This window comes from Salinivibrio sp. VYel1 (genome assembly GCF_009377945.1).
GTDB lineage: Bacteria > Pseudomonadota > Gammaproteobacteria > Enterobacterales > Vibrionaceae > Salinivibrio > Salinivibrio siamensis.
Window position 1 is genome coordinate 115,343 of sequence record NZ_RSAM01000005.1, and the last position, 102,271, is coordinate 217,613.

The 102,271-nt window shown below is 50.0% G+C and carries 90 protein-coding genes and 3 pseudogenes (1 of these 93 only partly in view); 40 read left to right on the forward strand and 53 right to left on the reverse strand.

Annotation, left to right across the window (positions count from 1 at the left end; genetic code table 11):
* Nucleotides 1–487 carry the 5' portion of a hypothetical protein gene (locus tag EHW58_RS06555; protein ID WP_152795502.1) on the reverse strand. The gene continues 5 nt to the left of window position 1, outside the view, so only the first 487 of its 492 coding nucleotides appear in the window; the start codon lies at nucleotides 485–487; the stop codon falls past the left edge of the window.
* 676 nt (nucleotides 488–1,163) lie between these two features.
* On the opposite strand from EHW58_RS06555, the gene EHW58_RS06560 reads away from it, so the two are divergent.
* From EHW58_RS06560 to EHW58_RS06570, 3 genes are all read left to right on the forward strand, one after another.
* Nucleotides 1,164–2,843 carry an aspartate:alanine antiporter gene (locus EHW58_RS06560; RefSeq protein WP_046073105.1) on the forward strand — a complete coding sequence of 560 codons (1,680 nt, stop codon included), beginning with the start codon at nucleotides 1,164–1,166 and terminating at the stop codon, nucleotides 2,841–2,843.
* Between the two features lie 101 nt (nucleotides 2,844–2,944).
* Complete coding sequence (locus tag EHW58_RS06565) at nucleotides 2,945–3,619, forward strand: response regulator (RefSeq protein WP_152795506.1); 675 nt, start codon at nucleotides 2,945–2,947, stop codon at nucleotides 3,617–3,619.
* Nucleotides 3,620–3,622: 3 nt separating this feature from the next.
* Nucleotides 3,623–4,990: an ATP-binding protein gene (locus tag EHW58_RS06570; protein ID WP_152795509.1), complete on the forward strand. Its 1,368-nt coding sequence runs from the start codon at nucleotides 3,623–3,625 to the stop codon at nucleotides 4,988–4,990.
* Between the two features lie 145 nt (nucleotides 4,991–5,135).
* Here the strand turns inward: EHW58_RS06570 and pgsA are convergent, their stop codons facing one another.
* The 4 genes from pgsA to EHW58_RS06590 all read right to left on the reverse strand — a co-directional run bounded on the left by pgsA (nucleotide 5,136) and on the right by EHW58_RS06590 (nucleotide 9,986).
* A complete protein-coding gene (pgsA, locus tag EHW58_RS06575; RefSeq protein ID WP_046073102.1) occupies nucleotides 5,136–5,696 on the reverse strand; it encodes a CDP-diacylglycerol--glycerol-3-phosphate 3-phosphatidyltransferase in 561 nt (186 codons plus the stop codon).
* 49 nt (nucleotides 5,697–5,745) lie between these two features.
* Nucleotides 5,746–7,578, reverse strand: a complete 1,833-nt coding sequence (uvrC, locus tag EHW58_RS06580) for an excinuclease ABC subunit UvrC (RefSeq protein WP_370517836.1) — start codon at nucleotides 7,576–7,578, stop codon at nucleotides 5,746–5,748.
* A 29-nt stretch (nucleotides 7,579–7,607) separates the two neighbouring features.
* Nucleotides 7,608–8,252 (reverse strand): UvrY/SirA/GacA family response regulator transcription factor, encoded by a 645-nt coding sequence (gene uvrY, locus EHW58_RS06585; protein ID WP_046073101.1) that lies wholly within the window; start codon nucleotides 8,250–8,252, stop codon nucleotides 7,608–7,610.
* A 282-nt stretch (nucleotides 8,253–8,534) separates the two neighbouring features.
* Nucleotides 8,535–9,986, reverse strand: coding sequence for an NAD-dependent succinate-semialdehyde dehydrogenase (locus tag EHW58_RS06590; RefSeq protein WP_077607120.1), 1,452 nt, complete (start codon nucleotides 9,984–9,986; stop codon nucleotides 8,535–8,537).
* 292 nt (nucleotides 9,987–10,278) lie between these two features.
* Here EHW58_RS06590 and EHW58_RS06595 point away from each other — a divergent pair, with 292 nt between their 5' ends.
* Nucleotides 10,279–11,415 (forward strand): M14-type cytosolic carboxypeptidase, encoded by a 1,137-nt coding sequence (locus EHW58_RS06595; RefSeq protein ID WP_152795511.1) that lies wholly within the window; start codon nucleotides 10,279–10,281, stop codon nucleotides 11,413–11,415.
* A gap of 139 nt (nucleotides 11,416–11,554) precedes the next feature.
* On the forward strand, nucleotides 11,555–11,986 hold the full coding sequence (gene trxC, locus EHW58_RS06600) for a thioredoxin TrxC (RefSeq protein ID WP_077607121.1): 432 nt from the start codon (nucleotides 11,555–11,557) through the stop codon (nucleotides 11,984–11,986).
* A 62-nt stretch (nucleotides 11,987–12,048) separates the two neighbouring features.
* Here trxC and EHW58_RS06605 read toward each other — a convergent pair whose 3' ends face one another.
* Entirely contained in the window at nucleotides 12,049–12,498 is a 450-nt protein-coding gene (locus tag EHW58_RS06605; protein ID WP_046073097.1) for an Lrp/AsnC family transcriptional regulator, read from the reverse strand.
* A gap of 147 nt (nucleotides 12,499–12,645) precedes the next feature.
* On the opposite strand from EHW58_RS06605, the gene EHW58_RS06610 reads away from it, so the two are divergent.
* On the forward strand, nucleotides 12,646–13,569 hold the full coding sequence (locus tag EHW58_RS06610; protein WP_152795513.1) for a DMT family transporter: 924 nt from the start codon (nucleotides 12,646–12,648) through the stop codon (nucleotides 13,567–13,569).
* 28 nt (nucleotides 13,570–13,597) lie between these two features.
* Here the strand turns inward: EHW58_RS06610 and htpX are convergent, their stop codons facing one another.
* On the reverse strand, nucleotides 13,598–14,476 hold the full coding sequence (htpX, locus tag EHW58_RS06615; RefSeq protein WP_046073095.1) for a protease HtpX: 879 nt from the start codon (nucleotides 14,474–14,476) through the stop codon (nucleotides 13,598–13,600).
* A gap of 498 nt (nucleotides 14,477–14,974) precedes the next feature.
* Here htpX and EHW58_RS15650 point away from each other — a divergent pair, with 498 nt between their 5' ends.
* Nucleotides 14,975–15,148 carry a hypothetical protein gene (locus EHW58_RS15650; RefSeq protein ID WP_194163208.1) on the forward strand — a complete coding sequence of 58 codons (174 nt, stop codon included), beginning with the start codon at nucleotides 14,975–14,977 and terminating at the stop codon, nucleotides 15,146–15,148.
* A gap of 83 nt (nucleotides 15,149–15,231) precedes the next feature.
* Here the strand turns inward: EHW58_RS15650 and bioD are convergent, their stop codons facing one another.
* From bioD to bioB, 4 genes are read right to left on the reverse strand one after another with little or no spacing between them, the layout of a single operon-like run.
* Complete coding sequence (gene bioD / locus EHW58_RS06620; protein ID WP_152795515.1) at nucleotides 15,232–15,906, reverse strand: dethiobiotin synthase; 675 nt, start codon at nucleotides 15,904–15,906, stop codon at nucleotides 15,232–15,234.
* Nucleotides 15,899–16,693 carry a malonyl-ACP O-methyltransferase BioC gene (gene bioC, locus EHW58_RS06625; RefSeq protein WP_152795517.1) on the reverse strand — a complete coding sequence of 265 codons (795 nt, stop codon included), beginning with the start codon at nucleotides 16,691–16,693 and terminating at the stop codon, nucleotides 15,899–15,901. Before bioC ends, bioD begins: the two co-directional genes overlap by 8 nt.
* Nucleotides 16,690–17,904, reverse strand: coding sequence for an 8-amino-7-oxononanoate synthase (locus EHW58_RS06630; protein ID WP_152795519.1), 1,215 nt, complete (start codon nucleotides 17,902–17,904; stop codon nucleotides 16,690–16,692). The genes bioC and EHW58_RS06630 overlap by 4 nt, the downstream gene beginning before the upstream one ends.
* Before the next feature lie 6 nt (nucleotides 17,905–17,910).
* The gene (bioB, locus tag EHW58_RS06635; protein ID WP_370517837.1) at nucleotides 17,911–18,963 is read right to left on the reverse strand and encodes a biotin synthase BioB; all 1,053 of its coding nucleotides are present in this window, start codon (nucleotides 18,961–18,963) and stop codon (nucleotides 17,911–17,913) included.
* 102 nt (nucleotides 18,964–19,065) lie between these two features.
* Between bioB and bioA the strand changes: the two genes are divergently transcribed.
* Nucleotides 19,066–20,346 carry an adenosylmethionine--8-amino-7-oxononanoate transaminase gene (gene bioA, locus EHW58_RS06640; RefSeq protein ID WP_152795521.1) on the forward strand — a complete coding sequence of 427 codons (1,281 nt, stop codon included), beginning with the start codon at nucleotides 19,066–19,068 and terminating at the stop codon, nucleotides 20,344–20,346.
* 8 nt (nucleotides 20,347–20,354) lie between these two features.
* Here bioA and EHW58_RS06645 read toward each other — a convergent pair whose 3' ends face one another.
* The 3 genes from EHW58_RS06645 to EHW58_RS06655 form a co-directional block, all read right to left on the reverse strand.
* The gene (locus EHW58_RS06645; RefSeq protein WP_152795523.1) at nucleotides 20,355–20,612 is read right to left on the reverse strand and encodes a hypothetical protein; all 258 of its coding nucleotides are present in this window, start codon (nucleotides 20,610–20,612) and stop codon (nucleotides 20,355–20,357) included.
* 224 nt (nucleotides 20,613–20,836) lie between these two features.
* Nucleotides 20,837–22,051, reverse strand: coding sequence for a multidrug effflux MFS transporter (locus EHW58_RS06650; protein WP_152795525.1), 1,215 nt, complete (start codon nucleotides 22,049–22,051; stop codon nucleotides 20,837–20,839).
* A 174-nt stretch (nucleotides 22,052–22,225) separates the two neighbouring features.
* Nucleotides 22,226–23,023 carry a MetQ/NlpA family ABC transporter substrate-binding protein gene (locus tag EHW58_RS06655; protein ID WP_152795527.1) on the reverse strand — a complete coding sequence of 266 codons (798 nt, stop codon included), beginning with the start codon at nucleotides 23,021–23,023 and terminating at the stop codon, nucleotides 22,226–22,228.
* Between the two features lie 155 nt (nucleotides 23,024–23,178).
* Here EHW58_RS06655 and EHW58_RS06660 point away from each other — a divergent pair, with 155 nt between their 5' ends.
* The 4 genes from EHW58_RS06660 to sstT all read left to right on the forward strand — a co-directional run bounded on the left by EHW58_RS06660 (nucleotide 23,179) and on the right by sstT (nucleotide 26,639).
* Nucleotides 23,179–23,748: an LON peptidase substrate-binding domain-containing protein gene (locus EHW58_RS06660; RefSeq protein WP_046073085.1), complete on the forward strand. Its 570-nt coding sequence runs from the start codon at nucleotides 23,179–23,181 to the stop codon at nucleotides 23,746–23,748.
* Between the two features lie 126 nt (nucleotides 23,749–23,874).
* Nucleotides 23,875–24,444, forward strand: a complete 570-nt coding sequence (locus EHW58_RS06665; RefSeq protein ID WP_108743076.1) for a sigma-70 family RNA polymerase sigma factor — start codon at nucleotides 23,875–23,877, stop codon at nucleotides 24,442–24,444.
* Nucleotides 24,441–25,115, forward strand: a complete 675-nt coding sequence (locus tag EHW58_RS06670) for a ChrR family anti-sigma-E factor (RefSeq protein ID WP_152795529.1) — start codon at nucleotides 24,441–24,443, stop codon at nucleotides 25,113–25,115. The genes EHW58_RS06665 and EHW58_RS06670 overlap by 4 nt, the downstream gene beginning before the upstream one ends.
* 306 nt (nucleotides 25,116–25,421) lie before the next feature.
* On the forward strand, nucleotides 25,422–26,639 hold the full coding sequence (gene sstT, locus EHW58_RS06675) for a serine/threonine transporter SstT (protein ID WP_046073082.1): 1,218 nt from the start codon (nucleotides 25,422–25,424) through the stop codon (nucleotides 26,637–26,639).
* A 123-nt stretch (nucleotides 26,640–26,762) separates the two neighbouring features.
* On the opposite strand, the gene EHW58_RS06680 is transcribed toward sstT, so the two are convergent.
* Nucleotides 26,763–27,977 carry an ROK family transcriptional regulator gene (locus EHW58_RS06680; RefSeq protein WP_152795531.1) on the reverse strand — a complete coding sequence of 405 codons (1,215 nt, stop codon included), beginning with the start codon at nucleotides 27,975–27,977 and terminating at the stop codon, nucleotides 26,763–26,765.
* A gap of 263 nt (nucleotides 27,978–28,240) precedes the next feature.
* Here EHW58_RS06680 and queE point away from each other — a divergent pair, with 263 nt between their 5' ends.
* Complete coding sequence (gene queE / locus EHW58_RS06685) at nucleotides 28,241–28,906, forward strand: 7-carboxy-7-deazaguanine synthase QueE (protein ID WP_077607131.1); 666 nt, start codon at nucleotides 28,241–28,243, stop codon at nucleotides 28,904–28,906.
* A 66-nt stretch (nucleotides 28,907–28,972) separates the two neighbouring features.
* Here the strand turns inward: queE and queD are convergent, their stop codons facing one another.
* On the reverse strand, nucleotides 28,973–29,335 hold the full coding sequence (queD, locus tag EHW58_RS06690; protein ID WP_046073079.1) for a 6-carboxytetrahydropterin synthase QueD: 363 nt from the start codon (nucleotides 29,333–29,335) through the stop codon (nucleotides 28,973–28,975).
* 267 nt (nucleotides 29,336–29,602) lie between these two features.
* Between queD and EHW58_RS06695 the strand changes: the two genes are divergently transcribed.
* The 4 genes from EHW58_RS06695 (at nucleotide 29,603) to EHW58_RS06710 (ending at nucleotide 35,832) form a co-directional block, all read left to right on the forward strand.
* A complete protein-coding gene (locus tag EHW58_RS06695) occupies nucleotides 29,603–31,222 on the forward strand; it encodes a methyl-accepting chemotaxis protein (RefSeq protein WP_152795533.1) in 1,620 nt (539 codons plus the stop codon).
* A 103-nt stretch (nucleotides 31,223–31,325) separates the two neighbouring features.
* Entirely contained in the window at nucleotides 31,326–32,726 is a 1,401-nt protein-coding gene (gene asnS, locus EHW58_RS06700; RefSeq protein ID WP_046073077.1) for an asparagine--tRNA ligase, read from the forward strand.
* Nucleotides 32,727–32,919: 193 nt separating this feature from the next.
* Entirely contained in the window at nucleotides 32,920–34,113 is a 1,194-nt protein-coding gene (locus EHW58_RS06705; RefSeq protein WP_077579051.1) for an amino acid aminotransferase, read from the forward strand.
* Nucleotides 34,114–34,278: 165 nt separating this feature from the next.
* Complete coding sequence (locus tag EHW58_RS06710; RefSeq protein ID WP_152795535.1) at nucleotides 34,279–35,832, forward strand: PAS domain-containing methyl-accepting chemotaxis protein; 1,554 nt, start codon at nucleotides 34,279–34,281, stop codon at nucleotides 35,830–35,832.
* Nucleotides 35,833–35,929: 97 nt separating this feature from the next.
* Here EHW58_RS06710 and folE read toward each other — a convergent pair whose 3' ends face one another.
* Entirely contained in the window at nucleotides 35,930–36,586 is a 657-nt protein-coding gene (gene folE / locus EHW58_RS06715) for a GTP cyclohydrolase I FolE (RefSeq protein ID WP_046073073.1), read from the reverse strand.
* A gap of 567 nt (nucleotides 36,587–37,153) precedes the next feature.
* On the opposite strand from folE, the gene EHW58_RS06720 reads away from it, so the two are divergent.
* Nucleotides 37,154–37,654 (forward strand): META domain-containing protein, encoded by a 501-nt coding sequence (locus EHW58_RS06720; protein WP_152795539.1) that lies wholly within the window; start codon nucleotides 37,154–37,156, stop codon nucleotides 37,652–37,654.
* A 64-nt stretch (nucleotides 37,655–37,718) separates the two neighbouring features.
* On the opposite strand, the gene EHW58_RS06725 is transcribed toward EHW58_RS06720, so the two are convergent.
* The 3 genes from EHW58_RS06725 to EHW58_RS06735 all read right to left on the reverse strand — a co-directional run bounded on the left by EHW58_RS06725 (nucleotide 37,719) and on the right by EHW58_RS06735 (nucleotide 40,453).
* On the reverse strand, nucleotides 37,719–39,335 hold the full coding sequence (locus tag EHW58_RS06725) for a diguanylate cyclase domain-containing protein (RefSeq protein ID WP_152795541.1): 1,617 nt from the start codon (nucleotides 39,333–39,335) through the stop codon (nucleotides 37,719–37,721).
* A gap of 189 nt (nucleotides 39,336–39,524) precedes the next feature.
* The gene (locus EHW58_RS06730; RefSeq protein WP_046073071.1) at nucleotides 39,525–39,719 is read right to left on the reverse strand and encodes a DUF4250 domain-containing protein; all 195 of its coding nucleotides are present in this window, start codon (nucleotides 39,717–39,719) and stop codon (nucleotides 39,525–39,527) included.
* 62 nt (nucleotides 39,720–39,781) lie between these two features.
* Nucleotides 39,782–40,453, reverse strand: a complete 672-nt coding sequence (locus EHW58_RS06735) for a hypothetical protein (RefSeq protein WP_077579048.1) — start codon at nucleotides 40,451–40,453, stop codon at nucleotides 39,782–39,784.
* 233 nt (nucleotides 40,454–40,686) lie between these two features.
* Here EHW58_RS06735 and EHW58_RS06740 point away from each other — a divergent pair, with 233 nt between their 5' ends.
* Nucleotides 40,687–41,907 (forward strand): GGDEF domain-containing protein, encoded by a 1,221-nt coding sequence (locus EHW58_RS06740; protein ID WP_152795543.1) that lies wholly within the window; start codon nucleotides 40,687–40,689, stop codon nucleotides 41,905–41,907.
* 117 nt (nucleotides 41,908–42,024) lie between these two features.
* Here EHW58_RS06740 and EHW58_RS06745 read toward each other — a convergent pair whose 3' ends face one another.
* Complete coding sequence (locus EHW58_RS06745; RefSeq protein ID WP_046073069.1) at nucleotides 42,025–43,242, reverse strand: MFS transporter; 1,218 nt, start codon at nucleotides 43,240–43,242, stop codon at nucleotides 42,025–42,027.
* A 101-nt stretch (nucleotides 43,243–43,343) separates the two neighbouring features.
* Between EHW58_RS06745 and EHW58_RS06750 the strand changes: the two genes are divergently transcribed.
* Both EHW58_RS06750 and EHW58_RS06755 read left to right on the forward strand, forming a co-directional pair.
* Entirely contained in the window at nucleotides 43,344–44,240 is an 897-nt protein-coding gene (locus tag EHW58_RS06750; RefSeq protein ID WP_152795545.1) for a LysR family transcriptional regulator, read from the forward strand.
* Nucleotides 44,241–44,385: 145 nt separating this feature from the next.
* Nucleotides 44,386–46,539, forward strand: coding sequence for a YgiQ family radical SAM protein (locus EHW58_RS06755; RefSeq protein WP_370517838.1), 2,154 nt, complete (start codon nucleotides 44,386–44,388; stop codon nucleotides 46,537–46,539).
* Between the two features lie 161 nt (nucleotides 46,540–46,700).
* On the opposite strand, the gene EHW58_RS15655 is transcribed toward EHW58_RS06755, so the two are convergent.
* From EHW58_RS15655 to EHW58_RS06765, 3 genes are all read right to left on the reverse strand, one after another.
* Complete coding sequence (locus EHW58_RS15655) at nucleotides 46,701–46,856, reverse strand: hypothetical protein (RefSeq protein ID WP_156146643.1); 156 nt, start codon at nucleotides 46,854–46,856, stop codon at nucleotides 46,701–46,703.
* A gap of 63 nt (nucleotides 46,857–46,919) precedes the next feature.
* The gene (locus EHW58_RS06760) at nucleotides 46,920–50,018 is read right to left on the reverse strand and encodes an FAD-binding and (Fe-S)-binding domain-containing protein (protein ID WP_152795547.1); all 3,099 of its coding nucleotides are present in this window, start codon (nucleotides 50,016–50,018) and stop codon (nucleotides 46,920–46,922) included.
* 105 nt (nucleotides 50,019–50,123) lie between these two features.
* Nucleotides 50,124–51,605, reverse strand: coding sequence for a phosphatase PAP2 family protein (locus EHW58_RS06765; RefSeq protein ID WP_152795549.1), 1,482 nt, complete (start codon nucleotides 51,603–51,605; stop codon nucleotides 50,124–50,126).
* 47 nt (nucleotides 51,606–51,652) lie between these two features.
* Between EHW58_RS06765 and EHW58_RS06770 the strand changes: the two genes are divergently transcribed.
* Nucleotides 51,653–53,275, forward strand: coding sequence for a VRR-NUC domain-containing protein (locus EHW58_RS06770; RefSeq protein ID WP_152795551.1), 1,623 nt, complete (start codon nucleotides 51,653–51,655; stop codon nucleotides 53,273–53,275).
* 354 nt (nucleotides 53,276–53,629) lie between these two features.
* Here the strand turns inward: EHW58_RS06770 and EHW58_RS06775 are convergent, their stop codons facing one another.
* Nucleotides 53,630–54,925 (reverse strand): DUF945 family protein, encoded by a 1,296-nt coding sequence (locus tag EHW58_RS06775; protein ID WP_152795553.1) that lies wholly within the window; start codon nucleotides 54,923–54,925, stop codon nucleotides 53,630–53,632.
* A 282-nt stretch (nucleotides 54,926–55,207) separates the two neighbouring features.
* Between EHW58_RS06775 and EHW58_RS06780 the strand changes: the two genes are divergently transcribed.
* From EHW58_RS06780 to EHW58_RS06790, 3 genes are all read left to right on the forward strand, one after another.
* A complete protein-coding gene (locus tag EHW58_RS06780; protein WP_194163209.1) occupies nucleotides 55,208–57,163 on the forward strand; it encodes an ATP-binding protein in 1,956 nt (651 codons plus the stop codon).
* Nucleotides 57,160–57,660 (forward strand): response regulator, encoded by a 501-nt coding sequence (locus tag EHW58_RS06785; RefSeq protein WP_152795557.1) that lies wholly within the window; start codon nucleotides 57,160–57,162, stop codon nucleotides 57,658–57,660. The genes EHW58_RS06780 and EHW58_RS06785 overlap by 4 nt, the downstream gene beginning before the upstream one ends.
* Before the next feature lie 133 nt (nucleotides 57,661–57,793).
* Nucleotides 57,794–58,342: a hypothetical protein gene (locus EHW58_RS06790; protein ID WP_046073060.1), complete on the forward strand. Its 549-nt coding sequence runs from the start codon at nucleotides 57,794–57,796 to the stop codon at nucleotides 58,340–58,342.
* 120 nt (nucleotides 58,343–58,462) lie between these two features.
* On the opposite strand, the gene EHW58_RS06795 is transcribed toward EHW58_RS06790, so the two are convergent.
* From EHW58_RS06795 to EHW58_RS06805, 3 genes are all read right to left on the reverse strand, one after another.
* The gene (locus EHW58_RS06795; RefSeq protein WP_077607144.1) at nucleotides 58,463–59,311 is read right to left on the reverse strand and encodes a universal stress protein; all 849 of its coding nucleotides are present in this window, start codon (nucleotides 59,309–59,311) and stop codon (nucleotides 58,463–58,465) included.
* A gap of 11 nt (nucleotides 59,312–59,322) precedes the next feature.
* Nucleotides 59,323–60,837 carry a SulP family inorganic anion transporter gene (locus tag EHW58_RS06800; RefSeq protein ID WP_152795559.1) on the reverse strand — a complete coding sequence of 505 codons (1,515 nt, stop codon included), beginning with the start codon at nucleotides 60,835–60,837 and terminating at the stop codon, nucleotides 59,323–59,325.
* 278 nt (nucleotides 60,838–61,115) lie between these two features.
* On the reverse strand, nucleotides 61,116–62,321 hold the full coding sequence (locus EHW58_RS06805) for an MFS transporter (protein ID WP_046073057.1): 1,206 nt from the start codon (nucleotides 62,319–62,321) through the stop codon (nucleotides 61,116–61,118).
* Between the two features lie 288 nt (nucleotides 62,322–62,609).
* Here EHW58_RS06805 and EHW58_RS06810 point away from each other — a divergent pair, with 288 nt between their 5' ends.
* Nucleotides 62,610–63,623, forward strand: coding sequence for a Preprotein translocase subunit SecY (locus EHW58_RS06810; protein WP_152795561.1), 1,014 nt, complete (start codon nucleotides 62,610–62,612; stop codon nucleotides 63,621–63,623).
* Here EHW58_RS06810 and EHW58_RS06815 read toward each other — a convergent pair.
* Entirely contained in the window at nucleotides 63,620–63,997 is a 378-nt protein-coding gene (locus tag EHW58_RS06815; RefSeq protein ID WP_077480099.1) for a hypothetical protein, read from the reverse strand. The genes EHW58_RS06810 and EHW58_RS06815 overlap by 4 nt on opposite strands.
* 182 nt (nucleotides 63,998–64,179) lie before the next feature.
* On the opposite strand from EHW58_RS06815, the gene EHW58_RS06820 reads away from it, so the two are divergent.
* Both EHW58_RS06820 and EHW58_RS06825 read left to right on the forward strand, forming a co-directional pair.
* Nucleotides 64,180–64,902: an AzlC family ABC transporter permease gene (locus tag EHW58_RS06820; RefSeq protein ID WP_152795563.1), complete on the forward strand. Its 723-nt coding sequence runs from the start codon at nucleotides 64,180–64,182 to the stop codon at nucleotides 64,900–64,902.
* On the forward strand, nucleotides 64,899–65,219 hold the full coding sequence (locus EHW58_RS06825) for an AzlD domain-containing protein (protein ID WP_152795565.1): 321 nt from the start codon (nucleotides 64,899–64,901) through the stop codon (nucleotides 65,217–65,219). Before EHW58_RS06820 ends, EHW58_RS06825 begins: the two co-directional genes overlap by 4 nt.
* Before the next feature lie 129 nt (nucleotides 65,220–65,348).
* Here EHW58_RS06825 and EHW58_RS06830 read toward each other — a convergent pair whose 3' ends face one another.
* The 3 genes from EHW58_RS06830 to EHW58_RS06840 all read right to left on the reverse strand — a co-directional run bounded on the left by EHW58_RS06830 (nucleotide 65,349) and on the right by EHW58_RS06840 (nucleotide 67,939).
* Entirely contained in the window at nucleotides 65,349–65,624 is a 276-nt protein-coding gene (locus EHW58_RS06830) for a YrhK family protein (protein WP_046073052.1), read from the reverse strand.
* Nucleotides 65,625–65,674: 50 nt separating this feature from the next.
* Nucleotides 65,675–65,968, reverse strand: a complete 294-nt coding sequence (locus EHW58_RS06835) for a DUF3955 domain-containing protein (RefSeq protein ID WP_158010032.1) — start codon at nucleotides 65,966–65,968, stop codon at nucleotides 65,675–65,677.
* Between the two features lie 87 nt (nucleotides 65,969–66,055).
* Nucleotides 66,056–67,939, reverse strand: a complete 1,884-nt coding sequence (locus tag EHW58_RS06840) for a methyl-accepting chemotaxis protein (RefSeq protein WP_152795567.1) — start codon at nucleotides 67,937–67,939, stop codon at nucleotides 66,056–66,058.
* Nucleotides 67,940–68,321: 382 nt separating this feature from the next.
* On the opposite strand from EHW58_RS06840, the gene EHW58_RS06845 reads away from it, so the two are divergent.
* From EHW58_RS06845 to nrtS, 5 genes are read left to right on the forward strand one after another with little or no spacing between them, the layout of a single operon-like run.
* On the forward strand, nucleotides 68,322–69,866 hold the full coding sequence (locus EHW58_RS06845) for a response regulator (RefSeq protein WP_152795569.1): 1,545 nt from the start codon (nucleotides 68,322–68,324) through the stop codon (nucleotides 69,864–69,866).
* A gap of 55 nt (nucleotides 69,867–69,921) precedes the next feature.
* Entirely contained in the window at nucleotides 69,922–71,880 is a 1,959-nt protein-coding gene (locus tag EHW58_RS06850) for an ATP-binding protein (RefSeq protein WP_152795571.1), read from the forward strand.
* 15 nt (nucleotides 71,881–71,895) lie between these two features.
* Nucleotides 71,896–73,854 (forward strand): ATP-binding protein, encoded by a 1,959-nt coding sequence (locus tag EHW58_RS06855; protein ID WP_152795573.1) that lies wholly within the window; start codon nucleotides 71,896–71,898, stop codon nucleotides 73,852–73,854.
* 41 nt (nucleotides 73,855–73,895) lie between these two features.
* The gene (locus tag EHW58_RS06860; RefSeq protein WP_152795575.1) at nucleotides 73,896–74,813 is read left to right on the forward strand and encodes an HD-GYP domain-containing protein; all 918 of its coding nucleotides are present in this window, start codon (nucleotides 73,896–73,898) and stop codon (nucleotides 74,811–74,813) included.
* Nucleotides 74,810–75,031: a nitrate/nitrite transporter NrtS gene (gene nrtS, locus EHW58_RS06865; RefSeq protein WP_152795577.1), complete on the forward strand. Its 222-nt coding sequence runs from the start codon at nucleotides 74,810–74,812 to the stop codon at nucleotides 75,029–75,031. The genes EHW58_RS06860 and nrtS overlap by 4 nt, the downstream gene beginning before the upstream one ends.
* A gap of 47 nt (nucleotides 75,032–75,078) precedes the next feature.
* On the opposite strand, the gene betA is transcribed toward nrtS, so the two are convergent.
* From betA to EHW58_RS06925, 12 genes and pseudogenes are all read right to left on the reverse strand, one after another.
* Nucleotides 75,079–76,770: a choline dehydrogenase gene (gene betA / locus EHW58_RS06870; protein WP_077668397.1), complete on the reverse strand. Its 1,692-nt coding sequence runs from the start codon at nucleotides 76,768–76,770 to the stop codon at nucleotides 75,079–75,081.
* A gap of 109 nt (nucleotides 76,771–76,879) precedes the next feature.
* Nucleotides 76,880–77,614, reverse strand: a complete 735-nt coding sequence (locus tag EHW58_RS06875) for a FadR/GntR family transcriptional regulator (protein WP_152795579.1) — start codon at nucleotides 77,612–77,614, stop codon at nucleotides 76,880–76,882.
* 196 nt (nucleotides 77,615–77,810) lie between these two features.
* Nucleotides 77,811–78,263 carry a GNAT family N-acetyltransferase gene (locus EHW58_RS06880; RefSeq protein ID WP_227986289.1) on the reverse strand — a complete coding sequence of 151 codons (453 nt, stop codon included), beginning with the start codon at nucleotides 78,261–78,263 and terminating at the stop codon, nucleotides 77,811–77,813.
* Nucleotides 78,264–78,275: 12 nt separating this feature from the next.
* A pseudogene (locus EHW58_RS15830) lies at nucleotides 78,276–78,446 on the reverse strand (delta-class carbonic anhydrase); the annotation flags it as partial.
* 8 nt (nucleotides 78,447–78,454) lie between these two features.
* Nucleotides 78,455–78,859 (reverse strand): GNAT family N-acetyltransferase, encoded by a 405-nt coding sequence (locus EHW58_RS06890; RefSeq protein WP_370517839.1) that lies wholly within the window; start codon nucleotides 78,857–78,859, stop codon nucleotides 78,455–78,457.
* 100 nt (nucleotides 78,860–78,959) lie between these two features.
* Nucleotides 78,960–79,487: a nucleotidyltransferase family protein gene (locus EHW58_RS06895; RefSeq protein ID WP_077639247.1), complete on the reverse strand. Its 528-nt coding sequence runs from the start codon at nucleotides 79,485–79,487 to the stop codon at nucleotides 78,960–78,962.
* A gap of 108 nt (nucleotides 79,488–79,595) precedes the next feature.
* Nucleotides 79,596–79,988: a hypothetical protein gene (locus tag EHW58_RS06900; RefSeq protein ID WP_046073042.1), complete on the reverse strand. Its 393-nt coding sequence runs from the start codon at nucleotides 79,986–79,988 to the stop codon at nucleotides 79,596–79,598.
* The gene (yidD, locus tag EHW58_RS06905) at nucleotides 79,988–80,212 is read right to left on the reverse strand and encodes a membrane protein insertion efficiency factor YidD (RefSeq protein ID WP_152795585.1); all 225 of its coding nucleotides are present in this window, start codon (nucleotides 80,210–80,212) and stop codon (nucleotides 79,988–79,990) included. Before yidD ends, EHW58_RS06900 begins: the two co-directional genes overlap by 1 nt.
* Complete coding sequence (locus EHW58_RS06910) at nucleotides 80,212–80,427, reverse strand: DUF4177 domain-containing protein (RefSeq protein ID WP_021022754.1); 216 nt, start codon at nucleotides 80,425–80,427, stop codon at nucleotides 80,212–80,214. The genes yidD and EHW58_RS06910 overlap by 1 nt, the downstream gene beginning before the upstream one ends.
* A 163-nt stretch (nucleotides 80,428–80,590) precedes the next feature.
* Nucleotides 80,591–81,133 (reverse strand): annotated as a pseudogene (rimJ, locus tag EHW58_RS06915) (ribosomal protein S5-alanine N-acetyltransferase).
* A gap of 80 nt (nucleotides 81,134–81,213) precedes the next feature.
* A complete protein-coding gene (locus EHW58_RS06920; protein ID WP_227986290.1) occupies nucleotides 81,214–83,298 on the reverse strand; it encodes a M13 family metallopeptidase in 2,085 nt (694 codons plus the stop codon).
* Between the two features lie 74 nt (nucleotides 83,299–83,372).
* Nucleotides 83,373–83,915: a GNAT family N-acetyltransferase gene (locus tag EHW58_RS06925; protein WP_077521556.1), complete on the reverse strand. Its 543-nt coding sequence runs from the start codon at nucleotides 83,913–83,915 to the stop codon at nucleotides 83,373–83,375.
* A gap of 428 nt (nucleotides 83,916–84,343) precedes the next feature.
* On the opposite strand from EHW58_RS06925, the gene EHW58_RS06930 reads away from it, so the two are divergent.
* The 3 genes from EHW58_RS06930 (at nucleotide 84,344) to EHW58_RS06940 (ending at nucleotide 90,345) form a co-directional block, all read left to right on the forward strand.
* On the forward strand, nucleotides 84,344–86,008 hold the full coding sequence (locus EHW58_RS06930) for a mechanosensitive ion channel domain-containing protein (protein WP_370517133.1): 1,665 nt from the start codon (nucleotides 84,344–84,346) through the stop codon (nucleotides 86,006–86,008).
* Nucleotides 86,009–86,185: 177 nt separating this feature from the next.
* Nucleotides 86,186–87,286: an efflux RND transporter periplasmic adaptor subunit gene (locus EHW58_RS06935; protein WP_152795587.1), complete on the forward strand. Its 1,101-nt coding sequence runs from the start codon at nucleotides 86,186–86,188 to the stop codon at nucleotides 87,284–87,286.
* A complete protein-coding gene (locus tag EHW58_RS06940; protein ID WP_152795589.1) occupies nucleotides 87,286–90,345 on the forward strand; it encodes an efflux RND transporter permease subunit in 3,060 nt (1,019 codons plus the stop codon). The genes EHW58_RS06935 and EHW58_RS06940 overlap by 1 nt, the downstream gene beginning before the upstream one ends.
* A gap of 70 nt (nucleotides 90,346–90,415) precedes the next feature.
* On the opposite strand, the gene EHW58_RS06945 is transcribed toward EHW58_RS06940, so the two are convergent.
* The 3 genes from EHW58_RS06945 to EHW58_RS06955 form a co-directional block, all read right to left on the reverse strand.
* The gene (locus tag EHW58_RS06945; RefSeq protein ID WP_172969962.1) at nucleotides 90,416–91,924 is read right to left on the reverse strand and encodes a phospholipase D family protein; all 1,509 of its coding nucleotides are present in this window, start codon (nucleotides 91,922–91,924) and stop codon (nucleotides 90,416–90,418) included.
* A gap of 127 nt (nucleotides 91,925–92,051) precedes the next feature.
* Complete coding sequence (locus EHW58_RS06950) at nucleotides 92,052–92,627, reverse strand: DJ-1/PfpI family protein (protein ID WP_152795591.1); 576 nt, start codon at nucleotides 92,625–92,627, stop codon at nucleotides 92,052–92,054.
* 31 nt (nucleotides 92,628–92,658) lie between these two features.
* Nucleotides 92,659–93,420: an N-acetyltransferase gene (locus EHW58_RS06955; protein ID WP_152795593.1), complete on the reverse strand. Its 762-nt coding sequence runs from the start codon at nucleotides 93,418–93,420 to the stop codon at nucleotides 92,659–92,661.
* Nucleotides 93,421–93,659: 239 nt separating this feature from the next.
* On the opposite strand from EHW58_RS06955, the gene EHW58_RS06960 reads away from it, so the two are divergent.
* From EHW58_RS06960 to EHW58_RS06975, 4 genes are all read left to right on the forward strand, one after another.
* Nucleotides 93,660–94,043, forward strand: coding sequence for a hypothetical protein (locus tag EHW58_RS06960; RefSeq protein ID WP_152795595.1), 384 nt, complete (start codon nucleotides 93,660–93,662; stop codon nucleotides 94,041–94,043).
* A gap of 259 nt (nucleotides 94,044–94,302) precedes the next feature.
* The gene (locus EHW58_RS06965; RefSeq protein WP_152795597.1) at nucleotides 94,303–95,682 is read left to right on the forward strand and encodes an ATPase domain-containing protein; all 1,380 of its coding nucleotides are present in this window, start codon (nucleotides 94,303–94,305) and stop codon (nucleotides 95,680–95,682) included.
* A gap of 16 nt (nucleotides 95,683–95,698) precedes the next feature.
* On the forward strand, nucleotides 95,699–96,076 hold the full coding sequence (locus EHW58_RS06970) for a response regulator (RefSeq protein WP_152795599.1): 378 nt from the start codon (nucleotides 95,699–95,701) through the stop codon (nucleotides 96,074–96,076).
* A 2-nt stretch (nucleotides 96,077–96,078) separates the two neighbouring features.
* Entirely contained in the window at nucleotides 96,079–97,860 is a 1,782-nt protein-coding gene (locus EHW58_RS06975) for a bifunctional diguanylate cyclase/phosphodiesterase (protein WP_152795601.1), read from the forward strand.
* 43 nt (nucleotides 97,861–97,903) lie between these two features.
* Here the strand turns inward: EHW58_RS06975 and EHW58_RS06980 are convergent, their stop codons facing one another.
* The 6 genes and pseudogenes from EHW58_RS06980 to EHW58_RS07005 all read right to left on the reverse strand — a co-directional run.
* Nucleotides 97,904–98,461: a nucleotidyltransferase domain-containing protein gene (locus EHW58_RS06980; protein WP_152795603.1), complete on the reverse strand. Its 558-nt coding sequence runs from the start codon at nucleotides 98,459–98,461 to the stop codon at nucleotides 97,904–97,906.
* Nucleotides 98,462–98,506: 45 nt separating this feature from the next.
* On the reverse strand, nucleotides 98,507–99,859 hold the full coding sequence (gene yegD, locus EHW58_RS06985) for a molecular chaperone (protein ID WP_152795605.1): 1,353 nt from the start codon (nucleotides 99,857–99,859) through the stop codon (nucleotides 98,507–98,509).
* Between the two features lie 175 nt (nucleotides 99,860–100,034).
* A complete protein-coding gene (locus tag EHW58_RS06990; protein ID WP_077481137.1) occupies nucleotides 100,035–100,253 on the reverse strand; it encodes a DUF6500 family protein in 219 nt (72 codons plus the stop codon).
* 17 nt (nucleotides 100,254–100,270) lie between these two features.
* Nucleotides 100,271–100,783, reverse strand: a complete 513-nt coding sequence (locus tag EHW58_RS06995) for a methylated-DNA--[protein]-cysteine S-methyltransferase (RefSeq protein ID WP_152795608.1) — start codon at nucleotides 100,781–100,783, stop codon at nucleotides 100,271–100,273.
* 186 nt (nucleotides 100,784–100,969) lie between these two features.
* A complete protein-coding gene (locus EHW58_RS07000; protein WP_152795610.1) occupies nucleotides 100,970–101,566 on the reverse strand; it encodes a bifunctional 2-polyprenyl-6-hydroxyphenol methylase/3-demethylubiquinol 3-O-methyltransferase UbiG in 597 nt (198 codons plus the stop codon).
* A gap of 126 nt (nucleotides 101,567–101,692) precedes the next feature.
* Nucleotides 101,693–102,145 (reverse strand): annotated as a pseudogene (locus EHW58_RS07005) (GNAT family N-acetyltransferase); the annotation flags it as partial.
* Between the last annotated feature and the right edge of the window lie 126 nt (nucleotides 102,146–102,271).

Sequence of the window (102,271 nt, forward strand, 5' to 3'; positions counted from 1 at the left end):
TGTGTTGATCCATCAGCCACCGAAGCAGCGAAGTTGCTCGTTCAAAGTTTTCCTGCTGACCCTGAATCTCATGCTCCCATTTCTCTCCATGAAAGAGGTTATTTCGATATCTGTATAAAATCGCAAGGCATCCAATCAGGGCTTCTCTGTGATCAGCGCCACCTAGCAGCATGGCAGTCACCTCCTGTGGGTTTCCACTCCTCTCCAGACGCAGGTGGTGATACCTATAGGAATATTCGCCATTCTCCGTATATCGGGCCCTAAAGTAGGATGAAATTTGGTCGATTTCATAGGAATTAACAGTTGTATGCGGAAGCTGTTGTGCATAATCCCTGATCTGCGGAATATTCGCTTTATTGCCGAGGCAACGAGACTCAAAGAAACTCCAAAGCAATGCAAAATCCATAATGGCCATCTTCTCTCGCTCGGGTAATTCCCCGAACGCGGGTGCCTTCTCAGATAGCCAATCTAATGTTTCAGATTCCACAACATACCCTCGTATTTACACATAACATTGTATTAGCGCGCACACTCATTTCCCCAAAACCGTTACACGCGCCTTTTATTTATTAACTAACTGTTATTAATATTATTTATCGCGATTACTATCTGTCTCTTCCCCGCGAAAGTGTGCATGCCGCCTATCACGGCTGGTGCATTCACACTATCCCCGAACCTAACAATGTAACCCATTGATGAACAGATTCTTTTATTTTACCGGACTGAGAAAGCGTGAATGCATGATGAGAAAGCGTGCATCCTATTTGGCTTTCTATCCGATAAGCGGGTTAACTATCCAGCCATTCCCACGCTACCGCCCGCCGGTTTTGGGCACCCGATAGGCCATTTCCTTTCTTGTGGTAAGGATTAGCCTAACAGAGGCGTGATAACGTTTTCATTCCCTAATGTCCAAAATGTTAGCTAGCGCTAATTCTGTGAGATTGCTTCGAGGATTTGGCCGAGATCTTGCGGGCGTGTTGGTTGGGTCTAAAAAGCCAGTCGAGGCTGCCGTTTTTTGTGGATGCTTCCAAAAAACGTGCAACTGGTCTTTTTTTGCGCAAAATTAATGATTATTTCACTAAATTTGTACAACAAAGTGTGATTAAGGTTGGTATAATTTTCACCACATTAACCCCCTGCACGCTCTGTCGGACATTTGTGCTGTGAATATAGACGTCAATAACCTCCTGCTCCAAAACGATATTTTACTCCTTTTTGTGGTTCTCGCCCTCGGCCTCGCGGTCGGAAAGATCAAAATTGGTAGTGTGCAACTCGGCGGATCCATCGGCGTGTTGTTCACCGCGATTATTTTTGGCAACGCGGGGTTCACCTTCTCGCCTGATACCCTCAGCATCGGCTTTATGCTGTTTATCTACTGCGTGGGGATTGAGGCGGGGCCTAACTTTTTTGGCGTCTTTTTCCGTGACGGAAAATCATACCTATTGCTTGCCTTGGCGGTGTTACTCAGCGCCATTGGCTTAACCCTGTTCTTCCAAAACCATTTGGGGCTGGATATCAGCATTGCCACCGGGATGATGGCCGGCGCGCTTACCGCCACCCCGGTATTAGTGGGCGCGAAAGATGCGCTTAACTCCGGCTTAACCGGCGCGGAAGGCGAACAGTTGGGGATGATGATTGATAACCTCAGTGTCGGCTATGCCATGGCTTACCTCACCGGCTTGGTGAGCTTGATTGTGCTGGCGAAATTGATGCCGAAGTTGCAGCGCCATAACCTTGAGCACTCCGCCCAACAGATTGCGATTGAGCGCGGCTTGGGCAGTGAATCACAGCGTAAGGTCTATTTACCCATTATTCGCGCCTATCGGGTTGGGCCTGAGTTGATCGATTGGATTGATGGCCGCAACCTGCGTGAGCTGGGTATTTATCGTCAAACCGGCTGTTATATCGAGCGTATTCGCCGTAACGGCATTTTGGCTAACCCCGATGGGGATGCCATTTTGCAGCAAGGCGACGAGATTGCCTTAGTGGGCTACCCCGACAGCCATGCGCGGCTGGACCCGAGCTTTCGTAACGGTAAAGAAGTGTTTGACCGCGATCTGCTCGACTTGCGCATTGTCGAGGAAGAAATCGTGGTGAAAAATGACAGCGTGGCGCAGAAAAAGCTGTCAGATTTAAACTTGTCTGAATACGGCTGCTTTTTAAACCGAGTGGTGCGCGCTCAGGTTGAGATGCCGATGGACCAAGGAATTATCCTCAACAAAGGCGATGTGCTGCAAATCAGTGGTGAGAAAAGCCGCGTAAAAGGCTTGGCCGACCGCATCGGCTTTATTTCGATTCATAGCCAGATGTCGGATTTGCTCGCCTTTTGCTGCTTCTTTATTTTGGGGCTGGGCTTAGGGATGATCACCCTCACCTTCGGCCAAGTGACCTTTGGCCTGGGTAATGCCGCTGGCTTGCTGTTGGCGGGGATCAGCCTCGGCTTTTTACGTGCCAACCACCCCACTTTCGGCTATGTGCCCCAAGGGGCGCTGAATATGGTGAAAGATCTTGGCCTCATGACCTTTATGGCTGGCATTGGACTGAGCGCCGGTAGCCGACTGTTTGATTACATCGCAGACATGGGCTTTTCGGTGATCTTGGCCAGCATTGTGATCAGTGTTATCCCAGTGATTGTCGCCTATTTGATTGGCGCGTATGTGCTGAAGATGAACCGCGCGCTCTTGTTTGGCGCGATCATCGGGGCAAGAACCTGTGCGCCGGCGATGGATATGATCAATGAGCATGCCCGTAGTACTATTCCTGCCTTGGGCTACGCAGGCACTTATGCGATTGCCAACGTTATTTTGACCTTAGCCGGCACCTTGATGATTATTTTGGTGTAACGTCACGCTGGAGACGGTCGCTGAGTCAGCCAAAATTCAGTTTATTAAACCTATAATAAAGGCGTCCACCTCGGGCGCTTTTTTGTTTTACAGGGGCTTTTATGCAGGTTCTTATTATTGAAGATGACTCGATTTTAAGTCATCACCTGAACACCGAACTCAGTGAACTCGGCCACCATGTTCGCTGTGCCAGCACTGCCAGCGAAGGGCTTTATTACGCTGACCAATACCCCAATGATATTGCCATTGTTGACCTTGGTTTGCCCGATCAAGATGGCATTAGCCTAATTCGTGATATTCGCGCCAAAGGGCTGCGCCTGCCGATTTTGGTGCTCACGGCGCGCGCCAATTGGCAAGATAAAGTCACGGGCTTAGATGCCGGTGCCGATGACTACCTAGTAAAGCCGTTTCAAAAGCCGGAACTGGTGGCGCGACTAAACGCATTGATGCGTCGCAGTGCCGGTTTTGTGAAGCCCACTATCACCGCTGGCGATATCGAGTTAGATTTGTTGGCGAAATCGGTCACCGTCAACGGGCAAGCGCTAGAGCTCACCGCCTTTGAGTATGATTTGTTTGAGTACCTGATTCGTCACAGTCGCGAAGTGATCTCCAAGCAACGCTTGCTCGATGTGCTGTATCATGACCAAGATGGCGACCCTAACACCATTGAGGTGATGATCAGCCGTCTACGTAAAAAGCTGATCCAAACCGGACACGACAACCCCATCTCGACCGTGCGTGGCCAAGGCTACCTGTTCGAGATCCAAGCTGAGTAAACCATGAAACTAGGCCAACTTACCCTTTGCCAATGTCGCCCCCGACTGCGCACCCGCGTACTCGCCACCTCCATTGGCATTATTCTCCTTTTCTCGATTGCGCTCGCGGCCTTGATTAATAAGCTGTATCAGCAAAATTCAATGGCGGCTTACTCGCGCGATCTGGCCTCACAAATTCCGATGGTGATGGCGCAGCTCAGTAAAGACGGGCTGATCCGCGCTGACCAGCTGACGGCTTGGATTCAATCGCTTGACCCGTCCAGCAGCGATTATATGTCGGTGCTATGTACGCCCGATAACCACACGCTATGGACCTCACGCGATGTGCAAGCGTTTAATATCGACGATATCTGCACACATATTCCTAACGAAGCGAAAAAGCCGCAGTACCTTTCCATTGCTGGCTTTAACGTGGTAGCGCAACGGCTTTCATCAGAAAAACAACCCGGTGATAGCGAAAACCGGCTGTTTGTGCTGCGCAACGTCGACAAACAAAAACAACAGTTAGCCGATTTAGAGGCAGAGACCTGGTTTTACATCAGCCTGCTGTTTGTCTCGGCGTCGGCACTCGTGGTTGCCGCGTGTCATTGGAGCTTTTCCCCACTGCGCCGCTTGGCCAGAGAGCTGATCGCGATTACTGAATCACGCCAGCAAACACTGGATAACGATTACCCTGACGAGCTGCAAGATGTCACCCAAGCGCTTAACCGGATGATCACCCAGCGGGAAAAGCAAAAATCCCGTTATCGCCACGCCATGGATGATTTGGCGCACAGCTTAAAAACGCGTTTATCCGCCACCAATGCCCTGCTCGATGATAATCATCTGTCGCGCGAGCAGCTGAATAAGCGGATTTTGGAGCAGGTCAGCCAGATGGATGACATGGTGCAATATCAGCTCAAACGCGCATTGGTGGGGCAATGTGGGCTGAAACGTGAAGATAGCCCACTGACCGCACCGATTGATAGCCTGACCGGCATGTTAGATAAGGCCTATCGCGATAAACCGGTAAAGGTGTTGCGAGCGTTTGATGAAAGTGCCTCTTTGCCGGTGCACCGCAGTGATTTGATGGAGTTACTCGGTAACTTGCTGGAAAACGCCTATCGCTTTTGCCTTGAAACGGTGCAAATCCGGCTCGACGATCACGGCGAAGTGTGGCAATTGGCGATTGAAGACGATGGCCCCGGGGTACCAGAGCAATATCGGGAAAGCATATTCCAGCGTGGGGTGCGTGCCGATCAGCTCAATCCTGGCACTGGCATTGGATTAGCAGTGTGCGATGAAATCATTGCCAGTTACGATGGCAACATCCACGCCAGCGACTCCCCGCTGCAAGGAGCGGCCTTTGTGCTGACCATTCCTAAGCGCTAAGCCAGACGGTCAGCTTAAGCGCGACGCCAACAAACAAGCCGGTGCTTTCGCGCTGCCACCAGCAGCAAACAAAAAACGCAGCCAAATCGTGGCTGCGTTTTTATGAGTAGGTAACAGGCGTGAATGCGTTTGCTAAGTGCCCGTTTTATTCTTCTTCCGGGTCGGCGAGCAAGTCGTCTTTGGCCGCCATCATGTACTGATACATCGACCAATAGGTTAGGCCTGCCGCGGCGTACAGCGCAATGTAACCTAACCATTCAATCCAAGGCGCGCCATGCCAAAGCAGCATGGTCAATGCAAACATTTGCGAGCCGGTTTTAAATTTCCCCACCCATGAGACCGCGACGCTGGCACGTTTGCCGATTTCTGCCATCCACTCGCGCAGGGCTGAAATAATCACCTCACGCGCAATCATGGTTGCCGCCGGAATCGTGATCCAAATAGAGGCGTAGTGCTCAACAATCAGCACCATGGCAATCGCCACCATCACTTTGTCGGCGACGGGATCGAGAAAGGCACCAAAACGGGTCGATTGCTTTAAGCGACGCGCTAAATAGCCATCCAGCCAATCGGTGGCGCCAGCAATCACAAAAATCAATGCTGCCGCAAATGGCGCCCAAGCATAAGGTAGATAGTAGGCAACAACAAAGACCGGAATAAGCGCAATGCGCAAAAAGGTCAAAATGGTAGGTATATTTAGACGCATGCTCAGCTTTTTATTTTAGGATTAACTGGGTTATGGTGCCCCATTGCCACTAACCTTGCAATGAGGAATGAATTTTCTCTGCCAATGTGGCGCTGATCCCGGGCACCTTGGCGATTTCTTCAACACTGGCGTTTTTCAGCTCTTGAATACCGCCCAAGTATTTCAGCAAGGCCTGACGACGTTTAGGGCCTACGCCATCAATTTGGGTGAGCACACTTTGTTTGCGCGCTTTGCCCCGTGCCGCGCGGTGTCCGGCAATGGCATGATCGTGGCTTTCATCTCGAATATGTTGGATAAGGTGCAATGCCGGTGAGTCGGCGGGCAGCGAAAACTCCTCGCCCGAGATCTTAATCAAGGTTTCAAGCCCCGGCTTACGGCTGGTGCCTTTGGCCACGCCTAAAATGAGCGGGTTAATCGGCCAATCAGCAATCAGCGGCTCGAGCACTTCCCAAGCACGGCTAAGCTGGCCCTTACCCCCATCAATCACGATGATATCGGGGATTTTTTCTGGCTCGACTTGCTTACTATAACGGCGCGTCAGTACCTGTGCCATCGCGGCATAATCATCGCCGCCGGTGATCCCTTCAATGTTGTAACGGCGATACTCTTTTTTCAGCGGCCCATCTTGGTTGAACACCACGCAGGAGGCGACCGTTTTCTCGCCCATGGTGTGGCTGATATCAAAGCACTCCATCCGCTTCACCGGCTCTAAGCCCAGGGTTTCTTGCAGCGCTTGATAACGATTCTGGATGGTCATCCGATGGTTGATCTTGCTGGTCAAAGCGGTACGCGCATTGGTGTTGGCCAGCTTCAAAAAGCGAGCTCTGGCCCCGCGCGGACGGCTTTGCAGACGCACATTGCGACCGGCTATTTCACTCAAGGTATTCGATAGCCAACCCAGATCATCACCGATATCGTCAGAAATCAGAATATGGCTGGGAATGGTGCGCCCTTCCGCTTGCGCCAGGTAAAACTGGCTGACAAAACTTGAGACCACTTCACCAGGGTCGGTTTCTGCCGGCATCTTAGGAAAGTGGCTACGACTGCCCAGTACTTTGCCTTGGCGCAGAAAGAGCACATGAATGCACGCCACCCCGTTTTCTAATGCAAAGCCGATAACGTCGATATCATCATCGCTGTCTTGCGAGACAAACTGCTGCTCTTGTACGCGGCGCAACGCTTGGATTTGGTCACGATATTCCGCCGCTTTTTCAAATTGCAGCTGTTGGCTGGCGGTTTCCATTTTGGCGACCAAGCTGTCGATCACTTCGCGGTCTTTGCCTTGTAAAAACATACGGGCAAAATTGACTTGCTCGGCGTAGTCATCATCACTAATCAGCCCTGGCACACAAGGGCCAGAGCAGCGACCAATTTGATACATCAAGCAAGGCCGGCTGCGGTTGGCATACACCGAGTCTTCACACTGGCGAACCGGGAATATTTTCTGCAATAGGTGCAGGCTTTTGCGCACTGCATTGGCATCAGGAAAGGGACCAAAGTATTCGCCCTTTTTCTTTTTCGCGCCGCGGTGGATCGCTAGCCGCGGATGCTCGTGAGCACTGAGGTAGATATAGGGATAAGATTTATCGTCTCGCAGCAACACATTGTATTTGGGGCGATGCTGCTTGATCAGGTTGTGCTCTAGGATCAGCGCTTCGGTTTCGGTGTGGGTCACCGTCACCTCTACATCGGCGATGTTACGCACCAAGGCTTTGGTTTTCTCACTGGAAACCTGGACCCGAAAGTAACTGGCTAGGCGTTTGCTGAGATCTTTGGCCTTACCCACATAGATAATCTCACCCGCGGCGTTCATCATGCGATAAACGCCGGGCTGATGAGGAACGGTTTTCAGAAAACTTTTGGCATCGAAGGTGTTCGGCACTGCGCGGTCTCGTACTACATTACTTCGCGTTACAAGGTTTCGGTATCTAACATACCGTGCCTGATGGCAAGGTGGGTCAATTCCACATCACCATTAATGCCCAACTTGCTGAATAAGCGATAACGGTAGCTGTTCACCGTTTTCGGGCTCAGGCTAAGCTGCTCGGATATGTCGGTGACTTTTTGCCCTTTGGTGATCATTAGCATGATCTGCAATTCACGCTCTGACAGCTCTTTGAAAGGATTATCTGAAGAGGCAGAGAACTGACTAAGCGCCATTTGCTGGGCAATGTCCGGTGAGATATAACGCTGGCCACTGTTGACCATGCGGATCGCGTTCACCACTTCATCGGCACCGGCTCCTTTGGTTAGGTAACCCGCGGCTCCCGCTTGCATGACCTTGGTGGGGAACGGGTTTTCTGTATGGATCGTGAGCACGATAATCTTGGCGTCCGGCGAGTAACGAAGCAACTTGCGTGTCGCTTCCAACCCACCGATGCCTGGCATATTCATGTCCATTAGGACAATATCGGCGTGATTTTGCCGGCACCACTTGAGTGCAGCTTCACCGCTGTCGGCTTCCCCTACCACTTTTATGCCACGAACGTCTTCTAAAAGACGTCGAATCCCTGTGCGAACCAGCTCGTGATCATCTACAAGGAACACATTGATCAATCTTGTATCTCCACTTGGTTTGGTTCGCCAACATGCTGCCACAAGGCAACGGTTGGACTTCTCTTACGCATAGTACTTGAGTTTTACCACGGATGAAAAGCCAACAACAGAGCGGATGTGGGCAAATGCAAATATTCATACACTAAGCCGCCAAAAAACAGTCAACCTGACTGAATTATCACCAATTTGGTGACGTTCGAGGCAAGTTGACTGCAATAAACAGCGTAAAACCCGCTTTACGTGTCAGTAATTTTTAACACTTAGCGGCTTAAACCGTCTAGATTACGACAGACCCAAACACAAGTACTTCATTTCTAGGTATTCATCGAGTCCCCAGTGTGAGCCCTCACGGCCAAGACCCGATTGCTTCACCCCACCAAAGGGCGCGACCGCGGTCGAAATCAAGCCAGTGTTGATCCCTACCATGCCGTATTCCAGTGCTTCGGCAACACGGTGCACCCGGCTAATGTCTTTGGCATAAAAGTAAGACGCTAACCCAAATTCGGTGTCATTGGCCATGGCGATGGCGTCCGCTTCTTCTTCAAAAGAAAACAGCGGTGCCACGGGGCCGAAGGTCTCTTCTTTGGCTATCCGCATCGCTGGGGTCGCGTATTTAATCACCGCCGGTTGGGTGTAGTTTTCTCCCAGCTCAGGGCACGCGCCACCCAGCTCAATCGCGGCGCCTTTTTGCTTGGCATCGTCCAGGTGGGCATTCACTTTGTCCATTGCCCCCTTATTGATGAGTGGGCCGATGTCCACGCCGTCGTCGGTGCCTTTACCCACCTGCAATTGACTCACCGCCTGGATAAACTTTTCTGCAAAGGCTTCATACACGCCCGATTGCACGTAGATGCGGTTCACACAGACACAGGTTTGCCCTGCGTTACGAAACTTCGCCGCGATGGCCCCTTCAACCGCGGCGTCAATATCGGCGTCATTAAACACAATGAAAGGCGCATTGCCGCCCAGCTCCAGCGAGAGCTTTTTAATGGTTGGGGCGCATTTTTCCATCAACTGTGCGCCGATTTCGGTCGAGCCGGTAAACGAGAGCTTACGGACACGTCTGTCAGCACATAAGGTATCACCGATGGGGCCCGACGCTCCGGTCACCACACTGATCACTCCAGCTGGCAGACCGGCTCGTAACGCGAGCTCACCGAGGGCCAGCGCCGATAGCGGCGTGTCACTGGCAGGCTTCACCACCATGGTACAACCCGCCGCCAATGCTGCGGCCGCTTTACGGGTAATCATCGCCGCTGGAAAGTTCCACGGGGTAATCGCCGCGGTCACGCCAATCGGCTGCTTGATCACGGAAATACGCTTATCCGCTTGCTCCGCGGGAATGGTCGCGCCATACACTCGCTTCGCTTCTTCTGCAAACCACTGTAAAAACGACGCGGCGTATTGGATCTCGCCCGCGGCTTCTTTTAGCGGCTTGCCTTGCTCAGCCGTCATGATTGCGGCTAAATCATCTTTGTGCTCAAGCATCAGCTCGTACCAGCGATAAAGCACGTCAGCGCGCGCTTTGGCGGTTAAATCTCGCCATTCGGGTAGCGCAGCATCCGCGGCATCAATGGCGCGGCTAGTTTCCTCCGCCCCCATATTAGGTACCGTCGCCAAGTGCTCTCCGTTCGCAGGATTGGTCACTGCGCGGGTTTGTTGGCTGTCGGCATCGACCCACTTCCCATTGATCAGTGCCTGTGTTTTTAAAAGCTCAGGATCCTGCAAATGCATAGTGGCTCCTTATTGGTTGAGGAAAAGATAATCTTTGAGGAAAAAGATGGTCATAGCGTGATAAGGGCACCTTGCCAGCTAAGACACAGTACGACAAGATAAGGCGCAATACTGTTAATAATAAGCCAGTAAAGCCATCTTGCCTACGTGATTAGTCAGTGGCGAGCTCGTCAGTGAAGACAATGAGTGACTCGGTTCGTTGCTAATCAGACAGTCACGCTCGGTTTTACAACATAAGGCTTACCTTCAGGTGCAAACACAGCTGGCCTCTCAAACCGATAAAGGATGCTCTATGCGTATTTTTAGCCAGTTCGACAGCGGGAATATTCGCGTTGTTAACGATGACGACATCAACAACATTCAACTTGCCATTCACCACGACAATCAGTCTGAGTTTTATCAGTGGTTCCACTTTCGCTTAGAGGCGCAAGTGAATCAGGCTCACACACTGCATATTCAGCAACTGGCAGGCTCAGCCTACCCTGAAGGCTGGAAAGATTATCAAGCGGTCGCCTCTTACGATCGCGAGACCTGGTTCCGCGTCCCCACCGAATTTGACGGCGATACACTGACCATTAACGTAACGCCGCAACAGGGCTCGATGTATTTCGCCTACTTCGCGCCGTATAGCTATGAGCGCCACCTGGATTTAATTCACCAAGCGCAGACCTATCCACAATGTCAGCTAGAAACCCTCGGCCAAACCTTAGATGGGCGCGATATTAGCCTACTGAAAATTCGCGCTGATTTAGGGGAATCCGCCCAACCGAAAACACCGATTTGGCTGATTGCTCGCCAACACCCAGGCGAAACCATGGCGGAATGGTTTATCGAGGGGCTGCTCGACCGATTGCTTGACGACACCGACACCACTGCCCGTGCGCTGTTGGAAAAGGCCGACGTTTACGTGGTGCCCAATATGAACCCCGACGGCAGCGTGCGCGGCCACTTGCGTACCAATGCGGTGGGCGCCAACTTGAACCGAGAATGGCAAGCCCCTACGCTTGAGCGCAGCCCCGAGGTGTATCATGTTCGTGCGCGTATGGAGCAAACAGGGGTGAAAATGTGCCTCGATATCCACGGTGATGAGGCCATCCCATATAACTTTGTTGCCGGTTGCGAGGGGATCCCTTCTTACGATGCGCGTATGGCGGATTTAGAGGACAGGTTTAAGCGTGCCCTGCTCACCGTGACGCCAGAGTTCCAAGACGAGCACGGCTATGACAAAGACGCACCTGGCAAGGCCAATCTGACCGTGGGCTCAAACTGGATTGGTGAGCGCTTTAAATGCTTGTCGTACACAGTTGAAATGCCATTTAAAGATCATAACGACCAACCGGACCCGGATTTTGGTTGGTCACCTGCGCGCAGCCAAGCCTTCGGTCGCGATATGCTCAGTGCCATCCTCAATGTGGTGGATGCACTCTAGCGCGCACTGAATCAATAACACCTCATGAAAGCCGGTGCCATGTCATCGGCTTTTTCTATTTGAGTGATTGATAATTTCAACTTGGGCGAGCGATGTCATCCGCTTATATTAGACACAAATAATTCAACGAGGAACCCCAATGACAACCTTGACCTCACGCTGCCCTCACTGCCAAGCCATGAACCGTATTCCAAGCGAGCGGGTGAATGACGCGCCCAAATGCGGCAAATGTCAGTCGGATGTGCTGGACGGTAAACCGATTGAGGGCACCAGCGAAAACTTTAACGCGTTGCTAAATAGCGATGTGCCTGTCGTGGTCGATTTTTGGGCCCCGTGGTGTGGCCCATGCCAAAGCTTCGCGCCTGCCTTTGCAGCAGTGGCCGAGCAAGAAGAAGGCCGCGCACGTTTTGTTAAAATCGATACCGAAGCGCAGCAAGCATTGGCGGCGCAATATCGAATTCGTAGCATTCCGACGCTAATGGTATTTAAAAACGGCGAGCGCGTTGACGTACTCAACGGTGCCCTGCCTCAAAATGCCTTTAGTGACTGGCTAAGCCAGCACCTTAGCTAATCGCTATTCGCTATTCGCTATTCGCTATTCGCTAACCACTATTTCACATTAATAGCGCGGCGCTACACCTTCAGCGCCGCGCTCTGTTTTACCGCGCGGATCGCCACATTGGTATTGATGTCTTTGACCATCGCCAAGGTTTGTAGCTGGCGCATAAAGGCTTCATAGTGCGGTAAATCTCGCGTCACCACTTCCAATAAATAGTCATATGTACCTGAGATCACGTGGCCGTTGATGACTTCATCCATTTCCACCAGTGCGTGCTCGAAGGTAACAATCGCCTCTTCTCGGTGATTGCTCAAACTCACGTTGACAAAAAAGGTCATGTTAAGCCCAATCCGCTGGCGGTCGAGCGTAACTTGATAGGATGCTATCACCCCATCGGCTTCCAGCTTTTTGATTCGTCTTGCACAAGGCGAAAACGACAATCCAACGGCATCAGCGATTTCCGCCGTGGTGCGGCGCGCATCGTCTTGTAACAGCGCCAGAATGGCTTTGTCTTTACTGTCCAAACCCTCTCCTTGGTAATTTTCATCAATAATTAACTAATAAACGATGATAACCACTAATAGAGGATGAAACTACCCATTAATTTGCCACCAATCCCTCCCTTGACGCTGCCACACTAACTGCATCCATTATCAAGGAAGTGATCAACCATGCCTGCCACCTCTCAACGTTTATTAGGCCTCGCCGCCATGCTTGTCACCGTGACCATTTGGGCGAGCCTGTTTATCTCCCTGCGTCAGGCCAGCCAGTCGGTATTAACCAGTGGCGATATTGCTCTACTGCGCTTTTTGCCTGCGGCGCTGCTATTTGGTTGGCTGAGTCGTCATCGTGTGCGCCATATTTTTGCCGTGCCCAAACGTTATCTGTTTGCGATTGCCTTCGGGGCGGGTTTACCGTTTTATCTGCTCGCTGCCACAGGTATGCAGTTTGCCCCTGTCGCCGATGGCGCCTCGTTAATTCCTGGGATCTTGCCACTGTTTGTCTCCGCCATTGCTTGGAGCGTTTATGGCGAGTCGCTCTCGGTGGGACGACGATTAGGGATTGGGTTGATCGTGATCGGCATTGGCGCATTTTTGTGGCATTCGCTGTTCTTCTCACCGTGGAGCGTCACCCAAGGTCATTTGATTTTGCTCGCAGCCAGCATCAGCTGGGCGTGGTTTACTATTGGCGTGCGTGTCACGGGCTTAAATGCCGCAGAAGCCGGAGCGGTATTAGCGATGTCAGCCGTCTTGCTGCTGCCTGTGGGCGCGATGAGCGGGCTTATCTCGTTTAATCTGCTCCAAGCCCCTCTCGGTGAGCTGGGCTACCATGTACTGGCGCAAGGCTTGGGCGTGGGGATCATTGCCAATTACAGCTATGCGTTTGCGATTCGCCGTTTGGGCGCAGAAATGAGTGCCGCAATAGGCGCATTCACGCCTGTGGTGGCGGCGCTGATCGCCATTCCTGTGTTCTCGGAAACCGTCAGTGCGCTTACCGTGGTAGCGATGGCGTTGATTGTATTGGGTGCGGTGCTCGCCAGTGAGGGGATAAAGTGGCGTCGCACACAAACAAAAAGCGGCCCGCAGGCCGCTTAATCGATGACTCGGCGTAAACGCTATCCGATTATAGATAGTCGCCACGACGCAAGGCATCGATACGTTTTTCTAGCGGTGGGTGAGTCATAAATAGCTCACTCAGCGTTTTCTTACCGTTGATGCCAAATGCCATCATTGAGCCTTCTAGTTTCGGCTCGTGGCTGACTTTCAAACGCTCCAGCGCAGCAATCATTTTCTGCTTGCCTACCAGCTGCGCCGAGCCTGCATCCGCGCGGAACTCGCGATGACGGCTAAACCACATGGTCAGGATGCTGGCCAGGATACCAAACACGATTTCTAGCACTGACGAGACGAGGAAATACATCATCCAGTTGCCGCCACCTTCGCCTTCTTCGTCACTGTTCATGCCACTCACCGCACCGGCGATAACGCGGGCAATAAAGATCACGAAGGTGTTCACTACCCCTTGCATCAAGGTCATGGTGACCATGTCGCCATTGGCAATGTGGCTGATTTCGTGCGCCAGCACGGCTTCGGCCTCATCACGGGTCATGTTTTGCAGCAGGCCACTTGATACCGCCACCACAGAATCGTTGCGTTTCGCCCCCGTCGCAAAGGCGTTGATGTCAGGCGAGTTATATACCGCCACGGTTGGCATACCAATGCCAGCGCGCTGCGCCTGTTGACTGACAGTATTCATTAGCCAGTGCTCGGTTTCATTGCGTGGATGCTCAATCACTTGCGCCCCCACCGAGCGCAATGCCATTGATTTTGACATCAGCAACGATATAAACGAGCCGCCAAAACCAAATACCGCTGCCAGTACCAGCAACCCAGATAAGCTCCCCGGTTGCATGCCTGTCACGGCATAAATGATATTCAGCACAATGCTAAATACGACCAGTACCGCAAGGTTGGTAGCGAGAAATAATCCTAAGCGTTTCATGGTGTGTCTCCGTCGCTTAAACCCAGTGTTTAGCGCTTATTTGTTGTAATGATAAAAATAGTATGGGCATTAATGATAAAAACAATCCTTTGATGCAATTTGTTACGAATAAATCCCAGTCGTCGCTTGTGGCGCCCGTACCATCCAGCTCTCTGCACCGACCAGTTAGTGTGGCACGTTATTTCGATCTGATCTAAACAAATTGTGATATCGCGCAACTCTTAATTTTTAACAATCCATTCAAACATTTAACAAGCATCGAGGCAGAAAAGCCCAATAAAAAAGACAAAAACAACCCAATATAGACTTTGGTCGAGTTGTCATCGCGGTTTACTCAGGCTAATTTATGCGCAGCTGTTTAAAACTATGACGCTGATGCACTGCGTAAGACAACAAAGTAATGGGCAGTCGGCGGTCATATCAACCATTAAGTTTATAACCACCCAGTGTGGACAACCTAACCTTAACAACGCAACGCGTTATCAATGGAGTGAGACCATGGCAGAGCAAGAAAACTACCGAGTCGCTATCGACATCTTAACCTGTCATCTCGGCATGAGCTTCGATGAAGCCTGCTCAGAGCTTGGGTTAGCGTCGGATGACGCGACAGCGGCGCGCCAAATGGCCGAGGTTCAGCAAAGCCTAATGGGTGTTCAAGACGACCAGAAGTAATTGTCTACCCGCATTGACTACCTGAATAGACAAAAAGCCAGCACAGCGCTGGCTTTTTTGATCGCTACATTCTCGCAATATGTTTACAACGGCTTAATATCTAAGTGGCTCGCGCATTGTGCTGGCGAGGCATCGGCAGCAAACGGCAAGTGCCCCAGACAGGGTGCATCTAAATGCGCATCAAGATAACGCACCATTTCATCACTGTGCTGCGCCTTGGGATCAACAGCGTTTGCCACCCATCCGGCTAACCTAAGCCCACGTGCGCGAATGGCCTCTGCGGTGAGTAAAGCATGGTTTAAACAGCCAAGTTTAATCCCCACCACCATGATCACTGGCAGTTGGTGGGCAACCACCCAATCGGCCAGCGTTTCAGTCTCACTGAGTGGCACTTGCCAACCGCCGGCGCCCTCTACCAATACCGGACTGGCCTGCTGTTTTAAATGCGCGAGCCCATCGCTCAGCACCTGGGTGTCGATGGGCTTGTTGGCTAACACCGCCGCCCAGTGGGGCGAGCACGGCGTTTCCAACAACACTGGATTGATAGCGGCATACGGCAATGCGATCGCACTGGCGCGCTGTAAAGTGACAGCGTCACTATTTAGTTGGTGATCAGGCGCTAAATCGGCACCAGCAGCGACAGGTTTATAGCCCACCGCTTGATAACCTTGTTTGATAAAAGCGTGCAACAGCGCCGCCGTGGTATAGGTTTTCCCCACTTCGGTGTCGGTGCCGGTAATAAAATAACTGTCATGCATGGTGGTTAATCACTATGTAGCCAATTTGATAGGTCGCCGGTAAGGTGTTGGCGGCAAGTGCAAAACGCTGATACGCCTTTTCTACCGCGCTAAACTGCGCTCTTGTCGCCAGCCCTTGCTGCCCCGCCCCTTGGGGGCGATAAGTGGCGCCAATGCCTTTTAAGCTTTTCATCACCGCATGGGCATTGGCAAAGGTGAGTTGTTCGCTTTCTTGCAACACGGTTGCGTGCCTAAGCCCGGCGCGTTGGGTCGCCTGCTGTAATCCAGACAACGTGATAAAGCGGTTCACCCGTGATGTGCCGCATGCTTGTTGCCACGCGCTGTCGAGTTCACACAGTGATCCGGTGAGCAGTGTCGAGACAAGAATTTTCCCGCCGGGTTTAACGACCCGACTCAGCTCCGCCAATGGCACATGCAAATCGTCACACCATTGCAGCGCTAACGAGCTAAATGCCAGATCGACACTGTTGTCGGCCAGTGGCAAATGCTCCGCATCAGCTTGTACGCCTAGCATGGCATCACCACAACGCGCTTTTGCCGTCGCAAGCATAGGGGCGCTGAGATCCAGTCCAATCACTGTCTTAGCGTGAGTCATCCACTGCTGAGTGAAATAGCCGGTGCCACAGCCGACATCTAAGACGGTACCGAGACGAACAGACTTTTGCTCTGACTCAGCCAATGCCATTAACCGATGGCCGACACGGCGCTGCAGCGTGGCACTGTCATCATAATGGGGCGCGGCGCGGCCAAACGCTCGGGCAATCGCTTGTTTATCGGCGACGGTCATGGCGTCACCTCGCACGCTTTGTCACATGCTAATACCGGCTTAAGCGCCTCGATCAGTGCGGTGATATCTGTTTTTTGATGCTGTGCCGACAAGCTGATCCGCAGACGTGCAGTGTTAGCGGGGACAGTCGGTGGCCGAATCGCCCCCACCCGAATGTGCGCCTTCATCAAGGCGTGATTCACCTGCTGTAACGCTGCCAAATCACCGATAATCAGCGGTTTTATCGGGCTAGGCGTCGCGAGCAGTTGCGGGAAGGGCTGCCTATTACCAACGTCCGGTTCGCAAGCAGACGTCGTCTCTAACCAGTCGTGGAGCCCTTGCGCTAGCTGTTCGGCATGGGCGCTGAGTGTTTCTCGCCGCCAGTGCTCTGTTCGTGCCAGCCTAATCGCATCCTCAACGAGTGCCGCTTGCGCAGGTGGCATGGCGGTCGAATACACATAATGGCGCGCAAACTGACGCAAATAATCAATAATGGTGGGAGAAGCCAGCACTGCCGCCCCAGCGATGCCCAGGGCTTTTCCAAATGTCACGATTAAAATATCCGGCCGTGCGCCACGACTGATACTGCCCTCGCCTTCTAGCCCCAACACGCCAATCCCATGCGCATCATCCAGTACCCAGAGCGCCCCCGATTGGTTGGCAATCGCGGCAAGGCTTTCGGTTGGCGATACATCACCATCCATGCTGAATACCCCTTCTGAGACAATCAGCGATGCGGAAGGCTGGATTTGCTTTGCGAGCAGTTGGCGAAGGTGTGCCATGTCGTTATGACGAAAACGGCGCTGTGTGGCAGGGCTCAATACGCCAGCCTCAATCAAGGAGGCATGGTTGAGTTTGTCTTGAAACAAGACATCGTCTTTACCTAACAGCGTAAAGAGCAAGGCTTGGTTGGCGGCAAAACCACTGTTAAACAGTATCGCTTGCGGGTAACCGAGCCAGTCACACAGCTGATCACAAAGGGATTGATGCGCCGCGGTAAAACCGGATACCACCGGCGAGGCCGTTGCACCCACCCCCCAGCGTTCAAGGTGCTGCTGCGCCCTTTTCACCAGTCGTGGGTCTTGCGCAAGGCCCAAGTAATCATTTCCCGCAAAGTTGCGCCATGACTCGGCGACGGCATTGTCACCACTTTTCCGCCATAAGCCTTGTTGCTGGCGTGCGGCCAGCTCGCCTTGGTAACGACGGGTCAGCGCTGATGTTGTATCAGTCATAGGGACTTAGACACTGGCGTCGTAGAACAAATCGCCCTCTTGCGGGCGCGCTGCGACTCGCTCGGCCACTTGCTCAAGTAAGTCGTGCTCAGTGACTTGATCGGGCTTTTGGCTGACCGCTTCGCGATTAATACCCAGCTTTTTAAATAGCTGCATATCCGCGTCTTCGTCAGGGTTTGGTGTGGTCAACAGCTTGCAGCCGTAGAATACCGAGTTCGCGCCCGCCATAAAGCACAAGGTTTGCATTTGCTCGTTCATGTCTTCGCGTCCAGCAGACAGCCGCACTGCCGATTTGGGCATCATGATCCGCGCCACCGCAATAATGCGGACAAAATCGAACGGGTCGACGTCATCGACGTTCTCAAGCGGTGTGCCTTTCACTTTGACCAGCATGTTGATTGGCACGCTTTCTGGGTGAGCCGGCATGTTGGCGAGTTCAACCAGCAAACCAGCGCGATCGCGAGCACTTTCGCCCAGCCCAATAATGCCGCCGGAACACACCTTCATTCCCGCGTCTCGCACGTTGGATAAGGTATCGAGGCGTTCTTGGTACGTCCTCGTGGTAATAATGTTGCCGTAAAACTCAGGTGAGGTATCGAGATTGTGGTTGTAGTAATCCAAACCCGCCTCGGACAAGGTCTTGGCTTGCTTCGCATCCAACATGCCCAGAGTCATACAGGTTTCCAACCCTAATCCTTTGACGCCTTGGATCATATCGAGCAAATACGGCATATCGCGTTGCTTGGGGTTTTTCCAGGCGGCCCCCATGCAAAAGCGCGTCGCGCCTGAGGCTTTGGCTTTCTCCGCCGCTTCGAGCACGCGTTCCACTTCCATTAAGCGCTCTTTCTCAACATCGGTGCGATACCGCGCACTTTGCGGGCAATATTTGCAATCTTCTGGACAAGCGCCGGTTTTGATCGATAACAGCGTGCTGACTTGCACTTGGTTGGCAGGATGGTATTCACGATGCACTTGCTGCGCTTCAAACAGCAAATCCATAAAGGGTTTATCGAACAATGCTTGCACTTCCTGTGCGGTCCAGTTGTGTCTTATTTCCACGCGGTTTTCCCCGTTGTTGTCGTTTTAATGCTTGGCTAGTCTACCCACAGACGTTAACCTGTCAACACAACAAGATTATACTGGTTTACATCTGATTTATTTATGAGCACAGACACCCATTTTGACCGTGAGCATATCTGGCATCCCTACACCTCAACGCTCGACCCTTTGCCTTGCTTGCCCGTCTCACACGCAAGCGGCGCCGAGCTACACCTTGAAGATGGCACTGTTCTGATTGATGGCATGTCATCATGGTGGGCAGCCATTCACGGCTACAACCACCATGCTTTGAACACCGCAGCACATAAGCAAATTGATAAAATGTCGCATGTGATGTTTGGCGGTCTCACCCACCAGCCTGCGGTATCGCTTTGTGAGCGCTTGGTCGCGCATTCTCCCGCCCCGCTCACGCAAGTGTTTTTGGCCGATTCAGGATCGGTATCAGTAGAAGTCGCGCTTAAAATGGCGATGCAATATTGGCAGGGACGCGGCGAATCGCGCGCACAGTTTTTGACCTTGCGTCATGGCTATCATGGCGACACGTTCGCTGCCATGTCGGTGACGGATCCTGATAATTCGATGCACAAACTCTACAAAGGGTTTCTGCCCCAGCATCATTTTGTGCCGTCGCCACAAAGCCGCTTTGACGGTGAGTGGGATCCTAGCGACATACAGCCTATGCGCGAAGCACTCGCCACGCATCACGGTCAACTCGCTGCCGTGATCTTAGAGCCCATCGTGCAAGGCGCAGGCGGTATGCGTTTTTATCACCATGAATACCTGCGTCAAGTGCGCGCTCTGTGCGATGAGTTTGATGTGCTGCTGATTGTGGATGAAATTGCGACTGGCTTTGGCCGAACAGGAAAACTATTTGCGTGTGATCACGCGGGGATCAGCCCAGATATACTCTGCGTCGGCAAGGCACTGACCGGTGGATACATGACCTTGGCCGCCACGCTAACCACCCGCCATGTGGCCGATACGGTTTGTAGCGGTGATGCAGGCTGTTTTATGCACGGCCCCACTTTTATGGGCAATCCACTCGCCTGCGCCGTGGCCTGCGCCAGCATTGATACCTTGCTGGAAAGTGACTGGACGCAGACGGTTGCGCACATCGAGAAGCAGCTAAAAACCGGCTTAGCGCCTGCTCGCGCCCTCGAGTGTGTGGCGGACGTGCGTGTGCTTGGCGCAATTGGCGTGATAGAGCTGACCGATCCGGTAAATCTGGCCGATATCCAGCCCTTAATGACCGCCCAAGGCATTTGGGTTCGCCCGTTCGGCAAACTGGTGTATGTAATGCCACCCTATTGCATCCGCGACGACCAACTCCACCAACTCACCCAAGGCATGACCACCGCAATTAAGCAGTTTTTTGGTGAGTAGATAGGGCGTCAGTCACGATCGGTGCCAAATTTAACCCCGATGTCGGATGGCGCGCGGCACACATCGTGATAATGATTGGCATCGTGCTGGCGCTTATGCCGACCTACGCGTACTTTAACGTCGGTGGCGCCATTGGCGTAGGTGACACAAGCCCCGGCATAGTGTTGGGTATGTGCAAATTTCCAACGGGCGCCTGTCACGTTCGATGCCAAAGTTAACCCCGATGTCGGGTGGCGCGCGGCCCAAATTGTGATACTTATTGGCATCGTGGTAGCGCTTATGCCGACCTACGCGCTATTTAGAATTTTTGAATACAGAGCGCTTCGCTTACGGAATACAGAAGAGAACAAATCGCGCTCGTATCAGCTCTTTCCGCATTCCGTATTCCGCATTCCGTATTCCGTATTCCGTACTCCGTATTCCGTCAAATTGTGTCATTAACGGCGATGGCGCTAGCGATGGTTGTCATCCTTTTCGGACCATGTATTTGTCATGATGCCTCGCTCGGGGTACTGGCGACGTTGACTTTCGGTGCCGAAAAACCGCGGAAGATATTGTGTACGGAAAGCAGCGCGCACACACCCACTACCACACCAAGGTGCCATGCTTCGCTAACGCCCAAGCTCAATAGCGCCATACTCATCAACGCAGAAATGATCATCTGTCCACCACCGGAGAGCGCAGCGACCGTGCCGGCTTGGTTAGAGTACGGTTGCATCACCTGCGATTGGGCGCACGGCAGCGCAATCCCATTGCCAAACACCATAAAAAACTGCCCTATCATCAGCAGTAACGGGTCCATCGGAGTGAGCCATAACCAAACCGCAGAGATGAGCTGCATCACGGGTGCCATCAGCAGCATGCGCTTGGTGCCCAAACGCGGCCGAATGCGCGAAACCAGCGCACTACCCAACAATAAGCCACAGGTCGGAATAAGCGCCCACAGCGCATATTGATCCGAGGTCATACCGATGCGCTCTTGCATTAAAAATGGCATCAGCGACACCGTGGTGATCACCAAGGTAAAATTCACCCAGCTAATACTGGCGAAATAGAGAAAATACGGTGTTTTTAACAATGCACCATAACGGCCGAGAATCACCTTCACATTGGGCAACGGTGAACGAGTATGCATGCTTTCTTTAAACAGGAAAAACAGTACGCACCACACCAAGCTGGTGTACACCATCAGCAAAATAAAGATCGCCAGCCAGCCTAGATTGTGGTTAACGAACCCGCCAATAACGGGCGCCACAATCGGAGTCAACGACGCCACCATAATCAAATATGACATGGCTTGCGGTAGTTGATCCCCAGAATAAGAATCACGGGTAAAGGCACGCGAGAGCACGGCACAGCAGCCGGTCCCCATTCCTTGGATGCAGCGGCCAATGACCAGGCCAGTGAAGCTGGCGCTAAAACTCACCATCACGGTTAAGCCAATCAGTGAAAGCAACACACCGGCTAACAACACGCGGCGACGGCCAAGCGCATCTGAGATAGGCCCATAGATAAACTGTGATGGTCCAAAGCCAAGTAAATAGGCAGAGATAAGCAGTTGGACATTGTCCATACTGAGGTTGAAATCTCGGGCTATCCAGGGCAAAGACGGAAATACTAAGCCCATGCTGAATTGCCCAATACTGACGGTCAGGCATGCCAGCAATACGGGCGACCAATTAAATGGGCGACTAGCCGATTGCATCCAGTTTCCTATGCGTTTTATTGATGTGGGGAGGTAGACGTCGCGATCCTAGCACATTGTGGATCACCGATAGATCACTATGGTAACAGTAATAACTGTATGAGTGGTAAACAAATAGTGACGTTTGGCCATCGGCCAGCGTTGCACTGGCCGATTTCACTGGGTGACAATAAATTAAAACGCAGGCTCTATGGTGCCATTAAAAGTATCTTGCAAAAACTGACGTGTTTTGTCGGACTGGAATAACGCGAGTAGTCGCTGATACGTCGGGTTATCTTGATCGTCTTTGCGTGCGGCCACCACCATAACGGCGAGAGGCGCATCTTTAGATTCCAAGAAAATGCCCTGCTCGCTCGGATCGAGCCCTGATGACATCACATAATTCATGGTAATCGCCGCGGCATCGACATCTTGCAAACTGCGAGGCAGCTGTGCCGCTTCTACTTCCACAAATTCGAGCTGTTTAGGGTTGGATTGAACATCTTGCAGCGTGGCTTTAAAACCAACATTGTCAGCCAACGTAATCAATCCTGCGTCTTCCAGCAATAACAGCGCGCGACCCGCATTTGTGGGATCATTGGGGATCGCAATTTGTGCGCCATTCGCTAACGCCTCGACCTTGTCGACTTTGTCAGAATAAATCCCCATCCGCATTAAGATTGAGCGACCAATCGCTACCAACTCGCTATCGTGGTTTTGGTTGAAATTGTCGAGAAACGGCTGATGCTGATAACTGTTTAAATCCAAACTACCATCCGCTAACCCTGCATTAGGCGAGATGTAATCAGAGAACTCTACGACTTCAACATCAATCCCTTCTTCTTTCGCTTGCTCAGCCACCGATTCAACCACTTGCGCGTGGGGACCGACCGTTGCGCCAATTTTAATGGTTTCAGTTTGGTCGGAACACCCTGAGAGGGATACCGCCGCGAGAAGTATCGCGAGACTTGCGCTGAGTTGTTTTATCTTCATTCCCTTTACCTTGCTAATTGGCCATTTAGACATCTAGAATGCCATATAGATGGTTAATGTCAATACGATTAGCTTGATACAAGGGCCGGCTTGATCGCATCCATTGTCCTACGCGTAATGGAGGGCATGTTAAATCGATAGAAGGAGGCATGAGTATGACTAAGCTGTTTCCTTTGCCCCTGTTTTTGTTACCGGGAGGCAGAGCCAAACTGCGCATTTTTGAACCTCGTTATTTACGCCTCGTCCGTGAGTGCTCAGCGAATCAAGAAGGATTTGTGCTGGCAATGATGCAGGGAAAGCGTCTTTACAAGTACGGCACCTTAGTCGACATCGTCGATTTCGAAACACTGCCCGACGGCTTGCTGGGGATCACGATCGCTGGTCGCCAGCGGGTAGAAATTATGTCGACGGACCAAGAAGCGGACAAACTTTGGGTAGGCGATGTGCGCGCACTCAATGATTGGCCTCATGATGAGCATTTGGGTGAGGCGCAAGCCGACGACAAAGCGCGTATCGCCTCAGGGCTCAAACACGTCTTTGCCGCTCACCCTGAACACGCAGAACAATATGAAGCGCCTCATTTCGAAGATTTAACCTGGAGCTGTCAGCGCTGGCTCGAAATTTTGCCGCTTTCTAATGCGCAAAAACAATGGTTTATTGCTCAAGAGTCAGCAGAAGAAGCGAAACAGTTTATCAGTCAGCTGCTCGAAGAGGAAGTCGAGTGATCCAATCACTGCTACCCACGTACTGGTAGCCAAATGGACGGCTACGACAGATAGGACTCAACTATGACTGCGCCACAAACCATGTATACTGAGACCACCATTTCCAGACGGGACACGCGTGCCAACATGACTGACGTGACGAAGGAAGAGTTGTCTGCATTATTATTGAAAGTTTCGGAAGACCGTGACCGTGTTGCTTTCGAGCGCCTGTTTCGGTTTTTTGGCCCTAAGATTCGCTCATACGGCTCCAAGCATCTCCGTGCTGACGGGCAAGCGATGGAGCTTGTGCAGGAAACCATGTTGGTTGTGTGGCGAAAAGCGCATTTGTACAACGCCGATAAAGGCGCAGCGACGACGTGGGTCTTTACCATCATGCGTAACATTAGCTTTGATATGTTGCGTAAGGTGCAATCGAACCGGGAAGACAACTTCAGTGATGATATTTGGCCCGTGCTCGAATCTGGCCAGCAGGACAATGAGTCGGATGCTGGTGCGCAATATATGATGGATCAAGAGTTGCTGTCGTTCATTGATGAGTTACCCGACGTGCAACAACAAGTGGTGAGAGGCGTGTATCTTAAACAGCTTACCCACCAAGAGTTGTCAGAACAGTTAAACGTGCCGTTGGGCACCGTAAAATCCCGATTGCGTTTAGGTCTGGAAAAGCTCCGCAATCACCTGGAGGTTAAACAATGATTAAATATCACCCATCGACCGACTTACTTGACGCGTTTGCCGCTGGCAAACTGCCCACCTCGATGGCGATTGCGTTGTCAGCACATGTTGAGCTCTGCCAGGAATGCCAGGCATATGTCGCCGCTGCAGAAGCCTCGCTTGCAGATTCAGCGTTCGACGAGGAAGAAATAACCGTTGCTGATTGGGATTATGCGGCTGAAGACGAAATGCTTGCCGCCATTTTCGAAGATGTAGCGGCCAATGATGGTGCCGTCGATGTGCAAACACTAGTCCGTGCAACACAAATAAGTGTGAGTAACAAGACCTACACGTTGCCACGCGCGCTACAGCGCTTTAGTGATTCTAACTGGTCATCTTTTGGCAAAGTACAGCGCGCCCGGTTGAACCTTGATGAAGGGGCAACACGTGCCAGTTTCCTCCATATTGATGAGGGCGGCTCGGTGCCTGCGCACACGCACAAAGGCTATGAGTTAACCCTTTTGCTTGATGGTACGTTCGAGGATGAAAGTGGCGAATACGTACCGGGTGATTTTATTTTGCTCGATAGTCGCCATCATCATACGCCATTCACCAAACAAGGGTGTTTGTGCTACACGGTGGCAGATGCACCGCTTTATTTCACCAAAGGTGTGAGCAAATTACTCAATACCGTGGGACATGCGATTTACTAAAAAATTCTGTGTTAGTTGTTATCCTTCTGGCGGCTGCGAAGCCGCCTTTTTTTATGCTAAAGAGGCAACGGAATGCGTGCTTTTGCTCGGCGATGCTCTCCATTATCGCCATTAATCTCGTGGCGGTAACAGAATAATTACACCTGGTAAACCTTTACTTAATGACAACTCTCCGGCTCAGTCCTACATAACTAGTGCAAAGTAGTAATTTTCCCTTTACATCGGGTGAATCAAACTGGTTTAATTCGTCACTTCTAACGATTCATTAACAGCCATTGATAATAAACACAGTGAAGTGAGAGTCACATGAGTCAAACACAACTCGCCAGTGTCAGCCGAGGCAACTCGTTGGTACTTCAAATCCTTGTCGGTATTCTTGCCGGTGGTGTCCTTGCATACCTGTCTCCTGAGTGGGCAGCGAATGCAGGACTGTTCGGACAACTCTTTGTCAGCGCGTTGAAAGCCGTTGCCCCCATTTTGGTCTTCGTTTTAGTGGCGGCTTCCATTGCTAACCAAAAACAAGGGCAGCGCGCCAATATGCGCCCTATTATTGGTCTGTACCTTGTCGGTACGCTTGCTGCCTCGCTGACGGCAGTCACCATGAGCTTCTTATTCCCCACGACCCTAGAATTTGCGACCACAGATGCCAGCATCACACCACCTGAAGGGATTGGCCAGGTATTGAATACCCTGCTTTTCAATATCGTGGATAATCCCGTTAGCGCATTGATGAACGGCAACTATATCGGGATCCTAGCCTGGGCGATTGGTTTAGGGATTGCCCTACACCATGCATCAAACGAAACCAAACGCGTGTTTTCCGACGTGTCAGAAGGCGTGTCGATGATCGTGCGCTTTGTGATCCGTTTTGCACCTTTGGGTATCTTCGGCTTGGTCGCGAGCACACTGGCTAAAAGTGGTTTTGATGCTCTCGCGGGCTATGTGCACCTTCTCGGTGTGCTATTGGGTAGTATGTTCACCATTGCACTCGTGGTTAACCCAGCGATTGTGTACTTCAAAACAGGTCAAAACCCATACCCACTGGTTTTAAAATGCCTACGTGAAAGTGGCATAACCGCCTTCTTTACCCGTAGTTCAGCGGCTAACATCCCGGTGAATATGCAACTGTGCCGCCGTCTTGATTTGGATGAAGACACCTACTCAGTGTCTATTCCACTGGGTGCAACTATCAACATGGGCGGTGCGGCGATCACCATTACGGTATTAACGTTAGCGGCGGTTCATACGCTGGGCATTGAGGTGGACATCGCTACTGCGGTGCTACTAAGTATTGTCGCGGCGGTATCGGCCTGTGGTGCATCCGGTGTGGCCGGCGGCTCACTGCTGCTGATCCCACTGGCCTGTAACTTGTTTGGGATCCCACAAGAGATTGCCATGCAAGTCGTGGGAATTGGCTTTACCATTGGCGTCTTGCAAGATTCCGCAGAAACAGGGCTCAACAGCTCAACGGATGTGGTATTTACCGCGGCAGCTTGCATGGCCGAAGAAAGAAAAAATAGTTAACATGGCTATTTAAAGAAACACTTTCAAAAAAGCAGGTGCACGTCACCTGCTTTTTTTATCGCTGACCCAGGCGCTTAGGCCGTCATTGACTGTCGTCTTTCCAGTGTGTCACACCGCGCGACACTACCCCTCCAGAACCTTCATCAGTAAGTTGCCATCGTACATGGCTTGTTTGACCATCGCGGCGCCCGGCATAGTGGCCTGGGTATAAAAATAGCTTTCTTCCAACACGAGGTGCTTACTATACAGTGGGATGGTTTGCGTCTTTAAGCACTCCATGATCGCCGGATAAAGCACGCTCTTGGCACGATTAAACTCGCCGCCGAAGAGTATTTTTTCTGGGTTGAATAAATTCACCACAATCGCAATAGCCGTACCCAGATGATGCCCCAACTCCGTGATCACCTGATGCGCGAGTCCATCGCCTGCCACTGCCGCATCACAGATTGCTTCTATGGTTAACGGTTTCCCCTGTAACTGGCTCGCGTGCCCCTCATCGAGCAGCGTCTGTACCTGTTCATACACGGCAGAAAGACTGGCGACCGTTTCCAGGCAACCATAGTTACCGCAAAAACAGCGTTTACCAAAAGGCTTAACCTGAATATGACCAAGCTCGCCCACATTGCCAACACGCCCCTGGAGTACCTTTCCCTCCAGCATGATCCCCGCGCCGACGCCATTGTGAACCGCGACCAGTACCGCGCTATCGGATTCTTTTGCGTTGCCAAATAACTTCTCTGCCAATGCCCACGAGCGTGTATCATTGCCCACAAATACGGGCAGCCCGGTCTCACGATGCAACACGGGCCCCAGCGGCATATGGTCAACCTCAAAATGCGGCATTTGGATCACTGTACCTTGGGCGCTGTTCACCAAGCCCGGGAGCGAGACCGCAATGCTGGTAACACGATCAACCGTTTGTTGGTGGCGTGAGAAAAAGGCTTTTACGTATTCAACCACCGTGGAAAGCAAGGCATCCTGCGCCATGACATCAATTTCATGGCGTTCTTGAATAAGGATTTCACTACTCAGTGAGTGCAATGCCAGGGTGAGATATCCACGGCCAAGGCGCATCGATAAGAACTGCCAGCCTTCATTGTCCAGCACCAGACCAACAGCGGGCCGGCCACGCATGCTGGTGCCCTGTATTTGTGTTTCTTTGACCAAGTGCGCATCCATCAACTCCCGGACAATTTTGGTAATACTGGCAGGCGCCAATTGACTGCGCTTCGAAAGCTCAATCCGAGAAATCGGCGCAAAGCGGTCGATCAAATTATAAATCGTGCCCGCATTTTTACGCTTAATGTGGTCGATATGTCCCGGCTGCCCAATAATCATGCCTTGTCCTATAACTGCTTGGCCATGGTGATACCCTGATATCACCTATCTCCGTGAATTTTTTTACTTCGCGAACTAATTGTGAAGCAGCAAGCTGTTACCCCGTGATGTGGGTCACTTTAGATCGATGAAATCGCGTACAAACTCACAAAACCCGCTTAAATAGTAACGCTGTTCAAAGGCTAATCACGCGTGAAAAAACAAGATCTCAGTCGTATTCATTGGCATAATGTGGCGCTTTATATCTATCGCTATAAACCATCATGTACCGAGTCAACGAAATATTTGAAACCATTCAGGGTGAAGGCACGTTTACAGGGGTTCCCTCTGTCTTTGTTCGCTTACAAGGGTGTCCTGTCGGTTGCGCCTGGTGCGATACCAAGCAAACTTGGGAAACCGATGAGAAAGATCAGAAAGACAAAATTTTTATTATTGATAAATCTGAGGATTCTCCCGCTTGGTGCTGGCTTGATGGCAATGCGATTACCGCCGACATTTTAAGCCGCTACCACGCGCGCCATATTGTGATTACCGGTGGCGAACCTTGTCTTTATGACTTAAGGCCGTTAACCCATGCGCTAGAAGCGGCAGGTTGCCAATGCCAAATAGAAACGAGCGGCACCTACCCTATCCACGCATCCGCTAATACGTGGGTCACTGTGTCTCCGAAAATCAATATGCGAGGGAAGTTGCCAGTGCTTAAGGAGGCGATGGCGCGGGCGAATGAGGTAAAGCACCCGGTCGGCACAGAAAAGGACATCGATCAGCTTGATGCGCTACTCGCCACCTGCCCACCGGCTGATACAGCAACGATTGCATTACAGCCCGTGAGCCAAAAAGCGCGCGCGACCCAGCTGTGCATTGATACATGCATTCAGCGAGGCTGGCGCCTATCGATACAGACACATAAGTATCTGTCGATTGCCTGAGCATGGAGAGCAACGGCTTGGGTCGCCGTTACTCAAAACCGCGTGACTCGCGCAGCGCCACGACACTCAGTCACCGTAATAGGTACAGCCGGCAGTGCAGGTCTCTTTCACCATCACTTTACTGAGTAAGGGTAAATTTGGCTTAACTTGTTGCCAAATCCACTGTGCGAGTACTTCGCTGGTCGGATTCTCTAGCCCTTCAATCTCATTGAGATAATAATGATCAAGGCGGTTATAGATAGGCTTAAACGCCGCTTTGATTTCCGCAAAATCAATTACCCAACCTGTGTGAGGATCCACCTCACCTTCTACGTACAAACGCACGATAAAAGAGTGTCCATGTAAGCGACCACACTTATGTCCCTCAGGGACATTAGGAAGGTGGTGTGCCGCTTCAAAGGTGAACTCTTTAAACAACTCGGTGGTCATTTTATCTCTTCCAACAACAATAAGAGGCCGCATGCTACTCAAATTAGCCGGATGACTCAATCGCATTCCTCACTGGCTAAGCGCACTTAACATTCCAACCTGGCATTCAGCCAACAATGCGGACTCGTGTCTCACTAACGGGACGATTTACGTCGATGAAATCACACATTTTATATGGGGACTCCCTTACTTGCGCACTCTAGGTTTAACATAGTGGCTACAGGCTATAACTGATAACTCTATAACTTAATAACAAATGGTTGACTCATGCGCATGACCCTTGCGAGCAAAATTCTTCTTGCTCTTTTTCTTGTTTTCGCTCTGGTGCTCGTCACGTCCTTGGCCTACCAATCTCATCAGCAAAAGGCACTGATGACTTCGATTGTTAGTCAGCAAACGCTCGATAAAGCCTCTAACTACTTTGATAGCCTTAACATGTTGATGTTGACGGGCACCATTAGCCAACGAAATACCTTACGAGAAAAAATGCTTTCTCATGAAGGTATTGAAGAGGCGCGTGTGATCCGATCCGATGCTATTACTCGCTTTTTTGGCCCCGGTAACTCCGAACAATCGCCGCAAGATGCGATTGATCAGCGTGCCCTAGACGGTGAAACCATCGTTGAAACCGTCGACAGCAATGGCGAAAAAGGACTCGTGGTTGCCCTACCAATGAAAGCAAGCAGCGACTACCGCGGGACTAACTGTCTGCAGTGCCACGTGGCAGAAGAAGGGACGGTGCTGGGGGTGATTCGCCTTGAGTACGATCTCGAGCCGCTTTACGGCACCATAGATAAAGAAATGCTCATTACTGCCGGGATCATGGGAAGCATTGCTGTGATCGGTTTTCTGATCTCATTAACGGTGATCCGTCGGTGGGTAGTGTCTCCGCTCAAGCGGGTCTCTGCGTTCATGAAACGTACCAGCCATGATAAAAATCTGGCCGAGCGTCTCAACGATACCCGAGGCGATGAAATCGGTGAACTATGTGATAGCTGTGACCAGCTACTTGATAACTTCTCTGCCAGCTTGCAACAAGTTCAGCGTACCTCAGAGACGCTTTCAGCCGAGGCGATGAACTTGATTCGCGTCTCTAGCCATACCGACCAATTAGCGGATAGCCAGCGTCATGAAACCAATGATATGTCATCAGCGATCGATAATGTCCAACAACACCAACATGATATCCAAAACCGCACCCAAGAGGCCGCGCAACTGAGTGAATCAGCGGCCACCAGCGCCAACCAAGGCAGTGATCTCGCTAACGTTGCCGCCAATGATATTCGCAAATTAGTCGAAGATATAAGCCAGGTGCGCAGCCAAATTTTAGATGTGAATCAACAAAGCCAGCAAGTGACCACTATTCTAGGGGTGATTCGTGAAATTGCCGAACAAACCAACTTGCTCGCGTTAAATGCTGCTATCGAAGCCGCGCGTGCTGGCGAACAAGGCCGTGGTTTTGCGGTGGTTGCTGAAGAAGTGCGTAACCTTGCCAGCCGCAGCCACGACGCAACCGGAGAAATCCAGACCATTATCGAAAACCTATGTGCAGGTAGCGAAGCCTCAGCACAAGCGGTGGAAGCAACCAGTGACAGTGCTAATCAGCGCGGCGAAACCGTTATGGCGCTCTCTGAGGCGCTGGGCAATATCGCCGAGCAAGTCACCACGGTGAATAACAACGCGGACGATATTAGCCAACAAAGCGAACACCAAGCACAAATGACCGATGCCCTACTCTCTCAAGTTGGCCGAATCCAAAGCCATGCTAACGATACCGCCAGCAATGCCAATGAGGTCAAAGCTATCAGCGCGAATCTTGAGCAACTGGTTGAGCAGTTAGAGGGATTAATTGGCCAATTTAAGCTCTCAGACTCGCTCAAGTCTTGAAGCTATACAGGATACAGGTAAACTTGCTAGCCTAACTTGCAAAATGACTGATGCGGTTGTCACTGAATAACCGCGTTACCCTAAACGGAGATAGAAGCGAATTATGACATACGCGCCTGTAGTAGACGTCCTGCGCGGCAAGGCGGCAGTCGACACTGAAGTGACTGTGCGTGGATGGGTCCGGTCACGCCGAGATTCCAAAGCCGGTATTTCTTTTCTTGCCATTTACGATGGCTCTTGTTTTGACCCTATTCAGGCCGTGGTCCCTAATGAGCTGGATAATTATCAGCAAGACGTTCTTCGCTTGACCGCTGGCTGCTCAGTTGAAGTCACGGGTAACGTGGTAGAGTCGCCAGGAAAAGGCCAAGCCTATGAGCTGCAAGCCACAGCCGTAAAAGTCGTCGGTTGGGTAGATGACCCTGATACCTATCCAATGGCGAAAACACGTCATTCTATCGAATACTTGCGTGAAGTGGCCCATTTGCGCCCACGCTCAAACGTGATTGGTGCGGTGGCGCGGGTTCGCCACACCTTGTCACAAGCGATCCACCGCTTTTTCCATGAGCAAGGCTATTACTGGATGTCTGCGCCATTGATCACCGCCTCAGACTGTGAAGGTGCTGGCGAGATGTTCCGCGTCTCTACCTTAGACTTGGCCAATGTGCCCAAAACCGAGCAAGGCGACGTCGACTTTGACCAAGACTTTTTTGGCAAAGAAGCCTTCTTGACCGTATCGGGTCAGTTAAACGCTGAAACCTATGCCTGTGCGTTGAGCAAAGTCTACACCTTCGGTCCAACCTTCCGCGCGGAGAACTCAAACACCAGCCGTCACTTGGCGGAGTTTTGGATGGTTGAGCCAGAAGTGGCCTTTGCCGACCTGGATGATTCGGCGGCCTTGGCAGAAGCCATGCTTAAGTACGTGTTCAAAGCTGTGCTTGAAGAGCGCCAAGACGACATGAAATTCTTTGAGCAACGCATTAACAAAGACGTGCTCACGCGTCTGGAAAAATTTGTTAATGCAGATTTTGCCCAAGTGGATTACACCGATGCGGTCACCATCTTGCAAAACAGCGGCCAAACATTCGAATTCCCAGTTGAATGGGGAATCGATTTAGCGTCTGAACACGAGCGCTATCTTGCAGAAGAGCACTTTAATGCGCCGGTGGTCGTTAAAAACTACCCGAAAGACATTAAAGCCTTCTACATGCGCATGAACGATGACGGCAAAACCGTTGCCGCGATGGACGTGTTAGCACCGGGTATTGGCGAAATTATCGGTGGCTCTCAACGTGAAGAACGTCTTGATGTACTTGACCAACGCTTAGAAGAAATGGGCCTTGAGAAAGAAGATTTCTGGTGGTACCGCGATCTGCGCCGCTATGGCACAGTCCCTCATTCAGGCTTTGGGTTGGGCTTTGAGCGCCTCGTTTCCTACGTAACCGGAATGAGCAACATTCGCGATGTGATCCCTTTCCCTCGCTCGCCACGCAATGCCAACTTCTAAATCGGTTTGCTATTCAAAAGGCTGCATATTGCAGCCTTTTTCTTGTGTTTTTTCCGCGTAAAAACTGCTTTTACAGCATAAACCAATACAAAACACATGACTGGTCCGCTTGTCCTTCGGTTTCTATTCTTCTCGACAAGTGTTATAAAAAAGCCAGTTTGACTTTCATTCATCATAACCATGGACGACACCAATGTTTGAGAAAATCTCTGCCGCTCCCGCTGATCCTATTCTAGGACTGACTGAAGAATATAAAGCTGACCCCCGTGAAGACAAAATCAATCTCGGGGTAGGCGTCTACAAAAACGAGCATGGCGAAACGCCGGTACTCCCTTCTGTCAAAAAAGCCGAAGCGTTACTTCTCGACAGAGAAAGCACCAAGTCTTACTTAAGCATTCCTGGCACGGCCGAATATGGCCTCGCGGTGCAACAACTGCTGTTCGGTGAGCAAGCTGACGTTATCAACGACAAACGCGCGCAAACCGCACACTCACCAGGTGGAACCGGTGCGCTTCGCTTGGCTGGCGAGTTTATTAAACGTCATCTTGGCGATGTCACGGTTTGGATCAGCAATCCAACTTGGGCAAATCATAAGGGCGTATTTACTGCCGCTGGCCTCCCCTTAGCTGAATACAGCTATTACGATGCGGCGAAAAACGATAAAGACTTTGCAGCAATGGTCGCTGACCTTGAGAAAGCAAGCTCAGGTGATGTTGTTCTCCTTCATGGCTGCTGCCATAACCCGACTGGCATCGACCCTACCGAGCAAGAGTGGCAAACCCTCGCGGAACTCTGTCAGCGTAAAGGCCTGCTGCCGATGTTCGACTTTGCTTATCAAGGCTTTGCCACTGGTGTCGAAGAGGATGCTGCCGGCTTACGTATTTTTACTCAGGTATGTCCTGAGCTGCTTATCGCGAGCTCATTTTCGAAAAACTTTGGTTTGTATAATGAGCGAGTGGGTGCCTTTACGCTCGTTGGCCGTAATCAAGAAGAAGCCACCAAAGCGTTTAGTCAGGTGAAAACCATTGCCCGCGTTATTTACTCTAACCCACCCGCTCACGGCGCCGCCGTAGTGACCACCATCTTGAACGACGCGACGCTCAAGGCGCAGTGGTTGCAAGAGCTAGCAGACATGCGCGATCGCATCAAAACCATGCGTACCGAATTTGTCAAAACATTGAAAGCGCAAGGTGTGTCGCGTGACTTTAGCTTTATCGAGCAGCAAAACGGCATGTTCTCGTTCTCTGGGCTTAATAAAGACCAAGTCAATGCACTAAAAGCCGATCATGGCGTGTATATCGTCGGCTCAGGCCGTTTAAATGTGGCAGGCATGACGCACACCAACATGGTGCCACTTTGCACTGCCATCGCAAAGGTTTTAGACTAAGCACCGCTGTCTTAAAACTGAAACAAAAGGGCCGCAAGGCCCTTTTTTTATGGGCTCCGTCCAGAAAGAAACAATTTAGTAACATAATTATTAATAGAAAGCCTGAAACCACTACACTAAAACCAACCAGGCTTTTATCAACTGTGACCAAAAAAGATAAAGACTATGAGCAATAATGAAATTGTATTTGGTGACGATGAGCGCCTCGTCTCGACCACTGATAAACGCGGGGTGATTACCTACTGTAACCCGGAGTTTATTCGGATCGCTGGCTACGATGAAGAGGAACTGACGGGCGCGCCTCACAATATTATTCGTCACGCCGATATGCCCAAAGCGGCATTTGCAGATATGTGGCGCGCCTTAAAAGCCAACCAACCTTGGCGAGGTATCGTCAAAAACCGCTGTAAAAACGGCGATTATTATTGGGTAGACGCCTATGTCACCCCCATTTACGACCGAGGCCAAGTCACCGGCTATCAGTCCGTCAGGGTGAAGCCTGACCCTGCCGTCAAACATCGCGCCGCGCAAATCTACCAAACCCTGTGTCGGGCAGAGAAAAACGGCAAGTCGATGAAGCAGTTGTCGGTTGCCGATATTCCTGCGGCATTGAAGTACACATTAATGGGGTTGGGATTGGTCGCCGCACCTGTGTCGCTTATTTTCGATAGCGCCATATCGAGCTGGGATGTGGCGGGCGCCATTGCGATGCCTTTGGTGCTTGGTACCCTCTTCCGTGACGAGCTCTTTACCTTGCCAACCCTCGCGCGCGGCGTGCAAGCCAATTACGACAGTATCAGCCGCTATATTTACTCGGGGACTGGGCTCAGTTCGGTAGTTGACTACAAGGTGAAAATGCTCAATGCCCGCATACGCACTATTCTTGGACGTATGCTCGATGCTTCACTGTCACTGAATCAATTTTCGGATGAGTTGAGTGCATTATCAACACTCGTGTCTAATGCTATCAATAAGCAAAGCCACCAGATTTCCTCGATTGCCAGTAACATTGATCATGCCTCTGAATCGGCAAACAGGGTATCTGATAACGCCCAGCAAAGTGTTGAACTATTGCACTCGGTCCAGCAGCAAAGCAAAGAAACCGAATCCTTGTTACAGCAGACAGGCGAGCAATTAAAAAGCCTCTCTCAACAATCTGAAAACTCCCTCACCGCGACGCAACAGCTGTCTGCCACCGCAGATCGAGTGACCGAGTCAATGAGTGAGATCAGTGGGATTGCCGAGCAGACTAACTTGCTAGCGCTGAATGCGGCAATTGAAGCGGCACGCGCCGGAGAGCAAGGCCGAGGCTTCGCCGTTGTTGCCGATGAAGTGCGGGCGCTTTCCAGTCGGACGCAAACAGCCACGGAGCAAATCCAGTCTTCAATCCAAGACATGCACAACACTATTTCGCATTGGCAAAACCAGATTCACGAAAGCCACGAACAGACACAAGCGTGTGTTGATACCACGGACCACAGTATTGCGAGCCTGCACTCGGTCAGAAATGCGATAGAGGATGTGGTCGGCCGCACGAATGAAACACACCACTCTGCCCAAGCGCAATTAGAGAGTTTCACCGCCGTTAGCAAAGAGATCCATGATATCGAATCGGTTTCTCAGCAAAACCTCAACGAGGTCAATGATGTTTCCGAGGCAAGCCGTCAGCTGCGAGATAAAGTGCGTCAGTTCCACGATATTGCGAGGCAGTTTGAGTAAACCAAACCGCTAACGCCTCCACGCTAACCGCCCTAAAAAAGCCCCAGCCTGTTACCAGAGTGGGGCTTTTTGAACATCTGCCGTCTGAGCATGGGCGTTATTGAATCCCGTGCAAAAACTCAGCCCGTGTTGCGGCATTCTTCTTAAACAAGCCACCGAGTGCGGTGGTGGTCGTCTCACTATTGGCATCCATGACACCTCGAGATTTTACGCAATAATGCGTCGCTTCAATACGCACCGCTACGTCCTCGGTTTCCAGCAGCGTTTGCAATGCCACCAACACCTGACGTGTTAGTCGCTCTTGCACTTGCGGACGTTGAGAGAAGAAACGCACAATCCGGTTTATCTTGGACAGACCAAGCACTTTGTGGTTAGGAAGGTAGGCGACGGTTGCCCGACCATCAATGGTAACAAGGTGATGCTCGCAGGTGCTGGTCACTGAAATGTCCTTAACGCGCACCATCTCATCGCAACCCATCTTGTTCTCAATCATGGTGACTTTGGGGAATTGTGCGTAATCCAAGCCTGAGAAAATCTCATCGACATACATCTTCGCAATTCGCGCCGGTGTCTCGGCCAAACTATCATCGGTAAGGTCTAAATCGATCGACTGCAGAATTTCACGCATATGAAATTCAATTTTTTCTTTTCGTTCTTCAGAAGACATCGGAGATGTCGCCGTCATTGGGGTTTCAATACCGCGAGCAACCAACGCTTCCTGAACTTTCTTTGCAGCATCGCTCAATGCCATGATGGATTCCTTTTTGGGTCTGCCCTAGCCGTTCTTCTACTTACACACTGTAGCCAGTGTCGGATCAGTGCTGTCACTAAATAGAAGCATAACGTTAATATCCAAAAAATACACCTCGCGAATGCTGTGGTTTTACTGCCTGATGCCTTAGTGGACAGCCTCAATGGCAAAATTGTCAAGGAAAATGAACATCTTCGCTCAGAAATGATGTCGTCATGTGCGACCTACGCTATCACCAAGATGTCATCCTTCGTTATCTCGTCTTCTGAGTGAAACTAAACTGTCATTTTTATTTGGTAATCTCATCAGTTGATTTCCTGCGACTAACCAACCGTGGCGTCAGCCATACTCGCTCAGTGAATTGTGCTGGTGCAATAAACACCACCAAGACAAGATTTCAATAATAATAAGACACGCGATGGTATATCTTGCCCCCTCTACCGGGGGCTTTTTTTATCGCCCAACATAAAAGACATTGGCTTGACATAAACTCACATTTTTATTGGCATACTTGTTACTAACTTGGCTACGCTTGAATTGAAACCCACTGTTAGTGACTAAGGAGTCATTATGAAAAAACACGTGTTGATGGCAGTCATGCTCACTGCCGGGGTGACCGCTTGTAGTAACGGCCAGTATGCCGGCGGTGACGATGGCAGCGTGACAAGCTCTGGCGTTGCCCAGCAATGGCAACTGACCATGGTCGATCAACAGGCTATCAGTGCGGAAGGAACCCCAACGCTTACCATTAATAAGGACATGGGTGTCAGCGGCTTTAGTGGCTGTAACCGTTATTTTGGTAACGCTGAACTGAATAGTAATCGCTTCAAAGTGGCGCCAATGGCCAGTACTAAGATGGCGTGTTCGTCCAGTGCGATGGAACTCGAACAAACCATGAGCCAGGTTCTAAGCCAATGGAGTGATGCAACAATACGTGATAATCATCTTATGCTCAGTAACGAGACGCATACGTTATTATTCACCGCGGCTAACACGCAAAACACTGAGGAAGATCCCCTACTCAAAAGCCCTGTGGTTGATTCCCGCTTCAATAAAGGTGAAGAGTACTAACCTCGCGTCAGCGTTTATACCTTAGAAACATACAAGGGCGGTGCATCTGTACCGCTCTGGTTTTTTAAGGGTCAATGCTTTTATTGTCCTGCACCGGCGCGCTGATTTCCATCCAGTGCCACCCAGTATCATTGTCCGCTTTCGCACGGGTCAAGCCAATTTCACCATAAGCATGTAATCGCGAGGCAGTCATTTCTTTTTGATCGCTGACCGTTACCCCGCCAACAAATACCCTGACCCGATCTTCCGGCTCTCCTTCAAACTCTACCTTTAATCGTTTCACCGCTTTTACACACTCATCAGCCAATCGCTCTGCGCCTTCTGTGCGCGGCAAGATGGCAACAAACTGGCTACCGGTAAACCGACATACCAAATCACCGGGCCGTTTAAGCATCTCATCCAGTACCTGTGCAATTTGTCGGATCAACTGATCACCGGCAATGCGTCCATACTGGTTGTTGTAATTAGACAGGTGTTGGACCTCTACCAGCATCAGGCTCAAAGGCGCTTCATCACGAAGTGCACGCTGGATCTCACGTTCGAGCTCCTGCTCAAACTGAGTGCGATTATGTAATCCCGTCAACCCATCACACTTGGTCATCGACTCCAGTCGACTATTGGCTTCTTTCAATGCGTGTGTTTTTTGATCAACTTGTACCTGAACACTGTAGGCGCGAGACTGCAGGCGATAAAGCAGGTAGCAAATCACCAAAAATATGCCACTGCCAATGAGAAACGTCCACAACGGCACCCAGCTTTGCCTTGCCTGCATGTAGCTGACGGTCGGATAGCCAATAAGTTCCCACTCGCGACCCGCGAAGAAAATAGGCTTGGCGGGCTGTTGCGCCAGTGAGTCTTTCATTTGTGCCAATTCCACCCGCTGCGTATGAAGTACTTGGCGATGACTCGGGTCGGTCGCATCAATCAGGGTATAATTAATCCCATCATTAATGACGGTGTCTATCGCCAAATTAACCAAGGTATTCACATCAATCACCGCCACCAGAAACCCGCGTAAATCTCGCGTGTCTTCTCCACCCAGCTGCTCTGGATCTAATAAGATAGGCATGATCAACAAAAAGCCGCGTACATTGCCATAGGCGCGCTCGATAGTGGTAGCAGGGGTGGCGACAGGCACGCCGGTATTAAAGCTGGTTTTCAATGCCTGACGGGTGACTGGCGTGGAACCAAGATCGTAACCAATAACAGACGCTTCGCTGTTCTCGCCAGAGGTGAATCTCAGCGGAAAATACATGTCACGCCGCTTAGCAGGGATCAGCTGATTGTTTGGGCTTAGTTCGACAATATTAAACCCTGACGACGGGTCACCCCTCTCTTCCATTCCCTGAACATAATGCCGACGCTGATGGTGCATCACGATATCCACCCACTCTATCGACTTAAAGCTTGGGTGGCGTTTCAGTACACCGGATGTCAGCGGCTGAAAATTACGCGCGTCCAGTCGGTGACCCGCGTCAAAATGATTCTTGACCGCGTAGAGCAGTTCAAGGCCAAGGTTGACCTCGCGCGCCAACGCCATTGCGGCATTATTCACGTCTTTATGCAGCTCCTTACGAATCGCCTCTTGCTCTTTTTGATACAATAAATGGGCGGTTAAGGCTGCAAATCCCACACCGATCAGTGCGGTTAATACAATTACGCTCCATGCTCTTCGCGGCATCAGTGTCGTCCTTATAAAGAATAATCCACGTGATAAAACAGAAGGTTCACTGACTCTCTCCCTCTATAAGCGTAGTGGGCAGACTAATAAACGATCAAATTTTTAACAAAATGGCAGGACGTGTCGCGGGTCTGTCAAAAGGCGGCAAGAAATGCGACTCACTGTGTGCAGTGAGTCGCAGCCTAGACGTTATTTAAGCTTTAATTGGTTGGTGAGTGGGTCGTACTCACAACCAATATCATCAAATTTACTTTGCAACTGATCGTGGTCGAGGTCTAAATGCGCCATCAGTGCTTCCAAACTATCACACTCTAGACGCAGTCTTTCATTCACAATGCCATAGAAGATAGCACCATCTAATCGGCTGATATTGTGGATATCCATACCCTCTCCTTGCACTGAATTCACGCACTTTGAGTATAGATCCTAGACGAAAAACTGCCCAATCAAGCAATGACAAGCCGTGTCAAACTGATATTGGCCAACAGCATAAATCCAAAGCCAACACTCACGCGCCAAAACACAGGCGATGTTTGTTTAAGCAGGTGCCAAATCTGTGCGGCCACCCCAAGCAAACCTAGGCCTGCACCAGCCATAATGGCATTGATGTCACTCGTTGCCGATGGGCTAACCGCTGACAACAGCGCGGCCATCATCATCACGCCCATAAAGGCTAATACACTGCTCACAGGGAGCAAACGATCAAAAGCTTGCAATCGCGAGCGCGCACGCACTAACAAACTATGGCCAAGGCTCGCCCCAAGAATCACTAGTTGCAAGGCTCCCATCATCAGCATCCCGCCACCGTGCGTGGCAAGTATGACAATCCATGCAACAAAACCCAATAAATTTGCGACATGAAGCAAAGGAATGGGACCGGAGTGACGTGTTTTGCCTGTTTTTGATCGAAACGCAAAAATCCCTAACAACAAAAAGGGTAAACTGGCGAACAACGTAAATGGAACTAAGATCAACCACGCAAAAACAGGCACCCAGAAAGCACGATGGAATCGGCCCCGCTGGCCTGGGCATATTTCTCCTTTCAATAGCGCCAGTGAGAGCACCAGCTGTGCCCCTAGAATTGCCGAGGCAACCGCAGGAGCAAGTAACGTATACATAGTGAAAAGCACCTTACGTATCTCAATAAAAAATGGTCAATTATTCGTTTCATTGCATTAAAAAGTTGGCTAGATCACATTGAATGCAAGAAACACAGTCAAAACAAACAACAAACTGGCATGTTTGCACGCTTATACCAACCTTTATGACAGAAAAAAATAACATGACCGCGCAGTAGGATAATACCAAAGCGGCGGACGCAACTGGAACCTTTGCACAGGCGGGAACAACAATGGGTGCAATGATGAGTGAAACCTTAGGCCATATTATCTACAAGCTGCAAATATCGTTCCTTGAGCTGTGGAGTGCTAAAAAGCACGCAAACAGCTTTAATAATACACGCAGCACTTATCTGCGCAGCCGCTTGTGCGTGTTGTGTTATGTATGGGCCGCCCTGACCATTGCATGGTCACCCGCTGATTTTTTGTTCCTCGCTGACAAAGCGGCCGCGGCGCAGCTCTCGCTACAACGCCTTTTGTTAGCGGGTATGCTTATTACCATTGGTTACGCGGTCAATCGCGCTAATAATCTCAAATCAGCGAAACTTGGCTTGGTCGCCATGGTGCTTGTTACCAACGCCTTTTATTTATCCGCCAGCCACACTTTAGGCTTTCCCACCGACAACGCGGCATTCTCTTACAGCTACACCTTGCTGCCCATTATTCAGATTGTCATGCTGACCATCTTCCCGCTCACAATGCGGGAAAGCATACTCTTGATGTCGATTACCCTGATTTGCCACTTATGGGTTGATTCATTCAGTGGCACCATGACCAGTCCGGATAATATTGCTTCGTATTGGCTACAAACCGTTATTGCGTTCATGGTGGTATGGTCACAGCTTTCTCAACTCCACATGATTTTGCGCCTTTACCGGCAGGCGACGCTGGACCCATTAACCGGTATCTATAACCGCCGAATGCTATTACAGCTGGCCATGCGCGCTCTGGCCGTTAGTGAAGAGAGGCACTCGCCATTCTCCGTCTTGCTGCTCGATTTGGATAAGTTCAAGCGCATTAATGACAAGTGGGGTCACTACGCAGGCGATGTGGTCTTGCAATCATTTACTCGCACCGTACAAGAGCGTTTGAGAAAGGCAGATATTTTCGGTCGCTTTGGTGGCGAGGAATTTATTGTCTTCCTCCCTAAATGTAATGGCGACATCACGGCGCAAATCGCCGAACGTTTGCTGGGTGAAATTAGAGAGATGGATGTCTATATTGATGAAAGCCGTACTCCGTTGAAAGTCACCGCGTCGATAGGCCTTTCCACGCTACAACCAGGCGATACGCTTTCATCCTTGATAGAGCGCGCCGACAGTGCTCTCTACCAAGCAAAAGCCGAAGGGCGAAATTGCATACGTACTTACCAACCAGGCAAACAGACGGGGTTTGACGCCAGAAACTCTGTCAGCCGTGACAATATCGATATGCCCACCGAAACATCGCTTTAGCGAAGCATTCGGTCGCAAAAAGACAATCAGAGACAGGCAGGAGAAAGTACAGTCATCGCGAGACGCTCTCTTGGATGGGCGTTGGGCAACGCCTTTTTCTCCGCGCCGAGTTAACGCTTAGGATGCCACAACAGACGTTTGGCGCTGGCTTTCGCGACGTCGGCGCATGACACGAGAAAGGCCAAATACCAGTCCCAATAAAATCGTGATAAGCACTAGGGCCGCGATCACCACGCCAGGCCATGCAAAGTGTTGCCAAGCTGCGATAAGATAAAACCCACCGAGACTACCACCAATATAATAATGCACCAGATACAAGGCTGTTGCCGTTGCTTTACCCTGCGCGGCTTGACGGCTTACCCATCCATAAGCGAGTGAGTGAGTAAAGAACGCGCCACCGCTCACAATTAATAACCCCACCACCATCCAAAGCACCTGACTGCTCAAGGTCACTAATACTCCCAGCATGGCTACCCCTGTTCCAAAAGCCATGCCTTTGATCGCGCCAAAGTGCAGCACCCAGCGCCCGCTCAATCGTGATGTCACCGTGCCGGCGAGGTAACAAACAAATACTGAAGACACCAAACTGACTGGCAATTGGTAAGGCGCAGCCACCAAGCGAAACGCCATCACCGAAAACAAATTCACGAATAACGCAAAGTTGACACCGCCAATCAGCATCGCCAGCCACAATTTGGGGGTGCGAAGATGCGTGAGCACTCCGCGAGAATGGGTCAGTAAGGAGGTATTGCCAGGCGAAAAATAACGCTGACGAGGCAAAAGTTTACTCACGATGGCCACACCTACCAAGGAGAGCACGGCCATCGCCATCACCGCGCCATGCCAGCCCCACCAATCTGTCATCATCCCACCGAATACACGACCCGAGATCCCCCCCAGTGAGTTAGCACTGATATAGCTACCCACGGCAATTGCCAGCGCCTCCGGTGAGAATTCTTCTGCCATATACGCGACCGCAACCGCGGCAAACCCACCCAGCGCAATGCCGACTAAAGCCCGTAAACCGACGATGATCCAAAAAGAAGAGGTGCTGGCGATCATAAGGCCTATCACGGGAAGCATCCAAAGGCTCACCAGCATCACTGGACGCCGACCAATTCGCTCCGACAGCACGGCCCAAGGCACCAGTGAAAAAGAAAGACCTAAAGTGGTGGCCGCAAGTAGCCAGTTCGCCCGTGTTTCACTGATCCCATCGGCCGCGGCAAAGACAGGTAGCATAGGTTGAAACAAGTAAAGGTTACAAAAAATCAAAAACGAGCCGAACGCGAGCGCAAACGCCGTCAGTCGGTAACGTGGTGAGCCAAGCTCTATCATGAAAACCTCACCAGTGGGCTAAGATGTGATCATGCTAACAAACGCTTTATAATTAATAAAATATATTAAATATATTCTCCTTATATATTTTATTTATAGTCATGGACGTCAAACAGCTCCGCCACGTGATTGCTGTCGCTGAGACTAAAAGCTTTACGCTCGCCGCCCAGCGTCTGCATATCGCGCAACCTGCGCTCAGTATTGCGATCAAAAAGCTTGAGAATCAATTGGGTATGCCGATTTTTATTCGCAATGAAAAGCACATTCAGCTTACGCAAGAAGGGCAAGTATTACTGCAGCATGCCTATCGCGTCGTACAGCAAATGCAAGATGCAGCCACAGCCATGGATGAGCTTAAAGGATTGCAAAAAGGCGAGGTACGTATCGGTGTACCGGGTATGCTCGGATCTTATTTTTTTCCTGAGTTGCTGATGGGGTTCCGCCGTCGCTATCCCGCGCTAAAACTCACAGTGGTAGAGGCTGGCACTCACTCCCTGCGGCAAATGCTGCTCGACGGTGAGCTGGATCTCGCCGTGATTAACGATAGAGAGGTGCCCGATTCGTTAGAAACCACGCATTTGATTTCCTCGCAGATGGTCGCCGTTGTCGCGACCGATCATACGCTCGCCACACATCATACGCTCGATTACCACACCTTTTTCGCTCATGAGTTGATCATGTTCCGTCCGGGATACTTCCACCGTGATTACCTCGATCAGGTCTGCGATACGCATGCAATAATCCCCAAACTTTCATTAGAAACCAATTTACTGGCGATGATTTTGAATATCGTCCGTCATGGGTTTGCGATCAGTGCACTGCTCGATATGGTCACCGAACATGAAAGGGGGATTGTCGGGATCCCCTTTACACAACCGATCAAGCTCGATATTGCGATTGCCTGGCGTAAACACGGTTACTTGTCCCTCGCCGATCGCGCCTTCATTGATTATGTGCAACAACACAATCCGTCTGCCAAGCCTTCTATTACATCCTGAGCCACCTTTCCCCAGATTTACCCCTATACTCGATGCAGGATTATCGCTAAAATCGCTGGCTAATTTATCGCCCGCCCTGGCACACGATGCGCGTATCGTTGAATCGCCTGTCCTCATTGCAATGGGCTGACCAAGAGACCATAACGTGACACCGACTGCTATATACGATTACACCCCTTATTGGGCGGCCTGCTTTGGCCCCGCGCCTTTTTTGCCCACCAGCCGTGAAGAGATGGATATCCTAGGTTGGGATAGCTGCGATATCATCATCGTAACCGGTGATGCCTATGTCGATCATCCTAGCTTTGGCATGGCGGTGATTGGCCGCACATTGGAAGCACAAGGGTTTCGTGTTGGCATCATCTCGCAGCCTAACTGGCACAATAAAGATGATTTTATGGCATTAGGCGAGCCAAACCTATTCTTTGGCGTGACGGCTGGCAACATGGACTCGATGATCAACCGTTACACTGCAGACCGAAAGCTGCGCCATGATGATGCCTATACGCCCAATAACGAGGGAGGTAAACGCCCTGATCGTGCGGTTTTGGTCTATTCTCAACGTTGTCGAGAGGCGTATAAGCAAACGCCGATCGTACTGGGCGGGATAGAGGCCAGCTTGCGCCGTTTAGCACACTACGACTATTGGTCAGACAAAGTCCGTCGCTCTGTGTTATGTGACGCGAAAGCAGACATATTGCTATTTGGCAACGCAGAACGCGCCTTGATAGAAGTGGCACATCGTTTATCTCGCGGTGACACCTTAGCCGATATGACTCGCATCGCGGGCACCGCCGTGATGATGAAAACACCGCCCGAAGGTATGGCAGAAGTCGATTCCACCCGCATTGATAAACCGGGAAAGAGCATGACCATGCCCAACCCCTATGCAACAGAAACCCAATGCGAAACCAGCAAAAAAGCAGAGCCGGATGCCGCGAAACCAATCACCATTCGCCCTTCCAGGCATGATGCGAAAAACACCTTTGTTCGCCTGCCCTCGTTTGAAAAACTAAGAAACGATCGGATTTTGTATGCCCATGCAAGCCGGGTGATGCATTTGGAAGCCAACCCCTACTCCGCGCGGGCGTTGGGTCAGCAACATGGCGATCAACTCCTTTGGATTAATCCGCCTCCGGTGCCGCTCACCACCGAAGAAATGGACTACGTGTTTGGCCTCCCCTATGCGCGAGTACCTCATCCAAAGTACGGTAAAGCCAAGATCCCTGCCTACGACATGATAAAAACCTCGGTGAACATTATGCGTGGCTGTTTCGGCGGTTGTTCATTTTGTTCAATTACCGAGCACGAAGGGCGGATCATCCAAAACCGCTCACAAGCGTCGATCATTGAAGAGCTCAATGATATTCGCGATAAAGTGCCTGGTTTTACTGGCACGATTTCAGACTTGGGTGGCCCAACCGCTAACATGTATCGACTCGGCTGTGCCGATCCTAAAGCAGAGCGTAACTGTCGTCGCCCCTCTTGTGTATTTCCAAAGATTTGTGACAAGCTCAATACCGATCATCGCCATACCATTGATCTTTACCGTAAAGCACGCCAGGTAGAGGGAGTCAAAAAAGTCCTGATTGCCTCGGGAGTGCGGTACGATCTGGCGATTGAGTCACCGGAATATGTGAAAGAGTTGGTCACTCACCATGTCGGTGGCTATTTAAAAATCGCCCCAGAACATACTGAGAAAAATACGCTGGATTTAATGATGAAGCCCGGTATGGGTGCGTATGATCGCTTCAAGGCTCTATTTGAAAAATACAGTAAAGAAGCGGGCAAAAAACAGTATTTGATCCCCTACTTCATTGCCGCGCATCCAGGGTGTACGGATGAAGATATGGTGCATCTGGCATGCTGGCTGAAAGAGAATGCCTTTGAGTGCGACCAAGTGCAAAACTTTTACCCATCACCCATGTGTAATGCGACTGCCATGTACCATTCAGAAACCAACCCACTGAAGCGGGTACGCTATAAAAAGCGCGAAACACTGACAGTGGCAAAAGGAGAGCGCCAGCGACGCTTACACAAGGCACTACTGCGTTACCATGATCCCGCTAATTGGCCACTGATCCGTGAAGCCTTGGTACGTATGGGGAAACAGCATTTAATTGGTAACGGGCCCAAGTGCCTGATCCCGAAAGAAGATGCCCCCGAAAAAACAGGCCGGCAGCGCCGTTCAGGCCGCCATGGCACCCAGCGCTTTGCCACTAAGCACCCCAAACAACCCGATATACGTCGACCAAATAACAAAGGGCGAGGCAATAACCAGCGTGGAAAACGCGCATAAGCGCCTGCTTTAAAAAGATGAAATAAAAAACGCCCGTCGTGGTACACCCCGTTGCGGGCATCTTACTACGGGCGTTTCACTACGAGCGTTTCACTACGAGCGCGCGTGTTTGTTGGCGTTACGGTATCATCGTACTCATGGCGCGTCGGATACGCCCACCACTAACGGAAAAGCTCAACACCAATCACACCAAGCGCCAGGACACCGGCGATGGCTCCGATCACCCACGCAATTTTCTTTTGCGTCCCCTCGTCCAAGTACTGGGCTGCCGTAATCCCGAGTAAAACCAGCAAGATGATAACAATCGTTTTAAGCATTTGTTTTACCTTAGCTTTCAGCTCTTTATTTTACTGTATGACAAAGCCACCCAGATGCAAGCTTTATAGTGATACGTTATCGAAACGCGCACGATCAATTCGCGTACACGCTAGCCGCAACAAGATTTGCAAAGGATGTTGTAACTGCGTCTCACTAAACCGCTTCACTTGGCTACGGCACGAGTAACCGGTTGCGAGCACTCTCTCGCTAGGTAGGTTGGCCAACTGTGGCGACCAACTTAAATCATAGATCGCAGCTGACGTTTCACGTTTGTCTGCTTCATGGCCATAAGTGCCCGCCATACCACAACAACCGACAGAAATCGGTTTAAGCGTCGCACCAAAGTGCGCAAATAAAGCCACCCATTGTTGCTCAGCATGAGGCAACTGTGTTTTCTCGGTACAGTGGCCGAACAGATACCAGGGGTCAGCATCACGGCTCGTCACGACCGGCATGTCAGGCACAACACTGCTCAGCCACTCATGACTCAGCATCACATTAAAGTTACCTCGGTGCTTACCTAGCGCTTCTTGATACTCATCGCGATAACAAAGCACCAGCGCCGGATCAACGCCCACCATGGGAATATTCAACGCCGCCAGCTGGTTTAAAAAGCCAGCGGTGTTACGCGCCGTCTGGGCGAAACGACGGAGGAAACCTTTTACATGCTGGGCTTTCCCGTTGGGTTTAAAGGGTACCAGCATGGGCACCTTCCCGAGTTGTCGCGCCAGTTTGATCAAATCGTGAATCAGGGGCGCTTCATAAAAGCTGGTAAAAGGGTCCTGCACGATCAACACATAGTGCTCACGCTCTCGCGCGGACAGAGCCTGCAGCCATGCTAAGTCAAACTTAAGCGCATGATCGCCCGCCAGTGACTGAGCCAGCGTCGGAACCGACAACGCCGGTGTGTCTGTGTAGCCAATTAACTTCGCAGTGAGCCCTTGGGCCCATTGAGGCTGAGTCGCCGCATTCACCCATTTTGGTGCTTTGGCCATTAGCGGGAGCAAGGTTTCAATGTTAGCCACTAAGTGGTCTTTCACCGGGCGGGGATAGCGGCTGTAATAGAGCTGCATAAAGCGCGAGCGGAAACTCGGCACATCCACTTTGATCGGACACTGACTAGCACAAGCCTTACACGCCAAGCAACCGCTCATGGCTTCCATGACTTCATGGCTAAAATCATCTGCTTCTCTGCGGCGAGTAAAATAGCGTCCGAATTTGGCCATCACTTCACGGACTGACGGCGACTGGGTCATCAATGCCTGTTCAACCGCCAACGGATCGACACCTTGCTCAGACAGTAAACGCAACCATTCTCGCACGATCCCAGCGCGACCTTTTGGCGAATGGCGACGGTCATAACTGACCTTCATCGAAGGACACATGGGTGAGGCGGTGTCATAGTTAAAGCACAGCCCATTGCCATTGCACTCCATTGCCCCTTTAAAGCTATCACGCACTTCTACGGGGATTTGACGGTCATAAAAGCCACGCTTAGTGTCATCAACCTTCACCAGGGAATCCTGGCTGTTAATCGGTGTGCAGATTTTTCCTGGATTCATCCGATTTTGCGGATCAAATGCCGCCTTGATATGGCGAAGCTGCGCAAACAAGGTCTCACCAAAAAACGCTGGGCCGTACTCTGAACGATATCCTTTACCATGTTCTCCCCACATCAAGCCGCCATACTTGGCAACCAAAGCAACCACTTGGTCAGAGAGGGTTTTCATGACGCGTTCTTGGTCAGGGTCACACAAATCCAGCGCTGGACGCACATGCAGTACCCCCGCATCGACATGACCAAACATGCCATAGTGCAAATGATGGCTGTCGAGCAATGCCCGAAATTCACTGATAAAGTCAGCAAGGTGCTCCGGCGGTACACAAGTGTCTTCGGCAAAGGCAACGGGCTTGGCTTTACCTTTTGTGGCACCTAGCAGTCCGACCGCCTTTTTACGCATCGCGTAAATTTTGTTGATTGACGCGAGATCCCGACAAATCTGATAGCCAATCACCCCTTTTTGCTTGTGAGCAATCAAGCTATCCAGTTGCTGACAAAGTGCCGTAATCTGCTGCTCTATCTCACCCGGATCATTCCCCGCAAACTCCACCATATTAATGCCGTGCATGGTTTTGCCGGGCACCGCTTGCAACAAGTCACTCACCGTATGCCAAACAATGTCATTACGCGCTAAATCAAGCACTTTGGCATCAATGGTTTCAACCGACAAGGCATTAGCGTCTACCATCATCGGCGCATTACGCAATGCTGAGTCAAAGCTGTCGTATTTAATATTTACCAAAGTCCGCACGGTCGGGATCGGGGTGATATTGAGCTTGGCCTCGGCTATAAACGCTAGGGAGCCTTCAGCGCCACATAGCACGCGACCAATGTCGAAGGCTGTGAGTGTGTCATCATAAACATGTTTAAGGTCATAGCCGGTTAAAAAGCGATTTAACGGTGGAAAGGTCTCGGTAATCAAGTCACGGTGCTCACGACAGACTGAGGACACCGTTTGCAGCGCTCGGCCACTGAGATCATCGCGCGACATCGCTTGCTGAAGCTGATCCGCATTGAGAGGCTGTGTATCGAGGACGCTACCATCGACGAGCACTGCTTTTAAACCCAGTACATGATCAGAGGTCTTGCCGTAACGTAACGAGCCTTGACCGGAGGCATCGGTATTGATCATCCCGCCAATCGTGGCACGATTACTGGTCGATAAGTCAGGTGAGAAAAAGTAACCATACGGGCGCAAGACATCATTGAGTTGATCTTTAACCACGCCTGCTTGCACACGTACCCAGCCTTGCTCAGGGTTCACTTCCAGCACCTGCTGCATATGACGCGACACATCCACCACCACATGCTGGGTCAACGACTGGCCATTGGTGCCAGTGCCGCCACCACGGGGAGAAAACTTAATCTCACTAAAAGCTGGGGCTTGGACGGTCTGACCAATGAGCTGAAGATCATCAACTGATGCGGGAAAGAGGACGGCTTGTGGTAAGGCCTGATAAACACTGTTATCAGTGGCCACCGCAAGGCGGCTCGCATAGGTCGATTCAATGTCGCCTTGAAAACCTGCTGTTTGCAAAGCGGTGATAAAATCAACAACGGCGGACGACAGGCCCGCCTCTGGATGGATTGCCGGTATCATTGCTGTTCCTGTGCGCTATCTCACCATGCCTGGTGCAATTTTTGTTGTACTGTCACTTTACCTTAACTCTTGGCACAGCCAAAGCGATCACCTAGCAAATCCTTATCACCACTCGCGCCAACCTAGCCGCTTACCCGACCATTTAGCAAGCTCTGGGCTGGCAATCAGTACCCAAGGGCCCAAACTCCATGCCGCCATTGACACGACAATAAGCACAATCCAGCTTAGGCCTGTCAGCTGTGCCACTCCCCAGGCGGCGCCAATAATGGCGGCGATACCGAAAAAAATCCACGCCAGCGTTAACAGTTTGCCATTGAGCTGGCTGGCCGGTTTATGGCTAGGAAAGAGCTTATGCCAAACCTGACCGGTATAGACACCCGCTGCTAACGCTGACAGATACACCAAATTGGGTAATTTAAGCGCCAGCGCCAACAGCGCCATGATAAGGCACGCTAAGAACCAGATTCTGCCTGTCGTTAGCATGGGCCGTTCATTACCCACCGTTACCGCATCAAGCTTGACAGTCGCCCAGGCAACGCTGCTTCCTACTAGCGCCCCGATCACTACATCACTGGCAAAGTGCACACCGAGATACATGCGGTTCAGCCCCATAAGCACTATCACCAACAGCGTCATGGCGAGCGCACTATAAGCAGGTGGGTGTGTGACCCGACGTTTTAGATACCAAGCGGTCATGACAGCCGCTGCGAGTAAGGTGTGACCACTGGGTACCGTAAAGCCGCTTGCCTGGCCGATTTGTAACTCTGGCCACAAATAAAACGGCCTTGGCATGGCAAAGCCACTTTTTAGCGTCGTCGACACTGCCGCCGAGCTTATTAACAAAAAGAGCAGTGATAATGCGGATTTATGGCCACGAAAGACCAAAAATAGCGGCAGCAGTGCAATGTAAAAAGCGGTCTCGCCCAGCGTATTGACCAATCTAAATACCGCGGTCACGGTCGAGCTCGCCGCCTCGCTCATTTGCTGTACCGCGGTTTGTATCCCCGCGACCCATCGATATTGACTGACATAAAACACAGGCGCTAAGGCACTAAAATCGGCCAAGGCACTGACATCGCTGCTTGGCGTTCTCGCCGCTAGCGACCACAAAAGATCACGACGGTCGCGAAAACGATAGCGATAATCTTGCGCATGGGCGCGCGGTACCAGCCGTGCTTGCTCGACTTCAGAGGCAAAATGGGGCGCGCGCCAAGCCGGCAAAAGACCCACTCCCTCCGCCGTAGAGACAACGGGCAATGGTGCCTGGCTTTGACAGGCAAATAACACACCACGCTCATCTTGATGATAGACATTACCGACCGTGACGCGAATAGCCGTTTCTTCAAACACTTCACGCGCTAGCGCTCTACTCGGTGATTCGGCCAAGTTAACCCGCCCACCGGGCAAACCATACCGTCCGGTCACTGTGTCTTTCACTAGCAAGAGCCGTCCGGCTGGATCGCTAATAATGCATGCGACCCCAGCGATCCCTTGCTCGGTGGAGAACGTAGTTTCATTCTCAGCCAAGGCATAGCTCGACACTAATCCGCTAAAGACTGACAATAGTACAGCGATAATCCGTTTCATGCGGCGGCTCCTGAATGCACGTGTCCTGATGAAAGATAAGGAAAAGAATGACGCAGCCAGACCCTCTTAGTCCCTATTATTACCATCATAACTTTCAAAACTTGATGGATTTAGTCTGCGAACGTGACTGGGATCTTCTCACGCACAAAGAACGACATTGGCTGACGACCTTTCAACAGCTTAGCTTCAAAGCACAGTGTTTGCTGGTGCGTTTACTGATGCGCCGTCACGACTGGTTTTTGGCCGGCTCGCTGCACTACGATGAGCTGGGTGAAACGCCGCCGCTGCTCGACACCTTAGCTGAACATCAGTTTATTAGCCTGACCCATACTGCCCCGGCAGAGGTGGTATTCAAATTACTCACCAAAACACAACTTATGGCGGCTTTTCCTGATACAGGGCTCGCCAAAAGTGCGCCTAAAAGCCAGTGGCAGCAGGCGATAGAGGCTCTCTACGGCAATACACTCGACAGCCCTTATGCATTGGTGGTCTGCCATCAGCCAGACATCTTACCGGTATTAAACCTGCTGTATTTTGGCAATTCGCGCCAGGATTTGAGCCAGTTCGTGGTGGCCGAGCTGGGTATCCAACACTTTGAGCCCTATCCCATTCGGCAAGCCGATCGCTTATTTGAGCATCGGTCCCAAATAAATGACTGGCTGCACTTATCCGCATTAAACGAGATCGTGTGGCAAGCGCGCAAAAACAAGCAACCTAAAGAAGTATTGGCGTTAGCACCCTGTTTGCCAGCCCCTTTTGACTGGGCACCGCTCGAGCGCAAGCGGCAGCGCTTGGTTAATCGCATTGCACGCGAATTTGAGCGCCAGGATGATTTATCGACCGCATTGTCGCTGTATCAAACCACCACTCAGCCACCCAGCCAAGAACGACGCGCACGTATCTTGATAAAGCAAGGTGACATTAAAGCGGCTGCAACGATCATCGCAACCATGCTCCAAGCCCCACACGATGAGGAAGAGCTTGACGTCGCTTATCGCTTGGCGAAACAAAAACCGGTTCGCGCACTCGGCCGCTTGGTTCCCTCAGCGCGTGCTAAACCGGCGACATTACCCACCGAGACGTTAGCTTTACCGCTGAATCAGCGCGTCGAAAATGAGGTTGCTGATTATTATCGTCAGCAAGGCTGGGAAGTATGGTTCAGCGAGAACAGCTTGCTTAACGCGTTGTTTGGGCTGTTTTTTTGGGATGTTTTGTTTTTGCCGGTCCGTGGCGCCTTTCTTAACCCTTTTCAACGTGGGCCGCGCGATCTCCACAGCGACGACTTTGTCGCTAAACGACGGACACTGATTGATCAGCGCCTCGCCGAGATTGATCGAGCACGCGATTGGGTAGCGCAACACTATCAGCAAAAGCACGGCATCACTAACGAGTGGGTAAATTGGTCGGTGATAGAGTGGCCGCTGCTTGAGGCTGCGTTAGTCATGCTTACAGACACACAGCTTCGCGCCTGTTTTCAACGTATTTTGTTCGATCGTCGCAATAACCGCCGCGGCCATCCAGACTTGTTTATGTGCCGAGGCGCATCCTACCAATGGGTGGAAGTAAAGGGGCCAGGCGATACGCTACAGCCTCACCAAACACGCTGGCTACAGTTTTTTCAACAGCATGAGATCCCAGCGAAAGTGACGTATGTGACGCCAGACCAATAATGCACGCACTGAAACATATCTATCACCTGCTCTCAATCTCGCGACAGCCATCGCGTCTTTAAAGTGACGTTGTCACTCTTTTTCTTCTACATGTGGGTTAAAAATATAATAGGAACCATCGTAAACCAGCCGTTTAATCAACGCCTCGCAATGTTTGAGACCGCTGCGGTCAAACGACACGCCATAGCGTTGCATGCTTCATAAATGCCACGGCACGTAACCCTATGACGGTCTCTTCTCTCACCGTTTTGTATTTTTTGGCCTTAAGTTCAGGCAAGGACTGCATCATCGTTCGCTTTTATTGTGATGGATAACTAAGGGCACCGACGTCTCAAGTCAGTGCCCATGCGGCATTTACATCAGCATAAACATGACAAACTGTACCAGCGGTACGGCAGAGCCATCAGAGGTGATGATTTGGTTTCCCTCAATTTTGGCAGACAGCACAGTATTTTTATCTGTTTGTGTGACAAAACCCGCTTTGGTCAGATCCTGTACTTTTGCTTGCCACGGTGACTGTGTCAGCACCCCATTGGGTACCGAAACATCAAGATCGCCGCTTACCTGATTGACCAGTTGCTGCAAATTAAACACGCCAGTTGGCTCACTGCCTTTTACATCGACGTGCATGTCGACACTGATATCGCCTTCTGGCACGGTTAAGCTGGCGGGCGACAAATCAATCGATAACCCCGACTGCAACAATTGCACCAAAGCTTGGTCAAAGGCCTCCATACTCACTGGCGCGCCACCTTCTTGCCACTGCGACGAGAGTAACGCGATTTGGGACATGGCACTGTAATCAAGATGATTGGCATCGAGTGCCACTACCAAGTTACGCCACTGCGTGTTGTTCGGTAACGCAATCGTTCCCACCGTCAGTTGGTTGGTGTTATTTAGCTCGCGGGTTGACGTTGACTCAGACGTAATCAACTTGTTCCCTATCTCAAGCTTGACGTCGCCCAGCTTTAACGATTGACCGCTCACATCACTGAAGTGCGCCTGCTCGAGCGATAAAGACTGTTCACCAATCCACAGACCATCTTGCAAATAGCCGCTTCCTGACCCCGACACGCTATCCACTTTCAGTTGCTGCCCACTATCGTCGTTGAAGGCCAGCGCGGGTAAAGAAAAGGTGGCGTTCACATGTCCTTTGCGGTCGATCTCGCCTTGTAGGCTTAACTCACTCGCGGTCAGGTTACTGCTCGCCTCTGATAGCGAAAAAGGTGCGACGGTAAGGTGATAATCGGATGCCCCTGTCATCAAGGTATCTAGCTCTAAACGAACTGGGGTTGGGTTACCTGGCCACGCTTTTTGGGTGATCGCTTGTAGCTCAGGCGTCATCACTAACGTGTTGCTTGACGAGACGCCAACCACGCCATGGGAGATCTCTGAGGCGATTTCGTAGCTAACGGGTAAGCCCGACTGCGCAAGCATCGCTTTGGTTTCACCCTGAAATGAGAGATGTGTGACCGCCTGCGAGCTTAAATACCCGCGATCGTAGGTCTGCTGCTCAAGCGTGAATTCTGCCGTTGAGCGCTGATCGACTTCGCGCTCATACATCGACTGTGCGATTTGGCCAGTCGCAAACGGCCAACACGCAACAATCGCAAGGCCACCTGCGATGGCACCATACTTTCCTAAAAACATGTTTTCTTTGCCTCAGGCATGCGAAAAATCATAGTGTAACTAAAATTAGGCGCTGAAGATAACGCGTTATACTGTGAAGGCAAACTGTTATGGAAGCCATCGCACAGGTCAATAGACAATGAATAATAAGAAGGAACTTTCTCACTAATGAGGCAAGGGCGTGTATCACAGTACCGCCATGCAGAATACGGTGTATTTATTCGTGAATGTCGACCATTTCGCATCATTGCCGCGGATAAATGCATACAATCAAAGCATATTTGCAATAGATCGACAGAGTGTATGAATCCCTACGTTATATTGTGCATTGACCAAGACCCTTTCGTGGTAGAGCAGTTGTCTCACGACCTTGCGCCGTTTCGTGATGTGTTTGATCTTTGCAGTGCAGAGACCCCAGACGACGCTTATGCCATGCTCGACGACTTTAAGGCTAACGAGCAACAGGTGGCATTACTGATCTGCCATAACGGGCCGAACGATAATCGCGGTATCGATCTATTAGTCAATGTCGACAACCACTCTGCCAGTCAAGGCGCACGGACTGTTTTGCTCAGTGAGGCACCGCAATACGATATTATTTTGCAGGCGGTGAATGAAGGCCGACTTAATTATTGTATGCACAAGCCTTGGCGAGCCGAGGAGATGCAGCGTGTTGCCGAAAAAGAACTCACTACCTACGTGTTGCGCTATTGCCAACATGATTTGCTGCGCTACGCTGAAGCGTTAGATCACCGCACCTTATTAGATGCCCAAGTTGAGCGCGAGATAAGCCAATTTCAAGCGCAATTGTTAGCGCCAGGCGAAACCGACAAAGCAGCGGTCGCCGATCGCGTCATTGCCGGTTTGTATGCGTTTTTTGAAGGCAACGATGAAAGCCGTGCGTGCCGCACCTACAGTGCCAACCATGTGCTTACCAAAGAAAATCAAGATAATGCATTTTTGTGGTTTATCACCGATGGTGACGTTGGGCTGTATAAAACAGATGATGAAGGGCAAGAGCACCATGTTTCCACCCTTTCTTCCGGCAGCTTAATTGGCAGTATGTCGTTCGTGACGGGAGACGTTTCTTTCTCTACGGGGCGCACCCTCACTCGGACGCAGGTGATCAAAATCGATCATGCATTATTTAGTAAAATAATGACCAGCCGCTCTGAGCTGCTGCCCTTGTTTATTCAATACCTGTTGCTGCACTTTAACCAACGCTTAAAGCGCAGTATCGATACCGAAATCCAGCTGCAGCAAACGCTCGCCTCACTGGACGAAGCTAACCGCCAGTTATTAGAAAAAGAAAAAATGGCACTACTGGGGCAACTCGTGGCGGGCGTCGCTCACGAACTCAATAATCCAGTGTCAGCTATTTTACGCAACAGTGACGCACTTGCAGACGCCCTAGAGGAAGTGGCAAAAACCCCGTTGACCTCAGCCAGCCGCGAACAAGCCCTGTCGCTTTTACAGACAAACCGCGAGAGTTCCCCCCTATCAACCGCCACGGCTCGAACCTATACCCGTACCCTAAGCGACCTCACCGGAGATAAACGGATCGCGCGCGATTTAGTCAACATTGGGTTGTATCAGCCTGAAAACATCAAAGAATGGCAACAACGTCTGGGTGAGGGCTTTAATCACGAACTTACTACCTGGAAGCAATACGCCCGCTGTGGGCGGTTATTGCGCTCTAATCATGTCTGCGCGGCGCGTATTGCCGATCTCGTCAAAAGCTTACGCACCTATGCCCGTCAAGACAGCGAACAACGCCAACGCACCCGTATTATTGAAAACATTGACGATACCCTTACCTTATTTGAGCATCGACTCAAGCCTCATCAATTGGAAAAACGCTACGACTGGGTGCCCGATATTATTGCTCAGCCCTCGGCCTTAGCGCAGGTATGGACAAACCTCATTGCCAATGCCTTAGATGCGATGCAAACGCCAGGCACACTGACAGTGACAGTAAAAACACTCAATGACCAAGCCTCTGGCACGATAGAAGTGTCGGTCAGTGATACCGGTATAGGCATGACCCCTGAGCAGCAAGCAAAAATGTTTGCGTTAAATTACACCACCAAACGCGAAGGTCATTTTGGTCTAGGTATTGGCCTGACCATATGCCAAACCATTATCCATGAGCAAGGGGGCGATATTCAGGTACACTCGCAGCCAGCTGTCGGTACCACAATGACAGTGACGTTACCTATTGAACTCCCCGCATCTGCCAGTAAGGAGCCCCAACGATGAGCCAATACTTAGTCCTATGTGTCGATGATGAGCGTGATGTGCTCGATAGCGTGATCGATGACTTGCAAGGCTTTACCGATCACTTCGAGGTGGAAGCGGCAGAGTCAGTCGCAGAAGCACGAGAAGTGATTGCGGACATGGCCACAGAAGGTACCAAGCTGGCATTGATTCTGTGTGATCATATTATGCCCGGCGAGCTCGGGGTGGAGTTTTTGATTGAGTTAGCCAATCAGCCAGAGACAGCGTCGACGCGCAAAGTGTTACTGACCGGCCAAGCAGGCTTGGAAGATACGGTCTCTGCTGTTAATCACGCCAGTTTACACTATTACCTTGCCAAGCCTTGGCAAAAAGAGACCTTGGTCAGTGTCGTCACCGATCAGCTCACCAGCTATGTCATCGCGCACGAAGCCAATTTATTGCCGTGGACCAGTGTACTGAACACCCCTAGGATTGTAGAGGCCATCAACCGCAACAAATGGGATATGGGCGGAGAGTAGTCCCCAAACCAGTTCGTACACCCCGATAGGTCAAAAATCGGTAAAAAAGCCTGACTCACGGGCGGATGTGCTTGTTTCTGCGCGCAATCGTCTTATAGAATGATTTGAACACCAATAACAAGTGGAATTGATAATGCGTAAATCTCTTTTAGCCAGCGCGATTGTCGCTTTGGCTTCATTCAGCGCCGTGGCCAATGAAGAAGACGCCAACCTCACCACCATGAGTAACTTCAGTTACGACTATCTGGAAGGACGCATCGGTGTTAGCCCACTCACCTATGGTGCAGGATTTAGCATGTCTATCCATCCCAACGCGCACGTACGCGTAGAAGCGGATACCGAATTTGATTCCGATTGGGACACGGCTGCTGGGATTGGCTTTCATGCGCCGATTAACAACTGGGCAGACTTAACCGGTGAGCTACTCGCGCGTGGCGTGAACAAAGATAACTTTGATAGCGATGTCGGCTTAGAGGTCAACCTAGGCGTGCGTCAGTGGCTTGGGCCACAAGTTGAAGTTGGCGGCGAAATCGGCCTGCTAACAGTGGATGATGAGGAAGATACCTTTGGGTCTGCCTACGGGCGATTCCATGCCACGGAGCTATTCTCACTCGGTGCAGCCTACCGTGTTAACGAGTGGTACGGCGATCAGTTTATGTTTACCACGCGTTTTAAATACTGATAAGTCCACTCGGTAATGCATTGCCATCAAGCAATGCCGTATTGCCGCCAGACGTTGAAAGTCAGATCAAAAAAACCCGCATCGCTGCGGGTTTTTATGTATGTATGCACTCATGCACAACTAACGGATCAATAGCATAGGCACGGTCGATTCAACCAACAACTTAGTGGTATTGCTCCCCACAAAGAATTGACGCAGTTTTGAGTGCCCGTAGGCGCCCATCACGATCATGCCCACTTGATTATCAGCTTGATACGCTAAAATCGCGCGGTGCACGTCACCGGTTAACTGAGCCTCAACCACATCGACACCCGCCGTTTTCAAGCGCTCTGCCGCGCGTTTAAACGCTGCCAGCTTTTCTTGCGAGTCTTCCACCATCACTAAATGACAAGTCATCCCTGCCAACAGCGGTGTGCTCAGTGCTTTTTCCACTAGCTTTTCGCTGATATCGCTGCCATCGAATGCTAATAAGTAGCTTTCAGGTGTTGAAAACTCACCGTTAGCAACCAAGGTATGCGCTTTAATCGAGCGCACCACGCTTTCAAGCTGCGAGCCAATCGCCTTGGTGTCGTTTTGGTGTAGTTCACCTGATTTACCTAATACTAATACCCGCGTCTGTGGCTCGATATCCAGTAAGGTCTCCACCAAATTGCCATGGCGCTGCAACTTGCGCACATCGCTCAACCCTTTGGCTTTAGCGTCTTCTTCCAGCTCAGACAGCAAGGCTTTGCCGTGCTTCATGGCTAGCTTGGCGCGCTGCTCATCCAGCTCCACCAGCTCTTGTAGCAGTTGTTCACGGCTACCCACGCCCAAGTTGCCTGATAGTTCAGGCTCCGCTTGGTGTGAGGACTTATCCAGCACATGCAAAAGTGTCAAAGGGACAGACAAGCGCTTGGCAGCCCAAACGCTCAAATCTGCCACTTGCTTTGAATAATGCGGGCCATCTACGCACGCGGTAATTTGTTCCATGGTCGGTCTCCTTAGTGGCCACCCATCATTTTTTCTACTTCTTCTGGTTTATCGTGCACGCCGAACTTATCGACAATGGTCGCCGTGGCATCATTCATTCCCACGATATTCACCTCGGTACCCTCACGGCGGAACTTAATGACCACCTTATCAAGCACAGACACGGAGGTGATATCCCAGAAGTGCGCTGCCGAGAGATCGATGGTGACACGCTCCAACGCCTCTTTGAAGTCAAACGATGATAAAAATTGATCTGACGAGGCAAAAAAGACTTGGCCAACAACACGATAAGTACGCGCATCGCCATTGTCTTCAGGCTCGCTTTTAACCACCATAAAGCGACCAATTTTATTGGCAAAGAACAAGGCTGCCAGTAGCACCCCAACCAATACACCGATCGCGAGATTGTGGGTGAAGACCACGACCACCACGGTCGAGACCATCACGATATTAGTCGATAGTGGGTGTGATTTCAGGTTAACCACTGACTCCCAAGAGAAGGTACCGATAGACACCATGATCATTACCGCCACCAGCGCGGCCATCGGGATTTGGCTGATCCAATCACTGAGGAACACCACCATAATCAGCAATAGCACACCGGCGAACAAGGTAGAGAGACGTCCACGTCCACCGGATTTAATGTTAATGACCGACTGACCAATCATCGCACAACCGGCCATACCGCCCAAGAAACCGGTGGCGATATTGGCAACACCTTGACCTTTACATTCACGGTTTTTCTCACTGTCTGTGTCGGTCAAATCATCGACGATGGTGGCGGTCATCATCGACTCAAGCAAACCCACCACAGCCAGTGCCGCAGAATAAGGGAAGATAATCGTCAGGGTTTCAACGTTTAGCGGCACATCCGGCCATAAGAACACTGGCAAGGTATCAGGCAGTTCACCCATGTCACCCACGGTACGCAAGTCGAGGTTATACGCCATGGCAATACCGGTCAGAATGAGAATGCACATCAATGGAGAGGGAAGCACTTTGCCAATACGCGGTACGTAAGGGAAAAGATAGATAATCGCGAGCCCCGCCGCCGTCATCGGATACACATGCCACATTATTTCGTTGTCGCGGATGATTTCCGGACCAATGAGCTCTGGCAACTGCGCCATAAAGATCAGGATCGCGAGCGCGTTGACAAACCCAGTTACCACTGAGCGAGAAACAAAACGCATCAGGTTACCGAGTTTTAAATAACCGGCCGCTATTTGCAGTATCCCGGTTAGCACAGTGGCCGCCAATAGGTACTCAAGCCCATGCTCTTTCACCAAGGTCACCATCAACAGCGCCATCGCACCCGTTGCGGCGGAAATCATGCCTGGACGGCCACCCACAAAGGCAATGATCACTGCGATACTGAAGGAGGCGTAAAGCCCGACTTTCGGATCCACACCGGCAATAATCGAGAAGGCAATTGCTTCTGGGATCAAGGCCAATGCCACAACGATACCCGCAAGAATATCGCCACGTACATTGGAGAACCAATCACGCTGAATTCTATCTATCATGAACGTCTCTACAAAATTGGGTTAAAAAAGGTGTCGCGCTCATTTCAGGCTTGATTTCACCTGAAAATCAAAACGCGTGATCCTAGTCACTTATTGACCAAGCGTCAACTCCCCTTTTTTTGTCCAATAACGACTTAATGCCTACAAATCAAATACTTAATTTGTAATTGTGATATTTTTAGCACAGATTTATTTCATTCTTTTCTCCAACCCCCTTTTTCGCTTATTTTTACCATCAGGCAAGGTTGGCTTTCGCACATTAGGCTTAGCGCTGTATCTTATATACGTGGATACACAGGCACCAACAGCACGGTAAAGGAAAGAATCAATCCAATGAGTGCATAAATCAGTTGGTTAAGCGTCCAGCCAATATCGATAACGATACCGAACACCCAAGGTGCCAATGCGGTGGAGAGGATCATCATGCCAGTCACCAAAGACCGAATGGCACCAATATGCGAGACCCCATACATTTCCGCCCATAAGGTATTAATCACAGGATTGGTTGCACCAATCGCTAAACCGAAAAGGCACATAAAAAGCGGTGCCGCAAGGGTATGATCAATGTTAGCTATCACCATTAGCCCAAGTAGCAGTGGAATGGGAATTAAGATAAGTACATTTCGCGAACGATATTTATCAATCAAGCTGCCTGATATCACTGAGCTTAGCCAATGCACGGCCCCGTAAAATACGAAACTGCCCGCTAATACGCCCGGCGTCCACCTTTTCGCTTCCAGGATAAAGTCCTGTTGGATAAAGACGCCGGTCACCAGAAACGGCGTCACCAAAGCTATCGGTATGATCATCCAAAACCGCCAGTCGCGAACAACTTGACGCCGACTCGCATCGCTGGCGTGGTTTTGATTATCTGCGTCAATACGGGTCCGCTTAAGGTCTGCTTTTCTGACTAGCCATAAAACCAGTGGTAAAAACACCACTAACAGGGTGGCACCAATGAATAACCAGCTTTCTCGCCAGCCCAAAAACGCGATTAAGCCAATGACAATTGAGGGTAAAACCACCTCGCCAATGGCAACACCACTGCCTACCAAGCTAATGGCTTTGCCTTTATCTTGCTGTGCACGCTTAATCACAGTGGCCTGCGCGATGTGAGGCAAAAAACCTTGTCCACAAAAACGCAGTAAGAAGAAAACCAGCAGCAAGCCCACCACACTATCAACGGAATACATCAACGCACACGCGACCATCAGTAACGTGGCAAAGAAGATCAGTAATTTGTCGACCCGCACCCGATCCACCACACCACCAAAGCTAATCACTAACACGCTGCTGGTCATGGTCGCAATGGCGTAAATCCCGCCGTAGGTTGCATCACTCAACAACAGCGCATCTTTAATACTGCTGCCATACCAACTGATGAAAAACGATTGACCAATGTTGCCAAAAAAGATTGATAGAAAGCCAAAAGCAATTAACGGCCATTGGTGCCTGATTAATGTCACATACGATCGCGCTAGCATACGCCTCCATTGCCCCCTGTCATTCCATTTTGAAACGTCATATATCAACACGCCTTCAAGGGTTTACTTAATGCATGAGGTGAAAGCTGACTATGACATGCCTGCACGGAAGAAGAAATGAAACCCGACCTGCTTACGTCGGTTTTGTGATGCCTTTTAATCCATATTGGCGATGGATCAATCGCTTATTCATGTTTTCACCGCTTACTGACACACAAACGGGCCGAGATGCGCTAGGCTTTGCGCCCTCTCAATATCACAGACAATAACAACAATATGAATCCAGTCATGTCAGCGCCAACCAAGATGGCGTTACGCTTCCCCAAAGGGCGATTCGCCATGTTGAGTGTGTACAGCTTTACCGGTGCCGCCATTGTGGCTTCTACCATTTTTTCCCTGCTACTTTTCTTATCCCTTGACGACAACCCGCTAATGCAGTGGTTGTTCGGGGCACTGGCAGTGATTTTTGAAGCGGGTAAGTTTTACGCATGGTACGAGTTTGGCGAGCGTCGGGCTCACGGCAACTATGTAGGCGCCTTGTCAGCCTTGGCTTTTTATCTCATTTTGGCCTTAATCTCGATTGGCGGCAGTATTGGCGGCATCAATAGTGCCACCAATGCCGCGCAAAGTGAGCAGCGCCAAGCCCAAGCGCAGATTGACGCTTATAACCGACAAATCGATTCTATCGAGCAACAAATCACCTTGAATAATCAAGCCGCTGAACGTTATATTGAATTGGATAGAATTGCGACTGGCGTGGCGCGATTACAAAAAGAAAACAACCAATTACGCAAAGAGCAACAACAGCTCGCGTTAGAGCGCGATAGTTTACCCGCGGTGGCACAGGGATCCATCTTGGGATTGATTAGCAACCTTGCGAACACCCTGGGCGTAAGCGCCGATCAGGCCCAATCTTGGCTGGTGATTTTTCTCTCTGTGTTATTAGATTTGTTCGCCGCTTTCTTTGTCGGCGTGATTGGTGAAGAACAGCGTTTCCGCCATTGGTATCGTCACCCACATGCCACACCCCCTACGCCTGTGAACACCAAGGCGTCTCCTCGTGCCAATGAGATAAACACGGAAGTCACCACGCCGGATTCAGCGTCTCCTCACGAGGATGCAGATGCGCCTTATGCCAATATCAAAGCCGCGTTAGCCGCCAAAACGCTACGTTGTAGCAAAAAAGCCGTGATGGCGGAATATGCATTCAGCCAAGAGGCCGTCGATACCCTATTTAACCATTTACAACAACAGGGATTGGTCGCCAAAAAGCCGAACCACCATTATCACTGGGTGGGTTAAACCGCCAGCATCAATATACCGCTGAGTATCATGGCGGGAAGCCCACTTAAAAACAGCCATAGTCCGAGCTTGTCATCGGGCGGTGACGATGAATCGATCACCATCGCGTGTTGTTGAGCCGTGAGCGCCCGCCGTGTCACTGAATCACGATACCAATAGCGGCTTTTGTAACGACTGTACGTCACAATACCCGCCGCCGACCAAACGAGCCCCCCGACGTAAAATGCACCATCCCCAAACGTCGTCAATGTTATCCACCCCGCCTGCCACGCCCCAACAACAGCGGCACTGGCTATTGCCGTTGACACTAACCAAACATAGAGAAAATGCACACTTGGCGATGTAGATCCCTTCGGACGATGTGGTGCTTTCATCGTGTTTCCTTTCTGTGTCTTAGCGAGCCACTCTGGCTATTGATAATCCCACCTCTTTGCGGCATGGCGGTGATGTGGTACAAACATCTTGTAAGTTTGTTAATCAGTACGTTACCTGACCTTTTAGCACCTTACCGATAAAAACAATTTATAACCAAGCAAATACAACAAAAAGGTGATCTATGCATAAGGCTGCACAAGAGGTGCATGCGCCTGAGGCATCGGTATGGCGCGCATTAGGCGATGTCAGTCCATTGTGCCTCGCCGTCCTGCCTTGGGGGATACTCTGCGGTTCATTAGGGCTACAAATGGGATTCAGTGCGCTGCAAACACAAGCCATGTCCTTACTGGTTTTTGCAGGAGCGGTGCAATTGTCGGGCACCATGATGGTGGGCAATGCGGCGGGATTACCAGCGGTACTCGGTTCTACACTGGTGATTAGCGCTCGGCACCTTCTCTATGGTGCTCACTTTCGACAGTACATCACTCCCTTGCCACTTAAATGGCGTCTCGGCCTCGGCTTTTTACTGACCGATGAAATGTATGCGCTTTCAACCGCACACACCAGCAAGCAGGGAAGATTTTCTAAACACTACGCCCTGTATACGGGCGCCGCGTTTTATGTTGGTTGGAATCTTGCGACCTTGGCGGGGATTCTAGCTGGTTCTCAGCTGAAAGCCTTGGAAGCCATCGGCCTCGATTTTGCCATTGCTGCCACCTTTATCGCACTGACCGTGCCCAGTATAAAAACCCGCCCCGTACTGCTTTGTGCCTTGGCAAGCGGTGTCAGTATGTTGTTATTCACCTATTACCACATCCCCAATGCGTTAATCATTGCAACCGGCGTAGGTATGGTCGCAGGGTTTATGGCTGAATCGTTCCCGACACGGAGGACGGCAACATGAGTTACTGGTTAATCATCGTCGCCATGGCGCTGATCACCTTCTCAGTACGTTATCTGCTGATGGCGCGGAGTATTCCTGTGCGCATTGGGCCGCGATTGCAACGACTCCTGACCTACTCTGCACCGGCTGTTCTAACCGCGCTATGGGTACCGATTGTCTTCTTTCCCGAGGATCAGCTGGCTATCTCTACCACCAATCCTTATTTACTCGGCGCCTTGGTCGCTATCGGTTTAGCCTGTACCCGTCTATCGACCTTATTAGTGGTCGGGCTATCGATTGGTTTTTTCGTTACCCTTCAGCTTTGGGTGTTGAGATAAATAGCGACGATAAGCCAGTCAGTGCGATGTCACTATAGCAAGAGGCAGGGTCATCACCCTGCCTCTTTAATCTATTTGGTTGCTGGCCCCAGAGGCCAATAAGTTGATAGCTTATTGAATAACAGTGGGTTATGCCGTTTCCTGCGCCCTTTGTTGTACGCGAGAAACATGGACTAGGCCCATCAATTTGATACTCGGTTTGAGTAACAGTTGCGCACTCCCTACGATAAACAGCCAAGTCCCGCTTTCCATTAACGCATCGTTGAGAAAAAAGAAGCTACCGATCAAAAACCAAATCGCAATGAGCAAATCATTAAATGCCCCCAACGCTTCATAGCGACGCTGGATCACTAAGTGCTTATTACCAATATCAATATCCAGCTCAGGGCCATTGCGCTGTATCATCTTGCCTCCTCTGGACCTTGGTATTAACAATGAATAGCCAAATCATGGCATTAACAATCAAGGTGTTGCCGTTTAATGCCCAGCATGGTTCTCACCATGTTGACCACAAACGTGACCGCACTCAATCCTAAAAACAACCAAGCTAGCGGGATGAATGCGAAAGGTTCGTTGAGACTGCCGTTAGCAGCAACATGTGGCGTGGAAAGGTTGAAGGCGAGCAGGCAACCCGTGCCGATGAGGAAGAGGATAAACGAGGTACGAAAATGTCGCAGTAGGGTTAACATAAAACCTATATTCGTTGCTTCAGTACTCTCTGAGACTGACCACAACACTAAAAGTTCCATGTCTCTCACATTTTTTTCAAAAAAACCGCTACCTTGCATGATGCGTAGGTAGCGGCCGATTCATTTAGCGTGTTGGTTGTGCGCCCTTCAAAGCTTGTACGTCGACACCTTGTCGCTCAGCTGTGTCGCTTGGTTACGCAGGTTGTCCGCCTCTTGCGAGGTATCGTTGGCACTGCTTACAAGGTGCCCAGAGACATCTTTGATGGATGTGATGTTTTGTGTGATCTCACTCGTCACATGGGTTTGCTCTTCTGCCGCTGTCGCGATCTGCGTCGCCATATCACTGATCTGATTGACCGCTGCATCAATTTCACTCAACGCGGCAGTGGCTTTATCCACATCAGAAACAGAATCACCTGCCAACGCTGAGCTGCTCTCCATGGTCGATACCGCGCTTGCCGTCGTCGTTTGCAACGTCTCAATCGTGGATTTAATTTCTTCTGTCGAGGCATGCGTTCGCTGCGACAAAATACGTACCTCATCCGCGACCACGGCAAAGCCTCGTCCTTGCTCACCTGCGCGGGCTGCCTCAATGGCTGCGTTTAGCGCAAGTAAGTTGGTTTGCTCAGCAATTCCTTGAATCGTCGATAGTACCGTCGAAATCTCCTGCGAGTGCTTATCTAGCTCGGCAACGATAGTGCTAGCCTGTTTCAGCTCATCCGACAAACGGGTGATCGATGTTTTGGTATTTTCGACCACCGCACGTCCGTTATCGGTACTAGCGGTCGATTCTTGCGCCGTATTCGCGGTATGTTCAGCATGAGAGGCGATCTCTTGTGTCGCAGACGCCAACTCGGTGACGGCGGTTGCTACCATGGTCACTTCTTGCTGCTGCTGATTAATATCATCCACGTTGCGGCGCGCACGTTCCGTACTGCTATCCGATTGTGATGTCAGCTGTTGTGCTTGCTCGCGAATGTGGCTAATCAACTGATGCATACTGCCAACAAAGGTGTTGAAGTTTTTCGCCAGTTGCCCCACTTCATCTTCACTTTCAACGTCAATACGTTGAGTGAGATCGCCACTACCATGAGCAATTTGCTCGAGGGCATTAGAGACATTGGTCAGCGGTCTAAATAGAATATTCACCAGTAGATTAAAGAGCAGCGTACACGCAATCACCACGGCAATTGTTACTGCAATTTGCCCCCACACCGCATCAAACAATGGCGCGACTAAGGAGTCATAGTTAATAACGGTGACAGTGATTAATCCAGTATCTTTAATGGGTTTGGCATATACCACACTTTCTGCCCCGCCCACGTCGGCCATCACACTCTCACCCGAATTCATGGCAGACTTCACCGTGCTGAAAGACAAGCCTAGCTGATTAATTGGCTCGTTAAGTAGCTCGGTATTGGCGTGAGTAAAAATATTGCCTTCGCTGTTGGCGATAAACATATAGCCATTACCTGGCAAGATCACCTTCTCGAGACCTTCGATAATGTCGCCAATTTCAACATCCGCCCCAAGCACCAAGGTATCGCCGTTGAACTGGAGCGCTTTACCTAACGACACCACATTAGCGCCGGTTGCCGCAGCAACCGTCGGATTATCCATAAACACGCTCGACGGGTCCGCTTTGGCGTTGATATACCAACCCCACTTGCGCGGATCGTCATTACCCGGCGGTAGCACAACACCATTTGCGTTATCCTGACTGCCATCTGGGTAGGCAAGAAAAACATTGTCAAAGTCACCTGCATCACGTACTTGCTTGAGATGAGTGACCATATTGTTCTCATCGGCCTCACTGGTCAGTGAGGTCATCGCACGCTCTTTTGAAGCAACCCAGTCAGACACATATTGATTGTATGATGCCGTGGTACTTTCCAATCGCTGTGCCACTTCGGTGTCCAGCCGGGAGAGTGATGCGCGAAACGATAACGCTTCAACGAGCAAACCACCGATAATGATGGCTACACTTGCCGACAGCGCGAGCTTGTGTTTGAGGGAGAGTTTTTTAAACATAACGGCCTTGTTTGTCTGTCATAATGTTTTAATAATGATTTTTAGTAAAACAGCGTTCTTTGCCACCCGCAAAATAAGCGCCATACAACTGATAGGTATATCACAACAATGGTGCAAGACAATTACTCAAACTGTTGTCAGAAGGCGATAAATTGACCAATTTCATGCAACATACCTGAGTTCTAGCCTCGAGACCATCGCTTGTCTACTCCAAGGCTAGCAGCCCAATTAGCACACATACTGCGCCAGATCAGAGAAATGTAACAAACCCAAAACCAAGGGAAGTGACTTAAGTATCAATCACTCGCCCTCTCCTCGCAACTTTGAAAGTCCTAAACTACGCTTTAACTAACTGAGATAAACGCGAATAGGGGCAAAGTGAATGGACTTGTTTGCAGATCAACGCGACGGCGCATCTCCCAAGTCTAATGAGACCAATTCAGCATCTGATGCAGCGCCATGGCGGATACTGCTGATTGATGACGATGATCTGATGCATGAGGTAACACGGCTCGCGCTAACGGGGTTCACGTTTCAAGGACGCCCTTTAGAGATATTGTCTGCCCTCTCTGGGCAGGAAGCGCGAGAAGTGTTGGAAAAAGAGTCAGATATCGCGTTGGCACTCGTAGATGTGGTAATGGAAACCGAGCACGCAGGTTTGGATTTGGTACGGCATATTCGAGATGAAATGAATAACCACCTGATCCGCTTAGTATTGCGCACCGGACAAGCCGGACAAGCACCGGAAGATCGGGTGATCCGTGAATATGATATTGACGACTACAAAGAGAAAACGGAGCTCACCACACAAAAACTCAAAACCCTATTATACTCAATGCTGCGTTCTTACCGCGATCTCTGCATGATTGAAGAGCAGAAAGAAGGGTTGCGGCGTGTGATTGAAGCATCGGCCAACGTGCAAAACACCACCAATCTTCAACACTACGCCACCGCGGTGCTCGAGCAGCTCACATCCCTTCTCTATATCCACGACTCTGCGTTTTATTGTGTGGTTCAACCTCGCCCGGGAGCAGAAGAATCCCGCGCACTCACCCTGGCGGCGACCGGGGAGTATGTAAACTGCTACACCGAATGCGCCTTTGATAAACTCCCTAGCAATGTTTCAAACCGTTGCAAGCAAGCGCTTGAAGCACAGAAAAACATCCAATTCGACGACGGATTTGTGCTTTTCCACCGCGATGATGAAGATGTCGAGTTTTTGCTGTATGTCAATCATGACAAAGCCCTATCAGAGCTCGATCAGCACTTGCTAAAAATTTACATGCAAAACATTGGCCTGACGTTTGAGAACTTAAGCCTAATGGTCGATTTGCGTGAGACCTCCAAAGAGCTGGTTTACAACTTGGCAAACGCGGTGGAAGCGAGGAGTAAAGAAACCGGAGCGCATGTACAACGGGTATCTTTATTCTGTGAAAAGTTAGGGCAGCTCTATGGTTTGGACGAACACAAAACCATGCTGCTTAAACATGGCTCTCCCCTCCATGATGTCGGTAAAGTCGCTATCCCAGACGCGATTTTACACAAGCCGGGCAAGCTCGATGCGGAGGAATGGGAGACGATGAAAAAGCATGTCGAGTATGGGGTAGAAATTCTGAGCCATTCCAAACGACGCCTTATCATAGAGGCTAAAGAGATTGCAGCCACCCATCACGAAAAATGGGACGGAACAGGCTACCCCAATCAGCTCGCCGGCGAGGCCATTCCGATCAGTGGTCGAATTTCAGCATTAGCAGATGTATTCGATGCCCTAGGTTCGAAGCGCTCGTACAAAAAAGCGTGGACGGATGATGACATCCGCCACGAGCTCGTGGCTCAACGTGGCAAGCATTTCGAGCCCAAGCTGGTCGACCTACTGCTCGAGCATTGGGACGACTTTATTGCTATCCGCGCCGCGTATCCAGATTAAGTAGAACAGTGACGCCTTGAGTCTTAATCACGATATATAACAGATCAAACTGTCTATGAGCCGAAGCCACAAATTTGATCACAGCATCCGTAACCCGTTCTTCAGCTTAGTAGGAAGACGGATTTTGTTGATCATGATTTTGCTCAGTGGCTTTTTTACCATTCTCACCACCTTGCTACAAACCTATTGGGATTACGATGAAGCGTTCGATCTGGTGGACAGCCGACACTACGAAATTGAACACATTCATGCCGACTTACTCGCCAGCTCACTCTGGATTTATGACTTAACCAGTGTCCAAGAGCGCATTGATGGGTTAATCAACTTGCCACATGTTGATTATTTAGCCGTGCGCTCAGAGAACTATCTCTTTGAAGCGGGATCCCCCCTAGACGTGAGTAAAATGGTCAATGAGTATCCGCTCCAGTATGACGACCCCGATACGGGGAAAATCCAACGGATTGGTACTATCTACGTCGAGTCCAACACGAACGCTATCTATAATGATCTGATACAACACTTTTTTATCACACTGCTATTGAACGCAATAAAAACGCTCCTCGTGTGCTACCTCATTTTGTTGGTGTTTCACCATACCGTCAGCCAACGCGTGTTTACAGTGGCGCAGTTTTTACGTCAGTACAATCCGCTTGATCCCAACGAGGAAAAGCTGACCTTGCCCCGCAAACGCTACATCATGGAAAAAGAAGACGAGCTCGACTGGCTAGCAGCCGAAACCAATAAAATCACCCAGAATATGTCCACGCTCTATCGCAATATTATGCTAGAACGGGAGCGCTTGTCTGACTTTACCCATGTCTCTTCAGACTGGCTGTGGGAAACCGATGCCGATCTCAAGCTGACCTTTTGCTCCGATCCGATGCGGTTGGCGTTTGACCTTAATCCCAACCAGTATCCGCACCTTGACAAGTTGCTTTCTGCTGTCGGTTGTCACCAATTCATGGCCAATCTTCATCGACAGCAGGACTTTTCGATGTGTGAGGAAATCGTACCCGTTGAGGGTGAAAGCCGGTATTTTGTCTTTCAGGCGCTTGCCCATCACGGTATTGATGGTTTTCGCGGTTTCAGAGGCACGGGCATCGATATCACCGCGCTGAAAACGGCCCTGTTTGAACTGGAAACATTAAACCATAACCTAGAAGAAACCGTTGATGAGCGAACCCGTGAACTCCAAGAGAGTATGGAGCACTTAAAAGCGGCACAAGAACAGTTGGTCGAGTCGGAAAAGCTCGCGGCACTGGGTAGTCTAGTGGCAGGTGTTGCGCATGAGGTCAACACCCCTTTAGGCATCGCCGTCACCGCATCATCCGTGATTAAAGATATCACCCAGACGCTCAATCAAGCGTTTGAGGAACAAACGTTGACCAGCACGCAGTTTGCTTCATTGATTAAACAAGTGAATGACAGCGTGATCATGCTTGAGAACAACCTCAAGCGTGCGACCCACCTTATTCGTGACTTTAAACAGACCGCGGTTGATCAAGTCTCAGAAGCGCTCACCGAATTTGATGTCAAACAGACAATAGACGCACTCGTCGCCAGCTTACACCCAGAAACCCGTAAAATCCCGGTGACTCCCGAGGTCAGTGGCGAGCCTGACATACTCATGTATAGCTTACCCGGCGTCATCACCCAGGTCGTCTCTAACCTCGTGATGAATAGCATCAACCATGCCTTTGACGAGACCGATAACCCTAAAATAACGATCGAATTTGAAAGACAAGGAGACCACCTTTATCTCTGTTACCAAGATAATGGTTGCGGTGTCGAGCAATCCCTTCACCATCGAATCTTTGAACCGTTTTATACCAGTAAACGCGGGCGAGGAGGCTCAGGGCTTGGCCTCAATCTGGTCTTTAACCTCGTCAAACAAAAGCTAGGCGGCGAGCTGCAATTTGAATCAGCACCCGGGCAAGGCGTGAAGTTTATGTTTCTGATCCCCCTAAGCTTATCAAGCCAAATAGCCCGCTACGCGAGTGAAAGCAAAGAGTAAGGTGATACGCATATAATGGAAAAGCTAGAGAGGTTTGAACAAGGTCTCAAGCACCCACTTTTTAGTATTGTTGGCCGCCGAATCATTCTGCTGATGGTCCTACTCAGTGGTTTTTTTACCATATTAACCACGCTACTACAGCTATCATGGGATTACGAGGAAGCCTTTGACCATGTTGACCGCCGCCATGCGGAAATTCAAAACGTCCACGCCGACTTAATTGCGTCGTCTTTATGGGTGTTTGACCTTGTGAGTGCGCAAAATCGACTGGATGGCCTGGTCAACCTTCCCTATATCGACTATCTCTCGATTGAGTTTGATGGCGTGGTGTTGGATGCAGGAAAACCACTTTCCAGCAGTAATGTGGTCAGCCAGACGGAGCTCATTTATTTCCACCCCGACACCAATCGCCGCATTAATTTGGGTACCTTACGCGTCGAATCTGACGCGCAAAAAATCTATGACCTCTTGTTACAGCAATTTCTCGTTACGCTCGTTTTGAACGGGATAAAAACCCTGATTGTCTGCTCGCTGATTTTATGGGTCTTCCACCAAAGCGTCAGCCAACGTGTATTTGCTATCACCAAGCACTTGGCTAGCTTTGATCCTCTCGAACCTGTCCACGAACCTTTGCGGTTGAAACATCGTAAGTTCATTATGGAAAAAAGTGATGAACTCGATTGGTTGGCGGACGAAACCAATAAAATCACCTTGCGGATGACGAGCCTCTATAGGAATATCGCCTTAGAACAGGCGCGGTTATCTGATTTCACTAACGCCGCTTCAGATTGGTTATGGGAGACCGATGCCACGCAGCGACTGACATTTTGCTCTGAAGCGATGCAAGCGGCGCTCGCGATTTCGATTGAAAATAACCCCAAAATAAAGTCAGTACCCGCCCTGAGTCACTGCACATCATTGTTAAACTGTTTGGACACATACGATGATTTCACCATGTGTGAAGAAAAAATCACCTTGGGGAAACACACCTACTACTTTGTATTCCAAGGGATAGCACATTTCACCAAACACGGCTTCACGGGCTTTCGCGGAACCGCGATTGATATCACCGAGCTTAAAACGACCCAGTTGGAACTCGAGCAACTGAACCAGAGTTTAGAAGCGACCGTTGAAGCACGAACCCAGGATCTCGCGCAGAGTATGGAAAACCTTAAAGCCGCGCAAAATCAACTGGTAGAATCCGAAAAGCTCGCCGCGTTGGGTAGCTTGGTAGCGGGCGTTGCCCACGAGGTGAACACGCCCCTAGGTATCGCGGTAACGGCTAATTCAGTGATCAAAGACGCGGTTTCCACACTCAACCGCGCATTCGAGCAAAAAACCTTGACCAGTGAGCAGTATGCCACCGTGATGAAGCAGGTCACGGATGGCACGCATATGCTAGAAAACAACCTCAATCGTGCCGCACGATTAATTCGGGATTTCAAACAAACAGCGGTCGACCAAGTCTCTGAAAATCTGAGCCAATTCCGTCCCGTACAAACACTTGAAGCATTAATGGGAAGTTTGCGCCCCGAAACCAAGAAAGTACCGGTTGTGCCTATCGTCGAGGGCGACGCTAAGCTTGTTATGAGCAGCCTGCCCGGAGTACTTACCCAGGTTATTTCCAACTTGGTGATAAACAGTGTCCGCCATGCCTTTGACACGGTTAATGATCCTCGTATTCACATTCGTATTGCCGATAAAGGTGAGATCGTGGAAATCCGCTATACCGATAATGGTGTCGGGGTTGCGCCCGAACTTCACCAACGTATTTTTGAGCCCTTCTACACCAGTTCACGCGGCAAAGGGGGGTCGGGACTCGGCCTCAATCTCGTTTTCAATCTGGTGCACCAAAAACTGCAAGGAAAACTTCATTTCGATTCCAATATCAATCAGGGGGTTACCGTCGTGCTCAGCCTGCCTAAGTTTTTGACAGAAACATCTGCGCCACAAACTGAAAGTTCTACCGAGTAGTCCCTGTCTATTCACACAGGCGCACAACAAAGGATAAAACGATGCAATGGTTAACAAAGTGGTTTCGTTCCGATGTGGATAGCGTTCAAACACAACGCTTGTTCCAAAGCCTATTAACACTGGCGTGGACCGTTGAGGCAAAAGATCCCTACACAGGCGGCCATCTTTGGCGGGTTTCTCAGTTTGCATCAGCGGTCGCACAAGCAGAAAGGTGGTCGAAAGAAGAGCGCGCCATCGTGACCTTAGGTGGCTTTTTGCATGATTTAGGTAAAGTCAGTGTGCCTGATGCCATCTTAAAGAAAACGGATAAACTGACCGATGACGAGTTTGCCATCATTCAAAGTCACCCCAATGAGGGGCTATATATTTTGGAGGGCCATCCATTAGGGCCAATCGTGCGCAACGCCGTCGGGTTGCACCACGAGCGTGTCGATGGCCGAGGATATCCCAACAAATTATCCGGTGATGCCATTCCTGCAGAGGCCAAGCTTATCGCGATTTGTGATGCCTTTGATGCTATGACCAGTAAACGGCCCTACCGACAAGCCATGCCCAAACAAAAAGCCATTGGTATTGTTGAAGAAAACCTTGGCAGTCAGTTTGACGCATCTCTCGGTCAGCGGTTTGTTAACCTAGCCAAAGCGGGCGAATTTGACGCCATTATTGCGCATACCGATGAAGGGATCCCGCTGCATCACTGCCCGACATGCGGCCCGACGATCACTCGTTATCGTGATGATGCGCCAGGGCAACTTCTGCATTGCCCACTTTGCTTACAGCAAGCAAAACTGGTCATCACAGACAACACATACAATCTAGAGCCCACCGGTGTCCAGCTTCCTGCCTCACAACAACGACGAAGACCTGATACGGGCCTGATTAAACGCGTTATCCAACAGACGGTTTCCACCATCCCCACGCAGGCGCTGCTTGAACGTGCTGAGGGTGCCGTTAAATGAAACGGCTCTTTAGTACGTTAATTCAACCCAGCGTAGCCATTAATGCACTCAAAATCGCATTAGTGGTCGGCACTGTACTCAATGTTATTAATCAGGGGGAGGCTATTTGGGGCGAGGCAGACTTGCGTATAGGTCACGCACTGCTCAACTATTTAGTGCCTTATTGCGTTGCCAGCTATAGTGCTGCTAAACATCAGCTAGACAAACAAAAACAATAAAGAGCCAGCACAAGACTGGCTCTTGTCGTTAACGCGTACATGGGGAGTTAGACAAGCGCCGCGTCTTTTTCCGGTGCCGGAGTATGGTCAGGCAGATAGCGGTAGTATTCCGCATCTTTCGCTGGTGAAAGCGTGTGCCCCATGATCATGTCCGCTGCTTTTTCCGCCACCATAATCGTCGGCGCGTACAAGTTGCCATTGGTGATCGCGGGGAACACGGAGGCATCGACCACACGCAGGTTATTGACGCCATGTACCTTGAGTGACTCATCGACCACCGCCATTTCGTCGCTCGCCAAGCCCATTTTACAGGTACAGCTTGGGTGATAAGCACTTTCCCCTTCGCGTGCCACAAAATCGAGGATCTCCTGATCTGTTTGCGCCGCGCTCCCGGGCGAGAGTTCTTTGCCACGTAGATGATCAAAGGCCGGCTGGGCGATAATATCTCGCGACACGCGTATCGCTTCGACCCACTCTTTACGCTCTTGTGGCGTGGAGAGATAGTTAAAGAAGATCTCTGGCTTCTCATCCGGGTTCGTGCTGCGAATTTTAACATGGCCACGCACATCGGTATTCATTGGTCCGACATGCAACTGGAAACCATGTCCTTTGTTCGGTGCCGAGCCATCATAACGGATCGCCAGTGGCAAAAAGTGGAACTGCAAGTTCGGATATGCCACCTCATCATTACCTCGCACAAAGCCACCCGCTTCAAAGTGGTTGGTGGCCGCCGCGCCTTTACGACGGAATAGCCAATCAAAACCAATTTTCGGTTGATTGTGGAACTTAAGCGCGGGATACATGCTGACCGGTTCTTTACATTCATACTGCACGTAGAGTTCAAGATGGTCTTGCAAGTTCTCTCCCACCCCAGGCAAATGATGAACAGGCTTAACACCCAAATTTTTCAACATGGTCTCATCGCCAATGCCTGAAAGCTGCAATAGCTTCGGTGAGTTGATTGCACCACCACAGCTGATGATTTCGGCGCCATACGCGGTTTTCGTCCGTCCCCATTTACGGTATTCCACACCCATCGCGGTTTTGTTTTCGAACAGCACTTTGTCTGTTGTCGCGCCGGTGATCACCGTAAGGTTCTTACGGTTCATCACCGGGTGTAAGTACGCCCTAGCCGCGCTGTGGCGACGACCTCGATAGATATTTTGATCGAAAATACCAAAGCCTTCTTGCTGGTAACCGTTCACATCGTCCGTCAACGGATAACCCGCTTGCTGCGTCGCATCAAAAAAAGCACTGAACAAAGGGTTATCACAGTTCGCGGTGGTGATGGCCAGCGGGCCATTATTACCGTGATAATCATTTTGACCGGCCAAACGTGTTTCGCATTTACGGAAATACGGTAAACAATGGGCATAATCCCACGTTTTAAGTCCATGTTCGTTGGCCCACTTTTCATAATCCAACGCGTTGCCGCGAATATAAATCATGCCATTAATGCTACTACTACCACCGAGCACTTTACCGCGAGGCTGTGCAATACGACGATTGTGCATATTTGGCTCGGGCTCAGATTCATACAGCCAGTTGTATGTGCTATCGGTAAGCAAATAAGTTAATGCGGCAGGCATGTGGATGCGAAAATCCAACCGATAGTCTGGCCGCCCTGCCTCGAGTAGCAATACGTTGTTATCTGGGTTAGCACTTAGACGGTTCGCCAGAACACAGCCTGCCGAGCCTGCACCGACAATGATATAGTCGTAATTTTGTTGCTGTCCCATAAAACCTCCAAATTTTTTCCTTCCCGTGTGCAGGGCATTAGCCCGGAACAGTCGCAACACAGGTAATGGGTATGATTGTGTAGAGGTTTCCTTTTTGAAATTTTTATAATTAGCTTGATGTTTGTTCATCAATGCATTGTTGTAGCAACCGATAATGGTGGCTAATCGTTGCCTGCGCCTTAAACGGCTCGGCAGCGATAATGTGGTTAACGGTCTGTTGCCAGTTTTCCACGGTTTGGCGACGATATTTTGCCGCCTGATAAAGGGCGTAATCGTGCGAACTAAACCCTTGCTGAATAGCATGCATCACCCATTCAAAAATCGGGTTGCCTGACATCGCAGCAATCAGCAGGTTCAGTGCGCGATCGAGCTCTCCTAAGCGATCCAAATCCGGGGTCTTTTCAGCGGCGAGTGCCGCAAGCTCTGTGACGCTTTCACTGAGCTGTTGTTTTTGCGAGTCGGTACCACGGCTAATGGCGAGCAACACCAGGCTTTGATCAACGGTTTCACGAAACTCCGCCACCTTGTCTGCTTGTACATGGCTTTGCTTGAGAAAAAGCGCCAGTGATTCACTAATGTTATGCACATCAACCTGACGTACTACCGCACCACCTTTTTGGCCTTTACGGATTTCAATCAAGCCTTTTTGCTTGAGTGACTGAATGGCTTCTCGCACCACACCACGGCCAGTACCAAATTGTTGCTGCAGTTCACGCTCACTGGGCAATTTATCCCCCGGCTTTAACGCCTCAGACAAAATCGCCGACTCGATTTGCAATGCTACATCTTCACTCGCTCGGCCCATTTGGACCGGGTGAAACAGGCTACTGGTGGATGTCGTCATGGTTACCCCTTTGATTTGGTAGTACCAAACTAGCAATTTTTGCACTATAAAGTCAAATACCCTCTAGCGACTCTTCTTTTGGTACGACCATTAAATATCATCGGAAAGGACACTATAGTATTGATATAATTTATAAAAACAAAAAATCCCGCTTGGTTTTCACCGAAGCGGGATTTTTACATGATATAAACGGCAACTAACTTTGGTAAACCATTCGCCACTCTCGTTCACCCGTATGGGGATCGGTTTGCTCGCGGTCGACCACAAATCCATGACGCTGATAAAAGGCATAACTAGCTTTGTTTTTCTGGTAAACGGTCAAATCAATGACGGTTTTTTGTTGCTTAGCATGCATCAACAACTGGCTGCCCACACCTTGTCCCTGCTTGTTAGGTGACACAAAAATCGCCGCTAATGTATGGTCATGAAGCGCATAAAAACCCTCAATAAGCCCTTCTCGCTCAGCGACCCATACTTCCGCCATCGGTAAATCGGCTGATCGCATCGCCTCGCGCTGTTGGTACCAAAAGTCCTCGCTGATAAAGTCATGCGCGGTTAATGACGCGTTTAACCAGATATCAAGCACGACATCTGTGTCCGCTGGTCGCATACGACGTAAACGAAGTGACGTCTCGGAAGTCGATACCATGGTTCCTCCTGATTATCGGCCTGACAGCAGTGCAGGGTTGATCACGAGATTCCTTACACCGTGGGCATGATGCTCATCAAATACATTCGCGTGGCACCAGCGCTGCACACTAGCAATATCAACTTTCTTGACGTGTGGACGGACACGCCATGTGACTTGGAAAGGAGAGCCTTTGTGCGAATAGATTTTGATCAACTAAGCAGTTTGGTCATAAAGTGTAAGGCGTGATTCAACGGGTAGTCATCCAATGTCATCTGACATTGATAGCCATGCTTTTCATAGAAAGGTTTAGCTTGGAAGCTTAAGGTATCAACGAACGCCATTTTACAGCCCATCTCCTTGGCGTACTCTTCCAAGTTACTCAATAAGTGGCTCCCCACGTGGCGATGGCGGAAGGCATCATCGACCCAAAGGTATTTAATCAATAGCCATTGCCCCCACGTGTTGGCCACCACGCCACCGATACGTTCATCGTTATCATTGTACGCATAGCCGGCAAGAGAGCCTTCAGGAAGGCCAGCCAAAAAAGGGGCGTTGCTTTGCTGTAGCTGCTGTTGAATGGCAGCGACATCGTCGTCACTCGGGCTCGCATCCATGCGGTATTTCATTGGCTTAGCTATCCATACTGTTCAACACACGGCATATTATGCCCTGTGTAGTAGGGACAATCTGTGCCCATGCGCACCCTATTGCCGCTTACTCGCGCTCTATTGGCTTCGCAGCCACAGAACACTGAGTGGTGACTGTAAGTTTGGGCCAATGTGTTAACCATTGTTTATCATCAAGGCGCTGCTGAAACACTTGCCATGGGCGGGCAGGATTATGGCTAAGCTTCAATTCAAACAAAGATTGAACCCCAAAGGCAGCGATGACTTCGCAGCGTTGGTTCATATCAAGGCGAACAGCAATCGCGGTTTCTTTCTCTGGCCAAAAGCGCATCGCATCTAGCGTACTCGCGTAAGGAGGATCTTGGTGCTTCTCGTGCATTCGCGCCTGGTTACGTACCTGCCAAGTCATTTCTGGCATGGTCTTTTGCAGTAGCTGCTCTAAATATTGTTCGCGTTCTGTACTGGTATCTTCAGGATCATAGAAGACAACATCAATATCGTTAAGTGTACTCGACGAGTACTTGTGAAGCGCATCCCACACCAAATTACGAATAAATCCAGCGGCAATATAACACTGAGGGAGGTTTAAGGCTTGAACACAGCGAAGTGCACGCATCCTAACAGGATCTGCCTCAATCAAGTCAATCAAGGCGCGTCGGTATGTCTTCTGGCATAAAAAGAACTGGTGCTGATGACGTTTACGGATCCGACGACGCTTCATGGGTTAACCACCGCGGCGGATGTCTTCAAATATTTCACGTGATACATGGTAGTTGTACTGCCTGGCAATCTTCTGGGCAAAAAACAGCTGTGGTAATTCAAATAGCACTAAACCCGCCAAAATCAAACCAAAATAAGGCTGATTCAGTACTAAGCCGATAATGGCGATAACCAACAGCGTACATTCTACGACAAACAACCCATACTTTCGCAAGTAAAGATGATGTATCCCCCCTAAGAATCCCCAATTCAGCGCCGCGTAAGTATCGGGATCTTTAAGCTGTCTTGATTGCTCGGCAAAAAAGCGTTTTTTCTGGCTTTGAGTTAAGCCATTTACCTGTTGCTTAAGTTCGACCTCTTGTGCTTCTAGCGCTTCTATTGGTTGGGTAAAACGCATTAAGGCACCTCATCGTAAATTTTTTCTAGCGCATTGGGGTTATTGCAGCGGCGAATGCGCGCCAAACCAAGTTGCCAGCCACGGATTGCGCCGTATTTTTCGATGGCTTGGCGTGTATACTCCGAGCACGTCGGCTCGAAGTTACACTCAATATTAAACAGTTTCTTTGATCCACCTTTTGCTTGGTAACGATGGATCAACGTAAGCGACAAATACTTAAGCATTAGCGACCTAGGGTGACAATCACGGCCTCACGCTGCCAAAACAGCATGTAACGTTTCTTTTCGATCACTTGAAAAACAACCTGCCAGCCATCTTGCGCGTATTGATTGAGTTCGGCTTCGAGGCGTTGCAACGGCAAGCCACTTGAGCCCAGTAGCAAGGTGCCGCAGCCACCTTCAACAATATGAACGACTTTATACTCGGTAAACTTACTCATCTTTTATCCTCAAACTCACAACAACATAACCAAGTGTGGTCATCGTTGAACACCCCTGCCAAAAAACCGGCACATTTTGTAAGAATTTTTTTGTTTGTTCAAAAACTTATTATTAAAGGTGTATTTTTTTGAAGCCAGTTCACGCGAATTACTCATTGTCTTGCTATTCAAGCAAAGAGTTACGTTTCGCAGTTAGCACATGGTCTTGCCAACGGCCGTTGATTTTGAGGTAACGGCGAGCATAGCCTTCGCGCTCAAACCCCAGCTTGGTAAGTAGCCGCTCACTGCGCATATTATCGGGAATATAGTTGGCCATCACACGGTGCAACCCAACCTGCTCAAACACAAAACGGATGCCTGCTTGGATGGCTTCGTGCATTTAGCCCTGGCCTTGATAATGCTTGTCAGCGGAATAACCTAACAGACACGCTTGAAAGGCGCCGTGAATCACGTTGGTGAAATTGCACACCCCTATCACATCGTCCCGTTCATGATGCAAAATCACAAACTTGAAGGCTTGCTGCTGTTGAAACAAGTCTTTCGCCTCTTGCAGCGCGCGCTGCCAATAGTCTTCGCGGTAAAATGCGGCAGGACGTATGGGCTCCCATGGGGAAAGGTGAGCACGATTTCGCTGATAAAACTGCGCCATCAGGTCGGCTTTTTCTGGGGGAAGTAAAACTAATCTCGTCCTTGGCGTGCTTAGCACTTGGGCCTCCTTGCATCGATTGGCGCGACGGACAGTACTAAATTCTATAAAAAATGCCGCCTTGGAGGCGGCATCAGAGACTACCAGATATTCACCCGCTGATCTTCGGGTAAATACATGCCATCCCCTTCTTTAATATCAAAGGCTTCATAGAACGCAGGCACATTACGCGGCGCACCCAGCACTCGATACTTTGGTGGCGCATGCGGGCCCAGTGACACGCGCTCACGCAGCGCATCTTCACGCATTTTCATTTTCCATATCTGCCCCCAGCTGAGGAAGAATCGCTGCTCGCCGGTATACCCGTCCATCACAGGAGACGGTTCACCGTGCAACGATTTTTGATAGGCGCGGAAGGCGGTAGTCAAACCGACTAAATCACCAATGTTCTCACCCAAGGACACTTTGCCGTCAATGAACAAGCCCGGCAAAGGCTCAAACTGGCTAAATTGCTCAGCGAGCTTTTGGGTGCGAGCATCAAAGCGCGCGCGATCCTCATCTGTCCACCAATTTGCAAGGTTACCATCCCCATCATAACGCGAGCCCTGATCATCAAAACCGTGTCCCATTTCATGACCAATCACTGCACCGATGCCGCCATAGTTCACGGCGTCATCCGCATTCATGTCAAAAAACGGCGGTTGTAAGATGCCGGCGGGGAACACAATCTCGTTGGCGGTTGGGCTGTAATAGGCGTTGACCGTTTGCGGGGTCATGCCCCACTCTTTACGGTCAACGGGCGCACCAATCCGCGACAGCATATCTTGATAGCCCCAGCGTGCGGCACGTTTGCTGTTACCAATCAAGTCATCGGCGTTGATGGTCAGCGCGCTGTAATCTTCCCATTGCTCTGGATAGCCGATTTTGGGCGTGAATTTACTCAGCTTATCCAATGCTTTCGCTTTGGTTTCATCGCTCATCCACGCCAATGATTCAATCGAGTCTTTAAACGCAGCACGCAGGTTATCAATCATGGTTTCCATACGCGCTTTGGCTTGCGGTGGAAAGTAGCGCGCGACATATTCTTGGCCGAGCGCTTCACCCAACACCCCTTCGGTGGCTTGTACGCCCCGCTTCCAGCGGTCACGCTGTTCAGGAATACCATTGAGGGTTTTGGAGTAGAACGCAAATTGACGTTCAACCAGCTCATGGTTAAGGCGCGGTGCAAAGGCATTGAGGGTACGAATGGTGAGATAATCTTGCCACGCTTGCAGACTGGTTTGCTCAAACACCTGCCCTAGCGCCTCAAAATAAGATGGCATGCGCACCACAACCTCACCGGCTTTGTCGATACCCGCGCGTTTGGCAAAACGTGCATAATCAAACCCGCCCATCAACTGGTTGAGCGCCTCAATCGGCATTTTGTTATAGGTTGCTTGCGCGTCACGGCGTTTAGCGCGTGTCCAGTGGTGTTCTGCCAGCGTTTTTTCTAACTGATAAATACGGGCAGCGCGTTGCTTGGCCTGATCGTAACCCGCTAAGCGCAGCATGTCTTCGAGATAGCGTTTATAAGCGGTGCGGATACGCTCAGCATCCTCGGTGTCGCGGAAATAATAGTCTCTATCCGGCAACCCCAACCCGCTTTGGCTCAGATACAGGGCGTTATAGTCCGGATTTTTCGCATCGGCCCACGCATAAAAACTAAACGGGATCCCAACGCCAACTTGTCGCAAATCGGCCATCGCGTAAATCAACGCAGGCTTCGAGGAAATCGCGGCAATACGATCGAGCTCAGGTTTGATTGGCGTCACCCCTAGGGCATCGATTTTATCTTGGTCCATATAGCTAAGATAAAAATCACGCAGCTTTTGCTCGTTGGAGCCAGGCTTGAGATCATCACGCGCCACCAGCTCATCAATGATGCTTTTTAGACGCTTTTCATTTTCTTCAGCCAAGATACGGAACGCACCATAGCTGGACATATCGCTGGGGATTTGGGTTTGGTCGTACCAAGTGCCATTGACGTGACGAAACAAGTTATCTTGCGGGCGAACCGAACGATCAAAGCCTTGTAGATACAGACCTGATTCGCGCTGCACTTCAGCGTGTGTGGTGTCAGCAGCGTACACCTGGCCAGGCACCAAGCTCATTACACCTAGTGCAAGCGCGACCCCCATCGCGGCGCGTTTTAATCGCACTCGATTGACTGTTTTTTTGTTCATCATTCGTTTACCTAATTCCTTCCATAACATGGCTCAAGCGACGTAATCTTGTCGATTCCCGAAAAGACATGCGCTGTTCACGACATAAGGTCTCGATAGAGCACCACACAGTGATAATCACGCCCCTCGTCTTGCTCGGGTTCAAAATGGGTAATACGACAAAACCCTTGCTGATACCAGAATCGAAACGCGCGAATGTTTTCGGCGTAAACATTCACCCCCATGCGTCGATAGTCCCCATAAGCTTGCACGGTTTCAATCACGCTCGCAACCGCTTCGCTGCCATAGCCATGTTTTTGATATCTTGGAGAAATAGTGAGCATGGGTAGCCAAACACTCTGTAAATCGGGCGCATTGAGCGAGATTTGTAGATAGCCGATATCTTTACCATCATGGGTCTGAATACGACGAAGATAAAACGCCTCTTCCACATCAGGCGCTTTTTTCTCCGCACTGTCGGCAATCAATGATTGGTAGGTGGATAACGACCAAGGTTTAAACGTGGGATCTTGATATTGCAGATGCTGATTTTGCTCAAACATCGCTTTGACACGCTTTGCATCGCTATATTCAAACGGACTAAAACACAAACGCTTAGAGCGCCATGTGGCTGGGAACATGCTCCTCTTCCTTTCAATTCAATCCCATGACTGCCATTAATCATGAGCCGCTAGCGCCCGTCGATGACTGACATCAGCGTGATTCATCATACACATACTGACTAGCATTGCGCATATCGAGATCGTAGTAAAAAGCAGCCTCGCCTGGTTCACTAAACCGTCGTTCTCATTGCCCGTTGGCAGACACCGACACACGCGATCCACAAGCAATAAGCTAACACATCATAAAAACCAGTGCGTCACAAAAATGGGCGACGGTATAGGCAGTTAAGGCTAAACTCGCTACGCTATTAAAGCTCAGGGGCAAGGCTCGGTTGGGCATTGGATTGCCGCCATCGATGCCCATCACTATCGCCAACAGGCAAGAGGAAACAAACGTGAATTGGATGAAAACTTTGTCGCATCACCGTCAACGCATGAATACAGTCATGTTAGTACTGGTGACCACCCTTCTGTTTCTTCCGTTGGCCCATGCCGACCAAGCGCCGGCGCCCACCGAACCAAATGTCACATCGAGCGACACCACCTCATTAGCGCATCAAATAGCGCGCACCAAACAATATATTCAGACCCTTGTAGAGAGCCTTGAACAGGCAAAAGGCGATGACAAAGATGCAATCCAATTGCAGCTATTTACCAAAAATGAAGAGCTAAGAGAGCTGCTCGCCGACGCCATCAATCAGCAAAGCTTAGATAACCCGCAGTTGATTCAACTAGTCACAGCGCAGCGGCGGTATACCCAAGATGCGTATCAATACATCACAACCCGTCTCAATAGCCTCAATGAGCAAATCACTCAAGCCAGCCAAGAACAACGCTTACCATTGATTAATGAGTATGCAGAACTGCAACATTATTTAAGCACCACCTTTGAGGCCAGCTGGGAAAACATACGCTGGCTTGAGCAGCTCGAGCAGCCCGCACGTGAAGCGCGAAACACCTTAGAGCAACGTCTTAACCAGCGTTTACGACTTCTTTCGGCATCTATCGACTATCTGCGTCAGCAATACACGGCGCAAGAAAAGCAAATTAAATCGAGTCCTGATTCCGAAAAGCCCGGGTTACAGCTGACGCAGTTGAACACCCAACAACGCCTCACGATCGCCACCGATAGCCTAAAGCGCACCTATCAAATCGCTGATGAATTAGGGATCGAAACGGCAGAATACAAACGCCAACTCTTTGGCGTTACCGGCAACATCACTCAAGATATTCTGGATGTGGATGTCGCGTATTCGATCCTCTCCCATTGGTCCGAAAATGCCCTGAACTGGGCAGAAGACAATGCACCACAGTTGGTTTTCCAGCTCATCATTTTTGTGCTGATTTTGTTGGTGGCAAAACTGCTCGCGAGACTCACGCGCTCCGTGGTGAAATCGACTGTCGCCAACAAGAACTTTAAGTTTTCGCAGTTGATGCAAGACTTTTTCGTCTCGATGTCCGGAAAAGCTGTGTGGGTAATTGGGATCTTGATCGGTCTCTCCCAGATCGGGGTAAATCTTACTCCGGTACTCACTGGCTTTGGTATCGCTGGGGTCATTATCGGTTTTGCGCTGCAAGATACACTATCAAACTTTGCTGCAGGGATGATGCTACTGATCTACCGCCCTTTCGATGTGGGTGATTTTGTCTACGCCGGTGGCGTGGATGGCAAAGTAGGCAATATGAGCTTGGTGAATACCACGATTCGCACATTTGATAATCAAATTATCATTGTGCCGAACAGCAAAATTTGGGGCGATGTGATTAAAAACGTCACTCGAGAGCGGATTCGGCGGGTGGATATGGTGTTTGGTATCGGCTATAAAGATGACCTTCTTAAAGCAGAAGCCGTGCTCACCGAGATTGTCCAGTCACATCCTGCGGTACTTCGTACACCGGAGCCCATGATCAAAGTACATGTTCTGAATACCTCCTCGGTAGATTTTATTGTCCGACCATGGGTGAAAACCGATGATTATTGGGACGTCTACTGGGATGTCACCAAAACGGTCAAATTGCGCTTTGATGAAGAAGGCATCTCGATTCCATTCCCGCAACAAGACGTCCATCTGAATTGGGTCTCGACAGCGCCAGAGGCTCGGTCAGATTGAGCCACCTCTCTAACAATCATGACGGCTCAGTGATTCAAACGAGCCGTCATTCTTTCGTGACTTTCATCACATAAATAACGTACGTTTTTGATAAATATAACTTACACTGACATAGCGGCGCTGATGCTGTTTCATACCACTACAACCAGTCAATTACCTTCGAGGAGTCCCTGCGTCATGCTAGATTCAAAGCTTGGGTTTACCCTGCGAAACGTCCTCACCGTGGCGGCCTGTGTCGCTATGCTCAATTCACTTACTGCGTGTAGTGAAGCGCCGCAACAGCAAGACACAAAAACTGCGCCGCGTCCAGCACTCGTCGAAATCACACAAGCGCAGTCAATTGCAAACCTTAGTTTTAATGGTATCGTCAGAGCATCAGAGCGAGCAGAACTTGCTTTTGAGGTCGGTGGACGTTTAACGTCGCTTCAAGTGGAAGAAGGAGACGCTATCACTCAAGGACAGCTGCTTGCCTCATTAGATCAGGAGGATGCGCAAACCGCGCTCGATTCCGCAAACATCGAGCTTAACGATGCCAATATCGAGTACAAGCGCGCCAAAGCGATTTTTGAGAAGAGCCAAGCCATCTCCCAAGCGGATCTCGAGAAAATCAAATCACGGCGTGACCTCGCGCAAAACCGTGTCGACGAAGCAAAGCGCGCCCTAGCGAATACGCAGCTGCGCTCACCGTTTGATGGCATCGTCGCGCGACAACATGTCGACAATTTCAGCCAGCTGCAAGCGAATGAGCCTGTCCTCACCGTTCAAAATATCGATAACTTAGAAGCGGAAATTCACGTGCCACACCGCGTGGTAATTTCTGGTGATCAGCGCACCCGCGCCATTGGCATTCTTTCAGCTATTCCCAATAAACAATTCCCTTTGGTGTTAAAGACGTTCGCCTCCGAGCCTGACCCTGTGTCACAAACGTACCCAGTGGTCTTATCTTTTACCGATTTGAAGGGTGAGCGCATTCTGCCAGGCATGTCACTAAAAGTGATGCCTGCAATACCAACCAGTAGTAAGGATGCAAACCCATTAATCACATTACCGCTTACTGCAGTGGTGCCTGATAATCAGGGAGGACAGTTCGTTTGGGTGGTAAACAAAGACAACATCACCGAGAAACGCGCCATCAATATAGGTGAACTAAATAAAAGTCGCATCGTGGTCACTGGTAATCTATCTGTGGGCGAAAAAGTCATTATTGCAGGTGTATCCAGTGTGAAACCAGGCATGGAAGTCCGTCCTTATACGGAAGAGAATCACGGAGCGTTATAATGGATATTGCACGCTATACGATCGCTAAGCGCTTCATTGTTTGGGTACTCATTGCGCTTGTTTTGCTGGGCGGTTATATCAGCTACCTGAAATTAGGGCGGTTTGAGGACCCAGAATTTGTTATTCGCCAAGCGGTCATTATTACCCCCTACCCTGGCGCTACCGCGCAAGAAGTGTCCGATGAGGTGACAGACGTCATCGAGGGCGCGGTTCAATCGATGCAGGAACTGAAGCAGGTCAAGTCTGTCTCGCTTCAAGGACGCTCCGAAGTCACCGTCGACATTAAGCTTTCTTTCTCAAAGACCGCCGCAGAGTTGCAACAAGTCTGGGACAAAATGCGCCGCAAAGTTGTGGATGCTCAACGTCAACTTCCGCCCGGAGCCGGCTCGTCCATCGTTAATGACGACTTTTCTGACGTCTACTCATTATTTTTTGCCGTCACTGGCGAAGGCTTTAGTGATAAACAACTTCAAGATTATGTCGACACCTTAAAACGGAATCTCGTGCTCGTTCCTGGCGTTGCGAAAACGGCGACCTTAGCAGACAAAGATGAAACCATCTTTATCGAGATAGCGGGCGATAGCCTATCGAAATTTGGTGTATCCGCTCAAAACGTTTTCCAAACACTGCAAAAGCAAAATCTGGTTACCGTTGCCGGAAACATCGACGCCCAAGACATGCGAGTGCCGGTGATCCCTCGCGCAGATATTGATTCCGTCCAAGATCTTAAAAACGTGCAAGTGTCCGTGGGTGACAATAATACCGTATTAACACTCGGTGATATTGCAACGATTACGCGTGGCTATCAAACGCCACCGTCCATACTAATGCGCTATAACGGTCAGCGTGCCATTGGTTTTGGTATTTCAAACGTCAGCGGTGGTAATGTTGTCGAGATGGGAGATGCGGTTAAAGCCCGCTTAGCGGAGTTAGATAGCCAGCGCCCCCTAGGGATGGAGCTGCATACCATTTCGATGCAATCAGACTCAGTACGTGATTCCGTCGCCAATTTTATCGATAATCTAATTGCCGCTGTCGCGATCGTTTTTATCGTGCTTTTGCTGTTTATGGGGATCCGCTCCGGCATCATTATCGGTTTTGTCCTGTTGTTAACGGTTGCCGGTACGCTCTGCATTATGTATATCGACGATATTGCCATGCAACGCATCTCACTCGGCGCGCTGATTATTGCGTTAGGCATGCTGGTTGATAATGCTATTGTCGTGACCGATGGTGTCCTCGTCCGATTGCAACAAGACACAGAAACTGACAAGAAAGCCATTGTGTCAGACGTCGTTAATAGCACGAAGTGGCCACTTCTCGGTGGCACGGTTGTGGGCATATTCGCGTTTAGCGCAATCGGCCTATCCCCGTCTGATATGGGAGAATACGCCGGCTCTCTGTTCTGGGTTATCTTGTATTCAATGTTACTCAGCTGGCTATTTGCGGTTACAATCACGCCACTACTCTGTCACGACTTCCTGAAAACCAAGCCTGTTGCTCCCTCGCAAGCACCCGGACGCATTGTAACCGCTTACAAAGCGCTGCTCGCTTGGGTCCTCGCGCATCGCGCCCTGACCAGTGGGATTTTAGTCGGAACCTTAGCCCTCGCCCTGTGGGGAACTCAGTTTATTCCCCCTGGCTTCATGCCAGAGTCACAACGCCCGCAATTTGTGGTAGATGTCTATCTTCCGCAAGGCTCAGACATTCGGCGGACAGAATCGGTTGTTGCGAGTATTGAGCAAGATGTCCAAGCCAAACCCGGCGTAACCAATATCACCAGCTTTATTGGCGGTGGCGGACTCCGGTTTATGCTGACCTACTCGCCGGAGCCCCGCAACCCGAGTTATGGACAACTGCTGATTGATATTGATGACTACACCAAGATTGCCCCGCTACTCAGCGAGCTTCAAACTGAGCTTGATAGTAAATATCCAGACGCATCCATCAAGGTGTGGAAATTTATGTTGGGCCGTGGTGGCGGTAAAAAAATTGAAGCCGGATTTAGTGGTCCTGACAGTGCCGTATTACGCCAGTTAGCAGAACAAGCAAAAGCCATTATGCTGAATGATGCGGATTTAATCGCAGTCCAAGATGACTGGCGCCAGCAAGTGCCCGTTTTACGTCCCCAGTATGCGACAACACAAGCGCAACGTTACGGGCTAACCGTACAAGAGATCAGTGAGGCCATTGCGCAAACATTGACGGGACAACGCGTCGGCGTTTATCGAGAGGGGAATGATTTAATTCCTATCGTCGTGCGTGCGCCAGAAAGCGAACGCCAACAGATCCGCGCCATCGAAAACACCGAGGTGTATAGCCGCCAAGCTGGAGAATATGTGCCTGTCAGCCAGCTCATCACCTCGATTGATGTGGAGTATCAAGATGCATTGTTGCGTCGGATTGACCGTATGCCAACCATTCTTGTGCAAGCAGACCCTGCCCCTGGTGTGCTCACCGCTGACGCATTTGACACGCTTCGCAGCAAAATCGAAGCCATTGAGTTACCGGCGGGTTACAACCTGACCTGGTACGGTGAATATAAGGCCTCTAACGATGCCAATGAGGGGCTTGCGGTGTCTGCGCCTTACGGGTTTGCCGCCATGATTCTCGCCGTGGTGTTTATGTTTAACGCATTGCGCCAGCCTCTGGTGATTTGGATGACAGCGCCGTTGGCGATCATCGGCGTCACAGTCGGGCTGATTGTCTTTCAAACACCGTTTGAGTTTATGGCAATACTCGGCTTCTTAAGTTTGATTGGGATGATGGTTAAAAATGCCATCGTGCTCGTCGATCAAGCCGATTTAGAGCGACAGAATGGTAAAGCGCCCTACGAAGCGATCATTGAAGCGGCATTAAGTCGAGCCCGCCCTGTGCTGCTCGGAGCCCTGACTACGATTCTCGGGGTCGCCCCATTATTGATTGATCCCTTCTTCAAAAGTATGGCGGTGACCATTATGTTTGGTCTCTTATTCGCCACCATTTTGACACTGGTCGTGGTGCCTTTATTTTATGCCATATTGTTCCGTGTTCGTCTTCCTGACACGGTAACTCGCTAGTAAAAAGCCGCCCGCCTTACATCAAGGCGGGCGGATGAATCCACTTTACATTGGAACCCTTTAGGTTCAACTATAACCAACCTTCAATCGGCAACCAGCCACTCAGCCAAGCGCCCATTGATCGCATCTTTCCAACATCAGGATCACTATGGAAGCGCTCTCCGGTTTGATGGTTAATCCAGATCAAATCTTCGTCCTCGAGTCTCAGCTCATAAGCACTCACCATAAGCCCTGTGCGAAGCTCTCTTAATGCTTGCCTGACATAATCAGGATGCGTTACCACCACACCCATTTCCGTGTTTAAGTCCGCAGAGCGCGGATCGAGGTTCATCGATCCGACAAAGAGTTTCTGGAGGTCTAGAAGCATTAACTTGGCATGCAAGCTTGCGCGGCTACTCCCTGTGACGCTCCATTGCGATTTTTGTTTGATAAACGGCTGGCTTTTCATTTCCCAAAGATGCACGCCACCTTTAACCAACGCATGGCGATACTTGGCATACCAGCCATGCACCGCAAAAACATCATTAGACGCTAAGGAGTTGGTTAAAATCGTAATGTCTTTGCCTTGTTTAACCGCATTGATCAACGCTTGCGTTCCCGTATCTGTCGGCACGAAGTAAGGTGACACCAGAACCATATCGCTTTCTACACCTTGAAGTAGCTCAACGATTCCCGTGGTCATATCACTTTCATTCAACGTGATTTTTTCCGGTTGATCGTACATCAGCCTAATTGGCCCCCACCTCATCGGCAGTTGATGATTTTTTAACGACTCATAGAGTGCCAGCGAGTGAAAATTATAGTTTTCGCGTGTAAATTGGTTCTCAATATTGGCTTCTTTTCGCCACTGTTCTATATCCTCACGACTCGGTGACCTGTCACTGCGCAAGATGTCTGACATCGGGTGAGCATAATCACTGTTCCAGTAATCATCGAATTGCTTTTGCGTTTGAGACACCACATCGCCATAAAGCATAAGGTCAAAGTCGCTGAACTCCACCGATGATTGATAAGAAAAGTACTCGTTGCCGATGTTACGCCCACCGACAATCGAAAAAACACCATCAGCAGAGAGAGACTTGTTATGCATGCGCCGATTTAACCGCTTTCCATCGGTTAACCATGAAAGCACACGCGAGATACGATACTGATGTGGATTAAAAAGTCTCACTTCAATATTCGGATGCGCGTCAAGGTAGGCCAAACTGCTATCGTCACGACTTTGCATATCGTCAAGCAATACTCGAACTCTTACACCGCGCTCTGCCGCCTCATAAAGTCGCCATATAATCAGCTGACTCGTTTCGTCACTGTGAAAAATATAGTACTGAACATCCAAGGATTGAGATGCCGACTCTATCATTGCTAAGCGAGCTAACAACGCATCACGACCGGTTTTTAAAGGGAGAAAACCAGCATAGTCAGCAGGAATATTTGTTGGGCGAGCCACATAGTCGCGAAGGGAAGACTCCGAATAAAACCCCAAGAAATGTGAAGGCAATTTATCATCCGAGTTCGCAATCGACTGGCACCCTGTCAATAGAAGCAAGAGACCAATAAGGATAGTTAACTGTTTCATTCTCTCCTCAACGGTTATCAACAAATAACATCACAGCGATGCATTTATATTCCTTTCGCTTCAAGCTTAGAGCACTGGCCTCGTTTATGTAGATATTGCTCAAGGGAAAAGGCAATAGACTCTTTTGCTATCGATCGTTTATCGAATAATCCATTTGCTTGGCCACGCGCTGGGCTAAATCCTCGCTGTGCAGATCAGCCACCAGCTGCAAACTCATATCAATGCCTGCAGATATGCCCGCGGAGGTGAGATATTTTCCATCCCTCACCCAGCGCTTACTTGGTACCACGCTTAATGGCGGATAGGCACGGCTGAGGTCGTCCATATCTTCCCAATGCGTGATCACTTTTCGACCATCGAGTAGTCCGGCCTCTGCCAGTATGAACGCCCCCGTACAGACAGAGGCCGTACATTGGGTGATCGCATCTTGTTGCTTCACCCAATCGATCACCGACGGGTTAGTAACTTGCTCATGGTGAACGCCGCCGACAACCAGCAGCACATCCAGTGTGGGATGGTTGACGAGATGATAGTCCGGCACGACACGCAAGCCGCCGCGCGCCAGCAAAGGTGAGTCTTGTTCAGCAATCAGTCCAACCTGCCAACTGTCCGCTCCCAAACGTTTTGCGGTGCTAAACACCTCAAAGGGGCCAGCAAAATCAAGCACCTCTGCGTGCTCATACACATAAATACCAATATTCATTGTTTGTTATTACGTCCATGTAAGTGTTGGGTTAATGATGAGGAATAAACTTATCAAAGCGGCTCTCCATACAGGCACTGATATCAGTGGTGATAAACTCGCCCTGATAATACAAACTGAAAATGGTGGCCGGTGAAGGACATGCTTGTGCTTGGCTCAATGTCTCTAAATGATGTACTTCAAGCGGGATACCGCGCTGCGCACAGCTCTGTTGTAACGAGTTCAGCACATGGTATTCCGCATAAGGACAACGATGGGAGTAATACGCCACACACCCTTCGGTTGATACCTTAGCGGTATGAACGGATGCCCGAAACTGCGGTATTTCAGCCGCGTCATTCAACGGATAATACAACAGCACAAAGCCATTAGGGGCTTCATCCGCCACGTTGAAGCCTTGGCCTTTTAACCATTTTGTATCACTCATAAAGTGGTATTTCTTTTTACCGACCACGGCGACTAGGCCTTGCTTATTTTGCTGCTTAGCCGCTTCAATGGCGTCAGCTAACAGTTGCTTGCCGTGTCCATGTCCTTTGTATTTCCCAGAGACCCAAAAGCAACCCAGAGCCAGATAACCATCCGCTTGTATGGGCTGCCAAGCGGTCTCTGCTGGGCCATATTCGATGAAGACTTTGGCGCGTTCATCCAAACGGCGAAAACGGTATCCGTGCTGATGCTCCTGCTTTAGCCACTGCTTTTTCGCCTGATAGCTAGCTTGGCACTTTTTATCCGAGAACGCACAGCAGATATGCGCATCATCCAAGGTTTCTGGGGTTAAGGTTAGGTACGCCATATTCACCTCCAAACAGGTGTATTGATGGTATACCTTTAACCTACCTTAACCTCATGGATGATGACTCCAACTTGGTCACAAAGCCATCACTTTTATGACAGCCTAATCGCCAAGCTTGCTTTTTATCTCTCTAAAACGCGAGTAAAAGAGGCAAATACGTGGCTTGCGCTTTTCTGTTTTTCGAAAAAATAAAGTCTTTAATATGGTGGCTACGTTTCGACCTCTCCAGAGGCACACCGATGGATGATAACGCTCGGCAACTGCTTAACCACCTATGCCACGGCTATGACCAATTAGCCCAACGTCACCAGACACGCGCTTTTCCAGAGCTCTCCACCGCGATCAAGCACCCACTCGGCTATTGTCTGGTTCACTGTCCGATCGGTAGTCAGCGATTCTCGATTGTGTCGCTACAATTTGCCCCCAGCGTTCGCGGCCAAGGGGTACTGACGGCGTTTATCGACTATATTCAAGCGCATCCGCATCACTACCGCGGCATTGAAGTCGCCACCATCCAAAACCTTTGCCTAGCGAGGCGATTGCTCACACTCGGTTGGCAATATAAATCTGCTTTGACCAAGCTATTTCGCGCCAACACCCCCACCTTGGTGCATGATTTCTAATCAAAATACGGAAGTGTTCGCGAAAATGGGTTCCTATTAATGATGATTCTCCATTGCACCACAGGTGTTGCGGCAGCAAACGCACAGCGTACTGCATTCTAGACGTTTTGAGGCGTAAATGCTGCTTTTTCTTACAGCCGCCATGACAGTGGCTCTTACCTCTACTACCTTTTTAGACGGTAATGCCTAAAAAGCATCTTTATAGGTGCTTTTGGGTAGGCTAGGTCTAATACGAATAAACACAATAGGGGGAAGCAACATGAAAGAGAGAGTCTCCTCAGGGATTCCTGGACTGGATCAAGTCTTGAATGGCGGCCTCCTCCCCTCAACGGCGGTATTGGTGAGAGGTGGGCCAGGTTTAGGTAAAACAACCACAGGCTTACAGTTTCTCTCTACGGCGTCACGAGAAGGCGAGAGTTTGTTTATTGGCTTTCAAGAGGCAGAGGATCAGCTCAAAACCAACGCGACAGCGATTGGCATTGACGTTGCGAACATCACCTTTCTTAGCTTGGCGCCAGACGAAACGTTTTTTAAGGAGAACGAGTCCTATGACATATTCGCCTCCAACGACGTAGAGCATGAGCCTGTCACCAAGGCCATCGTAGAAACGGTGGAAACCCTCAAGCCGACTCGAGTCTTTGTCGACTCCTTTACCCACTTGCGCTTTCTCACCGCGGATGTTTTTCAGTATCGTAAAGAGGTACTGTCGTTTATCCATTATCTCACCGAACGTGGCGCCACCGTTTTGTTCACGTCAGAACACAGTGACTCCTCGCCCGATGACGACTTACGCTTTTTATCCGATGGCGTGCTCTCACTGAGTCAAACCCCGATGGGGCAAGAACTCTGTGTAGAAAAATTCCGAGGGTCTGATTTTTTGAAGGGCTGTCATCAGATGCGCAATGGCGCTCACGGGGTTGAAGTGTTCCCACGGCCACTTCCTCCTAACGAAGAGCTGGTACCAGGACGGTTTGAACCCATCTCGACGGGCATTGCATCTATCGACAATCTGCTTGGCGGTGGACTAGAGATGGGGACAGTAACGATGATCACCGGCCCATCTGGCATTGGAAAGTCGACCTTAAGCAGCTGTATTGCCGAGCAATATAGCCATAGTCTAGGTCACGTAAATATCTACCTATTCGAGGAAGAAATCTCCTCATACCTGCACCGGGCACGACAACTCAACATCACACTGCAACACCAAGCGGAGGCAGGATGTTTAACCATCGAACAGATCGAGCCTTTGCAATATTTAGCCGATGAGTTTGCAGCCAAGGTGTACAAGGATGTTGTTCAAAATAACACTCGCCTGGTGGTGCTTGATAGCACAGCCGGTTTTAAACTGACCTTGCGCGAGGAATCGATTCAAAACCGTTTGCATGCCCTCGCAAAAGGTTTATCGAGAATCAATGTCTCGGTGATCCTGGTAAACGAAACATTTGCGCTTTACGGCGAAGACAGCATTTCTGAAAAAGGCATCAGCTACTTGTCGGATACGATTATTTCCCTGTCTTACTATGCGGACGATACCACGCATTCACAGATTTCGGTGATGAAGAAACGATTGAGTGATTTTGATCGCAAGCCTTATCAGTACCTGATCGGCCCCGATAAAGTGCAAGCCGTAGCTGTTTGAACAAGAGGTAAGCGAGGTGACGAATAAAAACGCGGCGTCATTAACGGTTTTTTTGTGCGTAAAATCATCGGGTAACCGAAAAGTGTTGGCCGATTCTCTTGAAGAAGCGGGTTATCATTGTCGACCTTTGAATAGCGAAGCCGATATGCAGGCTGCAGCGGCGATTGGCGGTAAAAAGCTTGCCCTGGTCGACACCAGCGGATTTGGCGCCAACGTGTGGCGACTATGCGAAAAGCTACAACAGATGAACACCGCGTTTATTGTTCTCTCACCACAGGATATGCTGACAAGTTCCAGCCAAGCCACCCAATATGGCGCAGTTAGTATCATGCAAAAACCCGTCGCCAAAAAGGCCTTGATGCAGCTCGTTGCTGGTTTCACGGGTGAGGAGTAACGATGACCAGTACGGTTAGAACCTTACCAATAATGGTAAACCCAGAACAAAAAGCAGAACGCAAAGACGATGGATTACAGCGTATTCAGGGTGCCAACGTTTTATTGGCTATCCATAACCCCAACAACTTGGCGCTACTGCGCGAACAACTGAGCAGCGACTTCCGAATTTATGAAAATCCAAGTGATATAGACAATATCGAGTTTGACCTTGCGATCATCGATATCCCCTCTCTCGAGCAGTATAAAGACGCATTGCAAGACAAAAAGACCCGATGCGAGCCCACACTTTTGCCCGTGATGCTCATGCTCTCTAAGCGCGACCTCAAACACAAACTTCGCCCTTACCTGGCACTGGTGGATGAATTTATTACCATGCCCGTTGATAAAGTAGAGTTTATGGAACGCGTGGTGATGCTACTTAGAGCACGTTTTTTAGCCATTAGCCAACGCGATAAGCTTTATTATCTTGCTACCCATGACAGGGTGACCGGTCTCCCCAACGAGCAGCGGTGTATAGAGCACGTCACCGACACCATCCTCTCGGCGTCAGTAGTAAATCAACCTGTTTACGTGATTGTTTTTTCCATTAATCTCGATCAGGTTTTTAAGTCATTCGGCCATTCCGGGCTCGATCAAGCGGCGGTGATATGCTCTCAACGAGCCGTCAGCGCGATTACCGATAACGATAAGCTCTTTCGCCTCACGACGGATACTTGGTGCTTGGTTAACCCACCCGGCCAAAACAGCTTGAATCACACTTTATCTGTCTGCCAACAACTGATCAGTGCCATTAGTGTCCCTGTTAGCATTGAGCATGACCTGATTCATCTTGATATCGCCATCGGCGTGAGTCATTACCCCGATGATGCTGTCAATACTCGCCGTATACTGGATGCAGCTATTAACGCAATCAACACTAAGGCCCCCAACACCCCTCACTTCTATTCAAAGCGACTTCAACAGGATGCGCTGCGCTATATTCGGACCGAGACATTGCTGCGACAAGCCATCACCAAACAGCAATTTGAGCTTTGGTACCAACCGCAAATAGACTTTGCAACGGGTAAAGTAATCAGTGTCGAGGCCTTGGTGCGATGGCGGTTACCGAATGGTAACCTCGTCTCACCGGGTGACTTTATTCCAATAGCAGAGAAAACGGGGCTCATTACACAAATTGACAGATGGGTGATCATTCAGGCATGTGAAACCATGGCACGCTGGCAAGAGCAGGCATTATGCATTGAGCGCGTGGCGGTTAATGTGACGGCATGCGATGTGGAAGAGGATGACTTTGTTAGCTTTATTGATGATATTTTAAAGAAGAATCACATCCCTCCTCCCAACTTAGAGCTAGAAATCACAGAAGGCGTGTTCTTTCATTCTAAATCAAAGAACCTTGAGAAACTCAGCCAACTACGTAAGCGTGGCCTCAGTATTGCTGTCGACGACTTTGGTACGGGCTACTCCTCGTTGAGTTACCTGCACACGTTGCCAATTTCTACGCTTAAAATCGATCGCTCATTCATCAACAGCATCTTAACCAGCGAAAATGATATCGCTATCACTGAAAGCATTATTTGGCTGGCCAAAACATTCAAACTACAAACCGTTGCCGAAGGTGTCGAAACCGCGGATCAAGCCAGTTATTTGAAAAAGTTAGGCGTTAACATTGCCCAAGGCTTTTATTACGCCAAGCCCATGCCGGAAGAGCAGCTAATAGCGTGGCTACAACAACAAACCAACGTTAAGCCAATAGAACAACGGCAAAGCCAAATGTCTTGAGTGAGAAACGACGCCCCGCCCTGTGACATAGGTACTCGCCCAGCTACAGTTGCTCAACAAGCCTTTTCAAGTAGCTTTTGGCTAAATCGTATTGTCCTCGGCTCAGCCATTTGATGCAATCAAACAGCTCCCAAATCAGCCCTTCATCACCGCTGGTATAGACGGGAAAATTCTCGTGCTTAGGGGCTGGCTCATCCGTCACTCGCGCTGGAATGATTCCTGCCTTATCAAACAAAACGACAAAGGGCGTTGAGAGCTGAAATGGCTCGCTCACGTCTAAGCAATGGATTTCGGCACTGGTTAGATCCGTGAAAATATATTTTTTAAACATCGCCTGTTCATTGTGATCACCGGACAAGCAATAGAAAATGTCTTTCCCGGCCTCAAAGCGCGCAAAACATGACGCTGCCGAGCGATGAAAGCCGTGCTGTGTAAACACGATAATATCCGCATCGGACACGCGATCGCCTTTGCCCGCGGCGAAAGAGCCGACTAATACTGCCGCAATCACATCCTGTTCTGAAGCAAACGCGGCGCAGGCCGATTCAATCAATGCCTGCTGCAAAGGTAAGTGCTGTCCGTTTATTTCATCCTGAATCATAGTTATTACTTAATGTTTCGAACGAGCCGCAACGGCCGTTGCGGCTTACTTAAAGCAGACTTCCGCCCAACGCGCTAAGCCTGCGGTGACTGATCCAAAGTAGTCACCACTCACCACAGGAATGTGCGGCAGCTCTGCTTGTACAGCTTCCCGCAAGAAGGGCGAGCGTGCCGAGCCGCCTGTCATAAAAATCACGTCAGGCTTTACACCGGCCTGCGCGACCACATCGTGAACTAAGGCGGTCATCTTACGTTTGGGCGCTTCAATCGCATCAATCATGTCATCGCGCGATACATCAACGTCCACGCGCTCGGAGAACAGCTTAATACCCGCTCGGTAGGCGGCATGATCCGACAACGCAATCTTTGCCTCTTCCGCACGACGGACAATGTTGTAACCCAGCGACTCGTGATAGACCTCAAGCAAACGGGCCAGTTTATGTGGCTCTTGCGCTTGCTTGTGCAGCCCTTTGAGTACCGCCAAATTTTCAAACGCATAGAAATCGTTTTGCGCTTGCACGTTGTTAATCGCGATAGGGTTGGAAAACTGCGTAATCGGCATCTCAATGCCAGATTCCATCTTGCTGCCCATCCCAAACGGGAACATCATTTGTTTGAATGCCAGCGCAATATCTAAGTCATTGCCGCCAATACGCTGGCCTTTGTGCGCCAACAAACTTGCGCTGCGATCGCTATTACCGCGCCATGATGGTCCCATCTCAATCAACGAACAGTCTGTGGTTCCCCCACCGATATCGACCACCAGAACGATTTGGTCTTCGCTCAGCGTCGCTTCATAGTCCAGACCGGCAGCGACCGGTTCAAACTGAAATTCAATCTGTTTAAAGCCTGCCCGCTTAGCCGCATTGAGCAAAATACCTTCGGCTTGGCGGTTTGCCGTCTCGCCTCCACGGCCTTGAAAATTGATCGGCCGACCGATCACTGCATCAGTGATACTCTGTTGGGTTTGGTATTCGGCTTGGGTTTTGATGTTATCCATCATTGCGCATACGAGATCTTCAAAAAACCGAAGCTGAGCATCACGTAAACCTGATGCGCCAAGGAAAGATTTAGGGGATTTCACGTAGTACATATCGCGCGGATCATCGAGATAGCGATCGAGCGCCGCTTGACCAAACGCCATGTCCTCCGCCTCAAGTTCAATGCTTTCCTCTCGGTTTACATGGATCGCGCGGCGCAACATCTGCTCGCCAATCGTATCCAGCGGCTTGATGCCACGGTGACGAAACAAATACTCAGACACCGATTCGCGCGTAGGTGCGGCAAGGGAAGAAGGAATAAACGTGCTGTCCCCTTCTAGACGCAACAGCGTCGGCTGACCGTTTTCAATCTTTGCCACCGAACAATTGGCTGTACCATAGTCAAAGCCGATATACATAAATGCCTCTCACCGCTGAAAAAGTCGGCAATGCTACCTCAACCGTCGCGGGATTTCTAACATCCGTGTGCTCAAGCCAATCTGACTATCTGGGCCCGTGCCCCGCTATCCATTGTCATCTTGGTGAACCTGAATTACACCTTGTCGGCAAAATAGGCTATTTTTTGTTCAGTTGTCATAAATTATTTTTCACCATTTCTTTGATGGTTCTTGCCTTAACAAAATGATCTAATTGATGGGTCTGTATCCACCAGGTTGCGGCTTCCATCAACTGCTCTGGATCGTCATTTTTGTTTTTGAAGAACGCATAAAATGACACACCGACATTCTCACCTTTCGCTTTGATTTTTTGATCACATACTGCCAGGATTTTCGCTCTCAGCTCCGCTCTCATACGCCCCTACTCTATCCTTAAATAAATAAGTTCTGCTCTAATTCTAAAAGGCGCTTTTTCAGTGACAGACCGCCACCATAGCCAATAAGCTCCCCTTGGGTGCCGATAACCCTATGGCAAGGAATAATAATCGCCAACGCATTTGCGCCATTAGCATTGCCAACCGCACGTACTGCGGCTTCATTACCAATCGATACTGCCAGCTCTTGATACGTCACCCTGTCACCATATTGAATGTTGCTTAATGCATTCCATACCGACTGTTGAAAATCGGTTCCCGCCAAGAGTGAAGGCAAATCGAAAACTTGTCGCTCACCCAAAAAATATTCCTCGAGTTGAGCTTGAGTAGCCGCTAAAACATCATCGCTCTTTTCTACAAACTCAGCGTTAAGAATCCGTTTAATACGCTCATCGACGACACTTCTCATCTTGCGATACCGGAAGTCACACAAGCAAAGCTTACCTTGATACGAACCAAGGATAAATTCGGCATAAGGGTGTTTATAATACTGGACATTTATTGTATTCATTATATCCTCATATAAATGGTTTTTCCCTACCAACATGGATATTTGTCTTATATGTTTTAACTTCTATGTTAATTACCCCTAAGTACTTCCAAAAGTCTCATACCATCGCTTTTACAGCCACTGTAATCACCAAAACTCACTGCAAACCAAAGATGCCATACGGCACCCCTCTTTTTACTGCCATTGTTATCTACGTTTTACAGCAACCACTGAAAAAATATGCCAATGCTTAGGGGTTCCGACCATTGTCGCGCCAGGTTCATCACGTTCTTTGAAACTGACTATTTCAAACTCTTCAAATAAGATCTCAACTTGTTTTTTACTCAACGGTGCCGTCGGTAACCGAAAATTCGTTGCCCAAGTATCTCTAGGCCCCATAAAATCACCTACAAAAACACCACCAACCGCGATAGAAGAAGCCATTCTTCGCCATGTATTTTTAAACTCTATCGGATCAGCAAAGAACAAACTTGAGTTTGCTATCACTATGCCAGTAGAAGGATAATTGAAAGACTCAAATGAGCACTCTGAAAGTTTAATCAGCGGCTTTGAACTAAACCTTTCTGAACATATCGCAATAGAGTCTGGATTAATATCAAAGCCATACACCTGATAGCCTTGCTGCTCTAGATATGCTATTTCACTTCCGGTTCCACAACCGCAATCGACAGCGGTTTTCAGTCCAGACTGATCCAACTCAATGGCGAGTTCAGTGCGTGAATTGTGGGGGCGTAACAATGATTTTTCGTAGTACTGACGCCAAGTTGCTAAAGTATCATCCATAACGTTCAATATTCCAATAAAGTGAACCGAATTAAGGTGTGAACAACGCTTATCCCTTAGCTAATCCATTGTGCGTAAGTACCAAAGCTGATTAAAACTGAAAATGTCAAGCGCTGAAAAGTTCTCTTAAATGCCTTGCCAGTTGCGTGCTAACCACTCCGAGCGCAGCATCCCATATTTAACTGAATCGTAGTACTTGCCTTCGTAATAACGAACTTTTCGCAATCTAGCTTCTTGTTGAAAGCCTAATTTCAATGCTAGCGACATCATACGAGGATTACCCGACCAGGTTGTCATACCAACACGCTCAATTTCTTTAGTATTAAATAAGTACGTAACCCAGAGAGGAATGGCTCGTGCTGCGATACCCTTACCCCAACATTCAGAATCGTAAATGATGATACCAGCTTCAAGCCAGCGAGTTTCTTCACATTCCCAGTAACAATTTACTGTCCCAACAGGCACATCATCTACAGTGACTAACTGTAAGTCTGAACCATTTAATAATCTTTGAAATGAAGATTTCTCAAACTGTTCTAGTGATGGATGTGAGTAAGGAAAGTAAGGGCCATTAAACTTTCAGGGCGAGCGCATGAGTGTTTATTTTTCAACCATCGCCGGTATGCCTGCGGCTAAAACCTTTTCTAAGAAACTGGGATTCATGAGACAGCGCTTCTGTTTGGCCACCAAGCTGATCTTGGTCGG

What these genes read in the sequence shown, in the direction of transcription:
- EHW58_RS06565 (WP_152795506.1), top strand. Translation starts at nt 2,945, where the DNA reads ATGCAGGTTCTTATTATTGAAGATGACTCGATTTTAAGTCATCACCTG.
- EHW58_RS06975 (WP_152795601.1), top strand. Translation starts at nt 96,079, where the DNA reads ATGACCAGTACGGTTAGAACCTTACCAATAATGGTAAACCCAGAACAA.
- EHW58_RS06650 (WP_152795525.1), bottom strand. Translation starts at nt 22,051, where the DNA reads ATGCAATCGGCTAGTCGCCCATTTAATTGGTCGCCCGTATTGCTGGCA.
- EHW58_RS06860 (WP_152795575.1), top strand. Translation starts at nt 73,896, where the DNA reads ATGCAATGGTTAACAAAGTGGTTTCGTTCCGATGTGGATAGCGTTCAA.
- EHW58_RS06835 (WP_158010032.1), bottom strand. Translation starts at nt 65,968, where the DNA reads ATGGAACTTTTAGTGTTGTGGTCAGTCTCAGAGAGTACTGAAGCAACG.
- asnS (WP_046073077.1), top strand. Translation starts at nt 31,326, where the DNA reads ATGACATACGCGCCTGTAGTAGACGTCCTGCGCGGCAAGGCGGCAGTC.
- EHW58_RS06800 (WP_152795559.1), bottom strand. Translation starts at nt 60,837, where the DNA reads ATGATAGATAGAATTCAGCGTGATTGGTTCTCCAATGTACGTGGCGAT.
- EHW58_RS06895 (WP_077639247.1), bottom strand. Translation starts at nt 79,487, where the DNA reads ATGCGTGCACTTCGCTGTGTTCAAGCCTTAAACCTCCCTCAGTGTTAT.
- sstT (WP_046073082.1), top strand. Translation starts at nt 25,422, where the DNA reads ATGAGTCAAACACAACTCGCCAGTGTCAGCCGAGGCAACTCGTTGGTA.
- EHW58_RS06785 (WP_152795557.1), top strand. Translation starts at nt 57,160, where the DNA reads ATGAGCCAATACTTAGTCCTATGTGTCGATGATGAGCGTGATGTGCTC.
- EHW58_RS06945 (WP_172969962.1), bottom strand. Translation starts at nt 91,924, where the DNA reads ATGAAACAGTTAACTATCCTTATTGGTCTCTTGCTTCTATTGACAGGG.
- EHW58_RS06990 (WP_077481137.1), bottom strand. Translation starts at nt 100,253, where the DNA reads ATGAGAGCGGAGCTGAGAGCGAAAATCCTGGCAGTATGTGATCAAAAA.
- EHW58_RS06995 (WP_152795608.1), bottom strand. Translation starts at nt 100,783, where the DNA reads ATGAATACAATAAATGTCCAGTATTATAAACACCCTTATGCCGAATTT.
- EHW58_RS06695 (WP_152795533.1), top strand. Translation starts at nt 29,603, where the DNA reads ATGCGCATGACCCTTGCGAGCAAAATTCTTCTTGCTCTTTTTCTTGTT.
- EHW58_RS06980 (WP_152795603.1), bottom strand. Translation starts at nt 98,461, where the DNA reads ATGATTCAGGATGAAATAAACGGACAGCACTTACCTTTGCAGCAGGCA.
- EHW58_RS06595 (WP_152795511.1), top strand. Translation starts at nt 10,279, where the DNA reads ATGCGTATTTTTAGCCAGTTCGACAGCGGGAATATTCGCGTTGTTAAC.
- EHW58_RS06610 (WP_152795513.1), top strand. Translation starts at nt 12,646, where the DNA reads ATGCCTGCCACCTCTCAACGTTTATTAGGCCTCGCCGCCATGCTTGTC.
- EHW58_RS06950 (WP_152795591.1), bottom strand. Translation starts at nt 92,627, where the DNA reads ATGAATATTGGTATTTATGTGTATGAGCACGCAGAGGTGCTTGATTTT.
- EHW58_RS06830 (WP_046073052.1), bottom strand. Translation starts at nt 65,624, where the DNA reads ATGATACAGCGCAATGGCCCTGAGCTGGATATTGATATTGGTAATAAG.
- pgsA (WP_046073102.1), bottom strand. Translation starts at nt 5,696, where the DNA reads ATGCGTCTAAATATACCTACCATTTTGACCTTTTTGCGCATTGCGCTT.
- EHW58_RS15655 (WP_156146643.1), bottom strand. Translation starts at nt 46,856, where the DNA reads ATGCTTAAAACGATTGTTATCATCTTGCTGGTTTTACTCGGGATTACG.
- trxC (WP_077607121.1), top strand. Translation starts at nt 11,555, where the DNA reads ATGACAACCTTGACCTCACGCTGCCCTCACTGCCAAGCCATGAACCGT.
- EHW58_RS06795 (WP_077607144.1), bottom strand. Translation starts at nt 59,311, where the DNA reads ATGGAACAAATTACCGCGTGCGTAGATGGCCCGCATTATTCAAAGCAA.
- bioA (WP_152795521.1), top strand. Translation starts at nt 19,066, where the DNA reads ATGAGCACAGACACCCATTTTGACCGTGAGCATATCTGGCATCCCTAC.
- EHW58_RS06845 (WP_152795569.1), top strand. Translation starts at nt 68,322, where the DNA reads ATGGACTTGTTTGCAGATCAACGCGACGGCGCATCTCCCAAGTCTAAT.
- EHW58_RS06900 (WP_046073042.1), bottom strand. Translation starts at nt 79,988, where the DNA reads ATGCGTTTTACCCAACCAATAGAAGCGCTAGAAGCACAAGAGGTCGAA.
- EHW58_RS06855 (WP_152795573.1), top strand. Translation starts at nt 71,896, where the DNA reads ATGGAAAAGCTAGAGAGGTTTGAACAAGGTCTCAAGCACCCACTTTTT.
- EHW58_RS06820 (WP_152795563.1), top strand. Translation starts at nt 64,180, where the DNA reads ATGCATAAGGCTGCACAAGAGGTGCATGCGCCTGAGGCATCGGTATGG.
- EHW58_RS06930 (WP_370517133.1), top strand. Translation starts at nt 84,344, where the DNA reads ATGTTAGTACTGGTGACCACCCTTCTGTTTCTTCCGTTGGCCCATGCC.
- EHW58_RS06570 (WP_152795509.1), top strand. Translation starts at nt 3,623, where the DNA reads ATGAAACTAGGCCAACTTACCCTTTGCCAATGTCGCCCCCGACTGCGC.
- EHW58_RS06680 (WP_152795531.1), bottom strand. Translation starts at nt 27,977, where the DNA reads ATGATTATTGGGCAGCCGGGACATATCGACCACATTAAGCGTAAAAAT.
- EHW58_RS06730 (WP_046073071.1), bottom strand. Translation starts at nt 39,719, where the DNA reads ATGGATATCCACAATATCAGCCGATTAGATGGTGCTATCTTCTATGGC.
- EHW58_RS06875 (WP_152795579.1), bottom strand. Translation starts at nt 77,614, where the DNA reads ATGACGACATCCACCAGTAGCCTGTTTCACCCGGTCCAAATGGGCCGA.
- EHW58_RS06770 (WP_152795551.1), top strand. Translation starts at nt 51,653, where the DNA reads ATGACGCAGCCAGACCCTCTTAGTCCCTATTATTACCATCATAACTTT.
- EHW58_RS06740 (WP_152795543.1), top strand. Translation starts at nt 40,687, where the DNA reads ATGGGTGCAATGATGAGTGAAACCTTAGGCCATATTATCTACAAGCTG.
- EHW58_RS06590 (WP_077607120.1), bottom strand. Translation starts at nt 9,986, where the DNA reads ATGCATTTGCAGGATCCTGAGCTTTTAAAAACACAGGCACTGATCAAT.
- EHW58_RS06790 (WP_046073060.1), top strand. Translation starts at nt 57,794, where the DNA reads ATGCGTAAATCTCTTTTAGCCAGCGCGATTGTCGCTTTGGCTTCATTC.
- EHW58_RS06780 (WP_194163209.1), top strand. Translation starts at nt 55,208, where the DNA reads ATGAATCCCTACGTTATATTGTGCATTGACCAAGACCCTTTCGTGGTA.
- yidD (WP_152795585.1), bottom strand. Translation starts at nt 80,212, where the DNA reads ATGCTTAAGTATTTGTCGCTTACGTTGATCCATCGTTACCAAGCAAAA.
- EHW58_RS06890 (WP_370517839.1), bottom strand. Translation starts at nt 78,859, where the DNA reads ATGGATGCGAGCCCGAGTGACGACGATGTCGCTGCCATTCAACAGCAG.
- EHW58_RS06720 (WP_152795539.1), top strand. Translation starts at nt 37,154, where the DNA reads ATGAAAAAACACGTGTTGATGGCAGTCATGCTCACTGCCGGGGTGACC.
- EHW58_RS06660 (WP_046073085.1), top strand. Translation starts at nt 23,179, where the DNA reads ATGACTAAGCTGTTTCCTTTGCCCCTGTTTTTGTTACCGGGAGGCAGA.
- htpX (WP_046073095.1), bottom strand. Translation starts at nt 14,476, where the DNA reads ATGAAACGCTTAGGATTATTTCTCGCTACCAACCTTGCGGTACTGGTC.
- EHW58_RS06670 (WP_152795529.1), top strand. Translation starts at nt 24,441, where the DNA reads ATGATTAAATATCACCCATCGACCGACTTACTTGACGCGTTTGCCGCT.
- EHW58_RS06645 (WP_152795523.1), bottom strand. Translation starts at nt 20,612, where the DNA reads ATGCCAATAAGTATCACAATTTGGGCCGCGCGCCACCCGACATCGGGG.
- EHW58_RS06760 (WP_152795547.1), bottom strand. Translation starts at nt 50,018, where the DNA reads ATGATACCGGCAATCCATCCAGAGGCGGGCCTGTCGTCCGCCGTTGTT.
- EHW58_RS06710 (WP_152795535.1), top strand. Translation starts at nt 34,279, where the DNA reads ATGAGCAATAATGAAATTGTATTTGGTGACGATGAGCGCCTCGTCTCG.
- yegD (WP_152795605.1), bottom strand. Translation starts at nt 99,859, where the DNA reads ATGTATATCGGCTTTGACTATGGTACAGCCAATTGTTCGGTGGCAAAG.
- nrtS (WP_152795577.1), top strand. Translation starts at nt 74,810, where the DNA reads ATGAAACGGCTCTTTAGTACGTTAATTCAACCCAGCGTAGCCATTAAT.
- EHW58_RS06630 (WP_152795519.1), bottom strand. Translation starts at nt 17,904, where the DNA reads ATGACTGATACAACATCAGCGCTGACCCGTCGTTACCAAGGCGAGCTG.
- queE (WP_077607131.1), top strand. Translation starts at nt 28,241, where the DNA reads ATGTACCGAGTCAACGAAATATTTGAAACCATTCAGGGTGAAGGCACG.
- EHW58_RS15650 (WP_194163208.1), top strand. Translation starts at nt 14,975, where the DNA reads ATGGCAGAGCAAGAAAACTACCGAGTCGCTATCGACATCTTAACCTGT.
- EHW58_RS06880 (WP_227986289.1), bottom strand. Translation starts at nt 78,263, where the DNA reads ATGGTATCGACTTCCGAGACGTCACTTCGTTTACGTCGTATGCGACCA.
- EHW58_RS06960 (WP_152795595.1), top strand. Translation starts at nt 93,660, where the DNA reads ATGGATGATAACGCTCGGCAACTGCTTAACCACCTATGCCACGGCTAT.
- bioC (WP_152795517.1), bottom strand. Translation starts at nt 16,693, where the DNA reads ATGACCGTCGCCGATAAACAAGCGATTGCCCGAGCGTTTGGCCGCGCC.
- EHW58_RS06920 (WP_227986290.1), bottom strand. Translation starts at nt 83,298, where the DNA reads ATGATGAACAAAAAAACAGTCAATCGAGTGCGATTAAAACGCGCCGCG.
- EHW58_RS06810 (WP_152795561.1), top strand. Translation starts at nt 62,610, where the DNA reads ATGTCAGCGCCAACCAAGATGGCGTTACGCTTCCCCAAAGGGCGATTC.
- EHW58_RS06750 (WP_152795545.1), top strand. Translation starts at nt 43,344, where the DNA reads ATGGACGTCAAACAGCTCCGCCACGTGATTGCTGTCGCTGAGACTAAA.
- EHW58_RS06665 (WP_108743076.1), top strand. Translation starts at nt 23,875, where the DNA reads ATGACTGACGTGACGAAGGAAGAGTTGTCTGCATTATTATTGAAAGTT.
- EHW58_RS06935 (WP_152795587.1), top strand. Translation starts at nt 86,186, where the DNA reads ATGCTAGATTCAAAGCTTGGGTTTACCCTGCGAAACGTCCTCACCGTG.
- EHW58_RS06735 (WP_077579048.1), bottom strand. Translation starts at nt 40,453, where the DNA reads ATGTATACGTTACTTGCTCCTGCGGTTGCCTCGGCAATTCTAGGGGCA.
- EHW58_RS06840 (WP_152795567.1), bottom strand. Translation starts at nt 67,939, where the DNA reads ATGTTTAAAAAACTCTCCCTCAAACACAAGCTCGCGCTGTCGGCAAGT.
- EHW58_RS06850 (WP_152795571.1), top strand. Translation starts at nt 69,922, where the DNA reads ATGAGCCGAAGCCACAAATTTGATCACAGCATCCGTAACCCGTTCTTC.
- EHW58_RS06655 (WP_152795527.1), bottom strand. Translation starts at nt 23,023, where the DNA reads ATGAAGATAAAACAACTCAGCGCAAGTCTCGCGATACTTCTCGCGGCG.
- EHW58_RS07000 (WP_152795610.1), bottom strand. Translation starts at nt 101,566, where the DNA reads ATGGATGATACTTTAGCAACTTGGCGTCAGTACTACGAAAAATCATTG.
- EHW58_RS06955 (WP_152795593.1), bottom strand. Translation starts at nt 93,420, where the DNA reads ATGGCGTACCTAACCTTAACCCCAGAAACCTTGGATGATGCGCATATC.
- EHW58_RS06705 (WP_077579051.1), top strand. Translation starts at nt 32,920, where the DNA reads ATGTTTGAGAAAATCTCTGCCGCTCCCGCTGATCCTATTCTAGGACTG.
- EHW58_RS06775 (WP_152795553.1), bottom strand. Translation starts at nt 54,925, where the DNA reads ATGTTTTTAGGAAAGTATGGTGCCATCGCAGGTGGCCTTGCGATTGTT.
- EHW58_RS06745 (WP_046073069.1), bottom strand. Translation starts at nt 43,242, where the DNA reads ATGATAGAGCTTGGCTCACCACGTTACCGACTGACGGCGTTTGCGCTC.
- EHW58_RS06765 (WP_152795549.1), bottom strand. Translation starts at nt 51,605, where the DNA reads ATGAAACGGATTATCGCTGTACTATTGTCAGTCTTTAGCGGATTAGTG.
- betA (WP_077668397.1), bottom strand. Translation starts at nt 76,770, where the DNA reads ATGGGACAGCAACAAAATTACGACTATATCATTGTCGGTGCAGGCTCG.
- EHW58_RS06965 (WP_152795597.1), top strand. Translation starts at nt 94,303, where the DNA reads ATGAAAGAGAGAGTCTCCTCAGGGATTCCTGGACTGGATCAAGTCTTG.
- bioD (WP_152795515.1), bottom strand. Translation starts at nt 15,906, where the DNA reads ATGCATGACAGTTATTTTATTACCGGCACCGACACCGAAGTGGGGAAA.
- EHW58_RS06910 (WP_021022754.1), bottom strand. Translation starts at nt 80,427, where the DNA reads ATGAGTAAGTTTACCGAGTATAAAGTCGTTCATATTGTTGAAGGTGGC.
- EHW58_RS06940 (WP_152795589.1), top strand. Translation starts at nt 87,286, where the DNA reads ATGGATATTGCACGCTATACGATCGCTAAGCGCTTCATTGTTTGGGTA.
- EHW58_RS06825 (WP_152795565.1), top strand. Translation starts at nt 64,899, where the DNA reads ATGAGTTACTGGTTAATCATCGTCGCCATGGCGCTGATCACCTTCTCA.
- EHW58_RS06925 (WP_077521556.1), bottom strand. Translation starts at nt 83,915, where the DNA reads ATGTTCCCAGCCACATGGCGCTCTAAGCGTTTGTGTTTTAGTCCGTTT.
- EHW58_RS06805 (WP_046073057.1), bottom strand. Translation starts at nt 62,321, where the DNA reads ATGCTAGCGCGATCGTATGTGACATTAATCAGGCACCAATGGCCGTTA.
- queD (WP_046073079.1), bottom strand. Translation starts at nt 29,335, where the DNA reads ATGACCACCGAGTTGTTTAAAGAGTTCACCTTTGAAGCGGCACACCAC.
- EHW58_RS06815 (WP_077480099.1), bottom strand. Translation starts at nt 63,997, where the DNA reads ATGAAAGCACCACATCGTCCGAAGGGATCTACATCGCCAAGTGTGCAT.
- EHW58_RS06725 (WP_152795541.1), bottom strand. Translation starts at nt 39,335, where the DNA reads ATGCCGCGAAGAGCATGGAGCGTAATTGTATTAACCGCACTGATCGGT.